104 protein-coding genes, 9 tRNA genes and 3 rRNA genes (2 of these 116 only partly in view) are annotated in these 115,343 nt (G+C 37.8%); 30 read left to right on the plus strand and 86 right to left on the minus strand.

The window, feature by feature from the left end:
* A protein-coding gene (locus MKY46_RS20820; RefSeq protein ID WP_340835309.1) for an amino acid adenylation domain-containing protein crosses the window boundary here: on the plus strand, positions 1 to 1,679 show its 3' portion. The gene continues 1,489 nt to the left of window position 1, outside the view; 1,679 of the gene's 3,168 nt are visible here — the last part of the coding sequence; its start codon lies off the left edge, out of view; it ends in the stop codon at positions 1,677 to 1,679.
* Positions 1,680 to 2,557: 878 nt separating this feature from the next.
* On the opposite strand, the gene MKY46_RS20825 is transcribed toward MKY46_RS20820, so the two are convergent.
* The 5 genes from MKY46_RS20825 to groES form a co-directional block, all read right to left on the minus strand.
* The gene (locus MKY46_RS20825) at positions 2,558 to 3,568 is read right to left on the minus strand and encodes an ABC transporter substrate-binding protein (RefSeq protein ID WP_036118989.1); all 1,011 of its coding nucleotides are present in this window, start codon (positions 3,566 to 3,568) and stop codon (positions 2,558 to 2,560) included.
* Between the two features lie 10 nt (positions 3,569 to 3,578).
* A complete protein-coding gene (locus tag MKY46_RS20830; protein WP_036118991.1) occupies positions 3,579 to 4,340 on the minus strand; it encodes an ABC transporter ATP-binding protein in 762 nt (253 codons plus the stop codon).
* Between the two features lie 4 nt (positions 4,341 to 4,344).
* Complete coding sequence (locus tag MKY46_RS20835) at positions 4,345 to 5,424, minus strand: FecCD family ABC transporter permease (RefSeq protein WP_036118993.1); 1,080 nt, start codon at positions 5,422 to 5,424, stop codon at positions 4,345 to 4,347.
* A 671-nt stretch (positions 5,425 to 6,095) separates the two neighbouring features.
* The gene (gene groL, locus MKY46_RS20840; protein ID WP_058843576.1) at positions 6,096 to 7,727 is read right to left on the minus strand and encodes a chaperonin GroEL; all 1,632 of its coding nucleotides are present in this window, start codon (positions 7,725 to 7,727) and stop codon (positions 6,096 to 6,098) included.
* 130 nt (positions 7,728 to 7,857) lie between these two features.
* Positions 7,858 to 8,142: a co-chaperone GroES gene (gene groES / locus MKY46_RS20845; protein WP_004224358.1), complete on the minus strand. Its 285-nt coding sequence runs from the start codon at positions 8,140 to 8,142 to the stop codon at positions 7,858 to 7,860.
* Between the two features lie 171 nt (positions 8,143 to 8,313).
* Between groES and MKY46_RS20850 the strand changes: the two genes are divergently transcribed.
* Positions 8,314 to 9,078 carry a CPBP family intramembrane glutamic endopeptidase gene (locus MKY46_RS20850; RefSeq protein WP_058843575.1) on the plus strand — a complete coding sequence of 255 codons (765 nt, stop codon included), beginning with the start codon at positions 8,314 to 8,316 and terminating at the stop codon, positions 9,076 to 9,078.
* 77 nt (positions 9,079 to 9,155) lie between these two features.
* On the opposite strand, the gene tatC is transcribed toward MKY46_RS20850, so the two are convergent.
* From tatC to MKY46_RS20865, 3 genes are all read right to left on the minus strand, one after another.
* On the minus strand, positions 9,156 to 9,980 hold the full coding sequence (gene tatC, locus MKY46_RS20855) for a twin-arginine translocase subunit TatC (protein ID WP_036119000.1): 825 nt from the start codon (positions 9,978 to 9,980) through the stop codon (positions 9,156 to 9,158).
* A 17-nt stretch (positions 9,981 to 9,997) separates the two neighbouring features.
* Positions 9,998 to 10,183, minus strand: a complete 186-nt coding sequence (locus MKY46_RS20860; protein ID WP_010857065.1) for a twin-arginine translocase TatA/TatE family subunit — start codon at positions 10,181 to 10,183, stop codon at positions 9,998 to 10,000.
* 165 nt (positions 10,184 to 10,348) lie between these two features.
* Positions 10,349 to 10,984, minus strand: coding sequence for a redox-sensing transcriptional repressor Rex (locus MKY46_RS20865; RefSeq protein ID WP_036119002.1), 636 nt, complete (start codon positions 10,982 to 10,984; stop codon positions 10,349 to 10,351).
* 253 nt (positions 10,985 to 11,237) lie between these two features.
* Between MKY46_RS20865 and MKY46_RS20870 the strand changes: the two genes are divergently transcribed.
* The gene (locus MKY46_RS20870) at positions 11,238 to 13,181 is read left to right on the plus strand and encodes an ABC transporter ATP-binding protein (protein ID WP_058843574.1); all 1,944 of its coding nucleotides are present in this window, start codon (positions 11,238 to 11,240) and stop codon (positions 13,179 to 13,181) included.
* Between the two features lie 441 nt (positions 13,182 to 13,622).
* On the opposite strand, the gene tsaD is transcribed toward MKY46_RS20870, so the two are convergent.
* The 6 genes from tsaD to MKY46_RS20900 form a co-directional block, all read right to left on the minus strand.
* Positions 13,623 to 14,639 carry a tRNA (adenosine(37)-N6)-threonylcarbamoyltransferase complex transferase subunit TsaD gene (gene tsaD / locus MKY46_RS20875; protein WP_058843573.1) on the minus strand — a complete coding sequence of 339 codons (1,017 nt, stop codon included), beginning with the start codon at positions 14,637 to 14,639 and terminating at the stop codon, positions 13,623 to 13,625.
* Positions 14,639 to 15,091, minus strand: coding sequence for a ribosomal protein S18-alanine N-acetyltransferase (rimI, locus tag MKY46_RS20880; RefSeq protein WP_058843572.1), 453 nt, complete (start codon positions 15,089 to 15,091; stop codon positions 14,639 to 14,641). Before rimI ends, tsaD begins: the two co-directional genes overlap by 1 nt.
* Positions 15,084 to 15,791, minus strand: coding sequence for a tRNA (adenosine(37)-N6)-threonylcarbamoyltransferase complex dimerization subunit type 1 TsaB (tsaB, locus tag MKY46_RS20885; RefSeq protein WP_058843571.1), 708 nt, complete (start codon positions 15,789 to 15,791; stop codon positions 15,084 to 15,086). The genes rimI and tsaB overlap by 8 nt, the downstream gene beginning before the upstream one ends.
* Positions 15,788 to 16,237 carry a tRNA (adenosine(37)-N6)-threonylcarbamoyltransferase complex ATPase subunit type 1 TsaE gene (tsaE, locus tag MKY46_RS20890; RefSeq protein ID WP_036119017.1) on the minus strand — a complete coding sequence of 150 codons (450 nt, stop codon included), beginning with the start codon at positions 16,235 to 16,237 and terminating at the stop codon, positions 15,788 to 15,790. Before tsaE ends, tsaB begins: the two co-directional genes overlap by 4 nt.
* A gap of 189 nt (positions 16,238 to 16,426) precedes the next feature.
* Positions 16,427 to 16,765: a hypothetical protein gene (locus tag MKY46_RS20895; protein WP_036119013.1), complete on the minus strand. Its 339-nt coding sequence runs from the start codon at positions 16,763 to 16,765 to the stop codon at positions 16,427 to 16,429.
* Positions 16,766 to 17,235: 470 nt separating this feature from the next.
* Positions 17,236 to 17,311 (minus strand) — tRNA-Asp (locus MKY46_RS20900).
* A 149-nt stretch (positions 17,312 to 17,460) separates the two neighbouring features.
* On the opposite strand from MKY46_RS20900, the gene opp3b reads away from it, so the two are divergent.
* From opp3b to MKY46_RS20920, 4 genes are read left to right on the plus strand one after another with little or no spacing between them, the layout of a single operon-like run.
* Positions 17,461 to 18,390 carry an oligopeptide ABC transporter permease gene (opp3b, locus tag MKY46_RS20905; protein ID WP_058843570.1) on the plus strand — a complete coding sequence of 310 codons (930 nt, stop codon included), beginning with the start codon at positions 17,461 to 17,463 and terminating at the stop codon, positions 18,388 to 18,390.
* Positions 18,387 to 19,418: an oligopeptide ABC transporter permease gene (gene opp3C / locus MKY46_RS20910; protein ID WP_036119022.1), complete on the plus strand. Its 1,032-nt coding sequence runs from the start codon at positions 18,387 to 18,389 to the stop codon at positions 19,416 to 19,418. The genes opp3b and opp3C overlap by 4 nt, the downstream gene beginning before the upstream one ends.
* Positions 19,419 to 19,431: 13 nt before the next feature.
* Positions 19,432 to 21,423, plus strand: coding sequence for an ABC transporter ATP-binding protein (locus MKY46_RS20915; RefSeq protein ID WP_080717036.1), 1,992 nt, complete (start codon positions 19,432 to 19,434; stop codon positions 21,421 to 21,423).
* Positions 21,420 to 21,785 carry a DUF3899 domain-containing protein gene (locus MKY46_RS20920; protein ID WP_231744985.1) on the plus strand — a complete coding sequence of 122 codons (366 nt, stop codon included), beginning with the start codon at positions 21,420 to 21,422 and terminating at the stop codon, positions 21,783 to 21,785. The genes MKY46_RS20915 and MKY46_RS20920 overlap by 4 nt, the downstream gene beginning before the upstream one ends.
* Positions 21,786 to 22,209: 424 nt before the next feature.
* Here the strand turns inward: MKY46_RS20920 and MKY46_RS20925 are convergent, their stop codons facing one another.
* Positions 22,210 to 23,892: a peptide ABC transporter substrate-binding protein gene (locus MKY46_RS20925; RefSeq protein ID WP_058843569.1), complete on the minus strand. Its 1,683-nt coding sequence runs from the start codon at positions 23,890 to 23,892 to the stop codon at positions 22,210 to 22,212.
* Positions 23,893 to 24,028: 136 nt separating this feature from the next.
* Between MKY46_RS20925 and MKY46_RS20930 the strand changes: the two genes are divergently transcribed.
* Together MKY46_RS20930 and rpoN are read left to right on the plus strand one after the other, a co-directional pair.
* Positions 24,029 to 25,093: a M24 family metallopeptidase gene (locus tag MKY46_RS20930; protein WP_036119051.1), complete on the plus strand. Its 1,065-nt coding sequence runs from the start codon at positions 24,029 to 24,031 to the stop codon at positions 25,091 to 25,093.
* Positions 25,094 to 25,269: 176 nt separating this feature from the next.
* On the plus strand, positions 25,270 to 26,556 hold the full coding sequence (gene rpoN, locus MKY46_RS20935; protein WP_036119053.1) for an RNA polymerase factor sigma-54: 1,287 nt from the start codon (positions 25,270 to 25,272) through the stop codon (positions 26,554 to 26,556).
* A gap of 68 nt (positions 26,557 to 26,624) precedes the next feature.
* Here rpoN and MKY46_RS20940 read toward each other — a convergent pair whose 3' ends face one another.
* Genes MKY46_RS20940 through MKY46_RS20960 form a run of 5 tightly spaced genes read right to left on the minus strand, consistent with a single transcriptional unit; the run spans position 26,625 to position 32,137 of the window.
* Positions 26,625 to 28,106, minus strand: a complete 1,482-nt coding sequence (locus MKY46_RS20940) for an aldehyde dehydrogenase family protein (RefSeq protein ID WP_036119055.1) — start codon at positions 28,104 to 28,106, stop codon at positions 26,625 to 26,627.
* A gap of 18 nt (positions 28,107 to 28,124) precedes the next feature.
* Entirely contained in the window at positions 28,125 to 29,027 is a 903-nt protein-coding gene (dapA, locus tag MKY46_RS20945; protein ID WP_036119062.1) for a 4-hydroxy-tetrahydrodipicolinate synthase, read from the minus strand.
* Positions 29,028 to 29,054: 27 nt separating this feature from the next.
* Positions 29,055 to 29,927, minus strand: a complete 873-nt coding sequence (locus tag MKY46_RS20950; protein ID WP_036119064.1) for a proline racemase family protein — start codon at positions 29,925 to 29,927, stop codon at positions 29,055 to 29,057.
* 12 nt (positions 29,928 to 29,939) lie between these two features.
* Positions 29,940 to 30,959, minus strand: a complete 1,020-nt coding sequence (locus tag MKY46_RS20955; protein WP_036119066.1) for a proline racemase family protein — start codon at positions 30,957 to 30,959, stop codon at positions 29,940 to 29,942.
* On the minus strand, positions 30,956 to 32,137 hold the full coding sequence (locus MKY46_RS20960) for an NAD(P)/FAD-dependent oxidoreductase (RefSeq protein ID WP_036119068.1): 1,182 nt from the start codon (positions 32,135 to 32,137) through the stop codon (positions 30,956 to 30,958). The genes MKY46_RS20955 and MKY46_RS20960 overlap by 4 nt, the downstream gene beginning before the upstream one ends.
* Before the next feature lie 154 nt (positions 32,138 to 32,291).
* Here MKY46_RS20960 and MKY46_RS20965 point away from each other — a divergent pair, with 154 nt between their 5' ends.
* The 5 genes from MKY46_RS20965 to MKY46_RS20985 all read left to right on the plus strand — a co-directional run bounded on the left by MKY46_RS20965 (position 32,292) and on the right by MKY46_RS20985 (position 37,671).
* Complete coding sequence (locus tag MKY46_RS20965; RefSeq protein ID WP_036119070.1) at positions 32,292 to 33,998, plus strand: sigma-54 interaction domain-containing protein; 1,707 nt, start codon at positions 32,292 to 32,294, stop codon at positions 33,996 to 33,998.
* Between the two features lie 141 nt (positions 33,999 to 34,139).
* Positions 34,140 to 34,409 (plus strand): (2Fe-2S)-binding protein, encoded by a 270-nt coding sequence (locus tag MKY46_RS20970; RefSeq protein ID WP_036119072.1) that lies wholly within the window; start codon positions 34,140 to 34,142, stop codon positions 34,407 to 34,409.
* Positions 34,406 to 34,744, plus strand: a complete 339-nt coding sequence (locus MKY46_RS20975) for a (2Fe-2S)-binding protein (protein WP_036119074.1) — start codon at positions 34,406 to 34,408, stop codon at positions 34,742 to 34,744. The genes MKY46_RS20970 and MKY46_RS20975 overlap by 4 nt, the downstream gene beginning before the upstream one ends.
* On the plus strand, positions 34,737 to 35,957 hold the full coding sequence (locus MKY46_RS20980) for an NAD(P)/FAD-dependent oxidoreductase (protein ID WP_036119076.1): 1,221 nt from the start codon (positions 34,737 to 34,739) through the stop codon (positions 35,955 to 35,957). The genes MKY46_RS20975 and MKY46_RS20980 overlap by 8 nt, the downstream gene beginning before the upstream one ends.
* A 262-nt stretch (positions 35,958 to 36,219) precedes the next feature.
* The gene (locus MKY46_RS20985; RefSeq protein ID WP_036119078.1) at positions 36,220 to 37,671 is read left to right on the plus strand and encodes an alanine/glycine:cation symporter family protein; all 1,452 of its coding nucleotides are present in this window, start codon (positions 36,220 to 36,222) and stop codon (positions 37,669 to 37,671) included.
* 34 nt (positions 37,672 to 37,705) lie between these two features.
* On the opposite strand, the gene rrf is transcribed toward MKY46_RS20985, so the two are convergent.
* From rrf to acpS, 23 genes are all read right to left on the minus strand, one after another.
* Positions 37,706 to 37,821 (minus strand): 5S ribosomal RNA (gene rrf, locus MKY46_RS20990).
* A gap of 185 nt (positions 37,822 to 38,006) precedes the next feature.
* Positions 38,007 to 40,934, minus strand: a 23S ribosomal RNA gene (locus MKY46_RS20995).
* 218 nt (positions 40,935 to 41,152) lie between these two features.
* Positions 41,153 to 42,704: ribosomal RNA gene (locus MKY46_RS21000) — 16S ribosomal RNA — on the minus strand.
* The 16S, 23S and 5S rRNA genes sit together here with 8 tRNA genes alongside, the layout of an rRNA operon.
* A 197-nt stretch (positions 42,705 to 42,901) precedes the next feature.
* Positions 42,902 to 42,975: transfer RNA gene (locus MKY46_RS21005), tRNA-Gly, on the minus strand.
* A gap of 18 nt (positions 42,976 to 42,993) precedes the next feature.
* A tRNA-Arg gene (locus MKY46_RS21010) sits at positions 42,994 to 43,070 on the minus strand.
* A gap of 26 nt (positions 43,071 to 43,096) precedes the next feature.
* Positions 43,097 to 43,182, minus strand: a tRNA-Leu gene (locus tag MKY46_RS21015).
* A 66-nt stretch (positions 43,183 to 43,248) separates the two neighbouring features.
* Positions 43,249 to 43,321 (minus strand) — tRNA-Lys (locus MKY46_RS21020).
* A 15-nt stretch (positions 43,322 to 43,336) separates the two neighbouring features.
* Positions 43,337 to 43,411 (minus strand) — tRNA-Gln (locus MKY46_RS21025).
* Positions 43,412 to 43,416: 5 nt separating this feature from the next.
* Positions 43,417 to 43,492 (minus strand) — tRNA-Asp (locus MKY46_RS21030).
* Positions 43,493 to 43,523: 31 nt separating this feature from the next.
* Positions 43,524 to 43,595: transfer RNA gene (locus tag MKY46_RS21035), tRNA-Glu, on the minus strand.
* Position 43,596: 1 nt separating this feature from the next.
* Positions 43,597 to 43,673, minus strand: a tRNA-Asn gene (locus MKY46_RS21040).
* Positions 43,674 to 43,762: 89 nt separating this feature from the next.
* Positions 43,763 to 44,221 carry a SprT family protein gene (locus MKY46_RS21045; protein WP_036119086.1) on the minus strand — a complete coding sequence of 153 codons (459 nt, stop codon included), beginning with the start codon at positions 44,219 to 44,221 and terminating at the stop codon, positions 43,763 to 43,765.
* A gap of 74 nt (positions 44,222 to 44,295) precedes the next feature.
* Positions 44,296 to 46,464, minus strand: a complete 2,169-nt coding sequence (locus MKY46_RS21050; protein ID WP_036119089.1) for a Tex family protein — start codon at positions 46,462 to 46,464, stop codon at positions 44,296 to 44,298.
* A 137-nt stretch (positions 46,465 to 46,601) separates the two neighbouring features.
* Positions 46,602 to 47,387: an RNA polymerase sigma factor SigB gene (gene sigB / locus MKY46_RS21055; protein ID WP_036119097.1), complete on the minus strand. Its 786-nt coding sequence runs from the start codon at positions 47,385 to 47,387 to the stop codon at positions 46,602 to 46,604.
* Positions 47,365 to 47,835, minus strand: coding sequence for an anti-sigma B factor RsbW (gene rsbW, locus MKY46_RS21060; protein WP_036119099.1), 471 nt, complete (start codon positions 47,833 to 47,835; stop codon positions 47,365 to 47,367). The genes sigB and rsbW overlap by 23 nt, the downstream gene beginning before the upstream one ends.
* Positions 47,835 to 48,167, minus strand: a complete 333-nt coding sequence (locus MKY46_RS21065; protein ID WP_036119101.1) for an STAS domain-containing protein — start codon at positions 48,165 to 48,167, stop codon at positions 47,835 to 47,837. The genes rsbW and MKY46_RS21065 overlap by 1 nt, the downstream gene beginning before the upstream one ends.
* Positions 48,168 to 48,230: 63 nt before the next feature.
* Positions 48,231 to 49,181, minus strand: a complete 951-nt coding sequence (locus MKY46_RS21070) for a PP2C family protein-serine/threonine phosphatase (RefSeq protein WP_051891592.1) — start codon at positions 49,179 to 49,181, stop codon at positions 48,231 to 48,233.
* Positions 49,182 to 49,238: 57 nt separating this feature from the next.
* Entirely contained in the window at positions 49,239 to 49,640 is a 402-nt protein-coding gene (locus tag MKY46_RS21075; RefSeq protein ID WP_036119108.1) for an anti-sigma regulatory factor, read from the minus strand.
* 413 nt (positions 49,641 to 50,053) lie between these two features.
* A complete protein-coding gene (locus MKY46_RS21080) occupies positions 50,054 to 50,404 on the minus strand; it encodes a type II toxin-antitoxin system PemK/MazF family toxin (protein ID WP_004232054.1) in 351 nt (116 codons plus the stop codon).
* Between the two features lie 4 nt (positions 50,405 to 50,408).
* Entirely contained in the window at positions 50,409 to 50,672 is a 264-nt protein-coding gene (locus MKY46_RS21085) for a hypothetical protein (RefSeq protein ID WP_036119113.1), read from the minus strand.
* Between the two features lie 337 nt (positions 50,673 to 51,009).
* Positions 51,010 to 52,131 (minus strand): alanine racemase, encoded by a 1,122-nt coding sequence (gene alr, locus MKY46_RS21090; RefSeq protein ID WP_036119117.1) that lies wholly within the window; start codon positions 52,129 to 52,131, stop codon positions 51,010 to 51,012.
* Positions 52,132 to 52,344: 213 nt separating this feature from the next.
* Entirely contained in the window at positions 52,345 to 53,403 is a 1,059-nt protein-coding gene (locus tag MKY46_RS21095; protein ID WP_036119122.1) for a LolA family protein, read from the minus strand.
* A gap of 124 nt (positions 53,404 to 53,527) precedes the next feature.
* Positions 53,528 to 53,881 carry a holo-ACP synthase gene (gene acpS / locus MKY46_RS21100; protein ID WP_036119125.1) on the minus strand — a complete coding sequence of 118 codons (354 nt, stop codon included), beginning with the start codon at positions 53,879 to 53,881 and terminating at the stop codon, positions 53,528 to 53,530.
* A 64-nt stretch (positions 53,882 to 53,945) separates the two neighbouring features.
* On the opposite strand from acpS, the gene MKY46_RS21105 reads away from it, so the two are divergent.
* Positions 53,946 to 54,569, plus strand: coding sequence for a rhomboid family intramembrane serine protease (locus tag MKY46_RS21105; RefSeq protein ID WP_036119129.1), 624 nt, complete (start codon positions 53,946 to 53,948; stop codon positions 54,567 to 54,569).
* Between the two features lie 61 nt (positions 54,570 to 54,630).
* On the opposite strand, the gene MKY46_RS21110 is transcribed toward MKY46_RS21105, so the two are convergent.
* The 8 genes from MKY46_RS21110 to MKY46_RS21145 form a co-directional block, all read right to left on the minus strand.
* The gene (locus MKY46_RS21110; protein ID WP_036119132.1) at positions 54,631 to 55,206 is read right to left on the minus strand and encodes a GNAT family N-acetyltransferase; all 576 of its coding nucleotides are present in this window, start codon (positions 55,204 to 55,206) and stop codon (positions 54,631 to 54,633) included.
* A 581-nt stretch (positions 55,207 to 55,787) separates the two neighbouring features.
* Complete coding sequence (locus MKY46_RS21115) at positions 55,788 to 57,260, minus strand: PH domain-containing protein (protein WP_036119139.1); 1,473 nt, start codon at positions 57,258 to 57,260, stop codon at positions 55,788 to 55,790.
* Positions 57,253 to 57,732: a PH domain-containing protein gene (locus MKY46_RS21120; RefSeq protein ID WP_080717038.1), complete on the minus strand. Its 480-nt coding sequence runs from the start codon at positions 57,730 to 57,732 to the stop codon at positions 57,253 to 57,255. Before MKY46_RS21120 ends, MKY46_RS21115 begins: the two co-directional genes overlap by 8 nt.
* Positions 57,733 to 57,867: 135 nt before the next feature.
* The gene (locus tag MKY46_RS21125; RefSeq protein WP_036119145.1) at positions 57,868 to 59,397 is read right to left on the minus strand and encodes a DEAD/DEAH box helicase; all 1,530 of its coding nucleotides are present in this window, start codon (positions 59,395 to 59,397) and stop codon (positions 57,868 to 57,870) included.
* A gap of 352 nt (positions 59,398 to 59,749) precedes the next feature.
* Positions 59,750 to 60,442: an alpha/beta fold hydrolase gene (locus tag MKY46_RS21130; protein WP_141904302.1), complete on the minus strand. Its 693-nt coding sequence runs from the start codon at positions 60,440 to 60,442 to the stop codon at positions 59,750 to 59,752.
* 59 nt (positions 60,443 to 60,501) lie between these two features.
* On the minus strand, positions 60,502 to 61,872 hold the full coding sequence (locus MKY46_RS21135) for a UDP-N-acetylmuramoyl-tripeptide--D-alanyl-D-alanine ligase (RefSeq protein ID WP_036119153.1): 1,371 nt from the start codon (positions 61,870 to 61,872) through the stop codon (positions 60,502 to 60,504).
* A gap of 11 nt (positions 61,873 to 61,883) precedes the next feature.
* Positions 61,884 to 62,963, minus strand: a complete 1,080-nt coding sequence (locus MKY46_RS21140) for a D-alanine--D-alanine ligase (RefSeq protein WP_101966904.1) — start codon at positions 62,961 to 62,963, stop codon at positions 61,884 to 61,886.
* A gap of 237 nt (positions 62,964 to 63,200) precedes the next feature.
* On the minus strand, positions 63,201 to 63,953 hold the full coding sequence (locus tag MKY46_RS21145; protein ID WP_036119163.1) for a hypothetical protein: 753 nt from the start codon (positions 63,951 to 63,953) through the stop codon (positions 63,201 to 63,203).
* 346 nt (positions 63,954 to 64,299) lie between these two features.
* Between MKY46_RS21145 and MKY46_RS21150 the strand changes: the two genes are divergently transcribed.
* A complete protein-coding gene (locus MKY46_RS21150; RefSeq protein WP_036119166.1) occupies positions 64,300 to 65,487 on the plus strand; it encodes an FtsW/RodA/SpoVE family cell cycle protein in 1,188 nt (395 codons plus the stop codon).
* 57 nt (positions 65,488 to 65,544) lie between these two features.
* Here MKY46_RS21150 and MKY46_RS21155 read toward each other — a convergent pair whose 3' ends face one another.
* Entirely contained in the window at positions 65,545 to 65,682 is a 138-nt protein-coding gene (locus tag MKY46_RS21155) for an Lmo0850 family protein (RefSeq protein ID WP_164908744.1), read from the minus strand.
* Between the two features lie 309 nt (positions 65,683 to 65,991).
* Here MKY46_RS21155 and MKY46_RS21160 point away from each other — a divergent pair, with 309 nt between their 5' ends.
* From MKY46_RS21160 to cls, 3 genes are all read left to right on the plus strand, one after another.
* Complete coding sequence (locus MKY46_RS21160; RefSeq protein ID WP_058844749.1) at positions 65,992 to 67,152, plus strand: MFS transporter; 1,161 nt, start codon at positions 65,992 to 65,994, stop codon at positions 67,150 to 67,152.
* A gap of 62 nt (positions 67,153 to 67,214) precedes the next feature.
* The gene (locus MKY46_RS21165) at positions 67,215 to 68,009 is read left to right on the plus strand and encodes a YwqG family protein (protein ID WP_058844728.1); all 795 of its coding nucleotides are present in this window, start codon (positions 67,215 to 67,217) and stop codon (positions 68,007 to 68,009) included.
* 137 nt (positions 68,010 to 68,146) lie between these two features.
* Positions 68,147 to 69,604 carry a cardiolipin synthase gene (cls, locus tag MKY46_RS21170; RefSeq protein WP_036119229.1) on the plus strand — a complete coding sequence of 486 codons (1,458 nt, stop codon included), beginning with the start codon at positions 68,147 to 68,149 and terminating at the stop codon, positions 69,602 to 69,604.
* Positions 69,605 to 69,654: 50 nt separating this feature from the next.
* Here the strand turns inward: cls and MKY46_RS21175 are convergent, their stop codons facing one another.
* The 4 genes from MKY46_RS21175 to MKY46_RS21190 form a co-directional block, all read right to left on the minus strand.
* Positions 69,655 to 70,437 carry a M15 family metallopeptidase gene (locus MKY46_RS21175; protein ID WP_340835321.1) on the minus strand — a complete coding sequence of 261 codons (783 nt, stop codon included), beginning with the start codon at positions 70,435 to 70,437 and terminating at the stop codon, positions 69,655 to 69,657.
* 153 nt (positions 70,438 to 70,590) lie between these two features.
* Positions 70,591 to 70,839 carry a hypothetical protein gene (locus MKY46_RS21180; RefSeq protein ID WP_141904297.1) on the minus strand — a complete coding sequence of 83 codons (249 nt, stop codon included), beginning with the start codon at positions 70,837 to 70,839 and terminating at the stop codon, positions 70,591 to 70,593.
* A 55-nt stretch (positions 70,840 to 70,894) separates the two neighbouring features.
* Positions 70,895 to 71,656 (minus strand): membrane protein insertase YidC, encoded by a 762-nt coding sequence (gene yidC / locus MKY46_RS21185; RefSeq protein ID WP_036119178.1) that lies wholly within the window; start codon positions 71,654 to 71,656, stop codon positions 70,895 to 70,897.
* A gap of 164 nt (positions 71,657 to 71,820) precedes the next feature.
* A complete protein-coding gene (locus tag MKY46_RS21190) occupies positions 71,821 to 72,615 on the minus strand; it encodes a helix-turn-helix transcriptional regulator (protein WP_036119181.1) in 795 nt (264 codons plus the stop codon).
* A 505-nt stretch (positions 72,616 to 73,120) separates the two neighbouring features.
* On the opposite strand from MKY46_RS21190, the gene MKY46_RS21195 reads away from it, so the two are divergent.
* The 3 genes from MKY46_RS21195 (at position 73,121) to MKY46_RS21205 (ending at position 76,906) form a co-directional block, all read left to right on the plus strand.
* Complete coding sequence (locus MKY46_RS21195) at positions 73,121 to 73,771, plus strand: LytTR family DNA-binding domain-containing protein (RefSeq protein WP_036119184.1); 651 nt, start codon at positions 73,121 to 73,123, stop codon at positions 73,769 to 73,771.
* Between the two features lie 352 nt (positions 73,772 to 74,123).
* Entirely contained in the window at positions 74,124 to 75,644 is a 1,521-nt protein-coding gene (locus MKY46_RS21200) for a succinate CoA transferase (protein WP_036119187.1), read from the plus strand.
* Positions 75,645 to 75,763: 119 nt separating this feature from the next.
* Entirely contained in the window at positions 75,764 to 76,906 is a 1,143-nt protein-coding gene (locus MKY46_RS21205; RefSeq protein WP_036119191.1) for an MFS transporter, read from the plus strand.
* A 17-nt stretch (positions 76,907 to 76,923) separates the two neighbouring features.
* Here MKY46_RS21205 and MKY46_RS21210 read toward each other — a convergent pair whose 3' ends face one another.
* The 12 genes from MKY46_RS21210 to MKY46_RS21265 all read right to left on the minus strand — a co-directional run bounded on the left by MKY46_RS21210 (position 76,924) and on the right by MKY46_RS21265 (position 88,783).
* Positions 76,924 to 77,232 (minus strand): hypothetical protein, encoded by a 309-nt coding sequence (locus tag MKY46_RS21210; protein WP_141904295.1) that lies wholly within the window; start codon positions 77,230 to 77,232, stop codon positions 76,924 to 76,926.
* Positions 77,233 to 77,729: 497 nt separating this feature from the next.
* A complete protein-coding gene (locus MKY46_RS21215) occupies positions 77,730 to 78,011 on the minus strand; it encodes a GNAT family N-acetyltransferase (protein WP_036119196.1) in 282 nt (93 codons plus the stop codon).
* Between the two features lie 147 nt (positions 78,012 to 78,158).
* Entirely contained in the window at positions 78,159 to 79,073 is a 915-nt protein-coding gene (locus tag MKY46_RS21220) for a DUF1002 domain-containing protein (RefSeq protein WP_141904293.1), read from the minus strand.
* A 148-nt stretch (positions 79,074 to 79,221) separates the two neighbouring features.
* Complete coding sequence (locus MKY46_RS21225) at positions 79,222 to 80,079, minus strand: CvfB family protein (protein ID WP_340835324.1); 858 nt, start codon at positions 80,077 to 80,079, stop codon at positions 79,222 to 79,224.
* Positions 80,080 to 80,108: 29 nt separating this feature from the next.
* Positions 80,109 to 80,528: a transcriptional regulator MntR gene (gene mntR, locus MKY46_RS21230; RefSeq protein WP_036119205.1), complete on the minus strand. Its 420-nt coding sequence runs from the start codon at positions 80,526 to 80,528 to the stop codon at positions 80,109 to 80,111.
* 122 nt (positions 80,529 to 80,650) lie between these two features.
* Positions 80,651 to 80,947: a late competence development ComFB family protein gene (locus MKY46_RS21235; protein WP_369802788.1), complete on the minus strand. Its 297-nt coding sequence runs from the start codon at positions 80,945 to 80,947 to the stop codon at positions 80,651 to 80,653.
* A gap of 170 nt (positions 80,948 to 81,117) precedes the next feature.
* On the minus strand, positions 81,118 to 83,241 hold the full coding sequence (locus MKY46_RS21240) for a heavy metal translocating P-type ATPase (protein WP_340809568.1): 2,124 nt from the start codon (positions 83,239 to 83,241) through the stop codon (positions 81,118 to 81,120).
* On the minus strand, positions 83,222 to 83,593 hold the full coding sequence (locus MKY46_RS21245; protein ID WP_036119214.1) for an ArsR/SmtB family transcription factor: 372 nt from the start codon (positions 83,591 to 83,593) through the stop codon (positions 83,222 to 83,224). The genes MKY46_RS21240 and MKY46_RS21245 overlap by 20 nt, the downstream gene beginning before the upstream one ends.
* 152 nt (positions 83,594 to 83,745) lie before the next feature.
* Positions 83,746 to 86,115: a penicillin acylase family protein gene (locus MKY46_RS21250; protein WP_340835326.1), complete on the minus strand. Its 2,370-nt coding sequence runs from the start codon at positions 86,113 to 86,115 to the stop codon at positions 83,746 to 83,748.
* 416 nt (positions 86,116 to 86,531) lie between these two features.
* On the minus strand, positions 86,532 to 87,287 hold the full coding sequence (locus MKY46_RS21255; RefSeq protein ID WP_036119219.1) for an exodeoxyribonuclease III: 756 nt from the start codon (positions 87,285 to 87,287) through the stop codon (positions 86,532 to 86,534).
* Between the two features lie 52 nt (positions 87,288 to 87,339).
* Complete coding sequence (murB, locus tag MKY46_RS21260; protein WP_058844735.1) at positions 87,340 to 88,254, minus strand: UDP-N-acetylmuramate dehydrogenase; 915 nt, start codon at positions 88,252 to 88,254, stop codon at positions 87,340 to 87,342.
* Positions 88,255 to 88,477: 223 nt separating this feature from the next.
* Entirely contained in the window at positions 88,478 to 88,783 is a 306-nt protein-coding gene (locus MKY46_RS21265) for a winged helix-turn-helix transcriptional regulator (RefSeq protein WP_036119224.1), read from the minus strand.
* A 907-nt stretch (positions 88,784 to 89,690) separates the two neighbouring features.
* On the opposite strand from MKY46_RS21265, the gene MKY46_RS21270 reads away from it, so the two are divergent.
* Positions 89,691 to 90,218 (plus strand): YceI family protein, encoded by a 528-nt coding sequence (locus MKY46_RS21270; RefSeq protein WP_340835330.1) that lies wholly within the window; start codon positions 89,691 to 89,693, stop codon positions 90,216 to 90,218.
* Between the two features lie 36 nt (positions 90,219 to 90,254).
* Positions 90,255 to 90,626: a DUF2500 domain-containing protein gene (locus MKY46_RS21275; protein WP_058844737.1), complete on the plus strand. Its 372-nt coding sequence runs from the start codon at positions 90,255 to 90,257 to the stop codon at positions 90,624 to 90,626.
* A 25-nt stretch (positions 90,627 to 90,651) separates the two neighbouring features.
* Here the strand turns inward: MKY46_RS21275 and MKY46_RS21280 are convergent, their stop codons facing one another.
* From MKY46_RS21280 to MKY46_RS21290, 3 genes are all read right to left on the minus strand, one after another.
* Entirely contained in the window at positions 90,652 to 93,012 is a 2,361-nt protein-coding gene (locus MKY46_RS21280; RefSeq protein WP_340809571.1) for a bifunctional 2',3'-cyclic-nucleotide 2'-phosphodiesterase/3'-nucleotidase, read from the minus strand.
* A gap of 304 nt (positions 93,013 to 93,316) precedes the next feature.
* On the minus strand, positions 93,317 to 93,943 hold the full coding sequence (locus MKY46_RS21285; RefSeq protein ID WP_036119245.1) for an FMN-dependent NADH-azoreductase: 627 nt from the start codon (positions 93,941 to 93,943) through the stop codon (positions 93,317 to 93,319).
* 184 nt (positions 93,944 to 94,127) lie between these two features.
* Positions 94,128 to 94,835, minus strand: a complete 708-nt coding sequence (locus MKY46_RS21290; protein WP_036119248.1) for a DsbA family oxidoreductase — start codon at positions 94,833 to 94,835, stop codon at positions 94,128 to 94,130.
* Positions 94,836 to 94,958: 123 nt separating this feature from the next.
* On the opposite strand from MKY46_RS21290, the gene MKY46_RS21295 reads away from it, so the two are divergent.
* Positions 94,959 to 96,338: an FAD-dependent oxidoreductase gene (locus MKY46_RS21295; RefSeq protein ID WP_340835333.1), complete on the plus strand. Its 1,380-nt coding sequence runs from the start codon at positions 94,959 to 94,961 to the stop codon at positions 96,336 to 96,338.
* Between the two features lie 133 nt (positions 96,339 to 96,471).
* On the opposite strand, the gene MKY46_RS21300 is transcribed toward MKY46_RS21295, so the two are convergent.
* Positions 96,472 to 97,398, minus strand: coding sequence for a manganese-dependent inorganic pyrophosphatase (locus MKY46_RS21300; protein WP_340835335.1), 927 nt, complete (start codon positions 97,396 to 97,398; stop codon positions 96,472 to 96,474).
* Positions 97,399 to 97,855: 457 nt separating this feature from the next.
* On the opposite strand from MKY46_RS21300, the gene MKY46_RS21305 reads away from it, so the two are divergent.
* Positions 97,856 to 98,659: a GNAT family N-acetyltransferase gene (locus MKY46_RS21305; protein ID WP_036128353.1), complete on the plus strand. Its 804-nt coding sequence runs from the start codon at positions 97,856 to 97,858 to the stop codon at positions 98,657 to 98,659.
* Positions 98,660 to 98,771: 112 nt separating this feature from the next.
* Here the strand turns inward: MKY46_RS21305 and MKY46_RS21310 are convergent, their stop codons facing one another.
* Entirely contained in the window at positions 98,772 to 99,638 is an 867-nt protein-coding gene (locus MKY46_RS21310; protein ID WP_340835338.1) for a MurR/RpiR family transcriptional regulator, read from the minus strand.
* Positions 99,639 to 99,943: 305 nt separating this feature from the next.
* Positions 99,944 to 101,173: an MFS transporter gene (locus MKY46_RS21315; RefSeq protein WP_051891771.1), complete on the minus strand. Its 1,230-nt coding sequence runs from the start codon at positions 101,171 to 101,173 to the stop codon at positions 99,944 to 99,946.
* A 204-nt stretch (positions 101,174 to 101,377) separates the two neighbouring features.
* Here MKY46_RS21315 and thrC point away from each other — a divergent pair, with 204 nt between their 5' ends.
* The 3 genes from thrC to MKY46_RS21330 all read left to right on the plus strand — a co-directional run bounded on the left by thrC (position 101,378) and on the right by MKY46_RS21330 (position 104,132).
* On the plus strand, positions 101,378 to 102,430 hold the full coding sequence (gene thrC / locus MKY46_RS21320; RefSeq protein ID WP_036128358.1) for a threonine synthase: 1,053 nt from the start codon (positions 101,378 to 101,380) through the stop codon (positions 102,428 to 102,430).
* The gene (gene thrB, locus MKY46_RS21325) at positions 102,427 to 103,326 is read left to right on the plus strand and encodes a homoserine kinase (RefSeq protein ID WP_340835341.1); all 900 of its coding nucleotides are present in this window, start codon (positions 102,427 to 102,429) and stop codon (positions 103,324 to 103,326) included. The genes thrC and thrB overlap by 4 nt, the downstream gene beginning before the upstream one ends.
* A gap of 119 nt (positions 103,327 to 103,445) precedes the next feature.
* On the plus strand, positions 103,446 to 104,132 hold the full coding sequence (locus MKY46_RS21330; protein ID WP_340835343.1) for an MtnX-like HAD-IB family phosphatase: 687 nt from the start codon (positions 103,446 to 103,448) through the stop codon (positions 104,130 to 104,132).
* Between the two features lie 48 nt (positions 104,133 to 104,180).
* Here the strand turns inward: MKY46_RS21330 and zupT are convergent, their stop codons facing one another.
* From zupT to MKY46_RS21370, 8 genes are all read right to left on the minus strand, one after another.
* Positions 104,181 to 104,990 carry a zinc transporter ZupT gene (gene zupT, locus MKY46_RS21335; protein WP_036128366.1) on the minus strand — a complete coding sequence of 270 codons (810 nt, stop codon included), beginning with the start codon at positions 104,988 to 104,990 and terminating at the stop codon, positions 104,181 to 104,183.
* A 376-nt stretch (positions 104,991 to 105,366) separates the two neighbouring features.
* Positions 105,367 to 105,975, minus strand: a complete 609-nt coding sequence (locus tag MKY46_RS21340; RefSeq protein WP_036128368.1) for a phosphatase PAP2 family protein — start codon at positions 105,973 to 105,975, stop codon at positions 105,367 to 105,369.
* Positions 105,976 to 106,059: 84 nt separating this feature from the next.
* The gene (locus MKY46_RS21345) at positions 106,060 to 106,191 is read right to left on the minus strand and encodes a hypothetical protein (protein ID WP_255358824.1); all 132 of its coding nucleotides are present in this window, start codon (positions 106,189 to 106,191) and stop codon (positions 106,060 to 106,062) included.
* A gap of 37 nt (positions 106,192 to 106,228) precedes the next feature.
* The gene (locus tag MKY46_RS21350) at positions 106,229 to 107,128 is read right to left on the minus strand and encodes a hypothetical protein (protein ID WP_036128369.1); all 900 of its coding nucleotides are present in this window, start codon (positions 107,126 to 107,128) and stop codon (positions 106,229 to 106,231) included.
* Between the two features lie 422 nt (positions 107,129 to 107,550).
* Positions 107,551 to 108,162, minus strand: a complete 612-nt coding sequence (locus tag MKY46_RS21355) for a response regulator transcription factor (protein WP_244504882.1) — start codon at positions 108,160 to 108,162, stop codon at positions 107,551 to 107,553.
* Positions 108,146 to 110,392, minus strand: a complete 2,247-nt coding sequence (locus MKY46_RS21360) for a sensor histidine kinase (RefSeq protein ID WP_051891772.1) — start codon at positions 110,390 to 110,392, stop codon at positions 108,146 to 108,148. The genes MKY46_RS21355 and MKY46_RS21360 overlap by 17 nt, the downstream gene beginning before the upstream one ends.
* Positions 110,393 to 110,439: 47 nt before the next feature.
* Positions 110,440 to 110,598, minus strand: a complete 159-nt coding sequence (gene comX / locus MKY46_RS21365; RefSeq protein WP_036128375.1) for a competence pheromone ComX — start codon at positions 110,596 to 110,598, stop codon at positions 110,440 to 110,442.
* A 12-nt stretch (positions 110,599 to 110,610) separates the two neighbouring features.
* Entirely contained in the window at positions 110,611 to 111,513 is a 903-nt protein-coding gene (locus MKY46_RS21370; RefSeq protein ID WP_340835345.1) for a polyprenyl synthetase family protein, read from the minus strand.
* Positions 111,514 to 112,098: 585 nt separating this feature from the next.
* Here MKY46_RS21370 and MKY46_RS21375 point away from each other — a divergent pair.
* On the plus strand, positions 112,099 to 112,638 hold the full coding sequence (locus tag MKY46_RS21375; RefSeq protein ID WP_036128391.1) for a hypothetical protein: 540 nt from the start codon (positions 112,099 to 112,101) through the stop codon (positions 112,636 to 112,638).
* A gap of 91 nt (positions 112,639 to 112,729) precedes the next feature.
* Here MKY46_RS21375 and MKY46_RS21380 read toward each other — a convergent pair whose 3' ends face one another.
* From MKY46_RS21380 to MKY46_RS21395, 4 genes are all read right to left on the minus strand, one after another.
* Positions 112,730 to 113,044: an antibiotic biosynthesis monooxygenase family protein gene (locus MKY46_RS21380; protein WP_036128393.1), complete on the minus strand. Its 315-nt coding sequence runs from the start codon at positions 113,042 to 113,044 to the stop codon at positions 112,730 to 112,732.
* A gap of 1 nt (position 113,045) precedes the next feature.
* A complete protein-coding gene (locus MKY46_RS21385) occupies positions 113,046 to 114,071 on the minus strand; it encodes a siderophore ABC transporter substrate-binding protein (RefSeq protein ID WP_036128395.1) in 1,026 nt (341 codons plus the stop codon).
* 66 nt (positions 114,072 to 114,137) lie between these two features.
* The gene (locus MKY46_RS21390; RefSeq protein ID WP_036128397.1) at positions 114,138 to 114,899 is read right to left on the minus strand and encodes an iron ABC transporter ATP-binding protein; all 762 of its coding nucleotides are present in this window, start codon (positions 114,897 to 114,899) and stop codon (positions 114,138 to 114,140) included.
* Positions 114,896 to 115,343, minus strand: the 3' portion of a protein-coding gene (locus tag MKY46_RS21395) for an iron chelate uptake ABC transporter family permease subunit (protein ID WP_036128399.1). The gene runs 506 nt beyond the window's last position; the window shows 448 of its 954 coding nt (coding positions 507-954); its start codon lies beyond the right edge, outside the window; it ends in the stop codon at positions 114,896 to 114,898. The genes MKY46_RS21390 and MKY46_RS21395 overlap by 4 nt, the downstream gene beginning before the upstream one ends.

Raw genomic sequence — 115,343 nt, forward strand, 5'->3', positions numbered from 1 at the left:
CCGATGGTAACAATCATTTATTTGCCTACTATACAGTGACTAGTGGTATACAACTTGAGGAAGATATTTTAAGAGACTACCTGTCAACTCTTCTACCAGATTATATGGTGCCTGAGCGTTTTATAGAATTGCCTGAAATGCCGCTTTCTCCTACAGGAAAAATCGATCGAAAACAACTAGCATCACTGGAAGTGGTTTTATCGCGTAGCCATGCATACAGCGCACCCCAAAATAATATACAGCAGCTGCTAGCTATCGCATGGGAAAAGGCACTTGGTATCGAGCCAATAGGCATTCACGATAATTTCTTCCATATTGGAGGTCATTCATTAAAAGTGCTTGAAATTCTTGTACAAGTGAAAAAGCATATACCATTCTTAAAAATACAAGATTTCTTCCACTACCAAACGATTGCTGAGCTAGATCAATATATTCGTCATTATCAGCCGGAAGCTAATGACAATCAAGAGCAACCAGCTAATCTTGTTTTTAAGGATTTAATGGAGCCAAGTCCGCTGCAAGTCTCTCAAACTGTAAGACCCTTGCCAATGACGTCGGTATTATTAACAGGAGCTACAGGTTATTTAGGAAGCCATATATTATACGAGCTGTTAACAGTAACAAATGCACATATTTACTGTCTTATTCGACCAGGTGCCCATGCAACGATTGAGGACAAGCTAATGGATAGTATGCAATTTTACTTTGGCAACGATCTTGTTCATCCTATGAAAGAGCGTGTCACAGTTATCCCAGGCGACTTAGGAAAGCAACAACTTGATTTATCTGATGAAGCTGAACAAATGTTGCTGGAAAAAATCAATGCAATCATTCATTGTGGTGCAGATGTACGTCATTTTGGTGCGGCTGACCATTTCAATAATGTCAATGTGAATGGTACTCGCCATTTGCTTGAAATAGCTAAACGAAAACCGGGTATGCATTTCCATTATGTATCAACAATTGGTATTCCAGAGGAGTTAGCTGCCATTCAATGGGGCTCAAATGAGGCAAAAGGTAATTTTAATTACGATGTGAAGCTTAATAATGTGTATACCCAAAGTAAGCTAGAGGCGGAAAATCTTGTTCGAAATGCTGTAAATGATGCCATTCCTATTTCCATTTATCGTGTAGGAAATTTAAGTTGTCACTCTGAAACAGGCAAATTCCAACGTAATATTGATGACAATGCCTTTTACCGTATGATTAAATCGATGCTTTATTTAGGTAAAACACCTACTGCACAATGGCATGTTGACTTTACTCCTATTAATTATGCGAGCCAAGCACTCGTTTCTCTGGCGAGTCAGCCAGCAGCAAACGGTCATGTCTTCCATTTATGTAATCCTGTATCGCTTCCTTATTTAGAATTAATCGACATGATTAAGGAATTTGGCTATGATCTATCAATCGTTTCAGCACAGGAATATACAAATTGGCTATTGCATAGTGAGCATACAAAAGAAGCACAGGAATATTTATCGTTAGCCATTGCTCAGCTTGAAGGTGATGGAGCTGGTGATTCCCCGTTTATTTTCAATTGCAAAAAAACACTAGAATTTTTAGTCAATACGAAAATTGAATGTGCAGTACCTAATACAGCCTTTATTCACAGAATGATTCAATATGGAATAGATACAGGCTACTTCCCTGCTCCAAGTCAAGTCAACATAAGATAATCAAACAGGATATACAGCTATTTGCATATCGTTAACACTAACAGAGTGGGATACTTTTTTTAAGTACTCCCTTCTGGTGTTTAACGAAAATTTAAGAAATACAGGCTTTTGCAGGATCAGCAATGAGCATTGCTTGGTTGGGCATGTGCTATAAACCTCATTTGTTTGATACCATTAATATTAAGCGAGCCAAGAAAGAACTTTCTAGCTCGTTCTCGATTCACAACATCCTTTATCCATCTGCCGAAACAATTACAATGTTTAATAGAGAGCTGCTTCCATTGCTATAACAAAAAGGAGGAGAAATTAATAATTTCTCCCCCTTTCATAGTGTTGAAAAACAAAACCATCCATAGAATTTATGTGAAAGGTGAAAATGGATTTCCGTTGCAGGCTACTTGCTTTCCTGTGGGCGAGCGCCGAGCCGCTTCCTCTGCTACCGCTTCGTGCAGGGGCTCGCCTGTCTCGCTATTCCCACGGGAGTCAAGTAGCCTTCCACTCCAATCCATAAAATAAAAATGTTCACTTTTTAGCAAAGGTTCAAGTGAAGGCATTCACTACTCTTTTATGGAGGGGTGTTGTCACACATCACTTCTCCACATTGAAAATAAGAGGCTATCCTCTCTTATAATATAAATAATGGGCTATTTTGTTCAGGAAAAGACACTTTTGCAGAATGGTTGATTGGAGTGGAGCCAGCGTCACTCCTAGGGGATTTAGCGTCACAGAGGAGACCCTGGAGCGAACGCAGTGAGTGAAGCGGCTCATCGGACGCCCCCTGGAAAGGAGGCTGGCGGAACGGAAATCAACCCCTCGCCTTACAAAATTGCTTATTATACCGTTGACATTACCTTTTTTAAGTTGTCTAATCGACTCTCTTATTTAAATAAGTCTGGATACATCTCTTTTGCTAATGCTTCCATTCCATCTATTGTGTTGTAGCCATAACCAAACATGTAATTATAATCTACGATATAAATTTGTTTATTTTTAATAGCTTTCATGCTTGAAAGTTTAGGATTTGCATAAATTTCTTCGCGTACTTTTGTTAGATCAGAACCATCCCAGTTAGGAAGAATTAATACATCTGGATCTGCTGCAATTAATGTTTCAACACTTACATCGCCTGTTTCATCTTTGAAAATGTTATCTAATTTAACCATTTTGAATGCGTCATTGAAGAATGTTTCATCGTGAGCTGGGTATACAAAAAGCTCTTTTGGATCATTTGTATGCAAATAAGCAAAAGTTTTTTCTTCTTTAATACTTTCTAATTTTGAAGAAATGTTTTGTTGTCGCCCTTTTAATTCTTTAATAAAGCTATCCGCTTTGTCTTGCACTTTGAAAATTTTACCGATATTTTCGATATCTTTGTAAATAGAATCATATGTGCCACCTGTTACAGATGATTCTAAAACATATGTTTTAACGCCCATTTCATTAAGTGAGTCTACTGTCCCTACGCCCCATTCAGCATTATCAAATAAGCCACCGCGACCAAATACAAGATCAGGATCAGTTCCTAATGTAACCTCTTTCCCTACATACTCATCACTTAAAATATTTAACTTAGCGTATTCTTCTTCTACAGATTTATCGACTGCACCAAAGTTTGCACCGACACCAACGATTTTATCACCTAATCCTAAATGTAATAATAATTCTGCTGCTGGGCGTGTATTAGCCATAATTCTTTCAGGTGCTTTATCGAATACTTGATCTTTCTTTTCCCACGTTGAGCCTCCCTCAGCCTTTGCAAAGTTAGCAACTGTCAGTGGATAATAATCTTTTGTTTGTGTTTCCTCAGCTGTATTTTTTGATGTGTTACCACAAGCTGTTAATGTTAATAAAGCTGCTAAACCAATTCCTAATAATAGTTTTTTCTTCATGATTTTCCTCCTATAGTCCATATGCAAAGCCTAATCCGTTTGTCACTGGATTAGTAAACGTTTGACATTTAATATGATATAAAGCTTCTATTGTTTCCGGTGTTAAAACCTCTGCTGGTGTGCCATGCGCATAGATTTCACCATCTTTGACCGCATAGAGATAATCACAGTAATGGGCTGCCATTTCTAAATCGTGAAGCGCTGCTAAAACACCGATGTTTAAACTTCTAACACAGGATAGTATTTCGATTTGATAACGAATATCTAAATGGTTTGTTGGCTCATCCAAAATCATAAATTTAGGCTGCTGAGCAATCGTTCTTGCTAAAATAACTCGTTGCTTTTCGCCACCAGATAGTGAAAGAAAACTACGCCCTCTATAGGATTGTAAGTTCGTACGCGTTAACGCCTCTTCCACTATGTCAAAATCCTTTTGGTTATCTGACTCTAGCATTTTTTTATGAGGTGTTCTGCCTAACATCACCATTTGCTGTACCGTTAAATCAAAATGCATTTCATTGAATTGCCCAACTACACCTAAGTGCTGAGAAATCTTTTTTTCAGGACTCTTCAAAACATCTAAATCATCTAAAAAAACCATCCCTTTTTGAGGCACAAGGCTTTTATAAATACTTTTCAACAAAGTTGACTTTCCGCATCCGTTTGGTCCGATTAAGCCCACAAATTGTTGCTTATTCACATGAATGGATATGTTTTTTACTATTTCCTTTTTGCCGATCTTTACCTCTATTTCCTTTGCTACTAATTCCATTGTTCTACCCTCCGAAGTTGTAACCTTTTTTTACAATCATATAGATAAATAATGGCGATCCAATGACAGAAGTAATGATACCAATTGGTAATTCAACATTTTGGATTAATGTTCGAGACAGAATATCCGCCCAAATCATGAAAAGACCACCTAAGAGCAATGTTCCTAACATTAATCGTTTATGGTCTGCTCCAAAAATGCCTCTCGTGATATGTGGAATAATTAAACCAACAAAACCGATCATACCCGCATAAGCAACCATTGTTCCTGTAATGAGCGAAGTAAGGATCATGTACAATTTGCGATAAGCACTTAGATTGATACCTAATGTGATAGCTGATTCATCTCCAAGTAGCATTGTATTTAGCACACGATGTTGGAAAAGGAATAACGCAGCCCCTAGCACAATCACAATTGTTAAAATCGGTGTTTTATCCCAGCTAGCAGAGGCCAAGCTTCCCATAGACCAAAACGTAACGGTTTTAATGCCCTCAGCATTATTCGCAAAAAAGATAATAAGACTTGAAAAAGAACTACATAATGCTCCAATGACAACACCTGATAAAACAAGTTTGACTGATGTCGCTTTACCACCAATGCTGGATAAGATCAGCACTGCCATAGAGGTAATCATCGCCCCTGCAAATGCTCCAAAGGCTACCCCAAACTGTGCCAACAATGCACTACTTCCAAAACCAACTAGAATGGCAAAGGTTGCACCCAATGACGCCCCTGAAGAAATACCAAGTATGTATGGATCAGCAAGGGGGTTTTGTACAACCGCCTGCATGACAGTCCCGCATAGTGCAAGTCCAACGCCAATCAATAATGCAAAAACCACACGAGGCATTCTGACCTGTAAAATAATATTCAAGTAGGATTCACTATCCACACTATCAAGCGAGCCAAGCTTCCCGTTGGATATAGTATGTAGCAAAATATCCATTGATTGCTTAAAAGGTATGCTGACTTGTCCTATTGATACAGAAAAAACGGCAGATATTAAAATGGCGCCTATTAAAAGCAAGATAATAACATAATAAATATTGCCCATTCCTATTCTGTTAGCTTCCTGATTATCCAAGATTTCACCTCTATCTAACAAACTATTAGTTAATGATAACGATTATCATTTTCATTTTGTATTGTAAGTGATAATCTTTTGAAAAACAACAGGAAAATTTTTAATTATAGATTATTCATACATTTAGTAGATGAATAATCCACTAATGGCGCTTTCATTCACTAAAATTATTTTTTCGTTGAGCATCACAACAATAAGTTTAGAAATCCCATTTATTATATAGAAGAGAAAATTTAGGAATTTCTAATTAACTAAATATAATCAACAATTAAATGCGAAAATGCTCGCTTTTATTTTTAACTATTGGTCTGTTTTATTTGGTTTATGATTATCTCATTGTTGAACTAGAGGAATTAGCTATAGGAGAATTGCAATTGGAATCCCCCTCGCCTAACTACCTTGACTAAAGGTTAGGCAACAGGAAAATCAGTAATCGATGATGGAGGTAAATTTAAACAATTTATTGGAGCTATGATGAAATCACCCTGCTGTTAAATGGATCATCGACTATAAATAGAGCTCATTGGAAAAAGGGGACTGAATGGGACAAATATAGAGCGATATACTTGTTACAAGCGCTGTACATTTAAGCTATTCATTATAAAAACCACTTCCCATAAAGTTATGGAAAGTGGTTATGTTTAGTCAAAAATTTTAGCTGAAACTAAAACTTACATCATGCCTGGCATACCGCCCATGCCGCTCATATCTGGCATTGCTGGTGCTGCTTCTGGAATATCTGCTACAACTGCTTCTGTTGTTAAGAATAGCGCTGCAACTGATGCTGCGTTTTGTAGAGCTGAACGAGTTACTTTTGCTGGGTCCACTACGCCTGCTTCCATCATGTTTACCCATTCGCCAGTAGCTGCATTGAAACCAATGCCAACTTCTTCACGTTTTAGGCGATCCACGATGATTGAACCTTCAAGACCAGCGTTATTAGCGATTTGGCGAACTGGTTCTTCTAAAGCACGTAAAACGATTTTCACACCTGTAGCTACGTCGCCATCTACTGATTCAGCTGCTTTTTCCACTGCTGCATAGACGTTAAGAAGGGCTGTACCACCACCTGATACGATACCTTCTTCAACAGCAGCACGAGTAGAGTTTAGGGCATCTTCAATACGCAGTTTACGTTCTTTAAGCTCAGTTTCTGTTGCAGCACCAACTTTGATAACTGCTACGCCACCTGCTAATTTTGCAAGACGTTCTTGTAATTTTTCTTTATCGAATTCTGATGTTGTTTCAGCAAGTTGTGCACGGATTTGACCAATGCGTCCTTCGATTGCGTCTGCACCGCCAACACCTTCAACGATTGTTGTATTGTCTTTTGTTACAACAACTTTTGCTGCACGTCCAAGTGAAGAAATATCCGCTGATTTTAGGTCTAAGCCTAATTCTTCAGTAATTACTTGACCACCAGTTAGGATAGCGATATCTTCAAGCATAGCTTTACGACGATCACCGAAGCCTGGTGCTTTTACTGCTACAGCATTGAATGTACCACGAAGCTTGTTCACAACAAGCGTTGCAAGTGCTTCACCTTCCACGTCTTCAGCAATGATTACTAATGGACGACCTTGTTGTACCACTTGTTCTAATAATGGTAATACTTCTTGAATGTTTGTAATTTTTTTATCAGTAATTAAAATGTATGGGTTATCAAGAACCGCTTCCATTTTATCTGTGTCAGTTACCATGTAGTGTGAAGCATAGCCACGGTCAAACTGCATACCTTCTACTACATCAAGTTCTGTTGTGAAGCCTTTAGATTCTTCGATTGTAATAACGCCGTCGTTACCAACACGCTCCATTGCTTCAGCGATCAGTTGTCCAACTTCATCATCTGCAGCAGAAATAGCAGCAACTTGTGCAATTTCTTCTTTATTGCTTACTGGACGAGAAATAGCGTGTAATTCTGTAAGTGCAGCAGCAACTGCTTTATCAATACCTTTGCGGATACCTACAGGATTTGCACCAGCCGTAACGTTTTTCAAGCCTTCACGAATAATTGCTTGTGCTAATACTGTTGCTGTTGTTGTACCGTCACCAGCGATTTCATTTGTCTTAGAAGCAACCTCTGCTACTAATTTTGCCCCCATGTTTTCATATGGGTTTTCTAGCTCGATTTCTTTAGCGATTGTTACACCATCATTTGTAATAAGTGGTGAACCGAATTTTTTTTCTAAAACAACATTACGCCCTTTTGGTCCTAATGTTACTTTTACTGTATTCGCTAATTTATCTACACCTTGTAACATTAATGAACGAGCGTCTTCTGAGAATTTAATATCTTTTGCCATGAGAATTTACCCTCCTGAAATGGAATATTCGTTAAGCTTCTTCAATATATTTATATCAATTTCATCTTATTGTCATTTTCGTTAAACAAACAATAAGCCTTCACCTTTATTTAAGGTGTGAATAATGTACTTATTCAATAATTGCAAGAATATCGCTTTCGCGTAAAATTAGGTATTCATTACCTTCAAATTTAACTTCTGTTCCAGCGTATTTAGAGAAAATAATGCGGTCGTCAACTTTAACGTCAAGCTCTACACGTTGCCCGTTCTCTAATACACGACCTGTCCCAACTGCTACTACTTTACCCTCTTGTGGTTTTTCTTTTGCAGAGTCAGGTAGTACAATACCGAATGCAGATTTCTCTTCTACCTCGATTAGTTCAATTACAATACGATCTCCTAGTGGTCTTAACAAGTGAAACAACCTCCTAATAATTAAATAATTGTTAAAATTTATTAGCACTCTATATCAATGAGTGCTAACACAATTATTATGATAATCAATCACACTTTTTTTTGCAAGCCAGAACTTCGAAAAATTTTGTTTTCTTTCCATATTCCTCTACAATAGAAAGGAAGCATATGAATGGAAAGGATTTTGACTGTGACTAATTCTCAAAAAATAACGAAACATAAAAAAACAGCCCTGTATGTCTTATTAATTTATATCTTGATGCAGATTTCAAGCAGATGGCTGCTCTTACCGTTTCATAAGCTCGTTATGAAGATAACTGGTCTAGCTTCTGAACAAGCGGCTCCCATTACTCAAGGCTGGTATATTGCCCTTAGTTTTGCTATTGCGCTCATTTTAAGCTTAATCCTAACATCTCGTGATAAAGCCTTTTGGAACATTTATCAAGGAAAAAAGGAAACGATCCCTCTTACAATTGTTTGGGGAATCTTCGGTTTCTTCCTCGTGTTCTTTGGTCAAATGATTGGTGCCGCTATTGAGATGGCTGTTTTCGGTATCGAAGGAGGTTCCCAAAATACCGCAGATATCGTCGCTATAGCTCAAGGTGCTCCCGTTGCTATATTAGCGATTGTTGTATTTGGGCCTATTTTAGAAGAATTCGTCTTCCGCAGAGTCATATTTGGCTCGCTTGTCCAAACAACAAATTTCTGGGTGGCGGCTATAGTAAGTGCCATATTCTTTGCGATTATCCACTTCGACTTCTCGCATATCTTGCTTTATACCATTTGTGGCTTAATATTTGCCTTTTTATATCACAAAACAAAACGCATTTGGACTTCTATTATCGCACACGTTATGCTTAATGGATTTGTGACACTTGTACAATTCTATGCAGAGCCATTGCAAAAGTTTCTTCAAGAACTAGAAAAAATGCAATAATTTTTTGTAAAGTCATCGTAAAGCGGAATTAGAACACAAAAGCTCGGTGTCCCATTGAGGGCACCGAGCTTTATCTATTACTGTTGATTCAATTCTTCTATTTGTCGTCGTTGCTGCTCAAGCGCCTCTTCAATCTGACGCTTTTGCTCCGCTTCCTGTTCTTCTTTTAAACGAATTTCCTCTGATTTAAGATATTTCTTATAACCAATCCGAGAAATCATAATACTAATTTCATACAAGATAAACAATGGCACAGAAACCATTAAATGTGACGCCAACTCAGGCGGTGCAATAATCGCTGCACATACAAATAAACCAAAGTATGAATATTTACGAATTCGAATTAGTAAATCTGGACTTAATATACCAATTCGCGAAAAGAATAAAACAACAATCGGTAACTGGAATAGAAAACCAAAAGGTATTGTAAGCTTAAACAAAAATGTAAAATACTCATGTATACCAATGGTTTGCTGTATCTCCAAATCATTCGATAAATTCATCATGAATTTTATGACATACGGGAAGAGTAAAAAGTACGAAAAAGATAACCCTGCAATAAACAATAGAAATGAATATGGTATATAGCTTAGAGTGGCTTTACGTTCTACTTCTCTTAATCCAGGGCTAATAAACGACCACAATTGATACATCAACACTGGCGATGAAAGAATAAAGGCAATTATAAAAACAACTTGGATATAAATTGCAAGTGGTGTGACTACGTCAAATGCATGAAGCTCAATATTATATTTTGCTCCAGTCATTTGAAGGTATTTAACAAGCGGCTTTGCGACGAAAAAGCCGCCAGCCATAGCGAGAACAAAGAAAACGGCAACAATGAACAGCCGTTTTCTTAATTCTTCTATATGCTCAATGACAGTTAGATCTTTTGGATTCATTCCTCAAACATCCTAACTTACTTATCTAGTTCTTTCTTTTTCTTGTCATCATCATCTTCGTCGGCTAAACCTTTAGTAGCATTTTTGAATTCACGTAGTGTTGAACCAAATGCCTTACCAAGCTCTGGTAACTTCTTAGGACCAAAAATTAATAACGCGACAATTCCGATAATAATGAGGCTCATAGGACCAATTCCACCCATTACAGCCACCTCCTCTTTATATCCATCATTTTAACGCATATTTCGCCATTTTGCTAACTAATTATATGTGAAAGTTTTTCGTCTCTCTCATAGGTTTACCCGCATTTTATTAAAAAATATTATTTGACAGAAATGGTGAATTACACTTAAAAATATGTATTATTTTCACACTTCCTGATTACGAATTAAATAGATAAGCGCTTGCAATTCTACCGATAAATCAATGGTTAAGAGCTGCATTCTATCTGGTACTGTTAACCGTTCTGGTGTAAAGTTTAAAATACCTTTTGCATTCATTGCTGCTAAACGATCCGCCATTTTTTGTGCGGAGCGTGGTGAAACGGTTAAAATCGCAAGCTCTGCACCGTATTCAGCATACTTCTCCTCCAGCAAATCTGGATGAAAAACAGGAATATTACTAATCATTTTGCCATCCTTCGGTGCTTTAGAATCGAATGCTACGACAATATGTGTATTATGGTTTTTTTGAAAATTATATTTTAATAATGCACTGCCCAAATTCCCCACGCCAATTAACGCTACTTTTGTCGCTTCATGTTGATCAAGCGTCTGGCTAAAAAATTGTAATAAATGCTGCACATCATAGCCATAGCCCTTTTTACCAAGAGCGCCAAAATAAGAAAAATCACGGCGAATCGTTGCAGAATCTATTTTCATCGCTTCACTCAGTTCCTTCGACGAAATACGTTCCATACCTTCTTGTGCAAAGTTTTGAATAAATCGATAGTAAAGAGGAAGTCTTTTTGTAGTGGCTTGTGGGATTTTTAATTCTTGTTTCAAACTTTCTCCTCCTTATGATGAACCTCAATCAATTTTACTGTATTTAACTACTAATTTTAATACATTTATCCTTAACTATATACAACATTTTTGCAATCCACTAGCGTATTTCTCTTTAGTTAATGGCGCTTTGTACGCAACTAACTAAAAAGAAATCGTTTCAATCTTACATGACTGCTAGGAATAAGTAAAGCACCTACATTGCATGCAAATCGTTCATCCATTACACTAAGGTAGAATTGAGGTGTCAAGAATGATTGTTTTACAGGTCAATCAACTAACTAAATCCTTTCTTGCAGATGAAATTTTAAGTGGTGTTAAATTAGAAGTTCAACACCGTGATCGCGTTGCCTTAGTAGGGCGAAACGGTGCAGGTAAATCGACTTTATTAAAAATAATCGCTGGTCAAATGTCCTATGACTCTGGGGATATCATTATCCCAAAGGGCGTTCAGGTTGGCTATTTAGAGCAACATGCTGGATTAAATTCTACGTTAACTATTTGGGATGAAATGATGACCATTTTCGAACCGCTTTTAGCTCAAGAACAAACGCTCCGCTCGCTCGAACAGCAGATGGCTGATCCTACCGTTTACGAAAATTCCACTCTGTATGCGAAAGTTATGTCGGAATACGATCAACTACAGCATACTTTTAAGGATGCTGGCGGCTATCAATATGAATCGGACATACGTTCAGTGCTTCATGGAATGCAGTTCTATCCCGAAGACTATGATAAACCCATCAGCTCACTATCTGGTGGACAACGCACACGTTTAGCACTGGCTAAGCTTTTACTTAGTAAACCAGACCTTTTAATTCTCGATGAGCCTACGAACCATTTAGATATCGAAACATTATCTTGGTTGGAATCTTATTTAAAGAGCTATGAAGGAGCTATTTTAATTGTTTCCCATGACCGCTACTTCTTAGACCAAGTCGTTTCCATTGTCTACGAGGTGTCACGTCATCGTGTTACAAAATATACAGGCAATTACAGTGCTTATTTAGATGAAAAGGCTAAAACCTATGAACGCGATGTCAAACTTTTTGAGCGTCAGCAAGATGAAAAGGCCAAGCTAGAGGATTTTATCCAAAAGAATATTGCACGTGCCTCTACAACAAAAATGGCACAAAGTCGACGTAAAATGCTTGAACGAACTGAGTGGATGGAATCGCCGGATGGTGATGAGAAATCCGCTAGTTTTGGTTTTACTATCGAACGTCAAAGTGGTAATGATGTTTTATCCGTCGATGATTTAACAATCGGCTATGATGATCAGCTAATATCTAGTGGTATTAACCTGCGCACTTTTCGCGAGGATCGGATAGCCCTTGTTGGACCAAATGGGGTTGGTAAATCAACATTATTAAAAACAATTGTGAAAGATTTAACACCTCTTGCAGGTGCTATTCGTTATGGTACTAATGTACAAATTGGCTATTATGATCAAGAGCAAGCAAAGCTTTCAAGCAATAAAAGTGTCTTGAAAGAGCTATGGGATGAATGGCCGCTCATGAATGAAAAAGATATTCGCACTGTCTTAGGACGCTTCCTATTTAGTGGAGAAGATGTGGATAAAACCGTATCCTCTTTATCAGGCGGTGAAAAAGCACGCCTTGCACTGTCAAAATTAATGATGCAAAAGGCCAATTTTTTAATTCTCGACGAGCCTACAAACCATCTAGACTTAGATAGTAAAGAGGTTCTGGAAAATGCACTGATTGATTATCCTGGAACGCTTCTATTTGTCTCCCATGACCGCTACTTCATTAATCGTATCACAACGAAAGTGGTGGAGTTGTCTGGAACTGGGTCATTTGAATATTTAGGTGACTATGATTATTATGTAGAGAAAAAACAGGAACTGTTGGAGCTAGCGCAAATGAAGGCTGCCTCCCAACTACAAGTACAGCAAGACCTACCTGATAAGACTTCTACCTCTAAAATTGATAAAGAGGCAAAAAAACGCGAACGTCAAATTAGACGTACTATTGAAGAACTAGAAGTGAAGATGCAAGAAACAACAGCTATCATTGATAGACTCGAGGAAGCTCTCTGTGACCCTGCAATTTTCACGGATCACGAAAAAATTTCACAGCTTCAAGACGAATTAGCTACTGCTAAAGAACAGCATGAGCGATTGGAATTAGAATGGTTAGAGCTAAATGAGGAACTTGAAAATATGAATATGTAGTTACTGATTTTAAGCCATGTGCCTCGCCGCATGGCTTTTTTCTTTACACACCTTTATTTTTCATATATATTGGTCAAGTGCTATTTTTCGACAAAAAGTGCCCACAGTTTTATACACACTATAAATCTAGTAATACCAACATATCAACAGAGTTTTCCACATTGTCCACAATCAAAAATTATTTTATCCACATCATCCCTTGTAAAACATGCTACTATATATTGAATAATCACAAGTTATGCACAAGTTATCAACATATTGTGCATAAGTACGCGTGTTCGGTACTTAGTTCGCTCCATTACCTGTGGATAATTTTCTGAAAAATTTGTCAATTAACGTGTTGAATATTATTATTCTCTTCGCAACGTTCATTTTTTATCAACAAATTTTCGACAATCAAAAAAAGAGATATCTTCAATAAGATACCTCCTTCATTTACTGCTACACCCAAGATTTTAACTCCATTCCTGGACGTCCATTCATCATTAAGTTTCCTCGAACCCCCGCCTCAAACATTGGCATGGCTGCTGCTCCAATCATTGCCGCATTATCTGTACACAATTTGAGTGGTGGTACAAAAAATGGGATGCCTTCCTCGGCAAATACAGCCTCTAAAGCGCTTCGCAGACCTTTATTCGCTGCTACACCACCAGCTGCTATGACCTGCTTCACCTGATATTCGCGAGCAGCACGCAATGTTTTCGCTGTCAGTACTTCGACAACACTTTCCTGAAAACCTTTAGCAACGGCTGCTGGCGAAATAGCTTCGCCTCGTTGATCCATATTGTGTTTATAATTGATGACTGCTGATTTTAAGCCACTAAAGCTAAAATCATAAGAACCCTCCTCTAACCAAACTCTTGGAAAAGGAACAGCCTCTTCACCCTCATGAGCAAGCTGATCAATACGTGGTCCACCTGGATAAGGTAAGTTTAAAACGCGTGCCACTTTATCATAGGCTTCACCAGCTGCATCATCTCGTGTTTCACCAATGACCTCAAAGGAGCCATGTTCCTTCATATAAACAAGCTCTGTATGACCACCTGATACGACAAGTGCCAACAAAGGAAATTCCATTGGCTGAACAAGTGCATTGGCATAAATATGTCCTGCAATATGGTGGACGCCAACAATCGGCAAGCTGTTAGCAAAAGCAAAAGCCTTAGCTGCGTTAATGCCAATCAATAATGCCCCTACAAGACCTGGGCCCTCTGTAACAGCAACTGCATCTAAATCGGCTGGCTTTAAATTAGCTTGTGCCAGTGCTTCTTCTATTACTACTGTAATTTGTTCAACATGATGACGTGATGCAATTTCAGGTACAACCCCACCAAATCGCTTATGACTTTCTATTTGAGAAGCCACAACATTCGACACAATTTCATGACCATTTCGAATAATCGCTGCAGCTGTTTCATCACAACTTGATTCTATTGCTAATATCAATCCATTATTCATTATAAATTCACCCACATGACAAGGGCATCCTCCCCGTTATCAGTATAATAGCCTTTCCGTATGCCACCATCTTGGAATTGAAGCTTGCGATAGAGATTTTGTGCAACCATATTTGTTACACGTACCTCTAACGTCATGACCTCCATTCCATGTAAACGAGCTATTTGCATCGCCTCACGCATTAACCCCTCACCTATCCCTCGGCCACGTGCCTCCTCAATAACAGCTACATTTGTAATTTGAGCTGCATCTATGACCATCCACATCCCACAAAAACCAATAATACTGTCATTTTCATCTATAGCCAGCACATAATGCGCATACTGATTTTCATGCACTTCGTAGTAAAAGGAATCTAACGTCCATGGCACTGGAAATGAAGTCACTTCAATTTCATAAACCGTTGGCACATCGTCAGAAACCATTTTACGATAAGTTACATTCCTACTCATGTTCCTTCTCCTTCTGTTCTTTCAGCCAGTTCGCCTCAGCTTCTGCAATCCGTTTATATTGTGGAACAAAGTGATGGATAGCTTCGACTCTAGGTAACTCTAATTTCGTTGCTACACGAATGACTTCCGTTGCGCGTGGCAAGTCAAAACTAAATGGTGCACGTACTGCTGTATCACCAAGCACCTGCTCAATATTCTTCCAAAATATATCAACATCTGTTCCTACAAATAAAATAGGCGCCTCTAATGCCTTTAAACGCACTAATAAATCATCAATATGTACATGATGATCCTCCACAAGGGCCTCTAATGTCTCGCCCTGATAAACAGCTGTGTAAACATTGCCTCTTCTAGCATCAATAATTGGACAAATCAATCCGTTGTAAAGAGCAGCATTAGCAGCCAATGTCTTTAAGCTAGATACACCAACTAAAGGCTTCTGTAATGTCCATGCTAGGGTTTTTGCTAATGTCACGCCTATACGAACACCTGTATAAGAACCTGGCCCTTCAGACACTGCAATCACATCCAAGTCATTCGGTTTTAAACCTATTCGTGCCAAGATTTCTTCAATCGCCGGCATTGCACCTGCAGAATGCGTTAATTTTATGTTTTGTACCATCTCGGCCACCACTTTGCCATCCTTCACAACTGCAATGGAGAGTGGTGTATTTGCTGTTTCTATTCCTAACCAAATCATTTCATTAGCTCCTCACATAGTGCCTCATAGCGTTCTCCACGAGGTATTAACACAAAGCGTCGTTCATTTTCTCCGATTCGGTAAATCTCTATCGCTAAGCGATCCTGTGGCAAATCCTGTTCAATTAAATGCGCCCATTCGACCACTGAAACTGCATCTCCATAAAACAGTTCATCCCAGCCTAGGTCTTCATCACTTTCTGCTAACCTATACACATCTAAATGATTAAACGGTAATCTCCCCTCATACTGCTTAACAATCGTAAATGTTGGACTGTTGACTGTTCGTTTGACCCCAAGTCCCTTTGCCAAGGCTTTCGTAAATGTTGTCTTGCCAGCACCTAGATCCCCTTCTAATGTAATCGTATCTTGAGCTTCTAGTATATTGGCAAGTTTAATGGCGAAACGTTCTGTATCATCAACTGAATTCATGATTATTTCATACATATTCTTTTTTCCTCTCATCACTACATTACCTCTAGTTTACCTAAACTAACGAAAATGTTCAAAGCATCCAATATCAATTATACCTGCTTTGATTGTGCTTGTTAAAAAGCCCTGTTCTGTGATGACAATAGTTAGGTAACCTAAATGCAAACAAAAACACGTCTTCTCTTATGAAGACGTGTCAACTATCTATCTATTGGAATGACCTTTTACAGCTATGATCTCTTTAGCAATTAATTTATCATCCTTAAATTTCACTATATAAGCCTGAGTCAACAGGGTTTCATCATTCCAACGATATTCATTATTTTTAACCTTTTTACCTGCGCCGCCTGCTGTCTCTACTACCTCAATATATGACATATCATTTTTTAATTTCTCAAATTCTACTTCGTTCATATTTTTTTGCCAGTGATACGTATTTGCTTCTTCAATCTCTATAATAGGATCTCCACAGCCTACCATCATAATCATGGAACCAATAAGCAAAGGTAAATAAAGACGTTTTAAGAAATGGTCTTTGCTCATATAAACACCTCCGTAGCCAATCCGATTACTTCTAAATTTTTACCCCTAATTTTTATTTTAGAAACATATCTCATTTTACCTTATAAAAACGCCCTCATTTATCGGTAATTTTTACTATTTTTAGATAATGTTAAAAATATGCAATAAGTTAGGCTCATGTCAATAATTCAATTAACTTCACTGGGATTGGGTGATTTTTTAGTAGCAGTAGAGGCGTTATTTAGGGCAATAGATGTTATTTTATTAAAACCAATGGGAGGTTGGTCATAAAGGCTTCAGAAATTGTAAAGCTTTTAGCCTCTATGTTTCTACCCTATGAACTGGGTCTTTATAAAATGATGCTTTCACAATTTCAACATAAGCTTGAATGCATTTCATGCTCAAATGCTAAGTTGAAAGAAAATCATTATTAAATAAAAAAAGCTCTTATGACTGTAGCAGCACATAAGAGCGATCATATCAATTTTAAATGGCGGTCCCGACCGGGATCGAACCGGCGATCTCCTGCGTGACAGGCAGGCATGTTAACCGCTACACCACGGGACCTCTTTAAGACATTTATAAATATATCATATAGTAAAAAGCTATGCAATATATATTTTCATATTTTTTCTTCTCATAATTTCTGCAATTGGCATCAATCTTGCAAATAAATTAATAGTTTTAACAACACTATTTAGTAGGAGGTTGGTGCCATGGTTCGGTACATATTTACACGAATTGGTTATATGATCATTACCCTTTTTATTATTATTCTACTGTCATTTTTATTAATGAAAGCTTTGCCAGGTTCACCATTTAATGATGAGCGTCTTCCGGAGCCTCAAAAAGAGCTACTTTACAAAAAATATGGGTTAGACAAGCCTGTTCCTGTGCAATTTGGCATTTATTTAACGAATCTTGTACAAGGAGATTTAGGAGTTTCTTTTGTCTTTGATAATCGACCAGTGACTAAAATTATTCAGGAACGTATCGGTGCATCGGCAATTTTGGGCTTTCAAGCCATTATAGTGGGAACAATTATTGGGCTTTTATTAGGAATTATAGCGGCTCTAAAACATAACACTATTATTGATTATGGAGCCACAATACTAGCCGTACTAGGTATATCGATTCCATCGTTTGTCTTTGCAGGCTTTCTACAATATTGGGTTGGCGTTAAACTAGGCTGGCTACCCATTGCCTTTTGGAATGGCTTTGAATATTCTATTTTACCAACGATTGCTTTAGCAGTTGGAGTAGTTGCTACAATTGCCCGTTTCACGCGCATTGAAATGCTAGAAGTACTTAGTCAAGAATACATCTTAACCGCAAAAGCCAAAGGTTTATCAAACCCTTTTATCATTACAAAACATGGTATTCGAAATGCCATGATTCCAATCGTGACTATTATTGGTCCGTTAACTGTTAACACTATTACTGGTTCACTTGTTATTGAAAAGATATTCAGTATTCCAGGTTTAGGTGAGCAGTTTGTTAATTCTATTATTACCAACGATTATCAGCTAATTATGGGAACAACTATTTTTTATGCGGTGCTATTTGTAACCGTTATTTTAATCATCGATATTTTATACGGGTTGATTGATCCCCGAATCCGTGTGACAGGAGGCGATAAGGCATGACTATAAAATTGACAGAAGGTATAACTAAGAGCTATTCAAAGGAGTTATTTGAATATGCATCGCAAACTGATATTACGGATGATATCACCTATCGTCCTGAGCAATCATTTTGGCAAGATGCATGGCGTGGTTTGCGGAAAAATAAAGCAGCTATTGTTGGGTTATGTACAATTATCGTCGTTCTATTACTTGCTATTTTCGGCCCTTTTATGAATAGCCACGGTTATGATGAACAAAATATCGCGCGCACTAATTTACCTCCAAAAATTCCTGTCCTTGAGAATATTTCTTTCTTAGGCTTGAATGGTGTTGATAGCCGAGGCGTAGACCAATATGAAGCAAAAGGGATTGCAGAATATTTTTGGTTTGGTACAGATGAATTAGGTCGAGATCTTTGGACGCGTATATGGGAAGGAACACGAATTTCTCTTTATATTGCTTTTTTAGCAGCAACCATCGATCTAATTATAGGGGTTGCCTATGGGGCTGTCTCAGCATTTTATGGTGGTCGGACAGATAATATCATGCAACGTATTATTGAAGTGTTAGTTGGTATCCCTGGCCTAATTGTGAACATACTTTTGATTCTTATTTTAAAGCCAGGGATTATTTCGATTACGATTGCAATGGTGATTGTAGGCTGGATCAGTATGGCTCGAATTGTTCGAGCACAAATATTGAAGTTAAAATCATATGAATATGTGCTTGCTTCACGGACACTTGGTGCTAGTAACCAACGTCTCATTTGGAAGCATTTAATTCCCAACACGCTTGGGCCAATTATTGTTGCAACTACGTTTACTATTCCAGGAGCCATTTTCACGGAAGCATTATTAAGCTTCATCGGATTAGGGCTACAGCCTCCAACAGCTTCTTTAGGAACAATTGTCAATGATTCGTATAAATTACTACGAATTTATCCACATGGCATGATTGTTTCATCTATTGTCATTAGCTTGATTATGATTAGCTTTAATTTACTCGGGGATGGACTGCGTGATGCATTCGATCCAAAAACTCGTAAATAAGGAGATGCTCTAAATGAAAAAAATATTAGAAGTGAAAAATTTAAGTGTCTCATTCAACACATACAACGGTGAGGTACAAGCAGTACGCAACATTTCATTTGATTTATTTGAAGGTGAAACCTTAGCCATTGTAGGCGAGTCTGGCTCAGGAAAATCAGTTACTTCTAAAAGCCTTCTTCGCCTCAATCCAACTGAGACAACGATATTAAAAAGTGGACACATTTTATATAACGGACATAATATTTTTACTTGCAGTGAGCAAAAAATCCGAGCAATTCGTGGAGCTGAAATAGCCATGATATTTCAAGATCCAATGACTGCTTTAAACCCTACGATGACGATTGGTCGCCAAATAGCAGAAAGTATAAAGAAACATACAACTTTACGTGGCCAACAAATTACTAACCGTGTTATAGAACTATTGCAACTAGTCGGTATTAAAGAAGCTGATAAACGATATAAACAGTACCCACACCAATTTTCTGGAGGGATGCGCCAACGAATAGTGATTGCCATGGCGCTAGCTTGTGAGCCGCGCATCATTATTGCCGATGAGCCTACTACAGCACTAGATGTTTCGATCCAAGCACAAATTTTAGAATTACTAAAAAACATACAACAAAAAATGAATTTATCGATTATCTTTATTACCCATGATTTAGGTGTTGTCGCCAAAATGGCTGATCGTGTTGCTGTTATGTATGCTGGAAAAATAATTGAAATTGGCTTAGTTGATGAAATTTTTTATCATTGTCAACATCCTTATACACAAGGCCTACTTGCAGCCATGCCTAATCCAGATATTGATACCAATTCATTGTATGCCATTCCAGGAACACCACCAAACCTGCTTCAGCCACCTACTGGAGATGCCTTTGCAGCTCGTAATAAACATGCATTGAAAATTGACTTTATAGAGGAGCCACCGATGTTTCAAATAAGCGACACTCATTTCGCAGCAACTTGGTTATTGCATAAACACGCACCTAAAATAGTACCGATTCATCAACAACCTACACAGGTACAGCAAGAGAAAAGTAAAGCACCCACTGTATTCGATAAAGAACATCCATATTTATCATTAAAGGAGGTCAAGCAGCACTTTTCTTTAGGAAAAAACACTGTTAATAAAGCTGTTGATGGCATTACGTTCGATATTTATAAAGGAGAAATTTTTGGTCTAGTGGGAGAATCAGGATGTGGTAAATCTACAACTGGACGTTCCATAATTGGACTCAATTCGATTACTAGCGGAGAAATTCACGTTGATGGTCGTAATATCAATGACAATCAAACAAAAAAAGACAAACTAACTTTCAATAGCAAGGTGCAAATGATTTTCCAAGATCCCTATTCTTCCCTTAATCCGCGTATGAAAATAGCGGATATTATTGCAGAAGGATTGGCCATCCATGAAGTACCAAAAAGTGAATGGAAGCCCAAAATATATGAGCTATTAAAAATAGTAGGATTAACAAAGGAGTATGCAAACCGTTATCCTCACGAGCTTAGTGGTGGACAACGTCAGAGGATTGGTATTGCACGTGCTCTTGCTGTAGAACCTGAGCTCATCATTGCAGATGAACCTATTTCTGCGTTGGACGTGTCCATCCAGGCACAAATAGTGAATCTACTGAAAAAGTTACAAAAGGAACGTGGATTGACCTATCTTTTTATTGCACATGACTTGTCGATGGTGAAATATATTAGTGATCGTATTGGTGTGATGTATCGAGGAAAAATCGTTGAGCTAGCAGACAGTCAAGAGCTCTATGATCACTCAGTACACCCTTATACGAAGTCATTATTATCAGCCATTCCATTGCCAGATCCTAAGTTAGAGCGAGAACGCAAACGCATTATTTTTAATGAAGCTACCTATCAAGCTAGCAGAAATTATGAAAGTGAAAGCTTTGTAGAGATACGGCCTGGTCACTTTGTTATGCTGACAGAAGAAGAGCTTGTCCAATACCGTCTAGCACAAGAAGGAGGTATATCACTTTGAATATAAAGGTCACAGCCCTACTTGCTAGCTGTATTGTCATAAGTTCCCTTAGCTATACTTGGCTCCTCCATCAACCAATAACTTTTTTAACATTGATCAACAATATTTTCCTTATTTCACTTGCGTTCACTATTGTAGGTGCATCATTATTTGTTGTGCAAGGTGGGCTTTTTAATGGTATCGCCTATAGTTTTAAACGTTTTTTTGCACGTGTCACTAAAAATGGTGCCTATGCCTTTGAATTAGATGGAGATTTAGAATTTGTTCATGCACCTTCCTACACCTTCACTTATCCACTATTACTAGCGGGTATACTTGGCTGTTCCGCAACAGCCATTTTATCGATAGTTTTCTATCTATAAATGAAAAACAAAACCATCAATAGAATTTTGTGAAAGGTGAAAAAGGATTTCCGTTGCAGGTTAATTGCTTTCCTGTGGTTGAGCGCCGAGCCGCTTCGCTCAAATGTTTCTTTTTAGCAAAGTTTTTTAAATAAAGTCTGGTAGAGGGGTGTTGTCACTCATCACTTCTCCACATTGAAAATAAGAGGCTATCTACAAATAATGGGCTATTTTGCTCGCTACGGCTCGTATGAAAGATAAGGAAAGACGCTTTTGCATATGGCGAGACTCTGGAGCAAACGCAGTGAGTGAAGCAGCTCATCGGACGCTGGCGGAACGGAAATCACCCCCCTCGCCTTTCAAAATAGCTTTTTCTGCCGTTGACATCGCCCTTTTTCAACAACATGAAAAAATGCTGTCCTCCGAAAGTAGAGGACAGCATTTTTTAGTTTACAATTTCTACCCATTTATAGCTTATGTCAGCTGAGAATGGATGCTCATATAAATTTTTCACGTATGGTTTTGTCAAACGACTTAACCCTTTTTGAAATGTTGGAGCGAATGCTACGTCTTCCATCATTAATTTTTCAGCTTGCTGCATAAGTTCCCAGCGCTCTATAACATCAGAGGTAGTTTTCGCTTGTTTTATTAATGCATCCACTTTTTCATTTTTATAGTTGGATTGATTATAATAAGCTGTTGATTCAAATAATTCAATGTAAGTCATAGGATCTTGATAGTCAGGACCCCAACCGCCATAGTCTAAGTCAAAATCAACAGCCCCCTCTAATGCAAGTTTTTGCTTATTAGGCTGCATATTAATTGTTAGCTCTAAGCCTTCTAAATTCGTCTCTAATTGATTTTTAATAAATTCAGCAGCTTTCTTAGATTCTGCACGGTCATATGTTAAAAACTCCAGCTTTACTTGGTCTACACCAAGTTCCTTTTTGCCAGTAGCCCATAGTTCCTTCGCTAATTCGATATCTGTTTTATTCATATCACCGTTTCCATCGCGGAAGTCATTCCCCTTGTCATCTGTTGATAATCCCTGTGGTACTAAATAATAAGCAGGAATAGAACCATCCTGTAATATCACATCAGCAAAGCCTTGTTTATCCCATGCCAAATCAATGGCTTTACGAATGTTTTGATTAGCTAAATATTGATTTTCGTGATTTATACGAATAAAATACGTATTTGGCTTTAAAAACGTTGAATACTCTGGACTGTCTTTATATTGAGCGACATACTCACTCGATAACTCGGCAGTGTCTATTTCACCAGCCTCATAGAGATTGACAGCCGTTGCTGTATCTTTGACAATTTTTTGTGTGATTTTAGTAAGCTTGACAGTGTCTTTATCCCAATAACTTTCATTTTTGACGAACGTCCATCCTTGCCCATGTTGCCAAGATTCCATCTGGAAAGGACCATTATAGATCATATTAGCCGCTTCTAGCGCATATTGATCGCCTTGGGATTCTGTAAATTCTTCATTTAATGGGAAAAACGGTGCATAAGTCGTTAAGCTAATAAAATACGGAATAGGCGCATTTAGTTGCACTTCTAATGTTTCATCGTTTAACGCCTTAATACCAATTTCCTCTACCTTTCCATAAAGTGGGTCCTCTTCTGTTTGAACATTGGCCGCATTTTTTATATCCAACATTAAGTAAGAATAAATTGCTTGTGTTTCTGGGTTTATAGCTCTTTTCCAAGCATATTCAAAATCATGTGCTGTAACTGGAGACCCATTACTCCACACTGCATCCTTGCGTATTTTAAATGTATAAACTGTACCATCCTCAGAAACTTCATGTGACTCTGCCATACCCGGAACTGGTGTATTTTCAGGCCCTATACGATATAACCCCTCGAACACAGAGTTCATTGCCGTCACAGCAAGTGCATCTACACTCCCCAATGAGCTCATTGTCGTTAAATCACCTGTTGCAACTAAATGAAGCTCTTGTGCAGCAGTATTGTCGCCTTCATCAGTAGATGCATTGTCTGATTCATTACTATTTGTAGTATTTCCAGAAGTATTGTTTTCTTTCCCGTAACAACCGACCAATACAATGAGCATTAATCCTAACAATACGACAAGCCATTTTGTTTTTTTAGCCATCCTCAAAACCCCTTTGATTTTATTGCACGAATGAAATCGCACTATAAAAATCTATGCAATTTTCATGCCGACGCCAAATATTTTTAAAATTGGCACAGATTTTGCATTATAATTTCACTAAAGGGGGAATGACAACATGTCAAAATTAGAACAATTACGAAATGCTTTACAAGCACAAGATACAAGCGCAATGATTATCACAAATGCACAAAACCGACGTTATCTAACAGGATTTACTGGAAGTGCAGGAACGGTTGTAGTAACTAATAGGCGCGCACTTTTATTAGTGGACTTCCGCTACACACAACAAGCAACGGAGCAAAGTAAAACTTTCGAGGTTCATGAGATTGATCGCAACCGTATATATGAAACGATTCAAGAGATTTTAGATCAAGATTCAATCCAATCAGTTGGCTTTGAACAACATCACGTAACTTATTACGCCTATCAATTAATGGCTAATAAATTGACAGCAACATTAAAGCCTTTATCTAATATTGTGGAAAATTTACGTATGATTAAGACACCAGAAGAAATTGAAATAATTAAGAAGGCAGCTTGGATTTCAGATGAGGCATTTAAGCATATTTTAACATTCATTAAACCGGGTGTTTCAGAAATCGAAATTGCCAATGAATTGGAATCCCATATGCGAAAAAACGGTGCAACTAGTGCTGCATTTGATATGATTATCGCTTCAGGTCATCGCTCTGCTCTACCACATGGTGTAGCATCTTCAAAAATAATTGAGCAAGGTGACATGCTAACACTTGATTTTGGTGCTTATTATCAAGGCTATCGTTCTGACATGACAAGAACTATTGCTGTTGGTGAGCCACCTGAACAATTAAAAGAAATATATCAAATTGTTTATGATTCCTTGCAACATGCTCTTTCTAATATGAAAGCTGGTATGACAGGGCAAAATGCAGATAGCTATACACGTGACTACATTACAGCTAAAGGCTATGGGGACAATTACGGACATGGAGCAGGACATGGCATCGGGTTAGATATCCATGAAAATATATTCATGTCGTCAGTTTGTGAAGACATCTTAGAAGAGAATATGGTACTTACAGTTGAGCCAGGCATTTACGTTCCACAAGTTGGCGGTGTTCGCATAGAAGATGATGTCATCATTACAAAAGACGGTGTAGAAGTGATCACACACTCACCAAAAGAACTCATTATTTTATAATTTCTTTACACTTATCCTATAGATGTTTACTTTTTTTACACTTTTTAAAAACCTTTCATTTCAACATTTTGAGCTTTTTATTGGAAGCTTATAATATATTTCGTTGCACATGTCAAAATTTCTTGTCACTATATTTTCTAAGGTTAGATAGATTGATAGAGAATCGAGGTTTTATTATGCAACTTTCTATTAAGCAAACACAAGAATTACAAATCGTTATGTCTGCCCAACTTCGTCAGGCAATCGAGCTACTCCAATATTCAACTCAGGAATTAGAACAATATATACGTGAACAAGAACTCGTTAATCCTTTAATTGAATTAAGTGAACCAACACTTAAAGACCATCTACAGATTCCAAAAATGAGTAGCAGACATCTTGATATTATGCATCTTGCCACAAAATGTGAAAAAAATGTTCGTGATGAACTATTCCAACAGGTCAGGCTAACATTTTCTAACGAAAAGGACATTCAACTCTTAAAACATATTATTTATCATTTAGATGACAATGGTTATTATGAGCATTCAACACAAACGTCTTATAATGACCTAGAAATTGAAAAGGGCATTCATTTATTACAAACAATTGGTCCCTTAGGAATTGGTGCACGCAATTTGAAGGAATGTTTACTATTGCAAACCATTTATTGTCATAACAGCCCTGCTCATGCTGAAACCGTTATTTCTAATTATCTAGAAGAGCTTGCCAATAAGAAGTGGAAACAAATCTCAAAAGAGCTGGATATATCGCTAAGTGACTTACAAATGATCTATCTTTTTATACAATCACTACAGCCAAAGCTGAGCTCATTATTTTATCAAGAGTTGGTACATATGACGATACCAGATATCATTGTTGATATCGTTGATGGTGGGATTACCTTTTCGTTAAATGATTATTATTTACCAAAAGTTAATATTCACGCTGACTACTTTCCTTATATAAAAACGCATTCCTCAGAGAAGAGTTATTTTAAAAAACACTTAACTGACTACCATTGGTTAGTTAACAGCATTGAACAACGTCGAAATACAATGATCAATATCATGAAGGCACTTATTGAAAAACAAAAGAAGTTTTTTCTATATGGCTTTGATGCCATGCAACCACTTACGTTGCGTGAAATTGCTGACCAAATAGATGTTCATGAATCAACGGTTAGCCGCATTACAACGAATAAATATGTACAAACTGCTTTTGGCACATTTGAATTAAAAGAATTATTCACCTCTAAATTGTCAACAGCAAATGGTCATAGTGTGTCGCAAATAAAGGTGAAGTCATTGCTGTCAGACTATATAAAATCTGAAAATAAAGCAAAGCCCTTCTCTGATCAAAAAATAGCTGAGTATTTTAACTCTGCGTTGGGAATTGAAATATCTCGTCGTACCATAGCCAAATATCGCGAGGACATGAACATACCTTCCTCTGCTAGACGTAAAATAAACCAGTTTAAATAATGAGAAAAGGAGCTATCTATTGGGGTAGCTCCTTTTCCATCTAAACAAATTTAAAGCAGACTCACTTATTATTGCTTCATATTGACAAATACACTTTTCACCTCAGTATAATTGGACAAACCATATTCGCCGCCCATTTCACGACCAATACCTGACTGTTTATAGCCACCAAATGGCATCGTTTCCCATTCTAAGCCAAAATCATTAATCCATACTGTTCCTGCCTGTAGTTTACTAGCAATATAATGTGCTTTTTTTACATTTTCTGTCCAAATGCTTGCAGCAAGTCCATACTTACTATTATTAGCACGCACGATCACTTCTTCTATTGTTTCAAACGATAGAATAGACATAACAGGTCCGAAAATCTCCTCCTGAGCAATCGTCATCGTGTCCTGTACATCAGCAAAGATAGTTGGTTGTACAAAAAATCCCTTTTGGAGTGCTCGATTACCACCAGCTACTAAGCGAGCACCCTCTTCTTTTCCTTTTTCAATAAAACCAAGGACTGTATTTAATTGCTTTTGTGACACTAACGGGCCCATTTCTGTTTCCGGATCTAGTCCTGGTCCTACCTTCAATGCCTTAGCCTTTTCTGCAAGTCGTTCAACAAATTGATTGTATAGACTACTATGCACAAATACTCGTGTACATGCGCTACAGTTTTGGCCGTGATTGTACATCGTTCCAGCAAAAGTTCCCTCCATTGCTTCCTGTACATCTGCATCTGGTAACACAATAGCAGGAGATTTCCCTCCAAGCTCTAATGTTACACTTTTCACTTCATCAGCTGCCTTTTTCATCACGTGGATTCCAGTTTTTGTTGATCCAGTGAAGGCTACTTTAGCTACACCTTTATGTGTAACAATAGCTTCTCCAGCTTCTCCCGTACCCGGTACAATATTTACTACACCATTTGGAAAACCAGCTTGTTTCATTAATTGCCCTACATATAATAATGATAATGGCGTTTCAGCCGCTGGTTTGATGACAATCGTACACCCTACAGCTAACGCTGCGCCTAGCTTCCATGCCGCCATTGCAAGAGGGAAATTCCAAGGAATAATTTGACCTACAACACCAACAGGCTCATGTACAATATAATTTAAGTAATCCTTGGATACTTGTACAGTCTGTCCTGTAATTTTTGTCGCCCACCCTGCATAATAACGGAAATGCTGAACAGTGCCATCCACATCATCTGCGAGAGCAATTTGATATGGTTTACCATTGTCTATTGATTCAAGCTGTGCTAGCTCTTCACGATGTTCTTCTAGTAAATCTGCCAATTTATAAATAATTCGTGAGCGTTCAGCTGCCTCCATCGTTGACCATGCACCATCAAATGCTTTTTGAGCAGCTTCTACTGCAAGATCAATATCTTCTGCCTGTGCTTCGCTTACTACAGCGATGACCTCTTCATTAGCAGGATTTAGAACATTCAATGTTTTACCTGATTGAGCTTGCATGTATTCACCGTCGATATACAAGCCGATTATGGACTGTAGAAATTCCTTTACTTGTGGTTTTAATGTCAACACTGCCTCCATCATTCATCCCCCTTTGCATTAATAATGTTCAATTGCCAGTACGTCTAAATTAGTCATAATTGCTTTAAGTTGGGCATCTTCTTCCTCTGTTAGTGGGAGTCGTGGTAGACGACATGGTCCCCCTGCCCATCCTTTTAGTTCCATTGCACGTTTAGTGATTTGTACATATTTACCTGATCCCTCTAAAAATGCACATAAAGGTAATAAACGATCATAAATTGCCCAAGCTGCCTCTAAATTTCCTTCTTTTACTTGACTATATAACTTTGTGACAAGCTCTGGCACAATATTTCCAGATACAGAAATCCACCCAACAGCTCCAACTAAAAATGATTCTATGGCTAAGTCCTCTGAACCACAAAATACTTTAATATTATCTTGGCCTTGACGTACGATATCACGCGCTTTTCCAATATTGCCGCTCGATTCCTTAATGTGTGTAATATTTGGAACATCTCTACCTACTTTTAAAATCGTTTCTAAACCAATATCTACCCCCGAAGTAAACGGATTATTATAGATCATAATAGGGAAGCTTACAGATTCGGCTACTGATTTAAAATGAACATATATTTCCTCATCTTTTGGGTGTGCATAATAGGAATTAATCAATAATGCTGCGTCTGCGCCGGCCAGTTCAGCCTGCTGTGTATAGGTGATAGCCTCTGCAGTTGTCTCAGCAGCTGTACCAACAATCAATGTAATTCGCCCTTTAATTTGATCTACAGCTACTTCTACTGCTTTAAACCGTTCTTCTTTCGTTAAACTTACAAATTCGCCTGTACTACCGTTAATAGCAATACCTGTTACCCCTGCTTCAATAAAATGTTCAATATTTTGACGGAAACCATCCCAATCAATGTCCGTTTGGTTTTTCATCGGTGTTACTAATACCGGAAATACACCTTCTAATTTTTTCATCTTTTTTTCCTCCTCTACCCTCTTTTATTACACTATGATAAATCCATGCTGCAAAGGATCTTCACGGTCCACTACAAATTGATGGATTCCTGTGATATATCCTGTTAATGCAATTTCATAGCCAGCTTCATGCTTTTGACTAATTTCAATGCTGCTACCAAAAATACTGTCATTTTTTTTGACAGCTTCTTCCCCTAAAACTGCTAGTAACGCCAATGTACTGTCTACACCAGGTGAACGTAATATATAGCCATCTCGCTCAAAGGTAACTGACCGTACTGAACTGTCTAGCTGTTCATACATAATGACACCATCTGCTGTACTATATTTCTCACTTTCTAGTAATCCCCACGTACTGATTTCTGCTAATTCATCTAGAACAATTGCCTTTAATTGCTGTGGTTTTTCTACAACAAAGTAGCGGCGCTCATTATCGATAATTACTTCGTCACCTTCTATATGCGCTGGCTTCAATGTCAAATGAACTGATAAAACAGTATCTTTCGGTTCAGAAAGTTTTACATAGGCTTCATAAACACCTTTTACTGTTTCAATAGAGTAAATATTATCTCTTGAAAGCTCTATTATTCCTTGCTCAATCAATGCTGTCATTGTGGCTACAAGTGCTTCATACTTAAAATTTGTAGAAGCCGAATGTTGGAAAAATAATAGTCGATAGGATGCAATAGCTGATGGTAAAACAAGACAGCCATTCATTCCACGGTGTCCTCTAGGTTCATTCAGAAGCAATTGTTTTGTATCTTCGAATTGCGTATTTAAAGCATGAGCCGCTTCCGTAATATTTTCATGCGCAAGCATGATTGGTGATTGCACAATAATACGAAAGGCTTCTCCCACTACTTGTGTATCGATCGTTTGAAAAGACTTATGAAAATTCATGCTTATCCTCCCTTAGTGATCCATTGGCGGAATCATCAAATAGCCCTCTTTCAGTGGATCCTGATTATTGTAAAAGAATCGATGCATACCCATAACCCAGGCAGATCCTGTTACCTCTGGAATAACAGCTGTTAGGCCACTAATAGCTACTTCTTCTAGTACACGTGCTTTAAACATTGTCCCCACAATACTTTCATAGATGAAGGACTCATTGAGAGCGATCTCATTTTTTGAATAGAGTGTAGCAATTTTTGCGGATGTACCAGTGCCACAAGGGGAACGGTCAATCCCTCCTGGCGGAACAACAACTGTATTTTTTAAATCTGCTAATGGATTGACTGGGTCTGTATAAAACTCAATATGTGTAAGTCCATGGATAAATGGGAATTCTGGATGGACAATATCTTCCTTAGCATTCACAGCATTGCGGAGACGAATAGCTGTGTTAATAATTTTCGTTGAATTGTCTACAGCTAAGTTTAGATTGATTTTTCTAGCATCTATAATGCCGTAATAGTTCCCTCCATAAGCTATTTCACATTCCACTACACCTAATTCAGAATCATTTATTTCAATCGTTTTTAATAGAAAGGATGGTACATTTTTAAATGTCACTTCCTTCGCTACGCCATCCACTACTTTAATCTTTACATCAATTAAACCTGCAGGTGTGTCCAATTTTATGTTTGTATAAGGTGTATTAACCTCTATTAAATTTGCTTCAATAAGTGCTGTACAAACGCCTATTGTGTCATGTCCACACATCGGCAAGTAACCACCTGTTTCTATATAAATCACTCCAAAATCTGCTTCGGGATGGCAAGGATCTGTAATGATAACACCTGACATCACACTATGTCCTCGGGGTTCATTCATAAGAAATTTTCGAATCCAGTCAAAATTCTTTTGCATAAATAACATTTTTTCAGACATTGTTTTGCCTTCAAGCTTAGGCATACCGCTTATTAATGAACGTGTTGGATTCCCACCTGTATGGGTATCAATTGTTGTAAAGAGCTTTTGAAATTTCATTTGTGAAGTACTCCTTTCTGGAAACGACTAAGATGAACTGGTTCAGTAGGAATGCATGTATCTTTGTACTGTAGTAATTCTTGGATAAGCTTCCCAGTAACTGCAGCCAAGCTAATTCCATCTCCTTCATGACCTGCCGCAATATAGAAACCAGGCACTTCTTCTACTTCACAAATAATAGGTAAATGATCTTCCGTCCATGGTCTTAACCCTGCATATGTACGAATAATCGACATATCAGCGATTTTTGGATAAAAACGTACAGCACGTCTAGCAATCATTTTCACCACATCATGATTCACTTTCGTGTCAAAGCCTACAAATTCGCGACTACTTCCTATTAAAAAATTTTGTGCCTCTGTCGGCTCAAACACTAACGCTACTCCGTATTTTTCAATATCCACATCCACTTTACGTTCTCCACCAAATTTTGAAATTAAATAACCAAATTCCATCACTTTTCTTAGCCCTACTAGTTGCTGACGTGATGCGACAAGAATATGTCCTTTGCGAGGTTTAATTGGAATATCAACACCCAGCATTTGCCCAATAAACGGTGCCCAAATTCCACAAGCATTAATTACTTTATTTGCTGTTATCCATCCCTCATTCGTTTCAAGTAAAAATGTACCATCTGGCTGTTTCGTAATATTTTTGACTTCTGTATGTTTTTTTATCTTTGCCCCTAACTTTTCAGCTGAGTGGAACATAGAAAATGTCAACATATATGGGTTCACTGTTGAATCGGTTTTACATTCCAATCCACCGTATAAGTCATCTGCAAAGTATTTTGACTCATTCCGCAAGTCCTCCCGATCTAACATTGTAAAATCTAACCCCGCCTCTCGTTGACGATTAACCCACTGCTGAGCAGCCTCCATCTCTAGCTCACTTTCACAAACAAGAATGCTACCAGGATTCCGATATTCAAAGCTCATATCTAACTCTCGATTTAACTCATGTACCAATCTTTGACTGACTAAAGACATTTGACTGTCAAAGCCAGGATCTTTATCAATAGCTAAAATATTGCCATCACAGCGAGAAGAAGTACCACTCGCAAGTTCATTTTTCTCAAGTATTGTGATATCAAGGCCCGCTTTTGCACAATAATAAGCAATTGCTCCACCAATAATGCCACCGCCAATAATGACGATATCATGATGGGATTTCTTCATGTCTCTCCCCTCCTTTTCTATTCATGACTGTATGATGCAAAAAACATGCCAATCTATCTTATTGGAATTTGTTTGATAAACTAGTCACTATGTGTCAAAATTATTTATATTATTCAAAATAATTTGACAAATAAATAATGAGGGGGGACTTACATTGCATCCATATCATTTAATAGTGAATAAAATATTAAAACGTAACTTTGCTATTATTTCTACTGACGATATAGTGTCCAAAATAAACGATGACAGCAAACAATATTTTGTGCTTGAAAATAATAAACCCTATGCAACAATGCGCGGTAAAAGAAAAAATGATGTTCACTATGTTGCTTGTCATACCATCCAGTTGGATTGCCCACTCAACATAGCTATTGAATATATGAAGGAATATGAATTTTTACTAGTTTGTAGTGAGGAAAAACAATATTTAGGATATTTATGGAGAGAGTCCTTAGTATACGATCTTGCCTATGAATTAGAATGTGGCAATGCTTATTTACAAACCATTTTAGACACAATAAATGAATCATGTACTGTCATTGATGCTGAACAAAATGTTGTTTATTGGACGAAGGGAGCAGAAAGCATTTTTTCTGTGTCTGGAGAAAATATTATTGGAAAGCCCATCACTCAATTTTTCAAAGAAGATCAACTAGAAATTTTACATACTTTACAGCATAGAAAATCTGTTTATCAACAGCAGCATTTTCCTCGGGAAGATCTCGTCGTCATGATCAATTCAAACCCTGTTATGCTGCATGATAAGACAATTGGGGCAGTCGTTGCTGAAACTGATATTACCCATGTCAAAAAATTAAACGAAGAGCTTCATCTTACATCTGAAAAATTATTGAATTTAGAGAAACAGATGAATACTAATGGCTTAGCCTATGATCCATTTACACTTATTCGTGGCAATAGTCCAAAGCTTAAAGAAATATTAGAAAAAGTAAAAAAGGTAGCAGAAACCGAGGCAAATATTTTAATTTACGGAGAGAGTGGAGTTGGTAAAGAACTGTTTGCACGTGCAGTTCATGCCATTCGAGAAAAGCCTGAAGCACCATTTGTCGCTATCAATTGTGGAGCCATTCCTAGTGGCTTATTTGAAAGTGAGATATTTGGTTATGAAAAAGGAGCTTTTTCTGGAGCCCATCAAAAAGGAAAAAAAGGTAAAGTAGAGCTTGCACGTGGAGGTACTTTATTTTTAGATGAAATTGGTGAAATGCCGCTAGAAATGCAAGTAAAGATTTTGCGATTGCTACAGGAAAAAACGTTTTATACAGTTGGCGGTACAAAGGAAATGGACGTTGAATTTAATTTAGTAGCTGCTACTAATAGAAATTTAAAGCAATTAGTGGCAGAAGGAAAATTCAGAGAGGATTTATATTATCGACTGAATGTGGTGAATTTCACAGTTCCCCCGCTTCGAGAGCGAGCATCAGATATTTTAGAAATTAGCAATTATTTCTTATATGAAAAATCGATTAAATATAATCGACCTATTCAAGGAATCCCAACTGAAATAGCCAATGTTCTTTTAAAATACCAATGGCCAGGCAATGTACGGGAATTATCTAACGTTATCGAGCGACTTGTTGTATTTTCTGATGAGGGAGCCATTCATATAGAAGACTTACCTACGGATATTTTAGCAGCTATGCCAAAAGATGAAAAGTTGGAAGTTAAGAGGGATTTTCCTCTAGGGACAGAGCTTAACAATCAACTTGAACATTATGAACGGGAAATTATTTTAGAACAGCTTGCCAAAGTAAATGGTAATAAAAAAACATGCGCTAAAAACTTAGGCATTACTCGTGCCACTTTATACAATCGATTAAAAAAATTAAACATAGATGTCTAACTTTTTAAAATAAATGTCAATGTTTCTATACACTACTTTCACATATGTCTATAAAATCATTTTCTTAGCGACTTTCTTTTTTCTGGCATAGTTTTTGCATTATCTAGTATGGAAAGTATTTCATATAGTAGAGGTGGAACTATGCAAAATAAATCGATGATTGTATGTCGTTGTGAAGAAGTTAGTTACGATGAATTAATAGAAAGCGCATCAAAATATAAGTGCTCTGCACGAGAACTGAAGTTACGAACACGTGCAGGAATGGGTTATTGCGGCGGCCGTACATGCCGTACTATGGTAGATAATATTGCTCATCTTCATCATCCACGTACAAATGATGAAATTTCATTAAAACATCAGGCACCCATTCGACCAGTGCGATTCTCCGATTTAGGGGAGGTTAAATCATGACAGAACGTATAATTACCCACCCCGTTTTAGGGAATTTAATCCAAAAAGAAAAAATAACTTTTACTTTTGACGATCAGGTAATTGAAGGTTATAAAGGTGAATCCCTAGCTGCTGCATTGCTAGTACAAGGAATCCGCACTTTACGTTTGCACGAAGAAACAGGGCAGCCTCGAGGCATTTATTGTAATATTGGTCACTGCTTTGAATGCCGTGTCAATATAAACGGCTTGGACGGCGAGCGAGCATGCTTAACCCCTATTTCAGATGGGATGGTTGTAAAAAGTGGGCAGCCGCTTCCTACGACAGTAAGGGACTGGAGGAAGAACCATGAATAATAAAGTAATTATAATTGGAGCTGGTCCTGCCGGGCTTGCGGCGGCCATTACATTGGCGGAAAAAAATATTGCTGTCCTTGTTATCGATGAATATTTATATGCTGGCGGGCGATTACTTGGACAATTATATGAAGAGAAGCCAGGAACATGGTGGAATGGTATTGTGGAATCTGAACGTTTATTAAAACGAGCTAAAGCAGTCAATGTTGAATTTTTACTACAAACAAGTGTATCCGATTTAGAAAAAGTGGATCAAACGTGGATCATCCACACAACCAAAGGTATATTTCGTACCCAACATCTGCTATTAGCTACTGGAGCTGCCGAATCACCTTTCCCAATTCCAGGCTGGACTCTACCAGGTGTAATGTCTGTTGGAGCAGCACAAGTAATGACAAATGTGCATCGTGTGAAGCCTGGTAAACGGGGAGTCATTGTCGGGGTCAATGTACTATCTTCTGCTATTGCGATGGAATTACAATTAGCAGGGGTTCAAGTAGCAGCTATCACATTACCTCCCTCTAACTTGTTAGCGAAGAAGAATAGTAATCCTTTAGAGGTTATGAACTCCTTATTACATGTAGCTCATATGGCTCCCTCCCCTCTTGTTAAAATGGGCAGCAAATTGATGAAAAATGACTTTATGAAAAAGCTCGGTATTTCCTTTTATCCCAAAAATGGTGTGAAAATGTGGGATATACCTATTATGTTGCGTAAAGCTGTTATTGAAATCGTCGGTAAAGATCAAGTTGAAGGGGTCGTTTTAGCAACAGTGAATACAGATGGCTCTCTTGTTAAAGGTAGCGAACAACGAATCAAAGCAGATTTTATTTGTATCGCTGGCGGCCTATACCCTTTAGCAGAACTTGCCTCTTTAGCTGGTTGTCCATTCCATTATATCGAAGAATTAGGTGGGTTCATTCCTTTACATAATGAACAAATGGAAACTAATTTAGAGGGGTTGTATGTCGCTGGAAATATTACGGGCATTGAAGGAGCCAAGGTAGCATTAGCACAAGGAAAAGTTGCTGGCCTTACAATTGCTCAACGTCTCAATGCAGGAGCCTCAAAGTATGATATTAAGCTTGCTATCCAAGATGTTGAAAAAACAAGAGCTACTGCACATATTCAATTTCATCCTGAAATTTCAGCCGGTCGTCAACAGATGAAACAAATTTGGGATAAATCTGTTGGACCGCTTACGATTCATTAAAAATGCCTATTAAAGAATAAAAGTCTTTTTCTCATCTTCATGAGTAAAAGGCTTTTTTGCTTTATGGCATAAAACATGCAATACATATGATGTGATTAAAAATCGTGAAAGGAGGTTTTGATTCTTAAACAATATGCCATATATGTACCTTCCATAATATTGAATTACTGATTTGTGTGACAAAATGGATGCTGCTGTATAGTACACAATTTCTTGGGTGGGAATTTCGGGTTTTGATTGAAGAAAACAAGGGGGAAAATCTATGGAGACAATCGTTAATACATTGGTCGATTATATTTGGGGGAATGCACTCGTATACTTAGCATTAGGTGTGGGTCTTTACTTTACCATCCTAACAAAAGCTGTTCAATTTCGTTATATTCCTGAGATGATTCGTTTATTACGTGAACGTAAAGAATCAAAAGAAGGAATCTCGTCGTTCCAAGCTTTTTGTATGGCATTGTCTGGACGAGTTGGTGTTGGTAATATCGCAGGTGTAGCTACGGCCATTGCTGCTGGTGGACCAGGCGCAGTATTTTGGATGGGTGTTATGGCATTTCTAGGGGGTGCAAGTGCATTTATAGAATCTACACTTGCCCAATTATATAAAGAAAAGGCTGATGGTCAGTATCGTGGTGGTTCACCATACTATATCGAAAAGGGTTTAAAACTAAAAGGCTTTGCTATATTTGTTGCGTTTGTTATCTGTCTTTCATACGGTGTTCTAGTGCCAGGGATCCAGGCAAACACAATTGCCACTTCATTTAATACTGCTTTTCATATTCCACCATTTATAACAGGCGCGGTGATTGTTGTTCTTTTGGGATTAATCATATTTGGTGGTGTTAAACGTATAGCTCGTGTTGCTGACAAAATTGTTCCTATCATGGCACTTGCCTACGTCATTTTAACACTCATCATATTAGGGGCGAATGTGAGTGAAATTCCAGATATGCTTAAACTTATTATTACAAGTGCTTTTGGTACTAATGAAATCTTTGGGGGTATAGTTGGTACTGCAATCGCCTGGGGTGTAAGACGCTCCGTATTTTCAAATGTAGCTGGAGCTGGAGAAGCAACATTTAGTTCTGCTGCTGCTGAAGTATCTCATCCTGCTAAACAAGGTTTAGTTCAGGGTTTCTCAATCTATATTGATACAATCATTGTATGTACTGCTACAGCATTAATGATTCTCATTACAGGTATGTATAACGTTACCCCTTCAGGAACAACGGCACCGTTAGTTGAAAATATCCCGGGCGTCGTGGCAGGTACTGCTTATACACAAGCAGCAGTATCTACAGTATTCCATGATTTTGGAAGTGGATTCGTGGCTATTGCCATATTCCTCTTCGCATTCACGACTTTAATGGCATACTACTATATTGCAGAGACAACAATTGTTTATTTAGATAATAAGCTACGCTTCCCCATGTTGAAATTAGTATTAAAAATAATCTTCTTACTTGTTGTTTATGTCGGAAGTGTGCAATCGGTCAGTCTTATGTGGGGGCTTGGAGATATTGGATTCGGAAGTATGAGTTATTTAAACTTTATTGCGATTGTATTATTAACCAAACCAGCCATTCAAGTTTTGCGAGATTATGATCGACAAAAAAAGGCTGGTCTCGATCCTATTTTTGATCCAAGAGAAGTTGGAATTAAAAATGCTGAATTCTGGATAGAATATAGCAACAATCATAAACGGAAATAAAAAAACAGTCAGCATACAGCTGACTGTTTCTATTGCCTAGCGACGTCCTACTCTCACAGGGGGAAGCCCCCAACTACCATCGGCGCTAAAGAGCTTAACTTCCGTGTTCGGTATGGGAACGGGTGTGACCTCTTTGCCATCATCACTAGACTATGGTCGGCTTTCAATATACATCGCATTTCTTCGTCAGCTTCTGTCGTTCAGTCAGTCACGTACTTGAGTACGCTCCTTTCCTCTCTCCATTGCTTCCTCGAACTACTCGTATCTTGAAACCCTTCATAAAAGAAATTATTCTTTCAAAACTGGATAAACGTGCATTGAATGGTTCAAACATTTTGGTTAAGTCCTCGATCGATTAGTATTCGTCAGCTCCATGTGTCACCACACTTCCACCTCGAACCTATCTACCTCATCGTCTTTGAGGGATCTTACTTACTTGCGTAATGGGAAATCTCATCTTGAGGGGGGCTTCATGCTTAGATGCTTTCAGCACTTATCCCGTCCACACATAGCTACCCAGCGATGCCTTTGGCAAGACAACTGGTACACCAGCGGTGTGTCCATCCCGGTCCTCTCGTACTAAGGACAGCTCCTCTCAAATTTCCTACGCCCACGACGGATAGGGACCGAACTGTCTCACGACGTTCTGAACCCAGCTCGCGTACCGCTTTAATGGGCGAACAGCCCAACCCTTGGGACCGACTACAGCCCCAGGATGCGATGAGCCGACATCGAGGTGCCAAACCTCCCCGTCGATGTGGACTCTTGGGGGAGATAAGCCTGTTATCCCCGGGGTAGCTTTTATCCGTTGAGCGATGGCCCTTCCATGCGGAACCACCGGATCACTAAGCCCGTCTTTCGACCCTGCTCGACTTGTAGGTCTCGCAGTCAAGCTCCCTTGTGCCTTTACACTCTACGAATGATTTCCAACCATTCTGAGGGAACCTTTGGGCGCCTCCGTTACCTTTTAGGAGGCGACCGCCCCAGTCAAACTGTCCGCCTGACACTGTCTCCTGCCCCGCTAAGGGGCATGGGTTAGAATTTCAATACAACCAGGGTAGTATCCCACCGACGCCTCCTTCGAAGCTGGCGCTCCGAGATCTCTGGCTCCTACCTATCCTGTACAAGTTGTACCAAAATTCAATATCAGGCTACAGTAAAGCTCCACGGGGTCTTTCCGTCCTGTCGCGGGTAACCTGCATCTTCACAGGTACTATAATTTCACCGAGTCTCTCGTTGAGACAGTGCCCAGATCGTTACGCCTTTCGTGCGGGTCGGAACTTACCCGACAAGGAATTTCGCTACCTTAGGACCGTTATAGTTACGGCCGCCGTTTACTGGGGCTTCAATTCGCAGCTTCGCTTGCGCTAACCACTCCTCTTAACCTTCCAGCACCGGGCAGGCGTCAGCCCCTATACGTCACCTTACGGTTTTGCAGAGACCTGTGTTTTTGCTAAACAGTCGCCTGGGCCTATTCACTGCGGCTCTCATGCGCTTGCACGCTCAAGAGCACCCCTTCTCCCGAAGTTACGGGGTCATTTTGCCGAGTTCCTTAACGAGAGTTCTCTCGCACACCTTAGGATTCTCTCCTCGACTACCTGTGTCGGTTTGCGGTACGGGCACCTCTCACCTCGATAGAGGCTTTTCTTGGCAGTGTGAAATCAGGAACTTCGTCCATACGGACTCGCCATCACAGCTCAACGTTACAGTGTGCGGATTTGCCTACACACACGCCTTACTGCTTGGACGCGCATAACCAACAGCGCGCTTACCCTATCCTACTGCGTCCCCCCATTTCTCAAACGGTGAGGAGGTGGTACAGGAATATCAACCTGTTGTCCATCGCCTACGCCTATCGGCCTCGGCTTAGGTCCCGACTAACCCTGAGCGGACGAGCCTTCCTCAGGAAACCTTAGTCATACGGTGGACGGGATTCTCACCCGTCTTTCGCTACTCATACCGGCATTCTCACTTCTAAGCGCTCCACCAGTCCTTCCGGTCTGACTTCAACGCACTTAGAACGCTCTCCTACCACTGACATCGTAGATGTCAATCCACAGCTTCGGTGAATCGTTTAGCCCCGATACATTTTCGGCGCAGCGTCACTCGACCAGTGAGCTATTACGCACTCTTTAAATGATGGCTGCTTCTAAGCCAACATCCTGGTTGTCTGTGCAACGCCACATCCTTTTCCACTTAACGATTACTTTGGGACCTTAGCTGGTGGTCTGGGCTGTTTCCCTTTTGACTACGGATCTTATCACTCGCAGTCTGACTCCCGTGTATAAATATCTGGCATTCGGAGTTTGTCTGAATTCGGTAAACCGGGATGGCCCCCTAGTCCAAACAGTGCTCTACCTCCAGTATTCTCATCACGAGGCTAGCCCTAAAGCTATTTCGGAGAGAACCAGCTATCTCCAAGTTCGATTGGAATTTCTCCGCTACCCACACCTCATCCCCGCACTTTTCAACGTGCGTGGGTTCGGGCCTCCAGTAAGTGTTACCTTACCTTCACCCTGGACATGGGTAGATCACCTGGTTTCGGGTCTACGACCACGTACTATTTCGCCCTATTCAGACTCGCTTTCGCTGCGGCTCCGCCTTCTAAAGCTTAACCTCGCACGTAATCGTAACTCGCCGGTTCATTCTACAAAAGGCACGCTATCACCCATTAACGGGCTCTAACTACTTGTAGGCACACGGTTTCAGGATCTCTTTCACTCCCCTTCCGGGGTGCTTTTCACCTTTCCCTCACGGTACTGGTTCACTATCGGTCACTAGGTAGTATTTAGCCTTGGGAGATGGTCCTCCCGGATTCCGACGGAATTTCACGTGTTCCGCCGTACTCAGGATCCACTCAGGAGAGAACGAACTTTCGACTACAGGGCTTTTACCTGCTCTGGCGGACCTTTCCAAGTCGCTTCATCTAACTCGCTCTTTTGTAACTCCGTATTGAGTGTCCTACAACCCCAAGAGGCAAGCCTCTTGGTTTGGGCTCTTCCCGTTTCGCTCGCCGCTACTCAGGGAATCGATTTTTCTTTCTCTTCCTCCAGGTACTTAGATGTTTCAGTTCCCTGGGTCTGCCTTCAAGACGCTATGTATTCACGTCAAGATACTACGCGATTAAACGTAGTGGGTTCCCCCATTCGGAAATCTCCGGATCAAAGCTCACTTACAGCTCCCCGAAGCATATCGGTGTTAGTGCCGTCCTTCTTCGGCTCCTAGTGCCAAGGCATTCGCCGTGCGCCCTTAATAACTTAACCTAACGGCTTTCAATAAAAATATCGGAAACCTCTTAATGTTATTAAGCCTATAAAAAACTTAAAAAAATAAATGTGTTTGTTACAATTTCAATGTCGTTTTATCCAGTTTTCAAAGAACAAGTTTTGAAGATTTTCATTCAAGAAAGAATGAACCTTCAAAACTGAACGCAAAACGTAATCTTACAAACCCTAGGTTTGTATTCCGAAATAATCCTTAGAAAGGAGGTGATCCAGCCGCACCTTCCGATACGGCTACCTTGTTACGACTTCACCCCAATCATCTATCCCACCTTCGGCGGCTGGCTCCAAAAGGTTACCTCACCGACTTCGGGTGTTACAAACTCTCGTGGTGTGACGGGCGGTGTGTACAAGGCCCGGGAACGTATTCACCGCGGCATGCTGATCCGCGATTACTAGCGATTCCGGCTTCATGTAGGCGAGTTGCAGCCTACAATCCGAACTGAGAACGACTTTATCGGATTAGCTCCCTCTCGCGAGTTGGCAACCGTTTGTATCGTCCATTGTAGCACGTGTGTAGCCCAGGTCATAAGGGGCATGATGATTTGACGTCATCCCCACCTTCCTCCGGTTTGTCACCGGCAGTCACCTTAGAGTGCCCAACTAAATGATGGCAACTAAGATCAAGGGTTGCGCTCGTTGCGGGACTTAACCCAACATCTCACGACACGAGCTGACGACAACCATGCACCACCTGTCACCGTTGCCCCCGAAGGGGAAACTATATCTCTACAGTGGTCAACGGGATGTCAAGACCTGGTAAGGTTCTTCGCGTTGCTTCGAATTAAACCACATGCTCCACCGCTTGTGCGGGCCCCCGTCAATTCCTTTGAGTTTCAGTCTTGCGACCGTACTCCCCAGGCGGAGTGCTTAATGCGTTAGCTGCAGCACTAAGGGGCGGAAACCCCCTAACACTTAGCACTCATCGTTTACGGCGTGGACTACCAGGGTATCTAATCCTGTTTGCTCCCCACGCTTTCGCGCCTCAGTGTCAGTTACAGACCAGATAGTCGCCTTCGCCACTGGTGTTCCTCCAAATCTCTACGCATTTCACCGCTACACTTGGAATTCCACTATCCTCTTCTGCACTCAAGTCTCCCAGTTTCCAATGACCCTCCACGGTTGAGCCGTGGGCTTTCACATCAGACTTAAGAAACCACCTGCGCGCGCTTTACGCCCAATAATTCCGGACAACGCTTGCCACCTACGTATTACCGCGGCTGCTGGCACGTAGTTAGCCGTGGCTTTCTAATAAGGTACCGTCAAGGTACAGCCAGTTACTACTGTACTTGTTCTTCCCTTACAACAGAGTTTTACGAACCGAAATCCTTCTTCACTCACGCGGCGTTGCTCCATCAGGCTTTCGCCCATTGTGGAAGATTCCCTACTGCTGCCTCCCGTAGGAGTCTGGGCCGTGTCTCAGTCCCAGTGTGGCCGATCACCCTCTCAGGTCGGCTACGCATCGTCGCCTTGGTGAGCCGTTACCTCACCAACTAGCTAATGCGCCGCGGGCCCATCCTATAGCGACAGCCGAAACCGTCTTTTAGTGTTTCACCATGAGGTGAAACAGATTATTCGGTATTAGCCCCGGTTTCCCGGAGTTATCCCAAACTATAAGGTAGGTTGCCCACGTGTTACTCACCCGTCCGCCGCTAACGTCGAAGGAGCAAGCTCCTTCTCTGTTCGCTCGACTTGCATGTATTAGGCACGCCGCCAGCGTTCGTCCTGAGCCAGGATCAAACTCTCCATAAAAGAAATTTGAATAGCTCAAATTGTTTTGCTGGCATCATTTTGATGTCCAAAATTTTGTTTCGTTCATTAACCGAAGTTAGTTACTAAAAACTTTATTGATTACGTTTTGCTTGTTCAGTTTTCAAGGTTCATATCATTGTCTTTTCGGACAACTTCTTTAGTTTATCAGACAACCAGGAAGTTGTCAACACTTTTTTTGGAGCGGGTGATGAGAATCGAACTCACGACATCAGCTTGGAAGGCTGAGGTTTTACCATTAAACTACACCCGCATAATATGATTTGTAAATTGGCGCGCCCGGCAGGAGTCGAACCCACAACCTTCTGATCCGTAGTCAGACGCTCTATCCAATTGAGCTACGGGCGCATATAAGAATATAAAATTAATTGACTTGGTGCGGCCGAGAGGACTTGAACCTCCACGGGGTTGCCCCCACTAGGCCCTCAACCTAGCGCGTCTGCCGTTCCGCCACGACCGCATTCAATCAGTAACTTTCTCATTATACTACAAGGATCTGAGAAGTCAATGTTTTTTCCTAAAAAGATGAGCCATGAAGGACTCGAACCTTCGACCCTCTGATTAAAAGTCAGATGCTCTACCAACTGAGCTAATGGCTCAAATTAAGAAATGAATGGCTGGGGTACTAGGATTCGAACCTAGGCATGACGGAATCAAAATCCGTTGCCTTACCGCTTGGCTATACCCCAAAAAGTGGCGGTCCCGACCGGGATCGAACCGGCGATCTCCTGCGTGACAGGCAGGCATGTTAACCGCTACACCACGGGACCAATAAATAGTATTAATTAAATTATGAAGAAATGACCCCTACGGGATTCGAACCCGTGTTACCGCCGTGAAAGGGCGGTGTCTTAACCACTTGACCAAGGGGCCATGGCTCCGAAGGCAGGACTCGAACCTGCGACAACCTGATTAACAGTCAGGTGCTACTACCAACTGAGCTACTTCGGAATACTATGTTTTACTGTCGTCGTTATCTTGTCGACTTTTACTATTATAGGGACAACTCAACAAAACGTCAACTATTTTTTTATAATTTTTTATTCCACTAGTATTAGCCTACCCAAACACTTACTACAGCAATACTTCTCAACATTCATTTTTATTTTCCGTACATATAGTTGTTGGCAATTGACACAAGTATAAGTATGACGATGATGTCTTTTAGTTGTAGCTTTAGGGGGTTGTAAAACTGAGCAAAATCGAGGTGCATTTACTTTTCTTAATAGCTCTCGAAAATCTTTATCTCGATGTTGATACCCTTTACCTTCAATATGTAAATGATAATGACATAATTCATGGAGTACAATACCTTCAATCTCTCTATAGCCATATAACTCATAGGCTTTCGGGTTTATCTCAATATTATGAGATTGTAAAAGATATCGTCCACCAGTTGAACGTAATCTAGCATTAAAGTAAGCCTGATGCTGAAAAGGTTTTTGAAAGCTTTCCAAGGATAAGCTGTGAACAAGTTGTTGTAACTCCTCATTGTTCATATATTAATCACCTCTAACAACAAGAATACCACACTGTGTAGTATAGACAGTGTGGTAAATATTTATTACTTAAATTATAATGTTTGATTTTTAGGCGGAAGCATTGTTAAAGAAATACGCCCTTTATTGACATCTATTTGTTCTACCCATACTGTGACAATATCACCTAGTGCAACAACTTCTAACGGATGTTTAATGCGTTTGTTTTGTAATTTAGATATATGCACCAACCCGTCTTGCTTTACGCCAATATCAACAAACGCTCCAAAGTCCACCACATTTCTCACTGTGCCTTGCAGTTCCATACCTACTTTTAAATCTTCCATTTTTAATACATCTGTTTTAAGCAAAGGCTGTGGGAAAGCATCACGTGGGTCACGACTTGGTTTCATTAAAGTATCCACAATATCTTGAATAGTCACAACACCTATGCCAAGCACGCTACTTAAATTTTGAATATCTAAAGCTGCAATAGCTTCTTCGGCTTTCGGCGTCCCTAGCTCTTTTTTATCAATTTGAGCTTCTGCTAATATTTGTTCAGCTAAATCATAGCTCTCTGGGTGAATACCTGTAGCATCGAACGGGTTTTTTGCTTCAGGGACACGTAAGAAGCCGATAGCTTGTTCATACGTTTTAGCACCTAGCCTTGGAATCTTCTTTAATTGTGCACGTGTAGAAAATTGACCATTCTCTTCTCGCATCTTCACGATATTCTCTGCAACTGTTTTGGATAAACCAGAAACGTATTGTAAGAGTGAAGAAGAAGCCGTGTTTACATCAACCCCTACTTTGTTAACAGCAGTTTCTACTATAAAAGTTAGTGATTCATTTAATTTTTTTTGAGAAACATCATGCTGATACTGACCTACACCAACCGCTTTAGGTTCAATTTTCACTAACTCCGATAAAGGATCTTGTAAACGGCGTGCAATGGACACAGCACTACGCTGCTCAACCTGTAAATCGGGAAATTCAGCCCGTGCAATATCTGACGCTGAATAAACAGATGCTCCCGCTTCGTTGACAATAACATACGCAACATCAGTAGTAAGTTCATTTAGTACATCTGCAATAAATTGTTCTGTTTCACGCGATGCTGTACCATTACCAATTGCAATTATGCTTATTGGATATTTTTCTAAAATTCCTTTCACAGTAGCTTTCGCTTTTGCTACATCTGGTTTAGGAGGATGTGGATAAATAGCTGTAACCTCTAACATTTTCCCCGTTTCATCTACAACTGCTAACTTACAACCTGTGCGATAAGCTGGGTCAACCCCCAATACATATTTCCCTTTCATAGGTGGCTGCAGTAATAAATTACGTAAATTCTCAGAGAAAATATGAATTGCTTGTGTTTCAGCTTTCTCTGTCAATTCGTTTCGTAATTCTCTTTCAATCGAAGGCTGAATTAAACGTTTGTATGAATCTTCAATTGCCAGTTTTACTTCTGCAATTGCAGGAGATGAGCCAATTGCAGGTATCCATTCCTTCCACATAATCATTAAAACTCTGTCTACTGGCACTTGGATTGAAACTTTTAAAACTTCCTCTTTTTCTCCACGGTTGATCGCTAAGATGCGATGCGGAACGATGCGATTAACAGGTTCTTCATACTCGTAATACATTTCAAAAACATTTTTTTCATCGATCTCAGCATTTTTTACAGTCGTTACAAGGACTCCATCTTTCCATGAATAGGCGCGGATTTTTTCACGAATCGCAGCATCATCTGCAAAACGTTCTGCTAAAATATCTCGTGCGCCCATTAGTGCTTCTTCTGTATTGGCAACCTGTTCATTATCCACAAAACCAACTGCTAGCTGCTCTAATGCGTCATTACTAAACGCCAAGAGAAGTTCTGCAAGAGGTTCTAATCCTTTTTCTTTGGCAATCGTCGCCTTTGTACGTCTTTTTTGCTTGTAAGGTCTATATAAATCCTCTACCCGCTGTAAGACGGTTGCAGCAAGTATGGCTTTTTCTAATTCTGGTGTAAGTTTTTCTTGCTCTCGGATTAATCGAATAACCTCTTCTTTCCGTTGTTCAAGTTGCTGTATGTAGTGATAACGATCCTCCACAGCTTTAATTTGCACCTCGTCGAGAGAGCCCGTTGCTTCCTTTCGATAACGTGCAATAAATGGTACCGTATTTCCCTCTTCTAATAACTTAATAACAGCATCTACTTGCCCTGGTTTGACTACAACATCCTTTGCAATGAGCTGTAACATTTGCTTTTGTTCCACATCATCACTACCTTTTTCTTTTCATTTTACCATTACACTTTACTAAAAATGCAAAAAGATAGTCTACTCAGACGAATATGAGTAGACTATCTTCATCCATTTATAAGTGTTTAACACATAAAACACCCAAAGAAAGATTAGAGCGAAACACCGCCACTTGCTAGAATAGCCTCTTGTAATTTCTTTATTGCTTTCCTTTGTATTCGAGATACATGCATTTGAGAAATTCCTAATCGTTCTCCAGCTTCTTTTTGACTAAGTTGCTCTAAATATGTAAGCTGAATAATTTGTTTTTCCCTTTCATTTAACACAACAAGCGCCTCTGAAACAATCATGCGTTTATTAGTCATTTCATAACCATCGTCTTCCCTACCCAAAATATCGAATAAGGTGACTGTACTGCCATCTGAATCTGACTCTATCGAATGATCCATAGAAAGAGCTTGATAGCTACGGCTCATTTCCATCGCTTCCAATACCTCTTCCTCGGCTACTTCTAATCGCTCAGCAATATCTTGAATAGAAGGAGAACGCTGCAATTCAATCGTCAGCGCCTCCACTGTTGATTTGATTCTCGGTCCTAATTCTTTTATTCGTCTGGGCACATGAACATCCCATGTTTTATCACGTAAAAAACGCTTGATTTCTCCAACAATCGTTGGCACAGCAAATGCTTCAAAACTACGACCAACATTCGGATCAAAACGTCTGATTGCACCTAACAATCCCAGCATCCCTACTTGAACAATATCATCATAATAAGATTTACCATTCGAATATTTACGAGCTATTGACTCAACTAGATATCGATAATGAATCACTAATTTTGTTTGCGCTTCATCATCCTCCGTTGACTGGTACAATTCAATCCACTTTAGTATATCTTCCTTGGATGAAGATTTATGTAGTGATTCTTTCGACATTTTTTTCCACCTGCTCTCTAGCGACATACTTTGTCATGAAGACAGTTACGCCACCATCGTTATTGATCATCACCTCATCCATCAAAGTTTCCATTAAATAAAGTCCTAAGCCACCTTCTCTTAGCCCTGCAATACTTTCCTCAGGATGATACGGTCCAATCTTAGACTTGATCTCTTCGAAATTAAAGCTGTTGCCATAATCCGCAATCATCATTTCCATTTTATTGTCATACAAAGCACACCCGATGACAATTTCACCTTCTTCTTCATCCTTATAAGCATGGTGAACAACATTTGTCACAGCCTCACTTGCAGCAATTTTTAAATCTTCGATATCATCATAACTAAAGCCAATCCTACTAGCTAAGCCCGAGACAGTTAATCGAATGACACTGACAAATTGCGGTTTAGCAGGAACTCTAATTTCAATATAGTCAAATTCCTTCATTATTTTAATTCCACCTTTTTATCAGTTTCAATATCCATCAAATCACTTAGACCCGTAATTTCAAACAATCTTTGCAATCTATTCGATAAACCAACTAGCTTCACTTTGCCATTTTCACGTAATGCTCTTTTATAAAAGGCAACAAATATCCCAAGACCTGTACTGTCCATGTAATTTACTTTTGATAAATCAAGTTCAATTTCTAATCCGTCTGTAATCTTTACCGCTTCTAATTCCTCTCTTAAACCAGACGCGGTAAATGTATCGATTTCCCCTTCAACAAAACCAAATAATTTATGATCAATCTCTTTAAAATATATCGTTACGTCCATATAGCACACCTCCACCATATTTGTTAGACTATTGTCTATTCCCTATTTTATTAATAATTAAACCTATTTTTTTAAAATAACGACAGTAAAATCATCCGATAGTTTAAAATTCTGAGCCTTCTCTATTTCCTTATAAAGAAGTTGGCACAACTGCTGGGCTGTTAAATGTCTATTTTGTTTTATTAAAGTTGTAATAACCTCTCTAGAATTCAAGTCTTCCTTTGCTCTAAATTCAGTCACACCATCGGTCATCATAATAATTAAATCATTGTCCTCTAAAACAATGTCATGAAACGAATATTTTGTTTCAGGTAAAACACCGAGTAATAAGCCTTTAGCCTCCAAAGAATAGAATCGATCGTCCTTGGCAATATAGTGTAACGCTGGCTCATGACCTGCCGAGGCATAAGAAAAGATATTGTGTTGTACATCTAAGCATCCATAAAACATAGAAACAAACATACTGTCGTCCACACCTTTTTCAATTACCCTGTTAATGACTTCTAAAACATAGGAAGGATCTTTATATGCATATCCTAATGTTTCAAGCCCATATTTCACCATCGACATACATAACGCAGCAGGAACTCCCTTGCCGACAACATCTGTCACTGCCACACTTAAATATTCTTCACCATCATGAAAAAAATGTACATAATCACCATTCATTCTACGAATAGGAACTGAAATCATTCCTATATCAATACTTTCTAGCTGCGGCACATATGTTTTCAATAGCGTTTTTTGAATGTTTGTCGCAATTTTCATTTCCATCTCGTATTCAGCTTGCTTTTGAAGTAAGCTTTGATGCTCTCTATGTGCCATCCCATAATGAACCATCACTTCAATAAGAAAATCATAGGCTGGCTGTGATTCACTCATTTGATCAGGAAATATTTGTTCAACAGCATTTTTATGAATACTAACAACATCCTCTGGGGATATATTTTTTTGAATCAACTGACGCGTGAAATTTTGAGCAATATATAAATTTCTTTCAGTTTGGCTGACCATATAATCTGATAATATTTTTTTATACTGAGCTTCTAATTGTTTCAATTTCTTCACGTCCTAACGCAACCATTTTTCCGCCCTTATTGTTGTACCCACTCCCATGACAGATTGAATATCTAAACTGTCCATCAATCGTTTAACACCTGGTAAACCAGCTCCTAGCCCTCCTGAAGTAGAATAACCATCCTCCATTACTTTGCGAACATTTTGAATCCCAGGTCCTTTATCTGTTGCAATAACGACTATTTTCTTTTCATGATCTATCTCAACCCTTTCAATTTCAATCGTCCCTATATTCGCATATAAATATATATTTCGTGCTAATTCACTAATTGCTGTGGTTATACGAGCTTGATCAACAGTGCCAAATCCAAGTGCTCTTGCTTCATTACGCCCCAGTTGTCTTGCTGCCACAATATCCCACTCTGTAATAATTTCAACCGAAGACTTACATGTCACTGCTGTCCCTCCATTTCCTTACAGTGTTATACTCTTACACTATAGTTCGACCTGCTGGACTTAAATTAAACTTCATAACCTCTATTAATGGAATATTCTATGTAAATTTTCATATACCTTTTAAGAATTTTTTCAAAAATCTATTTTTATTAAAAATCTTGAATATATCTTAAAGCTTTTTGTACTATTTATCAATTACGCCTCAACGGAATTTAGCTCCGATTTATTGAAGCTGCTCGAAAAACTTTTCTTCAAAATTTGTGACTTCTGCCAGAGGTTTTATCTAACAAAATTGAACTTTTATGGAGAGTTGGCCAGCTGAATCAAGATAAATAGTAAATTCAAACTATCGATAGAGAACAAAAAAAGCACCGAGATTTTATTATCTCGATGCTTCTATACACATATGTATATCAAAATTTAACTAGACCTAAACTAATCATCAACGCTCCATCAACTTTTTCCATCACAGCATGATCAAGTTGCGTAATACGATCCGTCAATCTTGACTTATCAATTGTCCGCACCTGTTCTAGCAAAATAACCGAATCACGTTCAAAACCATACTTTTCAGCATTGATTTCAACGTGTGTCGGTAACTTTGCCTTTTGAATCTGTGCAGTGATAGCTGCGATGATGACAGTCGGACTAAATCGATTGCCAATATCATTTTGAATAATCAGCACCGGTCTAGTGCCTCCTTGTTCAGAACCTATTACCGGTGATAAGTCTGCAAAAAAAACGTCACCACGTTTTACATTCAAAGTGTCATCCCCCGCTAACGAGACGCTCCACCATATGCTGTGCTTCATATTCTGCATGCAAGCATTCACTTGCAATCATTAAATTAATATGAGACATTTCAACATACCCTTTAATCATAGCTTCCCGTATTTGATTTGGTTGCTCCTGCATTAAATTTTTGCGCGCCAAAGTACGCACAAAAGATTCACCTTCAATTACTTCCTTTGTTTGTAGAAATAGTCTGTCTTGAACAGCAATTGTAGCTTCTCTTAACTTTTTCTCGTACACAGCAAGCACCTCCAACGGAACCATACACTTTTTCATTACTTCTCATTCTATCATTGAAAGATATTGTTGAAAAGACATGAAATGACAAAATATCTGACAATTTGAAGTACAAATTGTAAAAATATGTTGGTTGTCGAAGGTATATGCTGAATAATTATTATTGCAATGTTCTTCCAAATATGAGTTACTTTATGTTTGGAAAAGTAATAAGTTCTCCAGTGCTAATTTATTTACCAAATTCAACTTTTACATTGGAATGTTGCTCATTACACATTACAGTGAATGCTATTGAGAGAATGTGTACTGTGTATCAGTAACTAATTCTAATGAAGGTTCATTAAAAGTATATTCTAGGAACTCTTGCTGTTATAATGCATGGTATTTCATAATTAATTGTTTCAAGCTTTGTAGCCCACTCATCGATGGAAATCACATGCTGTCCTTGTTGACCAATGAGTGTTACCTTCTCACCTATAGCATATGCTTTTGGTAGCGCAACCATACATTGGTCCATACAAATTCGTCCAACAATCGGCACTTTCTGTCCATCAACCAATACTTCTTGTCCACCTAACTTACGAATTACGCCATCTGCATAGCCAATCGGAATAGTTCCTATCCACGTCTCCGTCTGAGCAGTAAACGTAGCGCCATAGCCAACTGATTCACCTGCTTTGATTTGCTTCACATGAACAAGTTCACTCTCAAGCGAGAAGGCAGGCTTTAGTGGGAATGGTAAAATGCTTTCCACATAGGGAGAAGGAGATAATCCATACAGCGATATCCCATATCGAACAGCATCATACTGTAGGTGTGAATTTTTCACTAATGAAGCTGCCGTATTAGATGCATGAACAAGTCGCGGCTTTAAAGGCATGACTGATAAACACTTCTCAAAAAACTGCACTTGCTGATTAAAATGTGTCGAATTTTCTTCATCCGCTGTCGCAAAGTGAGTGAATATGCCATCTAGCTCCACATTAGCTGTAGACTGTATGGTTTCGTATAGTTCTACTAGCTCTTGCTCTGAGCGAATGCCTAGTCTCCCCATTCCACTATCTACTTTTATATGTAGACGCAAAGGAAGTTCTTCATTCACTAAAAGAGGAGCTGCTTGTTGAATCCAATCACTAGCAAATGCTGTAAGAATAATACGCTGTTGTGCTGCATAAGGAGCAAAGGAAACAGGAGATGCACCTAATATTAGTATGTCTGGTTCTTCAAAATGTGCTCGTATATGTAATGCTTCGTCGGGCGTTGCCACTGCAAGTATTGTGGCACCAGCCTCAAGTGCCGCCCGTGCAACGGCTACATCTCCATGGCCGTACGCATTTGCCTTTACTACAGCAATAATTTGAACATTAGGTTGTAAAAATTCTTTTAAATTTTTAACGTTCTGTTGGATTGCTTGCAAGTCTATCATTGCTTTGGTTGGTCGAAAATACTGCTGTGTCTTCATAAGAATACCCTCTTTATTTTTAATTAAAACACTATGTATGACATACATTTGTTCTAGTACGTCTATTTAGCTTGTCCACACAATGTTATTGTTCCATTCTCCAGAACTCTCACTTTAAAGGAAATAACTTAACATTTTCTAAACAGTGAGATCTTATTTCATATTGTCAATAAGCTACAGCTTTCATATTCCTGAAAGCTGTAGCTAGCAAAGTTACTTCATACTACTTATCGTCATAGATGTAGCAACTTCAATCATCTCTTCTCGCGTCAACTTGCTTGAAGCTACAAAGAATTCAACACCATCTTTTTCCCAACTAATCGATGTATCTGTAATAGCTCCTATTGTATAGCCTAAGTCAACTGGATCACCAGGTGACGATACTGGTAACATTGAATTTTCCTTTGTTACTGGTTGCTGCATAACTGTAAATGCCTTTTCACCATCGAAAGTTAGGATAACACGTTCCATACCATTTTCTTGCACAACTTTTTCATTCGCTAATTGTGCCCAATTTAGAACAGGATAATGTGTTTGGAATTCTTGATATTCAACTTCTGCACCAACTGCTTCTTTTTCATCTTTTCCTTCTTGCCCCTCTTTGTCAGCAGGTGTAGCTTGTTCACCTTTCGTGCTATCTTTATCAGTGAATTGTTCAACAGCATACTCTTTTGCAGCATGTTGCACACCTAATTTTATTTTCTTAAATGTGATACGAATTTGCTCTTCCTTCACATCATTCATAATCGCTACAGAGGTTGGCAATAAAGTTTTCTTATCTACCGTAATGACTTGATGAGGCATACTATTTTTATAGCTATTTCTAGTAGCCGCTTCAAATATATATGCTTTTTCTTCTTCTTTCATGACAAGATTTTTATCTTCTGCTAAATCTTCTGCTAGCGCTCCAATTAAGTAAGCCTGACTATTTTTCTTTGGCCAGTCACTTTGGAATTTATACATTTTGTTTAATGTCGGTGTTACTACAAAAACGCCATCAGCATTACGCACAATCATTTGAGAAACATCTTTCCCACTTTCGACTACTTCTACTCGATAGAAATCAGGTTTTGTATGCCATACTGTCACATCATAATTTCTTGGCTCACCACCAGATTTAATCTCCATCGATGCATTTAACTCATAACCATTTGTTTCTGCCCATTTACCATTCACTTTCTTCAACACTTTTTCCTGTGAGGCTGCACCACATGCCGACAGAAGTAATATCGTACAAAGTAAGACGAGCCATTTAACTATACGGTTGCCCACGCTTTCACCCTTTCTTCTTTCAAATCCACTACGACAATATATGAACCGTATTTGTCAGTTATGTCATTTGAAGAAAGGGCAATATATTTAAATTTATAAGCCAACCTTTTAGACAAGTTAAGTACTATTCTAATAAGATTACTTGAGCAGCCGCATATTGTTTAGAATGCGTAATACTAACAAATCCATTGACAAGCTCTTCCTTAAAATATAAGACGGGATTGCCAGCCTCTCCTCTTAATATCTCCATATCATGAAGCTTACATTGTTCCCCAAGGCCTGTTCCTAGCGCTTTCGAAAATGCTTCTTTAGCAGCAAATCGCCCTGCCAAAAATTCTATTTTACGAGTTTCTGAATGACCATCAAATAATTTTTTTTCCTTAACTGTTAAAATGCGATCTTTAAATTTATCTGTACGTTTCATGGCTTTTTCAATACGATCTATTTCTACAATATCGAGACCAATTCCCTTAATCATGTGACCTTCTCCTTTACCTATTTCCAACAAGGCATGTATAATAATTGTAAATTGAGGTGGAGCCATGTTTAGTAGAACAGAAAATTTTAAGCAATATACAAAGTATTACCCTATTGTTTCAACTTTAATAGCAATTAACTTAACGCTTTATGTATTGTCTCTTATACCCGGCGTCGGAACACTCTTGTGGAATTACGGAATCCAAGCAAATTTCCTGATTCAAAATGGTGAATGGTGGCGTGTCTTTTCCGCAATGTTTTTACATGCAGGATTTATGCATATGTTTTTTAATATGTTTTCCTTATATCTCTTTGGTCCAGAGCTTGAAAAAATCGCAGGTAAAGCACGCTTCATCACAATTTATTTGGTTTCAGGTATTGTAGGCAACATGGCAACCTATATCTTCTATGATAGTAGTTATGCGAGTCTTGGTGCAAGTGGGGCTATTTTTGGAATTTTTGGTGCTTTTGGGGCATTAGTTTACTATACACGTCGTACAATGCCAATGCTTCGTAAGCTCATCTTACCAATCATCATCATAAGTGTCATCATGACATTTCTTCAACCAAATGTGAATGTTTATGCACATTTAGGCGGTTTAGTAACAGGTTTCATTCTTGGACTTGTCTATTTACACCCAAAAAGAATTTTAAGCTGGCGTAAACAAAAGATGTCGGGTAGACCATAAAACTTAAAAGAGGAGCAGCTCAATCATGGAGTTGCTCCTTTTTCATTAGAACGAATACATGCTATAAAATCACAGTGGCCTCATTTGCCATCTTAACCTTTTTCCATTCAGCGGCGGTTAAGCCATAAACAACTTGGTCAACATGATGATCATAAAGCCACTCTGCATCCCTTAAACGCCCTTCTTCATGGAAGCCCAATACTTTGGGAATTGTACGACTGCGAATATTCCCTACCGCTACACGTACTTCAATACGATTTAACATTAAATAATTAAAAGCATAATCAATCAATGCTTTCATTGAATTTGTTACGAGCCCCTTCCCCACAAACTCATTTCCTAGCCAGTAGCCAATGCTTGTCCATTTATGCTGCCAGTTGATTTGATGATAGCCAATTACGCCTGCAAGCTCTCCATCATAGTAAATCCCTGCTTGTATACCATTATGATCAGCATATTGTTGCATAGCCTTTTTAACGAATTGCTCTGTATCTTCTACAGTTTTAACACTATCTACAAATGGCAGCCATTCACGTAATGTATCCCTTGAACGGTCAGTTAAAGCAAATAATTCATCTACATCACTCAAGTCTAATAGCTTTAAATAAGCGCTTTCATTAATATCATATTTAAACAAAGTCCCCCCACCCCTTTTGTTCTATTTATTTTATTATAAACAGCATTCACATATATTTACAGTTAAAAAAGCTAATCCTTCCATAAAATTGAAAGGGTTAGCTTCATGTTGTTGAAAAAAGGTGATGTCAATGGCAGAAACAGCCATTTCGAAAGGCTAGGAGTTAATTTCCCTTCCGTTAGCGTTCTTTCCAGGGAGCGTCCGATGAGCCGTAGTAAATAAAATAGCTCATTATTTGTATGATTGGAGAAAGGATGGCCTCTTATGTTCGATGTGGAGAAGTGATGAGTGGCAACACCCCTCCATAAAGAGTAGTGAATACTTCACTTTATTAGAAAACCTTTCTAAAAAGGTACCATTTTCATGGATTGGAGTGGAAGGCTACTTGACTCCCGTGGGATAGCGAGACAGTCGAGCCCCTGCACGGAGGAAGCGGCTCGGCACTCGCCCACATGAAAGCAAGTAGCCTGCAACAGTAATCCATTTTCACCTTTCGAAAAAATTCTATATAAATGTTTTTGTTTTTCAACACTATGAAGCTAATCCTCCCATAAAATTGAAAGGATTAGCTTTTTAGTTCATTAATGTTCATACCAAGTTAAGATTGTTTCTGCATCCTTTTGCTCTAAGCTTGATACACTTCCCGTTGTACCAGTTGCTCCAGACATGACTGTTGCTTTTATAGACATAACATTTTTTCTTTTTTGAAAGTAAGATTGTGTACTTTGAATAGATTGAATTCGCTTTTTCTCCACAATCAATGTAATACGGCTAAATACTCGATACTGCATAGCCAGTTGCTTTCCATCAATTTGATAGCCTGCTGTTTTATGCTGCCATATTCCGATTAGAATTGTTAACGGAATTAACAGTAATGACAACAGTCCATACGGATAAAAGTAATAACTACATGCACCCATAATTGGAACTAGCCAAATAAAATCAATTCGATAGAAGAATGGTCTTGCTCTTTTTGGTGATCGAATAAACGAAGGATGCCAATTCATATCTGGGAAAAGCTGCTCTAATGTGTGCAAACAATCCTGCTTCTTAATGAGTGGAAACAAAGTAATCTTTTTATCATTCCCATCTTCACCGTTACCTCCAGCGCTTTCAACGACCACCGTTGCAAAGCCTGTTAATTGACGCAAAGGGTTTTCAACAATACGAATGGCTTGAATTCGATTCAGCGGTAAAGTAATACGCTTTTTCTCTAAAAGTCCCTTGGTGATAATCAATTTTTCTTCTTCAATTCGGACTGTATAATCATAGTAATTAATCAGTGTGATGACCACTGATACAACCCAAGCTACAATTAAAACGAACATCGCTGTTAAAGCGACTAAAAATGCACCGACTTTCACAAAATCAGCTAGTTCATGAAATACTGTTTCATAAGGAATAATATCGGAAAACTGTGAAGCAATTGCTGCAAGACCTGATAGTACGACACCGATCCCACCAGATGTTGTTGCTAAAACGAGTAAATCACGTATGGACATATGGTAAATCGTTGGAATGGAGACAGCTTCCTCTATCACTTGGATTTCTTCCTGATCTTGTTGTTGATCTACCCCATTTTTAGCCCGACGCATTTCTAATTCAATAACATCTGCTGCCGCTTTACGGATTGCTGTCAGTTCGACCTCAGGTTTACCTCCCTTACTACCTGCTGTTTCAACCTGAACTTTCACTAAACCAAAAATGCGATGAAAAATCCCCTCGTTATAATTTAAGCTTTGTATACGTTCAAAAGGAATATAACGCTTCTTTTTAACAAACAATCCATACTTTATGCGTAACTCCCCGTCTTCAAACCAATAAACAAATGTCCGCCATTTTATGATGCCCCCAATAAGTGCAAGAAGTGCCGCGCCTCCCCATACACCAAAAAGTAAAATGGTATCAAAAAAATGATCACTATGAAAATTCAAAGAAAAATTAAAGCCGTTTCCTATGATAATAATAGCAATTGGTAATATCATACTTTTTAATGCCTTAACGCTCGTAATAACTGCAGATACTGGATGTAAACGATTAATTTCTTTAGACATCATCTTCCGCCACCCTTGCTAAATCAGAGATGCGAGCACGAAGTATATCTGCTTCGTCCATAACAAGCGCAGGAATCGTATGTACAGTTGCTGCTGTTGAAATTGAAATATTACCTAAGTCGTATTTTTTCAATATCGGTCCTTGTGTTGTATCAACATGTTGAACACGTACCATCGGTATTAATGTACGTTTCACAACAAATAAACCATGTTGTACTTCGATTTCATGTTCACGAACCTCATAACGCCATCGTTCCCATCTTATTTTCGGGAATACAAAAATGGATAGTATTGCACTTAGAACTACAACTCCCCCAGCTATGAAGTAAATAAATGACGGCCATTCAAAATAATATGTACCATAGCTTACTAGCCCCGCTACAATGAATAACACCAGTGTTTGTATGACTCCATATAAACGCCACACAGTTAACCCTTTTCGGGAAATTTGATGAATCGGCTGTGCTCTCAATATCGTTCCCCCCTCTTTCTTCATTAGGTGTATACGGATTTACTCACCTTTTTGTTTCAACTATAGCTGAAAAAAAACCTTACAGCCACTATGACTGTAAGGTTTATCATAAAGAATTAGTGTATTCGGTTAAAATTAACCTTCGTGACGTCGTGGAGAGCGAGAACGACCTTGTCCACCTTCTCTACGACCTCCCTCACGGCGTCCGCCTTCTCGACGGCTACTGCTACCGCTATTGCGACGTTCTCCACTGCGAGCGCCGTCACGACGTCCGCCACCAAAGCTACGGTTACCACGGCCACGATCACCGCCACTACGGTTACTGCTAGAACGCTCACGACGCATTGGTAATGGACGCTCTTCTGTGATTGTTACTGGTGTATCATCAGGCTCTCTCGTTAATGAACGTAGAGCAGCTGCAACAACGTCAATTGCTTCATGATTATCTAGTACTTCCGCTGCAAGTGTGCGGTAATCGCCTAAATTGTTATTAGCAATAAGACCTTCCAGTGTTTCCACAGCTAAACGTTGTTGACCCTCTAATGCTTCATCAGTTGTTGGTGGGCGAAGAGGTGTCATACGTTTTTTCGTTGTTTCTTCTACAATACGTAAGTAACCCATTTCACGAGGTGTTACAAATGTTACGGCAAGACCTGATTTACCCGCACGACCTGTACGTCCAATACGGTGAACATAAGATTCAGGATCTTGAGGAATATCAAAGTTATAGACGTGTGTTACACCCGAAATATCAAGTCCACGAGCGGCAACGTCCGTCGCAACAAGGATATCGATTTTATTTTCTTTAAACTGGCGTAATACGGAGATACGCTTCGCCTGGCTTAAATCACCATGAATACCCTCAGCTAAATAGCCACGAATAGATAGGGCCTGTGCAAGCTCATCTACACGACGTTTTGTACGACCAAAAATAATAGCAAGCTCTGGTTGGTGAACGTTTAATAAACGAGATAAAACATCAAATTTTTCACGTTCAGCAGACTTAACAAAATATTGATCGATATTATCAACTGTTAATTCTTTTGCTTTAATTTTCACAATTTCTGGATCACGCATAAATGTTTCTGCAATTTTACGGATTGCTGGTGGCATTGTTGCTGAGAACAGTAATGTTTGACGTTCAGAAGGCACGTTTTCTAAGATTGAATTAATATCATCGATAAAGCCCATGTTTAACATTTCATCTGCTTCATCCAATACTAATGTTTGAACATCTTCTAATTTTAACGTACGACGATTAATATGATCAATAATACGTCCTGGTGTACCAACAATGATTTGAGGTCTATTTTTCAGTGCACGAATTTGACGGCCAATTTCTTGACCTCCGTATACTGATAATAATTTTACGCGCTTGTCATAGCCAATTTTATATAGCTCTTCTGAAACTTGAATCGCTAACTCACGAGTTGGAGCAATAACTAACGCCTGAATATTAGGGTTTTTTGGATCAATTTTCTCAATTAGTGGAATCCCGAAAGCGGCAGTTTTACCAGTACCTGTTTGTGCTTGACCTAATACATCACGGCCTTCAATCGCAAAACGAATAGTACCTTCTTGGATTGGTGTTGCTTCTTCAAATCCCATACGCTTTACTGAGCGTAATGTAGATTCGCTAATATTTAATTCTGAAAAATTTGTCAAACTTCTCAATCTCCTTTTTTTCCTTTTAAGTTGACAAATGGTTACATTTTCAGATGAAGTTGTCGGCAAATTCGAGCCTGTGTAGTGGAACGTTTCCGTTACTTAAAAATTTTCTCTACATGATAGTCCATATAGAGCTCTCTTATATGAAAAGGAAAGCCCGGTCTTTACCGAGCGGTTCGATTCTGTCGTAATTATTCACTTTAGAATAAAACCGTTGTGTTCAAAAAAAAGTACCCTTCAACCAAATATGAAGAGTCTTCGCACAAAATGTATCCATTGCTTACACTAGTCTAACATGGCTTTAAATCCTATGCAACGATAACGCATGAGTCGTAATAATCTGACTACTTTATTTATCCCTTAAAAACGTTAAAACCCTTGGAAACCATTCAGAACAATCTTCCTCAAAACATATATGATGCTTGCCATTATCAGAAAAATACAAAATTTTATCTTTTGAGGCTAATTTATCAAAAAGGAATTGCGCCGTATGATAGGGCACTATTCCGTCCAATTTCCCTTGCACGATATAAACAGGAATTTGAATATGTTGATAATAAGGTTCCACCATTCTAACCAGCTTCATAAATTCTATTGTGGATGCTAAAGGCACATTGTTAAACTTATGATGGTATCGTAAAAAAAGTTCGTTATTCGTCAAATTACGGTGGTAAGCCTCTGTAGCAAGCACTTTAAAATCATTGACTAACTGTTTGGGACTGACATACTTTGCAGCAGCACTTAATAATACGAGTTTTTTTACTTTATAACGTTTAGCTAAATATAATGCTATGATTCCCCCCATTGAAAAACCAACGACGATTACCTCATCTACTTTTTTAGCTAATGATCGAAAGGCAAGCTCGGCATCCATTAACCAATGCTTCGCTGTAAAACCACTCATTTGTAATTCTTCTCCATGCCCTGACAACGTCGGCTCTACAATTAGCCAATTTGTCTGTGCCCGTAAGTATGTTGTGAATGGCTCCACTTCATAAGGTCCACCTGAAAATCCATGAATACATAGTACACCTACTGACAACGTCCTCACCTCGTTTAACAATGAATAAATCGGTGAGCTTAATCCCACCGATTCATTGGTTACTGTGACGTAAATGCATTTAAGATCGTCTCTAATTTCATACCACGCGAGCCTTTAAGTAAAACAATAGATGATTCATTCGCTAGTTTTAGCTTTTCAATAATAGCCGTATAATCATCTGCTACATACAGTAAACGTTCTTTCTCAAAGCGCTCTTTTAATACTTGATAAAGATATGCCATCCGAGGGCCAAATAAGCAGAGATAATCAATTTCATGCTCATTTATATATGCTGCTAGCCCTTCGTGAAAACTTTGCTCATTCGGTCCAAGCTCCAGCATATCTCCTAACACAAGCCATTTTTCAGGTCGAATTGTAGAGGAAGCCATAAATTGAATAGCAGCCTTCACCGAGGTTGGTGCTGCATTATAGGCATCGTTGATAAATAGTGCTCCATTTGTTCCTTGTACTTGTTGCATCCTCATATCTGTTAAGACTACATGCTCTAAGGATGTACGAATTTGTTCATTGTTTAAACCTAGCTTATGAGAAATTAACATCGCCACTAATGTATTTTTTACTTGATGCTTACCAAGAACTGAAATAAAGAAGTCGCCTTCAATGATTCCATGCGTAGTAAAGTGACTGCCATCCGCATTAGCATGAATATTTTCAGCGTATAAAAGATTACCTGGCTCTAATCCGAACGGCACTGCTTGTAAGTGCTGTTCCTTGGCCACCAATTCTTGGAGCAGCGGTTCATCACCATCATAGAATAATAGACCGTCAGGCTGCATCCCTTGAATAATTTCAAATTTTGCTTTTGCTATACCTGCTCGTGACCCTAAATCCTGCATATGAGCCTCGCCGATATTTGTAATAACCGTCATATGTGGACGAGCAAGCTTCGTTAAAAATTCAATTTCACCAAAACCACTCATACCCATTTCAAGAACAGCAACATCTGTATTTTCATCAAGCTGTAAAATTGTAATAGGTAACCCTAATTGATTATTAAAGTTCCCAATAGTCTTTTGTACTTTAAAAAATGGCGCAAGTGTACCCGCTAAAATATCCTTTGTGGATGTCTTACCATTTGAACCTGTAATGCCGATAAATTTCGCCTTATGTTCATTACGATAAGCTCTTGCCATTTCCTGTAAAGCTACTTCTGAGTCATCCACAAATAGTAAAGGATAACCTTCTGGAGGATTTGGTTCATCTTTTTGCCAGAGTGAAGCTCCCGCACCTTTCTCAAATGCTTGAACAACAAACTGATGCCCATTTGTTTGCTCGCCACGAAATGGCACAAATAGATCTCCTTGTTGAATTGTTCTTGTATCGATAGAAATTCCTGATACAACGGTATCGCCAAAAGCAGCCATATCCTCATTTAACCATGCAGCTAATTGTTTTAATGTTTTTTTCACAATAATCCCACTCAGTCTTTTTTATAGTGAAGCTGTTGTTTTTCTTCGTAACGTTCGATTGCTAGCTTAATGAGACGGTCAATCAGCTCTGGATAGCTCACATTTGTATGTTGCCATAATAATGGGTACATACTTACAGGCGTGAAACCAGGCATTGTGTTCACTTCATTGATGTAAACGCTATTTTCAGCCGTTACAAAAAAGTCGGCACGAACTAAACCGCTACCATCTATTGCTTTAAATGCACGTTTTGCTAATTCCTTTAAGCTTGTCACAGTTTCCACTGGCAGCTCCGCTGGAATAATAAGGGCTGTAGAACCGTCCTTATACTTCGAGTCATAATCATAAAATTCAGTGACTGGTTTAATTTCGCCTGGCACCGAAACTTCAGGATAATCATTGCCTAACACGGCTAGTTCAACTTCGCGAGCCATAATACCTTGTTCTACAACAATTTTACGATCATATTGCAGAGCAATCTCAATTGCTTTTATTAATTCCTCACGATTAGTTGCTTTGCTAATCCCAACGCTTGAACCTAAGTTTGCAGGCTTCACAAACATCGGCCAACTCAAGCCCTGTTCACATCGTTCAATGATGGTCTGTTGCTCGTTTTTCCACTCACTACGAATAAAATACGTATAGGGCACTTGTGGTAAGCCTGCAATTTCAAATAATTGCTTCATCACCACTTTATCCATACCAGCTGAAGATGCTAATACACCGTTTCCTACATACGGTAAATTCAGTACTTCCAGTAATCCTTGCACAGTTCCATCCTCACCATTTGTTCCATGTAACAATGGGAAAATAACATCAAACTGCACCGCATTGCCTTTTTCATCGATTAAAAAATCAGTAATATTATTTTCTAAAATTGTGGCATTATCACCAAATTGTAATTCTTCTATTGCACTTACAGGTTTTTCTAAACGTTCTCCACGTCGCCATTCCCCGTCAGATGTAATGAAAATCGGATATACTTCATACTCCTCGAAATTCAAAGCTCCAGTGACTGCACGAGCTGTCGATAATGACACCTCATGCTCCGCTGACTTTCCGCCGTATAATAAACCGATTCTTTTTTTCATTTTTGTGCCCTCCACATACTTCTTGAGTACTATTAGTTTATCATGAAACGTCTTGACAAATGACATAAAAATCTCACCGTAATTTTTGACGGTGAGATTTTGACATTTCATCGATTATGCCTTAGTTGCATCTAATTTTTAAATTGTCTAGGCTCAATTCAAAATTCGGCATATCTGCCAACAACTGATCTTCATTTGATAGTCGCTTTTTCGCAAAAATCATTACTGATATGAAGATTAAATAATATAAATTAATTCATCATGTTCCGTTTTCAGGATCGTATTTAAGTCATCCCAAACTTCATCAGGAAATGAATACTCTGATAGGTTGCGAACTTCTATGCCATAGGCTACCTTTGGCTTTTCAATTCTGTACAAAGATAGTAACGCACCGTCCTTAGCAAAGGATCGGTAAGATCGTAAAAAATCGGGCGATATAGATGGAATACTCGCCTTTACTTTTCGACGCCAAAAACCAGTACTCCGTTCCTTTTCACGAATTAGACTATTAAATACATTGGCAACCAATAAATCCGAATCACTTAAATGACGAAAATAAATTTTTGTCATCTTCTCTTGATCTGAAGAATAATAGACAAATCTATTTTGTAATTTGTTAAAAAATGCAGACGTAATCGGTTCTTTTTTATGACTTATGTAAAGCAATTCTCCTTGTTCCATTGGTGTCAAATGATCTAGCCTCTTTTCGTCCATAAAATCAACCCAACACAATTCCTTTGACTCTGCTGATTTTTTCACAAAACGAGGAACTTCATCTTCCAAGACATATTCAAATTGTGTATGCATATTAAAAGAACCGTCTTCATAGGAATGTTTTAATAACAGTAAGTGATGCAGTGGTTCAAGTGCAGCCACAAATTGCGGGAATTTTAACCCGCTAAAAATGACAAATTTATCTACATCATTCATATGAACATAAATATGATACATAAAATCATCAGCTGACTTTAATTTTTTAGCCACAACCATCACCCCATTCTTCACTACATTATAAGTCTAAACATGATTTTTTTGAAACATTTTATGTTAATTGTCGTCCCAACTATATGCACAGGCATAAAAGTATTTTTTGCGTTATAATAGGAATGTTAAACATGCATTTGCATATTAATTTAAGATTACTCAATGAGTACAAGTATTGCTGAAAATTCCATTGACAATGTTCAAAGCAAGTTGCAAGCTTATCAATAGATATGAGTTATCTCATACACTCTACTGGTCAATAGCTCTCTTCTTTGAACAATTATAAACGAAATTGGAAGATTCGCATCATATTTACTCATATTGAGATACTATTTTAATTTAGGTGGCTTTTATGGAAAATAAACGAAATTTCGCAAACCGTTTTGACTGGACCCTCGCTTTTATTCTTTTCACTTTTCTAGTCATCAGTTTGTTAGCTATTGCATCTGCCCAGACATCGGGTCAATATGGCATTAACTACGTACCTAAACAAATGCAATGGTATGTTATTGGTGCAGTAATTATTGGCATCGTCATGTTTTTTGAGCCAGATCAATATAAAAAAATGTCATGGTATATGTATGGAGCAGGGATTGCCTTATTGGTACTGCTTATTTTTATGCCTGAAGGAGAAGGTCAAATCGGTGCACCCGTTAATGGTGCTAAAAGCTGGTATCATACGCCGATTGGAAATATTCAGCCTTCTGAGTTTATGAAAACTTTTTACATTTTAGCACTAGCACGACTAATCAGTAAGCATCATGAAGTTTATTCGTTAAAATCAGTAAAAACGGACTTCCTACTACTAGGGAAAATTGGTATCACACTCATCATACCATTGGCTATCATTATGAAGCAGCCTGACCTTGGTTCTGCTCTTGTATTCTTTGCGATTACTGCTGCTCTTATCATCGTAGCCGGAATTTCTTGGAAAATCATTCTACCGACCTTTTTAGGTGGAGTGGTAGCAGGTGGCACCCTACTGTGGATGGCACTTTATATGCAGGATTTCCTAGAAAAAACGTTCGGCTTAAAGGCTTATCAATTTGCTCGAATTTATTCTTGGCTAGACCCCTATTCCTATTCATCTAGCGAAGGCTATCATTTAATAACATCGTTAAATGCTATTGGGTCAGGAGAGATCTTTGGTAAGGGGTTCCGAAATCGAGAGGTATATGTAGCAGAAAACCATACCGATTTCATTTTTACTGTTATCGGTGAAGAATGGGGATTTATTGGCGCTAGTATTGTTATTTGTGTTTTCTTCTTATTAATTTATCACTTAACAAAGACAACGCTCTTATTGAAAGATCCATTCTCAACATATGTTTGTGCAGGTATTATTGCCATGATTACTTTCCACGTCTTCGAAAATATAGGCATGACTATTCAGTTATTACCAATTACAGGTATTCCGCTTCCGTTCATTAGTTACGGAGGAAGTTCTTTAATGGGCAATGCTTTAGCCATTGGGCTAGTCTTTAGTATGCGGTTCCATTATCGAACGTACATGTTTACGACACATGATGAAGATGAATAAATATAGAAAAAGGGAAGTCTCGCGCATTGAGACTTCCCTTTTCCTATTGTAAACGAGTTAAGCTTGAACTTGCGGAGTCTGCGTTGGTGGTGTTAGCACTTTTAAAAGTTCTAGTCGAGACTTTGTTACAGTGGCTGTTACACCCAACTTAGATAAATTCGAAACAATCTTTTTCAAATCTACTTCTTTCCTCATACATTCCACCTCAATCTTTCCTCGATTTTATATAACGTTTTAGGGAACAAAAAAGTTTCATTTTTCTACGAGTAAGATGTCTGACAAATTTATCATACCATTTAACTTACATATAAAATTTTTCATTTTTGTTACATTGTAAATTATTTATACCACCAAACACTTATAAAATAACCACAATCACTATATTTTATTCATCTTCAATTAATAACTATCTCCACCATGTTTCTCCATCCGTATTCTTGTCATCGTAAGAGCAAGAAGGGTAGAATGTACATAGTGAAATATTGTATGAAAGCAGGGAACTGTATGAAAAAGGCAATTTTATTATTGATGTCTGTTCAATTTCTCGTTTACCTAGGATTTGGCATTATTATTCCTGTCTTACCTGAGGTGATTGTGCAGCAAAATTGGAATGATCTCCACGTCGGTGGTTTACTAACCGTATATTCACTTGCAAGTTTCTTTACAGCACCATTTTGGGGCATGCTATCAGATAAGATAGGACGTAAACAACTAATCTTAACAGGTCTGGTTGGTTTTAGCCTTAGTTTTGTTATTTTTTCATTATTTATAGATAACCTAGCTATTTTGTATGTCTCACGCATTGTAGGTGGTTTATTCTCAGGAGCATTGTATACAGCAGTAACAGGATTTATCGCAGATATGTCCAGTGAAGAGGATCGTAATAAATATATGGGCTTTATGGGCATGTCCATTGGTCTTGGTTTTATTTTTGGTCCAGCAATCGGTGGGGTGCTAGGCCATTATAGTTTGCAATTACCATTTATCGCATCCGCATCATTAATTGCACTATTATTTATTTATGCAAGTTTCGTCTTAAAAGAACCTGAAAAACGGAAAGATTCAACTAAACGTGCTATTGTACCAAAAGGCGCTAGCAAGATGCTACAGTACCGTGTGCGTTACTTATTTATGTTTTCATTTTTAGTAACCTTTATGCTAGCGGGTGTTGAGGCTACTTTCCAACTATTCCAAATCGAAAAAATTCATATTACACCATTACAAATTGGATATTTATTTATGTTTAGTGGTTTCGTTGATGCAGCCATTCAAGGTGGCGTTGTTCGACGTATAAAAAATGGCAGCGAAACAACATGGTTAATCGGTGCTCAAATTGTAACAGCAATCGGTATGCTATTATTCACACTCACAGCTAATCTTTTTATCGCTGGTCTAGCCCTATGTGTCTTTACAGCTGGTAATGCACTTGCTAGAACGTGTGTGGTATCGCTCTCCTCGAAAGAATCTGGAGGACAATATGGAACTGCCGCAGGTCTTTCCTATTCAATGGATAACTTAGGACGTATTCTTGGTCCACTATTTTTCACTTGGTTATTTACGATGCAAGCAAGTCTCGGGTACTATATATCGGCAGCAATAGCCATTCTTTCGATAAGTTTGATTTTTATCTATAAGGCTTCCAGTAAATCATTGCGTTTTGAATAGATTCTCACTATACCGTAACTTGTTATACTTTAAAGACCTAGAGAGATATTCGGAGGGTTTGCATGAACAAAGCAACCAATTTTTTACTTCCTAAAGAGCTAGAAGCTTTTCGCTCAGAAATCGAAGACACGCTACTTTCAACAATCATTATTCAGCCATACCAACGTTCCACTACGTTAACTGAAAGTAAATTTGCTGGCGAACCCTATCTCCCCTCTTTTCAAACCTATCCAAAAGATTTAACAGGTGAGCCAATGAGATTATTAGCTCAAATTAATTTTGCCGAAATCCCACCACTACTAGGTTTTCCTTCAAGGGGATTACTGCAGTTTTTTATTTCAGCCAATACTTTTAAAACTACTACTGTCAATTATTACGAAGACATTTTTCAGCAATTTTATAAAGTAAGATTTTATCCAACTGTCAATGACAGTACAGCCCACTCTCAACAGGCACACTTTTCTATACCGACTACATTAGATGGCTTCCCTATTCGTCAGGAATTAGCTTTACAATTTCAGCTAACACAGGAACCCATTTCTGCACTAGATTATCGAGCACAACGTCACCTTCCCTTCCTCCTATCTTCCCAGATGGATGATGTGCAAGAGATTTATTTGCAACACTTCCTAGGAGCGGGAGCTAAAATTGGTGGCTATGCTTATTATTTAAATGAGGATATTCATCAAGAGTCCTTGCTACTTCAGCGCTATAATGTCTTATTATTACAAATTGACTCTCATGATGAATTAGGAATTATGTGGGCAGATTGTGGTGTTGGCAAGTTTTTTATTAACCGAGAAAAGCTTCTTCGAAAGGATTTTTCCGATATTTTATTTCAATGGGAAAATTACTAACGAAAACATGCGAATTATCCCTTACAAATCGAAGAGATAATCCTTTTCCTACCTAGCTAGATTTCATATCTTCTTTCTTCTTTTGAAGTAGGCTATACTTATGTATGTTGTTAACAATAGTAAAGGCAGGTGTAGGAATGAGCATTTTTACAGACATAGAATATTTAGTCCCTTTAACCTTGTTTTTTAATATTTTATTAGCCATGACCATCATTTTTTTAGAACGTAAAGATGCTACCTCTACATGGGCATGGATTCTTGTATTATTTTTCTTGCCATTAGTTGGATTTATTTTGTACTTATTACTTGGAAGGCAGTTACGAAGAAAGCATTTATTTCGTTGGGAAGGGCGTAAGGATATCGGGATAGATAACCTCATTAGCTATCAAATGGAAGCCATTCGCAGTGAAACATTTGAGTTTCGCATTGCAAACGCAGAAAATTATCAAGAAATGATTTATATGCACCTTAGAACAAACAATGCGGTATTAACACAAGACAACCATTTAGATATTTTCGATGATGGTGCCAATAAATTTGAACAACTCCTAAAAGATATTGAAGCAGCTAAAGATCATATCCACATTCAGTATTATATTTTCCGTCTAGATGACTTAGGTACACGTATCGTGAATGCACTGATTAAAAAAGCAAAACAAGGTGTCAAGGTACGTCTACTCTATGATGAGATGGGCTCACGTAATGTAAAAAAGCGTCATTTTAAAGAATTGCTGAATGCTGGAGGTGAAGTAGAAGTTTTCTTCCCATCCATTTTGCCACTTCTCAATCCCCGTCTAAATTTTAGGAATCACCGTAAAATTGTTGTCATTGATGGTCGAATTGGCTATATTGGTGGCTTTAATGTCGGTGATGAATATCTTGGGCTACAAAAAAAATTCGGTTATTGGAGAGACACTCACTTGCGAATTGAAGGAAGTGCGGTGCATCCACTGCAAACTCGCTTTTTACTCGATTGGAATCAAGCAAGTGCACAGCAGAAAATGGGCTACTCTGATCGCTACTTCCCTGCTATCCCGCAAAAGGGTGATGTTGGCTTACAGATTGTTTCAAGTGGACCAGACTCAGACTGGGAACAAATTAAGATTGGTTATTTAAAACTTATTAATATGGCGAAAAAATATATTTATATTCAAACACCTTATTTTATCCCAGATGTAAGCTTCTTAGACGCCATTAAAATCGCAACATTGTCGGGCATTGATGTGCGCATTATGATTCCTAACAAACCTGACCATATGTTCGTTTATTGGGCTACTTATTCCTATGCCGGTCAGTTATTACGTGCAGGAGCGAAAGTCTACATTTATGAAAAAGGCTTTATCCATGCCAAAACCATTATTATTGATGACGAGGCATCGACTGTCGGAACAGCTAATATCGATGTCCGAAGTTTCAGTCTGAATTTTGAAGTCAATGCCTTCATCTATGATGCAAACATATCGCACCAACTTGCAGAGCTATTTGAAAAGGATATTTTTGATTGTACGGAATTAACATGGGAAATGTATAAAAACCGCTCAGCACTTATTAAATTTAAAGAATCCATTTCACGTTTATTAACGCCTATTTTATAAAAATAAAAAGGAAGAGAGCCTGTTCATAGTGAACCGCATCTCTTCCCTTTTTATTTCACTCCTAAATATTCTTCCAACGTAATATTTTGCTTTGTAATCTCTTTTGCAATATCTTTGCCTACATAACGATAATGCCAAGATTCATACATATAACCTGTAATATCTTCTTTATTTTGTGGGAAACGTAAAATAAAACCATACTCTTGAGCATGCGCAAATAGCCATTGTCCTGCTGGCGTTTCTCCAAATTCTGCTGTCAGCCATACATCCTCTTTTCCACGCTCTCCTATATCAAACGCTAAGCCTGTTTGGTGTTCGGAATAGCCTGGTCGAGCACTGTATCGATCTGCTGCTGCTTGTCCATCACGTTTTACATAGTTATCATAAAGTGTTGTTTGATATTCAAAAGAACGATACCCACTAAATGCAACTAAATCAAATCCTTGTTGCTTGGCGGCAGCTAACATCTGATTTAGAGCTTGTCGTGCCTCTGGATTTTCTTCAGGTGCAAAGGTAGAAGGAAGTGGATATATTTTATTTGCTAGCAAAATACCATTTATGTAGGTTGGTTCAGTAGGTAATGTTTGATTTGGTAGATAACCGTTTTCGTCAAGTTGCTGCTCTGATTCTGCAGGTGTTTCAGGTGTATTGTCTGGCTCCTCTGTTGCAGAAGAGTCGTTCTCTGTAGAGTCGTTTGTTTCTGTTGTTTTTGGTTGCTCATCAGTCGCACTATTTACTTGATCATTTTTATAGTTATAGACTACAAAAATAGCTGCGATTAACGCGATAGAAATCAAAGCACCTATGATGAGCGGAAGACGATTGTTTTTCACTATTTATGCCCCTTTTAAAATATCAGGTACAACAAGGATATTGCTCTGAAAACATGCCATCCTGAAAATACCCATTTTTTTGTATTACTCGTTATAATCTTATTTTAGCACTGTTCACATTTTCAGGTGTGAATTTCCCATGTAAATATTTATTTAGTCTGTTAGAACAATGACAAATACTGCTATTGAAGCAATAGCAAAAAAGATTGCCATATACTTCATCCACTTCGCTTCTTTTACATAGCCCTGCTCTGCAAAACTTTTAGCTCTAAATCCATTTGATAAAGCGAACATAATCGTCATCGCAAGTACGGCAAAATTAAATTTCCCTATAATTATAAATACGAGTGCCGCAATACTAAAAATTGCAACAAGAATAGATGATAGCCACTTTCTGTTCATCTTGCTGACCTCCTAAAAAAGTCGAGGCAACAGAGGCGCCTCGACATTGTTTAATTTATTTTTTTGCTTTTTCGGGATGCTCCGAATAATATTTACGCCCAATATATGTTTGAATAATCAATAATGCACCACTGACAGACCAATACAGAGGTAGAGCTGCCATAGAAGACATTGAGATAAAGACAATCATAATTGGTGAAATATAAATAAACATTTTCATTTGAGCCTTTTGTTGCTCAGGTACAGTCCATAATGATACACGCGCTTGGACTAAGTAAACAATCCCTGCAATAATGGTCATAACGATATCAGGTGACCCTAAACTAAACCATAAAAACTCATGTGATTTTACATCCGCAGAATACAAAATCGAGAAATAAAGTCCCATAATAATTGGCATTTGAATTAACATCGGTAAGCAACCCATGTTAAGTGGATTAATGCCATGCTTTTGATAGAGAGCCATCATTTCTTGTTGATATTGTGTTTGCTCTTCTTTTGTCTTAGCTTCCTTCATTTTTTTCTGAACGGCTTCCATTTCAGGCTTAAACGCATCCATTTTCGTTTTCATCAATTGCTGCTGACGATAGTTTTTTAACATAATCGGCATTAAAACTAAACGAATTAGAACCGTGATCGCAATGATTGCTAAACCATAGCTTCCTGAAAAGATATCATTCCCGAAAAACTCCAGTAAAAATTCCATAGGTTTTACAAAGATACTATAGAAAAAACCTTCTTTGTTTTGCACTGCTTGACAGCCACTAAGCACAAAAACAGCTAGACCAAGCATTGAAAAGAGTTTCAAATTTTTCATTTTTCCACCTACTATAATTTATCAACTACTGTGAAGTATACCTTATAGGCTCTACCTTTATCAAATAGCAAGTGCTACTAATTTAGACCGCAGTTGTTCGTAAAAAAGGTGCGAGCTTTAGCCATGCTAAACGTTCGCACCTTTTCACATCTTATGCTCAAAATTTAAACATTCTGTAATTCAGTCTCTGCCATTTCAAAACGGTAAAATTCATGATGAAGTTCATCTCTGAAATGCTTTGGTGTAACACCAGTATATTTTTTAAAAATACGAGTGAAATAACTTTGGTTACAGAAATGGAACTGATCTGAGATAGATGTAATACTTTTATTTGTATGTCGTAAGTAGTATTGTGATTCTTCTACACGTCGAACATTTAAATACTCAACTAATGTAATACCTACATGTTCTCTGAAAATACGTGATAAGTGACTAGTACTGATATGAAAGTTATTAGCGATACTTTCTACAGTTAAATCATTCTCAAGTTCATCATTTATATACATAATTACTTTGTTGACCGTCTGATGTCGGAAAGTCGGTTGTTTGCGATCTGCAATAAAGTAAACAAAGAAATCAATTAAATCATCCGCAAATTGTAAAAACTCTGCGTCTTTCATCTGATTTTCTATCATATCGTTACAAGCAATATTAAAAGCAAAGGCTTTTTTCGAAGGTACTTGATTGTCCAGCAGTTTACGGGCAACAATTGATGATAAAACGGAAAAATAACTTCGAACAATTTTAATGACCTGCTTACCAAAACGGATTGAAAGAATATCAATTAACTCATGCAAAGACTTTTTCGCTTTGGTAGATTCTAAATGGTAAATTTCAAATATTAATTTCGACTCAATATTAAAAAATTCTTCGACACCGATATATTGATTAATATTATCGATTTCTTGGAAGTATCTTTTGGATATCGTTTCTGACATAGAATGTTGATGTAGTTGCATAATCTTCCCCATCTTTCCTCAGAGTGCACGAATTGCATGACAAAATCTGACACCAATCCCAACGAATTAAAAATAAGAAAATAGTATTTGCTTATTCAATATAAGAACTGAGTCCTATTTCACAATTTTTTATTAAAAATAACTCAAAAATAACCCAACTAAAACACCAAATCTAAAAAAAATAGACTATACAGTGGATTTTACCATATTCTGCGATTTCCTTTCAACCACATTTTACTTGCTACTCTAGTTCTAATTTATCACATACGCATAGTAGAAACCTCGTAAACTTATTCCTAACAATTAGATTTTACCATATACCTATTAAAAAAAATTAGTCATTATATAAATTTATTTACAAATTATACAAGACATCTTACACCATTTTAATGAGTCAATCGACATTTTTCTATTTTATTCCTAAATCTTCTCTATATAATTTATATGGATATGTAGTAAAATAGATGATAATACTATTTTTAAAAGTTTAGACGAGGTGTTTAAAGTGGATCCAAAACAAATAGAAGAAATAATGGAGATAATTAAGGAGTTCTTCCCTGAGAATACATCCATTGCTATCTCTGATACAAATGAATATTTGTATTACCAGCCAAGCAAAAAAGTTGATTTAAAAATTAAGCCCGGTGATCCGATTAAAGAAGGTTCAGCCGCACACAAAGCACTTAGCTATGGTCAAAAAATCAGCTCATATATCGAACCTGATGTTTTTGGTGTCGCTTACTATGGAATGAGTATTCCTTTAATGGAGGAAGGCGAAACTAAAGGAGCTATTACTGCTATCTTCCCGCAAAAACCATCAGCATTCTTAACAAATTATATTACCATCAAAATTGATGATTGCTGGTACCCAATCAAACATGATCAAGTGATTTATTTAGAAACTCAACTCCGTAAAACATTTGTTAAAACAATGACTCGTGAAGGTTATCACCGTTTGAACCTAAGTGATCTAGAGCTATTTTTAGCACCTGACTCATTTATTCGTTGTCACCGCTCTTATATCGTTAACATTGACTTCATCGATGAAATTCAACCAGATTCACACTCAACGTTTTTATTAATTATGAAAGATGGTACGCGCATTCCGGTTAGCCAACGCTATGCAAGCTACTTCCGTCGTTCTCTAGGTTTTTAATATGGACAGACAGCGAGCAATTTTATGAATTGTTCGCTGTTCTTTTTTGCGTTAAAAGAGACCACTTCTCTCCCCTCCATTAACAATTTTGACACAGTTTTTAATGTAGAAATTTTCTAATTTTATACAACTCTACAATAAAACGTTTTCTCTGTCGAAAAATCATCTTAATGCTCGATTTTCCTTTTTTTACTCAATTTAATGCTAATTCTAAAGTTTTTGTGACAATTTGGTGATAGTATTATTCAAATGGTTGGAGTCATACTACAACTGAATAAACAGAAAATTCTCAAATGTTTTTTCTAGTTTTGTAATCGGTTTCCATCAAAATTATTTAGGGGAGGATTTTTTTATGGATGCAAATGTTCAAAAACGCCTAGGTTTAAAAGAACTTGAGAGTAAAATTGTTACTGCTGAAGAAGCAGCAGCACTTATTTCTAACGGTGATGTAGTTGGGATGAGCGGTTTTACTCGTGCTGGGGACGCAAAAGTTGTGCCAATGGCATTAGTTGAGCGCGCGAAAAATGAAGAATTCAAGATTGATGTATATACAGGTGCATCATTAGGACCAGAAGTAGATAAGTACTTAGCAGAAGCTGGTGCAATTCGTAAACGTGGACCATTCCAAGGGGACGCAGGTATCCGTAATTTAATTAATTCTGGAGATGTCTTATATGTAGATGCTCATCTTTCTCATAACGCTGAGCTAGTACGTCAAGGAATTATCGGGCCAATTAAATATCTAATTCTTGAAGCTGTTGCAATTACTGAAGATGGATTAATCATTCCAACAAACTCTGTAGGTAACTCACCAATTTTTGCAGAATATGCAGAAAATATTATTATCGAGTTAAATATTTCTCACCCAGAAGCTTTAATTGGTATCCACGATATTTATGTTCCAGGTGAACAAGGTAATCGTGAAGCAATTCCAATGACCAATGCTATGCAACGCATTGGTGAAATTGGTATCAAAGTTGATCCAGCTAAAATTAAAGCAATTGTTATTTCTGAAGAGCCAGATGCCCCTTCATTAATCGTTCCACCAGATGAAGAAACACAAACAATGGCTAACATTTTATTAAACTTCTTCAGTGATGAAATTAAAGCAGGTCGTCTAACAAAACAATTAATGCCTTTACAATCTGGTGTCGGTTCTGTAGCAAACGCTGTACTAGATGGTTTCGCAGATTCTGAATTCGAAGATCTCATTGTGGCATCAGAAGTACTGCAAGATGCAGTATTTAACCTGATTGATGCTGGTAAAGTTAAATTTGCTGCTGCTACTTCCATTACACTGACTGAGGAATTACAGAAGAAAGTATACGGCAATTTAGAAAAATATGCCGATAAAATTTGCTTACGTTCACAAGAAATTTCTAACCACCCAGAACTTATACGTCGTTTGGGACTAATCTCAATTAATACGGCTTTAGAGTTAGATATCTATGGTAACGTTAACTCTACACATGTATCTGGAACACGTATGATGAACGGTATCGGTGGTTCAGGAGACTTTGCACGTAACGCACGTCTTGGTATTTTTGTTACAAAATCATATGCAAAAGGTGGAGCTATTTCATCGATTGTGCCAATGGTTTCTCATGTTGACCACACTGAGCATGATGTGGATGTAATTGTAACAGAGCAAGGTATTGCTGACTTACGTGGTCTTGCACCAAAAGAGCGTGTACCTTTAATTATTGAAAACTGTGCACATCCAGATTACAAAGAACAATTATGGGATTACTACAACCGTGCAGTTGAGGCAACAGGTAACCACCAAACGCCTCATCTTTTAGAGGAAGCACTTTCTTGGCATGTAAATCTTGCTAAAAACAAAACAATGAAAAAAGAAGTTGTAAAAGCTTAATTTCTTAATTTTTGGACGTCTAATAAGTCAAAACTTATTGGGCGTCCTTTTGTATTGGAAATGTTATAATAGAACTACGAATCTAACTTACTATAATGTTCTATTTCATCGGAGGAGCTATGAAGAAATTTATCTATGTAATTATTTTCTTTTCGTTTTTCGACCTTTTTACCCAGCTTCCTGTTATGAGTACATATGCTGAATCTTTAGGAGCATCAGCATTTCTAACTGGTCTAGCAGTGGGTATGTATTCACTTTCCAATACATTCGGTAATATCATTTCAGGCTTTTTAACAGATCGTAAAGGACCTTTTATCATACTAATTGTTGGTCTTTTCACAACAGGTTTATCGTTAACACTATATAATTTAATAGAGGAGCCAATCGCACTATTAATTGTACGTTTTATCCATGGACTTGTTGCAGGCTTCATTGTTCCTGCTGCCTTCACATTTTTAGCAAATGCTACTGAGCAAGAAAAAAGAGGTAAGGGCAGTGCTATTTCTGGTGCATTTGTTGGTATTGCTGCCATTATAGGCCCTGCTTTTAGTGGTATTTTAGCAAGTCGAACAAGTGTCCCATTTGTTTTCAATATCACGGCAAGCTTTATGCTGCTATTAGGCATTCTTGCGTTCTTTCTACTGAAAGCAAACCAAGTAAAAAAAGAGAAAGCAGAACCGAATACATATATTCCGATAAGGGTCTTTTTTAAGAACACGGGAACATTAAAAGCCTTTTTAGGAGCCTTCTTCTTAATGTTTTCTCAAGGTGTCATTGCTTATCTACTTCCGCTCAAAGTCCAATCTTTAGGCTATGACTCTCGTTTAAGCGGTACTTTAATGAGCACATTTGGTATAATTGCTGTTCTTGTTTTTCTTTTACCAACGAACCGCATTTTTGATAAGGTTGATCCTCTGAAAACATTGTCTGTTGGTATAGGGTTAATGGGCATAAGTCAATTATTAATTAGTCAAGCTGATTCTAACACTTTACTTTATATAGCGATGGCTTGTTATGGCGTCGGTTTCGGTTTCCTATTCCCTTCAGTCAATTCCTTACTAATTGACTCTACAACTGCTGAAGTACGAGGAAAAGCGTATGGTTATTTCTATGCATTTTTCTCTCTTGGCGTCGTTTTAGGCTCTTCTTTATTAGGCTGGCTGTCACTTGGTACAATTAGCGGCTTTATATTTACTGGAATCGTCCTTTTGCTCTTTGCAGGAGCGATCCTTATTTCACACAAAAGACCTTCTCATGCTTAAATGAGAAGGTTTTGTTTTTATTTTTCTTTTTCTTGAATTTCTTCGTTATAGAAATGGACACCTGTATGTCCTCCACCCTCTGCTACCATTTCATTCGAAGCAATTTTAGTTGGAGATGTGCCCGCCTCTGTTGCTACCTCTGTTGAAACTCGTTCTGTAATTCTGTCATCCATATTAGGTCCAGATGTGAGATACGATTCGAATTTAGCTTTCATACTATTAAACATCGTTAGTGCTTTATCACGATTCTCTTTTTTACTTAAGTAAGATGCTGCTAATCCCGCTAAACCTGCAAGGACAACACCTGTTCCTTTTCGTTTTGCCATGATCTATGACCTCCTAAAAATATAAAAACTAGCTCTGTAATATAGTTTTTCCCTATTCTTAGAAGAATAAACATTATTTTTTTATAACTTCTAGCATATATATAAATGTAAGACTTATACTTGCTTTTTTATCTAGTAATGATACTGCTATTCAATACAATTCGTCTCGTTTTTATTGCAGACAATCACACTCCATCTCCTACCAAAACTCACTTGAAAACCTTCTATTTTTTCATTCAACATAATTTTGTAACTATTTATGATTATAAAAGGCAAGTAAAGGGAATTAATGAATTAATACTAAAAATAGGAGAGTGGTTAGGATGAAAGAATTCGATTTAGCTTATGATTGGATAGATATGGCTGCATTACTAGGTGGAGCTAGCTTCTTAACGGTATTAATTTATAGTGTCACTCTACTGTAAGGAGCTGCTTACATGATTTGCTCTAGCAATTAAAAGGCAATCCGCTTAATCAAAAGCAGATTGCCTTATTTTTTATTGTTTCACGTCATTATATGCATCTGATTTTTCAAATGCCGCTACAACATAGGAGCAAACGGCCTCCATTTTATAACCCTTTTCACGTGCATACGATGCTGCTTGATCGAGTAATTGTTTGGCCACACCTTGACCACGGAGCTTATCTGATACATATGTGTGATCCATTACCATCACTGAGCCATTTTGCTGCCAAGTAATTTCTGCGAGTTTTTCCCCTTCTTGCTCATTCAAAAATGCATATTGATTTTCCGCTAGTTGCTGTAATTGGAATTCCATTTCTCACCACTCCTTTTTTTCATAGTACCATAGCTTTTTATATTTTCACAAAATTTGTGTACTCTTTGTGTTATGCAAAAAAAATCTGAACACCCACTCTAGCATACTGAGTAGGTATTACAGATTTTTTTTAACGACTATAACACTTTAGTTAAACCATGAAGAAATGGTATCTTTTAGATTTGCAAAGAAACTTTTCACACTTTCCCAGAAACCTTTATCTTCCATTAGTGAGCCGAATTTTTCTTGGATTGTGTTACTAATATCATTTAACTGTTCAGACCATTTACTAAAATCAATGTCTAGTTTACTGATTTTATTCATTAAATCTACTAGCAATTGACGGTCCTTTTCACTTAAATTAATTTCAAGTTTGTTTAATTGCTCTTGTACGATTTTTTCTACTTCTTCACGTGTTGTTGGCTTCAATTCCGCAATTTGCTTTTTAATTTCTGTCAGTAACTCTGCAACCTTAGCATCATCTACCCCTGCAGATTCTGCAATAGATGTAGCCACTGATAATTCTTCGTTGGCAACATCGGTACGCTCAATATCAAGCGTTTCGCCTGTTGTAACCTCATATGCCTTGTAAATACCTACTAGCGCTGAATGTCCCGTAACAGCTTTTGGCGCAGCTACTTGTACCGTTGCATCTTGAATTCCTGCCGTAAGCATCGCATTCGCGTACATTTCAGAAGTTACCTGCGTAATATTAGATGGCGTTACAATCTCTATAACTAAACCTTTTCCCGTATCTCTACGTGTAATTTTCGCAGAAGAATACATACGAGAGCTTGAATTACTATCTTTAATGTATTTTACTAGATCCTCACCAGACACAGTAATTTCTTCGATTTCAGGTTCTTCACTTACTTTTAATGATTTTTTGACAGATTCTTTTTCAGCCTCAGATAAATTTGCTCCATATACGACGATAGGTACGCCCAATTTTTCATCAATTGCTTTTGGAGGCGTATTATCAGATGCAAACCCTGTTGCTGGTGCCATCACTCCAAATACCAACATTGTAGCTGTTAGTATTTTAATCCATGTTTTTTTCAAATCGTGTGACCCCTTTCGCTAAAACATCTATTAGCCTGTATAATGTATGCCACTATACAATTATTAGTACGAAAAAAAGACGAGAAGGTTTCAGATGTCTCTCGTCACTTTTTCTGTGGTAATGCAATTCTAGCAAGTGAATTTTCCACTAAACTTCTTCAGTCCAACCGTCTTGTTGCTTTATTTTACCAGCCTTCATGAGTGTTCCTAGTGCACGTTTAAATGCCCCTTTACTCATATTGAACATTTCTTGAACCTCTTCAGGGGATGATTTATCACCAAATGGCATTTTGCCGCCCACATCTTGTAGATAAGTCAATATTTGCTGTGCATCATTTGAAAGTCGTTCATGCTTTCTTGGTAAAAGGGAGCCATTCATCGAACCATCCTCTTTTACGTCGATAATCCGTACAACTACATCTTGCCCTAATCGAGGCTCTGCATTGCGCTCTGATTCATGAACAAAAATACGGTAAGGCGCTTCTACCCCTAGTAAAAATGTGCCAACTGGTAACAAACGATATGGACGTGCCTGAATGTTTTTATTGTGCATATCTTCTAGTGCACCTTCATATAGTTCTGTCACTTTTTCTTCCGTTGCCAAACGTCCAAATAAATCACCATTTTGATCCGTACGCAATGTCATAAATACATGGTCACCTGGTTCTGGCCACAACTCTTTTACTGCTGGTAAATCCTCTGCTCTTACTAAAACCTCACGAGATGTACCAATATCTACAAAAGCACCTTCACGTTCAACCACTTTCAAGACACGAGCCCAGCCATATTCTCCTTGAGTAAAAGCTGGAATAGCCGTTGTAGCAGCCAAATCACCACGACGATCTACAAATAAAAATACTTCAAGGCGATCACCTACTGCTAGTGGCTCTGTTACCTCTGAAGCATTTAAAGGGAGTTCTTCCACTCCATTTGTTAAAATCCATTTCGATGCTTGTTGCTCTAATACCGTTAATGTAACAACTTCACCTGATTGTAATGCGTTCATATTGTCTTCCTTTCCTTCACACCATCATTTTAAAGATTATGCTGTGTCTTAGATGCCTCTAATTTTTTCACGATGTCTGGATTCTCTTCCATTACTTGCACAAGATCTGCAATACGATCGATTGAATTCCAACTTAAATGATGTTCAATTCCCTCAACATCATCATAAATACGCTCTTCATCCACACCAATCATTCGTAAAAACTGCTCGAGCAATTCATGGCGCTGCACAAGACGCTTGCCAAGCTTTTCTCCTTTAGGCGTCAATGTCAGTCCACGGTATTTTTCATAAACTAAATAACCATCTTTATCTAATTTTTGAACCATTTTTGTAACAGAAGAAGGAAGTACAGATAATGCTTCAGCAATGTCAGACACACGCGCATATCCTTTGTTGGCGATTAATAAATATATTTGTTCGATATGGTCTTCCATACTAGGTGTTGGCATATCCTTTTCCCTCTCTTTCCTTTTCTTACTCTCTAGTTTACTACAAGCTTGGCTTAAAAGTTAACTGAAAATACATATGTCAGAAAAACACTTCTTCTCCAACTTAAAAAGAGCCTCTTCTATTAAGAAGTAGGCTCTACTTTGTGTCGAGGATACTTATTTACCACATGTAACGCATGAATAATCTCTTTGTTGATGCGCTCAATACTTTCAGGAGTATTCATTTCTTTAAATGCCTCATCTCTGGCTTCCATAGATGTAACATACTTACTTGGCAATGCATTTAGTGTAAGTGCCACCGTGTCGAATTCACAGATTTCGCATTTACAAAATGTTTGATATTCTGGTCCTCGTAGTAAAAAGCTTACTAAACCACGCACAATCTCTTCTGTAACATTTACTAAAATAGGATCTGACATATTCAAACTTTCGCCTCATTTATATTTAATTGTTACATTACTCCTGAAACTATAATAGCCTTTTAAAAATGCTTTTTCAAGAATCCCTAGTAGCATCTATTCGCATAAAATTCATAGCGTTAGCGTGAGATTAATTTCCTACCTTATTTTACATAACTACACCTTACATACTACTTTTTTGCTCTAATTAGTCTTAAAGAATTAAATACAACTAATAGCGTAGCACCCATATCCGCAAAAATTGCTATCCATAATGTCAGCCATCCTGGAATGACAAGCAACAACGCAATTAATTTTAAAACTAGGGCAAATATAATATTCTCTTTAATGATGCGTAATGTTTTTCTGCTCAAGCCAATGGTATACGGAAGTTTGGTTAGATCGTCACCCATTAAGGCAATATCCGCCGTCTCAAGAGCTGCATCTGTTCCTGCTCCACCCATGGCAATTCCTACATTTGCAGTTGCTAATGCTGGTGCATCGTTTACCCCGTCCCCTACCATCGCTACAGCACCAAATTGTGCACGTAAATCCTTAATCGCCATTAATTTTTCCTCTGGTAATAAACCAGCGCGCACATCTGTCATCTTTAATGAAGTAGCAATAGCTTGTGCTGTGGGTTCTGCATCACCTGTTAACATCACCATATGCTTTACTTTCAAGGCATTTAATTTTTGTAATACGTCCTTACTTTCATGGCGCAATTGATCAGCAATTCCAATAAGCCCAATAAATTGGCTATTCGAAACAGCTGCTATTACTGTTTTACCCTGTTCTTGCAATTTTTTAACTTGATTTTCAATTTTTTTATCTACAGTAGTTAATGTCACTATCCATTTCATACTGCCTACATAAATAATCTGATTGTCTACTGTAGCATACGCACCCTTACCTGTTACTGATTGGAAATCTGTTGGTACTAACTCTGGTAAATTTTTATCATGCGATTTTTTTAAAATAGCTTTAGCCAAAGGATGCTGAGACTGCTTTTCTACTGCTGCCACTAGTTGTAATACATAGTCCTCTGACCAGTTATCTGTTGTCACAATATCCGTTACTGCTGGTTGTCCCTCAGTTAATGTACCTGTTTTATCAAAGGCTACAGCTTCAATATGTCCTAATTGTTCTAAATGAACACCGCCTTTAATAAGTACACCTTGCCTTGCAGCATTCCCAATTGCCGTTACAATGGCAACTGGTGTAGAGACAACAAGTGCACAAGGACATCCTACAACTAAAACAGCTAAACCTTGGTAAATCCAGTGCTGCCAGTCACCTACTAATAATGGTGGAATAACAGCTACTAGAAAAGCAATAATCATGATGGCTGGTGTGTAATATTTTGCAAAGCGATCAACAAATTGCTGAGAAGGTGCTTTTTCTGCCTGTGCTTCTTCTACCAGATGAATAATTTTGGCAATGGTTGTGTCTTCCACACGCTTTGTCACACGTACTTCGAGCGCACCCTCTTCATTAAGAGTCCCAGCAAATACTTCATCATTTACTGTTTTATTAACAGGAATCGATTCACCTGTAATGGCTGCTTGGTTGACTGCAGACAACCCGCTAATCACAATCCCATCCATCGCAATCTTTTGCCCTGGCTTGACAATTAAAATATCACCTATCTCAATGTCTTCTGTTGGTAGTTCCATCTCATGGAAGTGTTCTCCGTGAGCTCTTTTAATAATAGCTGTTGGTGGAGCTATATCCATTAACTGACGGATGGACTGACGAGCTTTATCCATTGAATACGCTTCAAGCGCCTCACTCACAGCGAATAAAAAGACGACAACAGCCGCTTCTTCCCATTCGCCAATAATAGCAGCGCCAATAATGGCAATCGTCATAAGCGTTTTCATATCAAATTCAAAGCGCGCTAGATTTCGGAAGCCTATTTTAAAAATGCCAACTCCACCCACAAGGATCGCTAATATGAACATCGCTATCGGTAGCGGATGTGATTCCTCTAGCATACTAACAAATAGATAACCTAAAATAACAAAAAGCAAAGATATACCAGCTAGAACATTCTCTTTTTTACGGTAAAAAGGGGTAGCATTGTCAAGTGTTCTTGCTGCTGATTGGGTAACCTTAATGCCATCAAAGGCACCTGCTTCTTCAATTTGATCGACACTAATAGGGCCGATTACAGTAATTTTAGAAGCGCCAAAATTAACTTGTGCATCCTGTACAGCAGGTATAGCCTTTACATTCTTCTCAAATTTCGCCGCACAGCTGGCGCAGGATAGATTTTGTAGCCTGTATTCTTGTTTAGTTGGTGTCGCTGCCATTGGCAATCCCCTCTTTCGCATGTTCATAGGCAATTGTTACAATTTGGTATATATGCTCATCTGCTAAAGAATAATACATTTGCTTTCCTATACGGTGTGATCTGGCTAAATTATTTTCTTTTAAATATCGTAAATGATGGGATGCTGTCGCTACTGATGACCCAATAATAGTTGCAACATCACAAACACATAATTCATCTTCTACTGTTAAGGCATAGGCAATTTTAAGTCTTGTTTCATCAGATAATGCTTTTAAAAATTTTGCTACACCTGACAAATCAGGCATTTGTTGTTGTACCTTCGTGACCGCTTCTTCATGTACATGCGTCACCTCACATATTTCTTTTGGCATTTTCTCACCTCATTCAAATATTCGTTTGATTGTAATCAATATAACATATTATTCCATCATATTCAAACGAATATTTGAATGTTAATGATCTATATCATTGTAATTTTTAATAAAAAAAGTTAGCGCACTTATTATGTACGCTAACCTTTTTATTACTGTGCCTTTAATTGTAATGTTTTTCCTTTTATATCTTCTTGTTTCACAAACGTTTGATGATAATCACCATTCGCCCAATCAAGCACTTGATCCTGGTACCAATCAGACTTTACGTGCCCGCTCTGACCAGGACCAACAATATGATAGGCTGAGCTTAAATCTCCTACATCTACCACAAAACGCCAAGATGCACCATGATTTACATTACCAGCTAAATCATTATCTGCTGCTTGTACAGTAACCTTCGATCCCCCGATTGGAACCTTTTCAGCATTAAAGTAAGCGGCAAGAATTGGTGAGGCACTACCCAATGTATGATCAAACGTAAGCTGATGGTAATCACCCCATTGCCACTTCGCTGCATTTTTGCCGAATTGATCTTGTAATTGTGCAATTGTCAGCTCGAATGCCTTATAAACTGTCTCATCCACACCACCCTGCTCCTCAATCCAAATGCTTTTCTCTCCTGCATATGCTGTACGTAAGAGTTGGTCTGTAATATTAAACTTCCCATACATGATGTCATACATATCTTCAGGCATTTGATCCTTAAACAACACTTCCTGTAACTTAATCATAAGTGTATGGAAGACAAGGGGGGCACCTGATTCCTTTGCATCTACCATATCCCAATCCTCTAACATAGCAATAATCTCTGTGTACTGACCATCCTGCTCTTTCGCTTTTATAGATGTTAATAAATCGGGTAGAAACTCTCTTGCATAAAGATTATGCTGATCCATTTGCAAATCCATCATATCTTCTACTGTAATTCCATCATTTTCCTCTAGCACTTCTTTAATTCTCTCGAAACGATAAGGCTGCGCCCAGAAATCCGTGATGTGATAAGGATAGTCCTCTCCAATGACTTGGTTATTCGCCGTTGCAATAAAGCCTTCCTTTGGATTCACTACAGTCGGTAGTTTATCCCAAGGAATAAAATCTTCCCAGCCATAGTCACTAGAATCACCTGGCACTGGTAATTGTCCATCACCTTGCTTACGAATAGGTATTTGACCATTAGCTTTATAGGCAATAGTGCCATCCTTTGAGGCAAAAACAAAGTTTTGAGCTGGTGCCTTAAAATCTTCTAATGCTTTTTCAAAGTCCTCCCAAGATTTTGCCTTATTAAACCCAAGCACCGCTCTCAATTCCGCTGTAGGTTGAAGCGCTGTCCATTGCATCGAAAATTGTGCTGTGGGCTCAGTATCCTTAAAAGCTAAATCTGTCATAATAGGGCCGTGACGCGTGACAACGACGTCAAAATCTACCGTTTCACCATCCTTCACCTTGATTGGCTCATCACGTACCTCCGCTTGCTCCCACTGACCATCATAGCGGAATTGTGTTGGGTCATCCGGATTTGGTATTTCAATATATAGATCCTGTACATCTGGCCCCACATTCGTAACACCCCAGGCAATTTCATCATTATGACCTAAAATAATACCTGGAATTCCTGCAAAAATAACACCACTGACATTTTGTTGTGGGGATTGTAGGTGCATTTGATACCAAATAGAAGGTGTACTTAACCCTAAATGTGGGTCATCTGCTAAAATCGGTTTTCCAGATTTCGTTTTATCCCCAGAAACAACCCAGTTATTACTACCATTAAATTCATTTGGTAATAAATCTGCACTAAACTGCCCTGCCACTGCTACAGGAGTTTGGATATTGGCCTCGATAATGGACGAAGCATTTTCAGGATATTTAATAAATAATTCCTTCGCCTTTGCTTCATCAAAGTTTTGTAATGCCCAGTGACGGAAGGCTAATGTATTCCAATTTCCGCCCAAATCATAAGCCATATATTTACCTATCGTTAAGGAATCAACAACCGTCCATTCCTCAGGTTCATAGCCTAACAAAGCAAATTCATAGCTTAAGGTATTGTTTTCCTTCGCCTGTGCAATAAAAGCATTTACCCCTTCAGCATACCATTCTAGTACTTGCTTACTTTCTTCATCATAAGCTGCTAATGATTTCTCCGCCGCATCACGTAAACTGAACGTACGGAAGTGCTTGTCCGTATTAACGGTTGCTTCCCCAATGATTTCAGATAATCGACCACTTGCCTGTCTTCGTGCTAAATCCATTTGAAACAGTCGATCTTGCGCTTGGACATAACCTTGTGCACGATACAGATCGGCATCTGTTTCAGCCAAAATATGCGGAACCCCTTTATCATCCCTTGTGACCGTCACATCCTGATCCAGAATAGTAACAACTAACTCACCATCAATTACTGGCTTGGATTTATTCATAAACCATGTAAACCCAATAAAAGTCACAACAGCCAAAGCAGCTAATACCCCAGCAAAAACAATGAGCCACTTTTTCCACCTAAACTTTCTCTTTCCCACTGCATAACCCCCTCCTTGCACTATATTCACGTTTTACCTTCCCAAACCCGTTTTAACGAGCAAATTTTTTAGCGAATTTCCGTATGTTATGTATAAAAAATCTTCTTTAAATACAAAATTTTATATCAATCCGCTATTAAAATAGTATAAACAATAAGAATTTTGAAGGCTACTGAACCGTTTTGAAAAATCATATTTTCCTATAGAGGAAGATATGACTCTATGTGAGAAGGTTATCTTGTGTTGGTTTCATAGATTTTGGCTTACGGTCTCCTATTTTATGAGCACTTCGATGCTACCCTTTAGTGGTTCCCTCAACGCTTTGCTTTCACTTTTGAGCGAAGCAACCCCTATTAATTTTCTAGAACAACCATAAAAAAATCGTATTTTCTCCATGAAAATACGATTTCTTAGCACTAGACATGTAATTGTAATTCAATTGGGCAGTGATCGCTGCCCATAATGTGTGGGTGGATTGTTGCAATATCAATTTGATTCTTTAATAGATCAGAAACAACAAAGTAATCAATACGCCAACCAATATTGCGTTCACGTACTTTATTCATATAGGACCACCATGTGTAATGGTCAGTTTCATCAGGATGCTTATAGCGAAAAGAATCTACAAAACCACTTGCTAATAACTCTGAGAATTTCGCTCGCTCTTCATATGTAAATCCTGAATTTCCTATATTAGACTTTGCATTTTTCAAATCAATTTCAGTGTGTGCAACATTTAGGTCACCACAATAGACTACAGGCTTCTTACTATTCAGTTTTTGTAGATAGCTTGCTAAACGGTCCTCCCAATCTAAGCGGAGAGGTAATCTGGCTAAATCGCGCTGTGCATTCGGAGTATAGACATTCACTAAATAGAAGTTTTCATATTCTAATGTAATAATTCTACCTTCATCCTGAGTGTCTTCCTCCCCCACTCCATACTTAACAGACAACGGGGTATGCTTAGTGAATATAGCGGTTCCTGAATACCCTTTCTTCTGTGCATAATTCCAATACTGCTCATATCCTTCAAGAGCAAGCTCTACTTGTCCAGCCTGACATTTTGTTTCTTGGATACAAAAGAAATCTGCTTCCATTTGATGAAAGAATTCTAAAAAGCCTTTACCTAAGCATGCTCGTATTCCATTAACATTCCATGATATAAATTTCATTTCATCCTCACTCCTAAAAAAACGCCCTTCGACTTAAACGAAGGGCGTGATATTATAGATCGTCACCAACAATTTTAACTTCTGTCTCTAATTCAACACCAAATTTTTCCTTAACAACGCGTTGGACCATTCGGATTGTTTCAATATAGTCAGTAGCAGTGGCATTACCTTTATTGACAATAAAACCTGCATGCTTGGTAGAGACTTCTGCATCACCTACACCTTGGCCTTGCAAGCCACTATCTTGAATAAGTTTACCTGCAAAATGACCTGGTGGGCGTTTGAAGACACTTCCAGCAGATGGGTATTCTAAAGGCTGCTTTGATTCGCGTTGGAACGTTAAATCAGCAATCTTCGCATCAATTTCTTTTTGCACCCCTACCGCCAATTGAAATTCAGAGGATAACACATAATAGCCTTTTTTGGCAATTATGCTTTGTCGATAGCCGAGCTCAAGCTCTTCTTTGGATAATATTAAAATGTTTCCTTCTCTCGTTAACACCTTAGATGAAACAATAATATCCTTAATCTCACCGCCATAAGCACCTGCATTCATAGCCATTGCTCCGCCAATTGATCCAGGAATACCACAAGCAAATTCGAAACCAGTTAAAGAGGCTTGCGCTGATAGCTTCGATACATCTTTGATTAGTGCACCACTTTGTGCGTAAACATGCTCACCATTAATACGAATCTCATCCAGACTTGAGAATGTTACAACGATTCCTCTATGACCGCCATCACGAACAACCATATTTGAGCCGTTGCCTAACATTAATAAAGGAATATTATTTATATATGCATAGCGAATAACTGATGCTGCCTCTTCTTCTGTTTCAGGAAGAACAAAAACATCTGCTTTGCCACCTAATTTTGTCATTGTATATTGCTGTAAAGATTCATCTAACTTAATATTGGCAGGATTAATATTTTTTGCTAAATCCTTCGCCCATTGTTCTTTTGTCATGAGAGCTAATTCCTTTCTAACGTCCTTCTTACTCTACACCAGTATGGATTTAGAACCCCAATTTGACAAGTAAAATGAAGGGTATTTTTATCTCATATTATATGACAGGTAAGACCTGTGCAGAGATGATGAATATTATAAAGAAAATTGACAGTCATTCCAAGTGTCGTTTTTGGCACGATATTAAAACCAGTTTATTTACTAGTAGAACAATCTGTTCATGTTAGAGCCAACTACTTGCCCATGTTTCTATATTGCGGATAGCGCCTTCTAATGCTCGACCTTTATCTGTTAAAGAATACTCTACGCGTACAGGAACTTCGGAATATACTTTGCGTTCAACAAGCCCTTCTTTCTCAAGTTCCTTTAAGCGTTCTGATAATAAGCGCCCACTGACAGGTAAGGCAGACTCGATTTCATTAAAACGCTGTGGTCCATCTAGTAATTGATATAATATTAACCCCGTCCATCGTTTTCCGATTAAATCCATTGCTTTTGCTAAACGAGGACATAAAGTTGTCTCATTCATAATTTTTCACCTCTATGTAACTATTGTAACGATTAATGTAGTAAATGTAAATTTGAAGTAACTTATTTACATAAAATAATCAATTAACTTTTTTATATTAAATTACTAAAAGTAACTTCAATCTCATTTTTTTCAATTTATAGAGGGAATTTTTTAGATCACCTGCTAACAATAAAATGCCCATCTTTATAAGAATATGACTACGATGTTCACAGATTACACTTTTATAAAAGTGTCATAGTGTTGAAAAACAAAACGATCTATAGATTTTTTGTGAAAGGTGAAAATGGATTTCCGTTGCAGGCTACTTGCTTTCCTGTGGGCGAGCGCCGAGCCGCTTCCTCCGCTACCGCTCCGTGCAGGGGCTCGCCAGTCTCGCTATCCCACGGGAGTCAAGTAGCCTTCCACTCCAATCCATAAAAATGTTTCTTTTTAGTAAAGGCAAATAAAGTGAAAGTATTCACTACTCTTTCTGGAGAGGGGTTGTCACTCAGCACTTCTTCACGTTGAAAATAAGGAGCTATCCTTTCTCTCATCGTACAAATAAGGAGCTATTTTGATTGTTACGGCTCGTATGAAAGAGAAGGAAAAGGCACTTTTGCCAAATGGTTGATTGGAGTGGAGCCAGCGTCACTCCTAGGGGATTTAGCGTCACAGCTGAGACCCTGGAGCGAACGGAAGTGAGTGAAGCGGCTCAGCGGACGCCCCCTGGAAAGGACGCTGGCGGAACGGAAATCAACCCCTCGCCTTGCCAAAAAGTCTTTTTTTGCTATTGACATGATCTTATTTCAACAACATGACACTTTTATAAAAGTGTCTACATTTCCACATTTATGAAAAACTCATTGAATAAGCAAATTATTTACTTTATCATTCGTTGTAGAATGCTGTTTTAGGGGGTTTTCAAATGAAAAAATACACTATTGATTTCAGTCATTCAACAATTGGCTTTTCTGTGCGACATATGATGATTTCCCGTATTCACGGAACATTCGAAGCGTACAATGCTGAGATAGTTGCAGCAGATATTGAACAAATGCAGAAGGCAAACATTTCATTTACTATTGCCGTGGCTAGTGTCTCTACCAAAAATCATGATCGTGATGTCCATCTCGTTTCTCCCGATTTTTTTGATGCAGACGTCTATCCAAAAATCATATTTACTTCTACATACATTGATCAACTTCATGAAAGAAAATTTGCAATTCATGGGGATTTAACTATCAAAAACATAACAAGGCCCATTGTATTTACAACAGTATATACAGGAAAAGGTGTCAATCCATGGGCACAAGAAGTATTTGGCTTTCAAGCAAAGACACAAATTGATCGTCGCGATTTTAATCTAGTCTATAATACGTTTCTAGAAACAGGCGGCGTTTTAATCAGTGATGAAATAGATATTCTTGTTGATCTAGAGTTAAATCTTCTGTAAGAATCACCTCAACACCAAAGGAAAGGAGTAATTTAGATGCCCTGGTTTGACGATCAATTTTTATTTGGTTCCGTTTTTATAACAATTATCTTTTTCATTGTTTTCGGCAGCATTGCCTTCATAGTTGTGAAAGGCATTATCAGCTGGTCTAAAAACAACAGTTCTCCCATTTTAACGGTACCCGCTAAGGTTGTGACAAAACGTACAAATATACGTGGAGGCTCTAATAATACTGGAGCATCTACGTCCTATTATGTAACGTTTGAAGAACTAAACGGAGAGCGTCATGAACTAAAAATGAATGGGCACGACTATGGACTGCTAGTAGACGGGGATTTCGGCATTTTAACTTATCAGGGCACACGGTACCATTCATTTAACAGACATAAAAAGGAGAGTAGCGATTAAATCGTACTCTCCTTTTCATAAACCGTTATTTAATTAAATATTTAGCGAATCCAGCTTCTGTTTCTGCTAAATATTCGATGCTACTACCTGCAGGAATGAACTTTTGTGCATCTTTTGCAGATAGGTAAATAACCTTTGTATTAGCTGGGAACGGCACAAATGACCAGTTATTATCCGCAGCAGGATTAATTGTTTTATTCGCCATAATATAATCAACTACAGCTTGGCGATTTTCATACGCATAGTTAGTAATATTAGAGCCATCAGCATTTTTAAATGTTGCCCCATATGATCCACCAACACGATAATTGTTTGTAATAATGATGAATTCTTGTTTTAGATCGATTGGCTTACCATTATATTGTACATTTTTAATACGGTTTGCCTTCTCATCAACAAGGATACCACGGCGATCATATTTTGCTGGTGATGATACATCAATTTGATACGTTAAGCCATCCAACACGTCAAAATTATAAGAACGTGCTTCTGAATCGATAATATTTTGCTCTTCTGTTTTATTCGAATCAATTGTTGCAAAAATACCCGCAGCCATTTCTAACCATTCAATTGCTTGAGCACCTGTCACTTTAATAGTAGCAACAGTATTATCATAATGATAGATGTCCGCCATATTTTTAATGGCAAGTGGTCCCACAGGAATGTTTGTGTAATCTAGTGGGTTATTTCGAGAGCCTGCTTTGAAAGGTGCTCCAGCAGAAAGAAGAGGTGTCTTTTCATCAGCAGTACCTTTTAACTCCTGTTCAATAAACCATTTTTGTGCTTGTGTTACGATTTGAATAGAAGGATCATCTTGTACCATTGAGAAATAGCTATGGATTGGTGCAGTTGTTTCTCCAACAGGCTGACGGATATATGTTAATGTACCTTCATGTGCTTCTTTAATAGCCTTTAGCACTGTTGCAGATGGTTTTAAGCCTTCTTGCTTAATTGATTGCAATGAACCTTTACCGTCTACCACTACCCACTCTGATCCTTGTTGTTCCAATTTTAAATCAATGACACCAAGGTGACTACCATAGCTACCCGCCATAACAGTCGGTACACCGTGAATCGTACCCTTTTCTTGATCTACATCTTTCAAGTCCTTATAGTCACCAGGGAATGTTAAATGAGAATGCCCTGTAATTAAAGCATCGATGCCTTCAATTTCTGCTAGTTGGTAACCAACATTTTCAGCACCCTTCACATAAGTGTCCCCACCAATACCTGAATGCGAAAGAACAACAATTACATCTGCACCAGCTTTCTGCATGTCTGGTACTACCTCTTTTACTGCTTCAACAGGCTCCTGCATTTCCACTTTACCTGCTAAATGAATGGCATCCCATTCAACAATCTTTGTTGGAACGATTCCCGTTACACCAACTTTTAGTGTATGCTTTTTACCTGAGCTATCGACCACTTCTTTATCAAGAATGACATACGGTGTATACATACGCTTTTTCGTTTTTGCATCGTAAGTATTAGCATTTACGACTGGATATTTAGCATCGTTTAATACTTCATCTAAAAAGTCTAGGCCATAGTTGAATTCATGGTTTCCTAAAGTTCCACCATCATATTTTAATGCATTAAGTGCTGCGATAGCTGGATGCACTTCCCCTGGCTTTAATACACTTTCTAACGCTTTATAAGAGCCAAGTGGTGTACCTTGAATTAAATCCCCATTATCGAATAACAATGTATTTGGATTTTTAGCGCGCGCTTGTTCAATTAATGTAGCCGTATTAGCTAAACCAACCTCCGTTGAGGGAGCATCTAAATAGTAATTATAATTAGCTAAATTTGTATGGATATCTGTTGTCCCTAAAATCTGAAGGTCTACTGATACTCCAGCTGAAGGTGCTTTATATTCTGCTACAAAGCGCTCCACAATACTTTCCATTTGCTCCTTCGTCACATAATCACGAGGGCGAATGGTATTATCCTCAAATGCTTGCAAAATGTTTGCAGCAACTGCGTTAGCTAAATCTTGTTTATATGCCTCTGCAATTTGGTCTGCATCTTTAAATTGCTCTAAAATAGAAAGGGAAGCGTTTTCACTAACTAGTCCACGAGCAGATATAACAAATGCTTGTTGACGTGTTAGTTTATCGTTTGGTCCAAATGTAGTTGCTGTTTTACCTTTAATAAGTTTTAATTCCACAGCCTTTTCTACATAAGGTGCTAAATCCTTAGAGACATCGGTAAAGGCAAGAGAAGAACCATCACCTATCTCTACATCTAAGCTCTTTACTAGTTCTTTTACATAATCTGCACGTGTTACATCATTGGAAGCAGCATCTGCAGAAAATCCAAATGGTATAAACGCGAATAGAACGAGTAACATTGCCAAGAAATTAGTTATTAATTTCTTATTCATACAACAACCTCCTTAATAATCTAGTATTTTCCTACAAATCCTATTATATTAAACTAATTCTATTTTTTACTGAATAAATAGTCCTGATTATATGTATTTTTAAAAGAATGGTTAATTACTTTTCTCCAAAATCATAGATTACTATCATTTTAATTCTTGCGTCGCAAACAGGATGTTAGTAAATGTAAATTCTAAATAATTAATTAATATCAATATATCCGACCTCCATACCACACCATACATCTGTTCACAAAATAAAAAAAATCCTCCCGAATTTGAGAGGACTTTTATTAAAAAATATTTTTTATGCATTCACAGTTTGAAGTGATTGAGCTACTTTTTTCACTTCTTCTAGGCCATTTGCAATAATTTCTTGTGCTTTATCAGGTGAAGCATTGTGACCTTCAATAATAACTTCTTCGATAATTTCCATACCGAATACGCCACCTGCTACATTTTTAATGTAATTTACTGACATTTCCATTGGTTGTGCTTCTGGTGATGAGTAGTAGCCACCACGAGCATTTAAAATGATTGCTTTTTTGTCAGTCATTAAGCTAATTAATTGACCATTTTCACCATACTTGAATGTAAATCCAGCTTGGTATACATAGTCGATAAATGTTTGTAAAGGTGCTGGAATTGTTAGGTTCCAAAGTGGGAATGCAAATACAACGATATCAGCTGCAGTTAATGCGTCCATTGCTTTTTGTTTTGCAGCTAAAAGACGTGATTCGATGTCTGTTAGCTCACCGCCATTTTGAACTTTACCAAATGCATTGAAAAGGTCTTGTCCAAAATAAGGCATATCTTCAGCAAATACGTCAAAAGTTGTAACGTTGAGGCCTTGTACATTTTCCATGAATGTATCATACATTTTTGTTGAAATACCGTCTGGACGGTTGTTAGCTTTTACTACTAAAACGTTCATTATATAAATTCTCCCTTAAACATCATAATCTAATATCTCGAATTCAAGATATATATTAATCTTAAAAAATTTCACCTAAAATGTCAACGTTACTTTCCTCAGACTTTTGACTGAAATATTATGTTAAGATTCTTTCATTCATCTAACAAGAGGGGGTATAAAGCTTTACTCCCCTCTGTGTAAACTACAATTTACAGTTATCATCTGTACATACACCCTCATCATCAGAGCCAGCCATCTTTAACTTTGGTTGCAAACCCTCTTCCTCAGCAACTTTACGTAGTGTATCTTCAAATACCTCCTGTGGCTGAGCACCTGAAATACCATATTTACGATTTAAGACAAAAAATGGTACCCCACGAACACCAAGTTGTAGACCTTCTTGAATATCTACTTCTACTTCGTTTTTATAATCGTCACTTGCAAGAACCTTTGCAACCGCTTCACGCTGTAGCCCTACTTGCTCAGCTATCTCTAATAAAATGTCTTCTTGGCCAATACGCTTTCCTTCAATAAAATGGCTGTGTAAAAGTAATTCCACAAGTGCTGTAACATCTCCCTGTTGTTCAGCCCATTTCACAAGTCGGTGTGCTTTTAGCGTATTTTCTTCCATCAAATTGCTAAAGTCGTAGTTTAAGCCCACTTCTTTTGCACGTGCCGTTACGCCCAATGTCATTTCCTTAGCCTTTTCTAAAGACATTCCATATTTCTTGGCTAATGATTCATATACAGTACTAGTCGATTCTACTGGTGTAGTTGGATCTAATTGATAGCTTTTATAAACAAACTCCACTTGCCCTCCAAAGCCAGTATCTTCAATCGCTTTCTCTAATTGCTTTTTACCAATATAACAAAATGGACATACATAGTCAGACCAAATTTCAATTTTCATTACACTCACTCCTTTTGCTTCATTGTAGCGATAGAACAAATCACAAGGCAATATTTATGCTTCACTGCATAAATTTTCAAGCCCTTCTACATACTGAACATAAAAACAATGTGAGGTTTCAATATGACACAATCTCTGTGGCTCGCATCAACCGAGTCAGTCTCGCTAGCTTCTCTTACTTCCTCAACAACTTGTGATGTATGTATTATCGGTGGGGGCTTAACAGGTTTGTATACAGCCTATACTTTAGCAAAAGCAGGTGTGGATGTAGTTCTACTTGAGGCGAATACCCATTTTGGTCACGGAACGACAGGGCATTCCACAGGAAAATTAACAGCACAGCATAGTATTGTCTATGCGAATCTGTTAGAAAAACTATCTATAGAAGAGGCGCAGCTTTATTATCAGCTCAACCAACAAGCCATCGAGAAAGCTAGGCAATTACTTCCGACACACAGTGTTCGATCAGTGGACTCACTGTTGTACTGTCAAACAAAAGAAGGCTATGCACAATTATTAAAAGAATGGAATGCCTATAAGGTTTTAAATATTAAATCTAAAATTACCTCTGAGACAGAGCTACCGTTTCCTATCACAAAAGCATTATGTATGTCACAGCAAGCTCAAATAAATCCTTTAGAGGTGAGTAATTTCCTTGTCAAAGAGGCACAGGCAATGGGGGCAAGACTTTACAGCAATACTCGTGTTCAGCAATTAAACATATCACAAAATAACTTACATACCGAAAAAAATATGTCGGTTCAATACAATAAGCTTATTTTGTGTTCGCATTATCCCATTGAGGCGTTTAAAGGACTCAAACTTTTTAAACTGTCCAATAGTCGCTCTTATATGATTGCTAGTAAGATTTCCGAAACGATGCAGGGGCAATATCTATCCGTTGATTTCCCTTCCCGTTCGATTCGGACTGCCACGGTAGACAAGGAACATTATTTAGTAATGGGTGGAGCGAATCATATAGCTGGCGAAACCGTTCATACGGAGCCGTATTATGAAGCGATTTCCAATGAAATGAAGGAACACTTTGAACAACAGCCACTTTATCGATGGTCAGCTCAAGATATTGAAACACCTGACATTGTTCCTTACGTTGGAAGAATTACAAACTCCTTACCTAATGTACTGATTGCTACTGGCTACCGTAAATGGGGGATTTCCAATTCCTTTGTCGCTGGTGACATCTTGTCCACCCTGATTACAGGCGCACAGAGTGAGGATGGTGCCATTGCCCTTTATTCACCGTCACGTACAAAATTCGGCGCGCAATTCATGCAGATGCTTAAAGTAGGGGGCTTTGTTGCAAAGGAATATATAGCTGGTTATATGAAGAACGCCAAAGCACCGACTTGCACCCATTTAGGCTGTAAAACGAAATGGAATGAAGCAGATGAGACATGGGATTGTCCTTGCCACGGTTCACGCTTTAACGCTAAGGGTGAGGTACTTGAAGGCCCAGCAGTACAACCATTAAAACTCGATTAATATGAAAGCTGGATAATTTTCGAATGAACTAAGCAATTTAAACAGAAACCCCGAACTATTACGAAACATTAATGAACATTTCGTAGTTCGGGGTTTTCTTTGGCTAAAATTCTTTTGTCCCAGCCTCTGCCTATTATTTTAGTGCTTCCGTTAATACTGGTACAATTTGTTTTTTACGAGAAACAACACCTGGTAGTACAACACGGTTGTTAATGAGTTCCGCACCGAATCCTTTTGCTGCCGCTTCTGCTACTTGTCCAATTGCAACAGCAGTTGAATCATTATTTAAAATGTCTGTCACAACGAAGAAGAATAAATCTAAGCCGTTTTCTGCAACGTTTTTATTTAATAGGATTTCTAGTTCTTCTTGACGATTAAGTACATCATTAATATCAACTGCATTAACTTGAGCTACAACTGATTTGTACTCACCAAATTGGAATTCTTTCGCATCTAATGATAAAAGGTCTTCTAGTGATTTATCAGATAGGTCAGCCCCTGCTTTTAGCATAGCTAATCCATAATCTGCAACGTCCACACCTGCAATTTTTGCTAGCTCTTCACCAGCTTTTACGTCTTGCTCTGTACAAGTTGGTGATTTAAAAAGTAATGTATCAGAAACAATTGCTGATAACATTAAGCCAGCAATATTAGCTGGTATTGCTACACCATTTTCCTTGAAGATTTTGTTTAGAATTGTTGCTGTACAACCTACTGGCTCAGCACGATAGTATAGTGGATCTGCTGTTTGGAAGTTTGCAATACGGTGGTGGTCGATTACCTCTATAATTTGTACTTCCTCAATACCATCCGCTGATTGTTGGAATTCATTGTGGTCAACAAGAATTACCTTGTCCGCTTCCCCTACTACAGAAGAAATTAAACGAGGTGCTTCAAAACCAAATTTATCTAATGCAAACTGAGTTTCATTATTAATATCTCCAAGACGTACTGCCTCAGCTTCTTCACCAATTTGCTGTTTTAAATAGGCATATACAATAGCAGACGTGATTGTGTCTGTGTCTGGGTTTTTATGTCCAAAAACTAATACTTTACTCATTCAATCAATTCCTCCTAAAATAGCACTTACATTTGTATTTTATTTTATCATATCTTATAGCCTAATAAGTGATAAAGTGTAACTTTGAATCAACGAAGCCTCATCAAACTCACTCGAAAATTTGCTCCTAAAAGCATTTGCTGAATCCAGATAAAATCTTACCGCCTATCATTTATTATATAAAAGAATAATTAATCTTTAAATACATACTTTACAAATAAGATATATATTATAACTACCTTATGTTGCTATATAACTTTTATTGGGTCTACACACTCCTATAATACTCTCTATTTTTACCAACCTATTTTTAACATTTAATAGTAAAAATGCATCTTTTTAAAAAAATAATTAGTTTATATAGATATTTAGTTGGGTTTTCATATTTAAGTCATCGTAATTTTATGCTATCATCAGATAGTCTATATTTTTGGATATTCAGGAAATGGGGATTACGATGACAAAGAAGATGGAAAAAAAGTACATTCCTTTAGCAAACTATTTTGAAGTAGCTTTACAACAAGAGATCACTTTATCCTTTAGTGAATTAGAAAACATTATGGGACAAGTATTACCAAACGCCGCCTACTTAAATAAGAGCTGGTGGAAAAAAACTAAGCCCCCTCTCTCACACTATTTATCTTGGACCAATGCAGGTTATTATGTTATTGATGTTAAATTAGGGACAAGCGTAACTTTCTCACGTTCGCAAATGAAGCCAACTGAAAGCAGTACTTCTAACAATGAGGAAAGCCCATCTGCATACATAATTCGAGGGATTGAAGCATCCGATGCTAGATCATTCATTCATTTACAAGAGGAAATCTTTCAGCAAACTGACTTCATGTATAATGTTCAAAATGAAGTAGATCTAACGGTCCAACAACTTCGTAAAAATTTAGCCTATTGGAAACAGCTAAAAAACCGCACAATACTACTCTGTGTATTAAATGGCATTTTTGCAGGCTATGCAGTCATTCATGGGTATAAACAATCGAAAGCTAGACATGTTGCTTCTGTTCGCTTAGCAGTAAAGGAAGAACATCAACAAAAGGGCATTGGCTCTGCACTGATGAACGCTGTTGAAAATTGGTCTAAACAGCGAGACATTTCTCGTCTAGAGTTAACGGTGATGGAACATAATAATGTAGCGTTACACCTTTTTACAAAACTAGGGTTTCAACAAGAAGGCATCCGACAAAATGCCATTAAATTAAATGATACGTATGTGAATGAATATAGCTTAAGTAAAATTCTATAATTCATTTTTCCTAGATGTCTAAATCATATTTGGACATCTTTTTTTATAGTGAATTTCATAAAAACACGCATAGACCTGTGTATGAGTACACACCATCTATGCGTTGCCTACATTAAAAAACTTGCTTCTCTCTAGCAGCATCTAAGAATAACACATTACTTTCAACTTGCTCATAGGATTGCTGATATTTTTCATATTGTCCCTTATCTTGACTCATCATTTCCTCTAACAAGGCATGCAAAAAGGAAAATAAGACTGGTGCAATGTTTAGTGAAGAATGCTTTTTTGTGCCAAGAGCAAATAATGCACTGGCATATTCTCGGATAGGGGAAAATGCAGACCCTGTAATCGCAATAATCTTTACTTTCTTCATCTTGGCAATTTCAACAATCGTCTTCATATCCTTCATCTGTTTATCAAAGGATAGCACAATGAATGTCGTATGTTCGCCCATACTATTCATTTGATTAACGAGATCATCCGAGTCTAAGCGAAGCTGCTTAATATTAGAACGTAATGTTTTTAATGTGTTGGTTAACCAATTGGCGACATATGCATTGTGGCGAGTACCAAGAATATAGATATGATCTGCCTCATGCATCCATTTCGAGCTTTTTTGAATTTGCTGATCGTTAATCAATTGAATCGTTTCTTGAATATTTTGGCTATCTTGTTGCATGATCTTACCAAAGCTAGAATTAGTTAATTTTTTTACTGTATATGTAGGTTGTAGATTTACCCCTTCATTTTGAGACATCATATATTCTCTAATTTCCTCTTGCAATTCTACATATCCTGATAAATCCATGGCATAACAAAAACGAATTACTGTAGATTCACTTACATTCGCCAGCCTGCCAACCTCTGCTGCTCCATTAGCAATAACTGTAGTGGGATTATCCATCACAAATTGTGCTACTTTACGCTGCCCCTTTGACAGCCTTACAAACCTTTTCTTTATATCCTCATGAATACTCATTCCTAACAACCTTTCTTTCAATGACCTTATCACGAACGGGAGATTGTTTCCTACTGACTCAAAATTCGATTAAAAATACAGTATCACGATTACAATTTGAATACAATGACTTTTCTGAAAAATCTTTAACACATTAACCTGCTAATAGAACAATTTGATTTACCTTTTTATATTGATTTGTCATTTTAACAAATAAATTCGTAAAATTGAATAAAAATTAATAAATACTTATTTTTATGTATTTCACTAGCGAATATAAACAAAAAAGTCCTGGATTCATTACTCTGATCCAGAACTTTTTATTTTTATTCTAATTCAAGCTGCTTTGTTTCCCTTCCAAGGAAGATGACACCCACCACGCCTATAATGATAGCACCACAGAAAATGGCAAAGATAAAGCCTATATCATAGCCTGCCGTTAATAAAAAACCAACGAGCAATGGACCAAAAATACCTCCGATTCGCCCAACAGCTGCCGCCATGCCAGCACCTGTGCCGCGAATAATAGCTGGATATTGCTCAGGTGTATAGGCATATAATGCACCCCATGCCCCTAAGTTAAAGAAGGATAAAAACATCCCTGAAATTAACAATACGGCAAGTGTATCTGCATTCCCAAAAACAAAAGCACTTCCAGCAGTACCAATTAGATAGGAAACAAGGACAAATTTACGGCCGAACTTTTCTATAAACCAAGCTGCTGTAAAATAACCTGGCAATTGAGCTAATGTCATGATTAGAACATATTTAAAGCTTGTAATCATATCAAAGCCCTTTCCAACCATTACACTTGGCAGCCATAAAAACATGCCATAATAGGAGAATACAACTGTAAACCATAATAGCCACAGCATAAACGTAGAACGTGCGTACTTCTTCGACCAAACTTCTTTCATATTTTGGCCAATACTGCGTTTTTTGGATTCTTCCTTCACCGTAAATTGTGGTGAGTCTGGCAAATGCCAACGAAGATAAATAGCATAAAAGGCTGGAAGTGCTGTTAATATAAGGGCCACTCTCCATCCCCAAGTAGGGATAACGAAATATGAAATAAGTGCAGCAATTAACCATCCTGCCGCCCAAAAGCTTTCTAATAAGACAACTACACGCCCTCTTTCCTTGGCCGCTACACTTTCAGATACTAATGTTGAAGCTACAGGTAATTCTCCCCCTAGCCCCATACCTACTAAAAAGCGTAAAATTAAAAATGCAGTTAATGTAGTTGTAAAAGCGGATAGTCCACTTGCAATAGAAAATAGGACCAGAGTCCACATAAAAATTTGCTTTCGCCCTACTTTATCAGCAAAAACACCAAAGAAAAGTGCTCCTACAGCCATCCCGATTGAATTAACACTACCTATCCAGCCAGATTGACTTGGTGATAGTCCCCATTCAGCTGCCAATGCCGCAATGACGAAGGATAATATACCAACATCCATGGCATCGAAAAGCCAACCTACCCCCGCTACACCTAAAAGTTTATTTCTAGAAATGGATTGCTGAGGTTTATTTGTTACTACTGTATTTGTTGTCATCCCAACCACCTGTCTTTACACTTGACTTTACATCACAAGATTACTATACAGTTGTTTCAAGAAAGTGACAAGTAAAATTCAAATTACCGAATTGTTTCGACAATTAATGAAATGCTATTGAAATAATAGTACGATTTGCGTTAAAATGTCTTTTATACAAAAACAACTGTTCTTCCTATAAGAACAAAAGGAGATCGTATCGTTATGTGGAAAGGCCTTATTGAAGAATATAAACAATTTTTACCCGTAACTGAAAACACACCTGCTTTAACTTTAAACGAAGGCAATACGCCTCTTATACATTTAGTGAATTTATCTAAGAAACTAGGCATTGAGCTTTACGGAAAAATTGAAGGTGCAAACCCGACAGGCTCATTTAAAGACCGAGGGATGGTATTTGCCGTTGCAAAGGCTATTGAAGATGGGAGTCAATGCGTTATTTGTGCCTCTACAGGAAATACTTCTGCAGCTGCGGCAGCTTATGCAACACGCGCTGGTATTCAATCCATCGTTGTTATTCCGAAAGGAAAAGTCGCTCTTGGTAAACTTGCTCAAGCTACCATGTATGGTGCAAAAATCATCGAAATTGACGGTAACTTTGATGATGCCCTTAACATTGTTCGCCAAGTAAGTGAAACGACTCCTGTCGCACTTGTAAACTCTGTGAACCCATACCGTATTGAAGGTCAAAAAACGGCATCCTTTGAGATTGTAGATGGCTTAGGTACAGCACCTGATTATTTGTGTATTCCAGTAGGTAACGCAGGAAATATTACTGCATACTGGAAAGGCTTTAAAGAATACCATGCAGCGAAAAATTGCGGTCTACCAAAAATGTATGGCTTTGAGGCTGAAGGTGCCGCAGCTATCGTCAAAGGAGAACCTATTGCTAATCCTGAGACAGTGGCAACAGCCATCCGAATTGGTAACCCTGCTAGTTGGAAATTGGCAGAAGCAGCTCGTGATGAATCTGGCGGTATCATTGATTCTGTTACAGATGAAGAAATTGTAGCTGCCTATAAATTAATCGCAAGTACAGAAGGTATTTTCGTTGAGCCTGGCTCTGCTGCTTCTTTAGCAGGTGTTATTAAGTCAGTTGAAAACGGAAAAATACCACAGGGTGCAAAAGTTGTCACAATCTTCACTGGGAACGGACTAAAAGATCCTGATACAGCTATGAACGTTTCTACTGTAGAAGTAGTGTCCCTTAAAAATGATGAAGAAGAAATTCGTGCATATATCGAGGGTGTACTATGAGTAAAGGGTGGCAAATCTCAGTTCCTGGAAGCACGGCCAACCTAGGGCCAGGCTTTGATTCGATAGGACTCGGCTTGTCCCTTTACTTAAAGCTTACCGTTACTTTACAAGATCAATGGAATATTATCCATCTCGATGATAATGGTCCTAAAGAGTTTGAGCTTGAAGAACACTTACTATACGTCATTGCTAAAAAAATTGCAGATCAATATGATCAGCAACTACCTGCTTGTCGTGTCGAGATGACTAGTGAACTTCCATTAGCACGTGGCCTTGGAAGCAGTGCAGCTGTGATTGTGGCAGGTATTGAACTTGCTAACCAAGTATGTGAACTTGGTTTAACTGTTCAAGATAAGCTCAATCTCTCCTCACAGATTGAAGGACATCCAGACAATGCAACCGCTTCTGTTTTAGGGGGATTAACCATTTCCTCAATGGATGACAACGGAATTGTCGATACATTTCATATCAATGATATCGAGGCATCATTTGTGGTATACGTACCAGATGTTGAGCTCAAAACGAGCGAATCTCGTTCTGTTTTACCAGAACAACTAAATCGCGCCTATGCTGTTCGTGCTTCTGCAAATGCGAATATGTTGGCAGCTTCCTTAATGGCACGTGATTTCGAGCGTGCTGGTCATTATATGGAGGCTGATTTATTCCATGAACCGTTTCGTGCAAAGCTAATTCCTGCCTATGCAGAAATTCGTACTGCTGCAAAAGCTAACGGTGCATACGGTACCGCTCTAAGTGGCGCTGGGCCAACGTTGATTTCCATTATTCCTTCTGCTATTGCTACTGACTTTGTTCAGTTAATGACAAAGCAATTCCCAGAGCATCAAGTAATTTTAACAAAAGCGGATGAACATGGTGTGCAAGTCCATAAGCAATAAATGTTTGAAACGTCTACTACCCTAGTAGGCGTTTTTTTGAAAACAAGTACTTATAAAACTAATATGATAGAAGTATAGAAAAGGATATTTTATACGTGCTTTTCTAAGGAGGAACTATCTTGAAACCAATTATATTCTGTGATTTCGATGGCACGATAACAGAAACTGATAATATCTTTTCATTAATGACTGAATTTGTACGAGAGGATTCTGAAAAAATTGCTAAAGCCATGATGGAACAAACCATTTCATTTAAAGATGGGCTTTCTGCTATGTTTCATCTACTTTCTACTCAACAAAAAGATGAAGTAATTCAATATCTTATGGATTCAGCAGTAATTCGTGAGGGCTTTGGGGATTTTGTTCGCTATGCTCAAGACCATAACATACCATTTTATATTGTAAGCGGTGGCGTTGATTTTTTCATTGAGCCTCTAGTTGAAAAATATAGTCCTTTTTCGGGCATCTACTGTAATAAAGCCGATTTTTCAGGTGAACAAATAGAACTAATCTATCCAAATAACTGTGACGAGGAATGTGTTAAATATAGCACACAAGGTTGCGGTTGCTGTAAACCTAGCGTGATGCGGAAGGTTGCAGAGGAGGATCATTTTAAAATTGTGATTGGTGACTCTCTTTCTGATTTTGAGGCAGCTAAACTAGCAAATATTGTTCTTGCTAGAGATCATCTCGTTCAGCGCTGTGAGGAGCTTCATATTCCATATAAACCTTTTACTACATTTCATGATTGTCTAAATAGTGTACAAGAGCTTGTGGAATCAAAAAAGGCTGTTCCTACAATATAGAAAAATAACAAGGGAGCCACTTTAGATGACTCCCTTTTCCTATTTTAATTATGCTAATAATACTAAGCTAATGGCCATGACAGCCATTCCCCCTACTAGACCATACATGGATAAATGTGTTTCATCGTATCTTTGCGCTGCAGGTAATAATTCATCTAATGAAATAAAAACCATAATGCCTGCAACACCAGCAAACACGATGCCAAACATTACATCTGTTAAAAAGGGCATAAGGAGCAAAAATGCTACTAGTGCACCGACAGGCTCTGCTAATCCTGATAAAAAAGATAACTTAAAAGCTTTTCGACGATTGCCCGTTGCAAAGAAAATAGGGACTGATACAGCAATGCCTTCTGGAATATTATGAATGGCTACTGCAATAGCAATAGCAATCCCCACATTTGGGTCATTAATAGCTGACATAAATGTAGCAATGCCCTCAGGAAAATTATGAATGCCAATAGCGAGAGCTGTAAAAATACCCATCTTCATCAAATGCTCTTCATTGACCTGAGGCTTCACTGCATTCACATCTTCAACTAGCTTTACTTCGTGAGGATTAGTAGCCTTAGGAATAAATTTATCTATTAAAGCAATAAATAACATCCCGCCAAAAAATCCGAGAATTGTCATCCAATAGCCATTTGTTGTGCCTAATGCGTCGGTTAAAGCATCTTTCGCTTTAACAAAAATTTCTACAAGGGATACATATATCATGACCCCTGCTGAAAAGCCCAATGCGAATGATAAAAATTTTGTATTTGTTCTTGATGTAAAAAAGGCGATTAAACTACCTACACCCGTTGCAAGTCCGGCAAAAAGAGTCAACCCTAGTGCCAGTAAAACATTTCCGTCCATTCCCTTCTTCCTTTTCTCTTTTTATTATTGTACTCATCTTAACTTAGAAGTTTCCTATACGCAATTCTTTTTTATAAGGTAAATATCATTCTTTACAATAGGAAAATCATGCTCATTCATTAGTATATAAAAACCGTGGGCACATTCTTTCTGAGAGAGTCACTGCCTCCCGTTTCATCTACTTCTACATAGAAGATAATCAAATATAGCAAAGACAGAGACATTTTGCTTATCTTGCTGTCACGACTGTGATGTTGTGGGGAATTTAAAGAAATGCTTATAAAAAGGACCGAAACATGTAAAAAGGAATCGAGATTAAATTTCTCGATTCCTTTTGTAGACAGTATCAGTTCATCCTGATACTACTTATACTTTTTTATTTATGGTTTGATTGAAACGATTTTTTACGACGTTCATACCAGATGACACAGATGATAAACCAAGTATATCCCATACTCCAACCTGCAAGCACATCCGTAGCAAAGTGTCGAGCTCCTGCAATACGTGATAATCCAATGAGTACCATTAGAATTATTGCACCTAGCCACAGCACAATTTTACGACCTTTACTATTATTCTCGGCGAAAATATAAGCGATTGTGAATAAGTACAGAATACCCGTCATAGCATGTCCAGATGGAAAGCTAAAGGATGTCAGTTGGTTCTCCAATTCAGGACGTGGTCGTTGGATCCATTTTTTTAGTAATTGATTCAAAACATTGCCCGCTGCAAAAGTTAACACTACAAATAGCATGGCTCGATAATTTTTTACCTTCCAAGCTAAATACACCATTAAGACTACTGCGACAGCGACAACAAATTTAGGCTCTCCTATATAATGAAAGATCTCTATAAATCGATTACCAAAAAAGATCTCCGCCATCTTTGCGTCAAATGTATTCATGAACTCGCTTTGATAAGTAGCTCTTACTACGAAAAATACAATTAGCGTTAAAATTGCTAATGGATATGCCCATTTTTTCATTCTTTCACCTCAAAAACATTCATGCTATGATCTTCACATCATAACATAAATAAGTCTATTCTGAGCGAAATATAGACTCTCGTTTTAAGAAAGGTAAGCACGTTCGTATTCTTGATAAACATGGATGGATGCTTCTTCAGGTTTGTTAAAATAGTCGGAAATAGCCAATGCAATAATAAACAAAATGGCTACTATAGGTAGTATTTTTCTAAACATCCTAAACACTCCCTTATCCTTTTTTGTTCCACTTCGTTTACTTGATTAACACAGGATCAAATAGCCAATCTTTTGGGCCAAAGTTTGAATCCTTTTCTCCTCTAACTTCACGAGAAATACCATTTTTTATAATCGTTTCTCTAAATCTTTTACTGAACAAAGTCTTTCTATAAAGATATCTTCCATCGTGACTACATTCAGCTGAGTAAAATACATCGCCTTTTAAGTGCTTTAAATCTTCATGCTCATAGGTATCAGGACCATTAATCACGCCATTTAAGCCGCAGCTACATGGAGGTTGTTCCGTTGCAAAATATAATTTTACTCTATCCTTGCTACATTCAGGCAGCACTTGCACAGGAATAATTTGATAAGCTAGTTGCTTTCCTTCTTCAGGTCCTTGATGGATAACCTCTAAAAGTTCAAAGCCTTCTAAATTTTCCTTTTTCATGAGTGATGCTAGTGCCTCAGAAGCAACCCAATAACCATTTACATGGACTAAATGGCGATCCTTCATTTGTGTAGTATCAATGACTATAGGTGATAACTGCTCTTTATCCATTAGACCACAGTATTTACAGTGTGTGCTTAAAGAAAATAATGTCCCTTTGTCCTCTAAGAACATTTCTGGTGAATTACCTGTTGAATTTAAAGTAAATAATGGTGCCCGTTCATATTCCATATCTGAAAATTCAAAGTAAAAACGTTCTCCTATTGAAACAATACCAAATTCGCGTTCTAATGATTTATATAAAGCTGTTACCTGTTCGTATGTTACATCTTCATTTAATGTAAAAATAGGATTAAACTTTGTTTTTAAATTTCTTTTTCTAATTTCAGGCGCACCAATCGCAATACCATGACGATTATAAACGTTAATAACTTGATCTTGACTAGTTTCATCTACGGAAAACAAATTTTCAAGTTCTACTTTCACAATACACGCCTACCTTTATAAAGTTTTATGGTGAAGTATATTGACTAGCTAGTAACATTCTACAATCTACTAACGCTACTTTATTCATAGATAGTCAGGCTGCTTATTCTAATAAAATCTATTGTCTATTACTCACTAAAGCAAATCTACTTAACCACCGTTAATTTAAGCGTACCAGTACTTACACCGTCTTTTCAACTTCGGGTTTACGCCAATTTTTTGGCGTGATTCAAGTGAAAATCTGGCGTGATTTGGCGGTCATAAAAAACACCGCCACTTTTTTGGCGGTGTTCCTAGTATTTTATAGGTTATTTCTCATATAAATATGGTTTTATTTTACTAAGGTAATATTTAGGATAGTAAACTCCCAGAAAGCTCCCTTTTTATTGAAAAATATACCAAGAGTATAGCATAGAAATAGTTTAGAGTAAATTCATTCTTTCAGCTAGATTTACAGCCTCTGTTCGTGAATCTACATTGAGCAGAGAAAAGAGTTGTGTCAAATATCTCTCAGTTGTTCGCTGAGGAATGTTTAATTCAATCGCGATGGCTTTATTTGTATGGCCCTCCGCAATCAATCTTAAAATTTTCTTTTCCTTTTCATTTAAATGAATATCTTTTGCATCTTGCAGTTTAAATTTATCATCCAAAAAATCCAAGAAATTTTTAGGTAAAACAATTTCCCCATTTGCAATGGCTCTCACCGTTCGTAAAATCTGCTCTTTAGAGGCCGTTTTAGCTAAAATGCCTTCTATTTTCCTTTCCAAAATAAGCGGGTAATAATCCGTGATATCATCACCTGTATAGAGGATAACTGCAGCATTTGACTGAAAAGCTTTAATATTACGGGCTAAGTTAATGCCATTTTCGAGTGGCATATTGATATCAATCAAATAGATATCATATGGCTTATTTTTTATTCTTTGAATAACACAAGTAGCATCGCTTTCCGTATCAATGATAATATCATCATTCTCTTGAAATAAGTTTTTAGTTCCCTCTAATACTATTGGGTGATCATCCACTATGAGCATCGTAATCAAGTGTTTCACTCCCTTCTTTCACTATTATTCTAATAGACATCCCTTTGTTTATGTGAGCGTCAATATAAAATTGCCCATTAAATGCTTTTACACGCTCCTGCATACCTCGAATACCCATAGACTCTGCTACAATAATATCCTCCACGTTACAGCCTACACCATCATCATTATAAATGATTTCAAAGCCATCATTCATCTCATTTAAATGGATTTCAACGGATGCGGCATAGGAATGCTTTAACGCATTATTCAGTAGTTCTTGAAACAATCGATAAATCATTAAATTCATGCGCTCATCCTCTAAATAAAGACGATCGATTGTATAAATGAGCACAAAGTTAGCTCTTTCTTGAACTTTTCGAATTAACTTTTCTAATGCAGCATTTAAACCTAAAGTATCCAATAAAGGAGGCTTTAGATTTTCACAATAGCTCCGCAATTCATATAAAGAGATAAGCATTTGTTTATGAATTTTAGCAAGTTGCTCTTGAATATCCGATGTATTCTTTGCATTAACAAGGACATCCACTTCTCGTGCAATATGGAGTTGCTCTTGTAAATTGGTGTCATGTAACTCTTGAGCTAACTGGTATTTTTCTTCTTCAAACCTTAACCATAATAGCTTATTTAGCCATGGCAACTGACCATCGTCAGCCTGTTTCATATGCTTTAGTTCCTCTATCAGTTCTTCCACCATCTTTGTATTTTCAATAAAATTATTTACATACAATAGGAGCAATTCAAGCCATAAAAGCTCCTCATCTTTTAAATGGATCGTATTATTATGCCCCAACACTAATGCTCTTTTATAATGTGCGTCTTGATGGAGAAAGGCTACATAAACTTTGTCTATCTTTCTTATTTCTCCTAATCTCAACTCTTCCACAGTATCAGGATGAATCGTAAAACTTTCTCCAGCCATCGTTAAGAATTCATTCGTAACATAGTTATATGTTATGACAAAAACATCCTCTAACTCAAGATGCATAGAAACTTCATAAGCAAATTTCTCTAAAAGCTCGTCGATTTTAATGGTTTTACCAATTTTATCTACAGCAGTATATAGTTGATGAATATAGTCACCTTTTGTAGAAAATAGTATTTTCCGTTTTCGATAATCAACCTTTTCTTTTACGTAAAAGAGAATTACTAATGATGAAAATGTAAAAAGTGCTACTCCTGACATGACAGTCATAGTTAAATACTGTCCTGCAATAAAATACAGTCCCATAGTAATCCATAACGTAAAGCTTAAAGAGAATATGACATAATAGCGTAATCTTGTAATATGATACTCAATATCAAATAGCCTTTCCGTTAGTTGTGTAAAGATAAAGCTAAAAGGTATAAGCAATAAAAATAATGAGCAAATTTCAGCTGAAAGAATGTACGTATGAAAAAGAATTTGTGGAAGTGCATACAAAAAAAGAAATGGTAGAAAGGGTATTAATATACTATTTAATAAAATTTTCAACTGTGGTGAGCTGTATTTGAAATAGCTTATTAGTAAAATACTAAGGATAATCACAAGGAGAAGAAGAAACATGGCTAATACAATATTGGAAAGAATATCGTTAGCAGCAGGATAAATAGTGCCTGTAAAACCTAGTATAAAAGCGATTATGGGGAAAACATAAAAGAGTTTGATATTATCCATAAATACCCAATTCGCTTTCACAAATAAAAAGTAATTTCTTAAAAAATGTAACAATAGGACTAAACATAACACCATACTACTACGATTGACGATAATACCGATCGCATCTAACCTACCAGAGACACCACTGCTCACATATGCTAATGAAACATTTAACATAAAAAGAATAAGTAAGTCTGCTAACTTTGAATTCCTTTGCTTGGAGTGTAAATAAAACGCAATGAATAACGTCAAAAAATAATAACACGCCGGAACAAAAAATATATATAAAAATTGCTGAGGAATATCTAAGTGTCTAATATGTATGTTTATTAAACTTCCACTTGGCTTCATAACTGTTAAATCATTAGCTGATAATATTTTGGATTTATACTTCAGCTGATTTAAATGGTCAATTGGACGTTCATCTACCTTTACAATAACATCACCAATGGCTATATTTTGACTGTCCGCCCAGTCTTTATAATCAAGTTGAGTTACTACCCACTGACCATTTTCTTTTTCTACCTCAATATCAATATATGGCGCGCTATAATTCACATAATTTAAATAAAAGCCGATCATTAAATAGAGAATTATAGCTGGCCAAAATAATTTACTACGCAATGTTTTTAGTTCCAAACATCACTTTCTGCAATCATCTCTCCGCTAAATGCTTCTAGAATTGCTTTTTGTTCAACAGGTGAAACTCCAATTAATGAGGCTTTTTGTTCTTTTAATAGTCCAACTAGGCTAGGATTTTGTTCTAAATACTGGATTACATTAATCATACTAATCTCTCCTCATTTCATTAATTCTTGCAGATATATTTTACCTAATTCGTTTATCTCTACATTTTCAAGGTAATTCAAGGCTTTAAACTTGTAAACATTTTTTATTGTGATGGCATAGCGTATTGCCCCACTATTTGTCAACTCATTTTCTGTTGCATTTTGATCTAAAACTGTAACTATATCATCATTATAATAGCTGGCAACAGAATTTGAAATATCATTTTTCTTGGTTAAAAGGTATATAATAGGCAATGAATATTTTTTGTTTAGCAGGTCATTTTTAGGGCCCCACACTTTCAAACCTTGTATATCATTTTTAATTTGCTGGATAATACCTATGTATTTCCCATACTCCTCTACTTCTTTAGAAACTTCCCCTTTTGCAAGTACTTCGCCGATCAAACAGCCCATTGCTGTTAAAGAGCCAGATTTCTGAGTTATCATTTGTACATAGGATTCTTCATCGCGGCAATTATTTAGTAAATCTAGTTGTTGACCATTTATACTTTGTAACGCGTATTTCTCAAGTAGTCTTATAGCAACTTGTTTATGCTCAAAGGAAGTGTCATCGATTGCTTTAGAAGCCATGATCAGCATTGCTAAGGCAACGTTTAATGATAACTCAGGTGTTTTACTCCAAATATAATCTGAATCCTTATCCTGTATATCATCAATAATATCAAAGGAAAGTATTAAAAGTTCAATTGCTGCAGCTACTTTATAGATATCTTCATTTATTCCGTCAGAAAATGCTTCGTAATGCCAAAAGCATAACTTACCAAAGGAAAAACCTCTGGTTGTTTTTTCTTCTTTAAAGCTTTTTAACAGTAATTGTAGCTCATGTCCCAGTAATGTCTCATTTTCTATAAGAATGTCTAATGATTCATTAATACGTTCATCTAAATCATTCAATAGTCCTCTCTCCTCTCTAGCATATTACTAGATATTATATAGATTAGTGGGAATTAATACTAGTAACATAATTAGGTAAGCCACATATAGCATTAATTCCTTTTTAGAGATAGAGACCGCCAAAAAATGGCGTTATTCATGCAAACCACGCCAGATTTTTGCTAATAATTACTAAAAAAATGGCGGTTGAGAACTAAGCACCGCCATTAAAGTGGCGTAAACTTACCCTTGAAATGGCGTTCTAACAGATGTTACGCTTATAGTAACTCGAGGATTAGTAATTTTAGCTATAGCAAGATTTTTATCCTGCTCAATATACTACTGCTATGTAAAACAAATGAAAGTACTGGTAAATGACTATCTGTACTGTTCTATACATATTTAATTTAAAAATAAGGGGATCAGGACTTACGGTTTGAAATAAATATTATTTTCTGTATGTTTATTTCTGTCTAATTACCTAATATACCAATTAATGGAATTTGATATTACTACAATATCTGTATTATTAGAACAAAAGATTTTATAGCAATAAATTAAACATTAGTGAACAATAAATTCTTTTGTACTGGGAGTGATTTAATATTGAAAAATGCATTAAATGAAACTATTTTCATACTTACGGCTACTTTTTCATGTAATATCTCTGTCTCAGCTGAAGAAATTACAATTAAACAGCCCACAATTGATCAACATCGAATGGAGCAAGTCATTATTCAATCCGAGTTAAAAGCTTATCAAGAAACTTTAGCAGCATATCAAGGTATTTCAACCGTATCAAATCTTATTAGTGATATTCCTGGATTTGAGGATACATTCCAACAAAAAAGGGATCTTTATATGGAGCAGCATGGCATTATAAGAGTTTCGACCGAAAGTTTATCCAGTATGGCATCTGTCAATCCTTTTACCTTTGGATTAAACCTAGATTCACCTTCTGTCTATATGACACCACAATACACCATCATCAATGCTAGAGGGCTAGAAATGGAGACGACGACTCAAGATCATTTTGATGAGCAAGGAAATACAAGCATTTCAGGATTGTCCATCAATGAAAGCACGATATCCTTTAATATGGATTCAACATTTAGTGGGTGGCGAAAAACATCAATCAAACATTAAAATATAGTTAAGCAGGTCACCATCATCAACGTGACCTGCTTTTATATGTATTAAAAAAGGTGCCTCAATCTCTTGAGACACCTTAAGGCTATTAACCTTTTACATAATAAACTTCTTGTCCACTTTCAATGATATGATCAGGCTTTGGCTTTCCTGCGCTTGCCTTGTGGCCGGCAATATGCTCAGGGCTCTTCTCCCAATTTTTCCATGCTTCTTCTGATTCCCAGCGAACCATCACTAGCACTTCCTCATCACCGCGGCGAACTTTCTTTACAAGAACCTGTTTATCAATATAACCAGGTTGTTGTTCAAGTAATGATGGACTGTTTGGCTTAGCACCAAAGCGTTCCACAACCTTATCCGAATTACCTTCCGTCACAACGATACGTTTAATTTGTACAAACATATTAGTTAAACGCCTTTAACACATCTTCAGCTTTTTGTGTTTCTGATTGTAAACCGCCACCTGAAAGGTACCAAACTTCCGGATCCAAGTAGAATACTTTACTGTTTTTCACAGCATTTGTTGCACTTACGATTTCGTTTTCAATTGCTGCTTTTGTACCTGACTCACCGTTTTCATTTACAACAGCGTCACGGTCAATAACGAATAAAATATCTGGGTTTTTCTCACGTACGAACTCAAAGCTTGCATTATCACCATGAGACTCAATTTTAAATCCGCCAGCTTCAGCTACAGCTTTTACACCATATACATCATGAATCACACCGAAACGTGAACCAGGACCAAATACAGATAATGAACCTTCACTACCTAAAACGATTAATGCTTTTTCTTCTGTTGCAGTTGCTTTTGCTTTTACTTCTTCTACTTTTGCTTCATAGGCAGCAATTGCATCTGCTGCTTCTTTTTCTTTACCAAAGATTTTACCTGCTAATTCTGTATTAGCTTTGAATGACTCTAAGAAGTTATTGTTATCTACACCAACATATACAGTAGGTGCAATTTTAGATAATTCAGCATAAGCTGCTGATGCACGACCAGAGATGAAAATAATATCAGGGTTGATTTCAGATAGTTTTTCATAATCAGGCTCGAATAATGTACCTGCATTTACATAAGTGCTATCTTTATATTTGCTTAAGTAAGCTGGTAATGAATCTTGTACTACAGCAGTAGGATTAACACCTAAAGCATCTAATGTATCTAGGAAACCATTATCAAAAACGACAACTTTTTCTGGCATTTTATCAAGTTTTACTTCTTCAAATGTAGTAGTGCTATCACGACCTTCAACTGTGCTTCCAGGAATTGTTAGTGGGTATACTGATGATTCTTCATTTTGTTCTTCAGCCGGTTTGTCAGTTGAAGTCCCTTTATCTTCTTCTTTTGCTTCGTCTTTTGAACCGCAAGCAGCTAATACTAATAGCATCATTGCCATTAATACCGTAAGTAATTTCCATTTTTTCATTGTAAAATTCTCCTTTAAATAATTTATTTGATAGTCAATTGATGGTTGATCCATCGATAACTATTTTTACGAATTAAAATAAACACAAATTCGACAGCCATCCTGTTCTTGAACAGGGATATCCATATCATAGATTTCCTTCAATGCATCTGAGTTAATAATGTCATTTGTAGGACCGTTTTTAACTACACGGCCATCTTTCAATGCCACGATATTATCAGAATAAACAGAAGCAAAATTAATATCATGTAATACGATGACCACTGTTTTCCCTAACTCATCAACAAGTTTACGTAAAATCTTCATAATCTGGACAGAATGCTTCATATCTAAATTATTCAATGGCTCGTCCAGTAAGATATACTCTGTATCCTGCGCAATAACCATTGCAATAAAAGCACGCTGACGTTGACCGCCTGATAGTTCATCTAAATAACTTTGTTGCATATCTTCTAAATTCATGTAGCGAATAGCTTCGTCCACTTTTTCTTCATCTTCAGGCTTTAGGTTTCCTTTTGAATAAGGGAAACGACCAAAGGATACAAGCTCACGAATGGTTAGACGGACATTCATAAAGTTTGATTGCTTTAATATCGAGACACGCTTGGCAAAATCATCTGATTTCCAACGACGTACATCTGCTTTATCGAGTAGTACTTCGCCAGTATCTGCATTCAGTAAACGGCTTACCATTGAAAGTAGCGTGGACTTCCCTGCACCATTCGGTCCAATAAAAGATGTGATTTTTCCTGAAACAATGTCAACACTTACATCTTGAACGACAGGCTTTTTCCCAAAAAACTTCGTAATTTCTTTGACTTGAATCATCCTGCTGACCTACTTTCTCTTAATAATAAGTAGATGAAGTAAACCCCACCCACAAAATTAATAATGACACTAAGTGTAGTACTGAAACCAAATACACGTTCAACCATCCACTGTCCACCGATTAAAGCAATAATACTCATGACACAGGAGCCAGTAATCAAAATAGAATGCTTGTATGTTTTGAAATACTGATACGATAAATTTGCAACAATTAAACCAAAGAATGTGATCGGCCCAACGAGCGCCGTCGAAACGGCAATCAAGATCGAAGCTAAAATCAACATACGTTGTACCAACTTATCGTAAGGTACACCTAAATTAATCGCTGTATCTCGTCCCAAGGACATCACGTCTAATTGATTCATGTGGCGAGCACCATATGCAAACGTTATTAAAATGATAACACCTGCTAGCCAAACTAAATCTGAATTGACATTATTAAAG

It is taken from the genome of Lysinibacillus sp. FSL M8-0355 (assembly GCF_038008985.1).
Classification (GTDB): Bacteria; Bacillota; Bacilli; order Bacillales_A; family Planococcaceae; genus Lysinibacillus; species Lysinibacillus fusiformis_D.

Coding starts and splice junctions, on each gene's coding strand:
- MKY46_RS20825 (WP_036118989.1), bottom strand. CDS start 3,568: ATGAAGAAAAAACTATTATTAGGAATTGGTTTAGCAGCTTTATTAACA.
- MKY46_RS20830 (WP_036118991.1), bottom strand. CDS start 4,340: ATGGAATTAGTAGCAAAGGAAATAGAGGTAAAGATCGGCAAAAAGGAA.
- groL (WP_058843576.1), bottom strand. CDS start 7,727: ATGGCAAAAGATATTAAATTCTCAGAAGACGCTCGTTCATTAATGTTA.
- MKY46_RS20850 (WP_058843575.1), top strand. CDS start 8,314: ATGGAAAGGATTTTGACTGTGACTAATTCTCAAAAAATAACGAAACAT.
- tatC (WP_036119000.1), bottom strand. CDS start 9,980: ATGAATCCAAAAGATCTAACTGTCATTGAGCATATAGAAGAATTAAGA.
- MKY46_RS20860 (WP_010857065.1), bottom strand. CDS start 10,183: ATGGGTGGAATTGGTCCTATGAGCCTCATTATTATCGGAATTGTCGCG.
- MKY46_RS20870 (WP_058843574.1), top strand. CDS start 11,238: ATGATTGTTTTACAGGTCAATCAACTAACTAAATCCTTTCTTGCAGAT.
- tsaD (WP_058843573.1), bottom strand. CDS start 14,639: ATGAATAATGGATTGATATTAGCAATAGAATCAAGTTGTGATGAAACA.
- rimI (WP_058843572.1), bottom strand. CDS start 15,091: ATGAGTAGGAATGTAACTTATCGTAAAATGGTTTCTGACGATGTGCCA.
- tsaB (WP_058843571.1), bottom strand. CDS start 15,791: ATGATTTGGTTAGGAATAGAAACAGCAAATACACCACTCTCCATTGCA.
- tsaE (WP_036119017.1), bottom strand. CDS start 16,237: ATGTATGAAATAATCATGAATTCAGTTGATGATACAGAACGTTTCGCC.
- MKY46_RS20895 (WP_036119013.1), bottom strand. CDS start 16,765: ATGAGCAAAGACCATTTCTTAAAACGTCTTTATTTACCTTTGCTTATT.
- opp3b (WP_058843570.1), top strand. CDS start 17,461: ATGGTTCGGTACATATTTACACGAATTGGTTATATGATCATTACCCTT.
- opp3C (WP_036119022.1), top strand. CDS start 18,387: ATGACTATAAAATTGACAGAAGGTATAACTAAGAGCTATTCAAAGGAG.
- MKY46_RS20915 (WP_080717036.1), top strand. CDS start 19,432: ATGAAAAAAATATTAGAAGTGAAAAATTTAAGTGTCTCATTCAACACA.
- MKY46_RS20925 (WP_058843569.1), bottom strand. CDS start 23,892: ATGGCTAAAAAAACAAAATGGCTTGTCGTATTGTTAGGATTAATGCTC.
- MKY46_RS20930 (WP_036119051.1), top strand. CDS start 24,029: ATGTCAAAATTAGAACAATTACGAAATGCTTTACAAGCACAAGATACA.
- rpoN (WP_036119053.1), top strand. CDS start 25,270: ATGCAACTTTCTATTAAGCAAACACAAGAATTACAAATCGTTATGTCT.
- MKY46_RS20940 (WP_036119055.1), bottom strand. CDS start 28,106: ATGGAGGCAGTGTTGACATTAAAACCACAAGTAAAGGAATTTCTACAG.
- dapA (WP_036119062.1), bottom strand. CDS start 29,027: ATGAAAAAATTAGAAGGTGTATTTCCGGTATTAGTAACACCGATGAAA.
- MKY46_RS20950 (WP_036119064.1), bottom strand. CDS start 29,927: ATGAATTTTCATAAGTCTTTTCAAACGATCGATACACAAGTAGTGGGA.
- MKY46_RS20955 (WP_036119066.1), bottom strand. CDS start 30,959: ATGAAATTTCAAAAGCTCTTTACAACAATTGATACCCATACAGGTGGG.
- MKY46_RS20960 (WP_036119068.1), bottom strand. CDS start 32,137: ATGAAGAAATCCCATCATGATATCGTCATTATTGGCGGTGGCATTATT.
- MKY46_RS20970 (WP_036119072.1), top strand. CDS start 34,140: ATGCAAAATAAATCGATGATTGTATGTCGTTGTGAAGAAGTTAGTTAC.
- MKY46_RS20975 (WP_036119074.1), top strand. CDS start 34,406: ATGACAGAACGTATAATTACCCACCCCGTTTTAGGGAATTTAATCCAA.
- MKY46_RS20980 (WP_036119076.1), top strand. CDS start 34,737: ATGAATAATAAAGTAATTATAATTGGAGCTGGTCCTGCCGGGCTTGCG.
- MKY46_RS20985 (WP_036119078.1), top strand. CDS start 36,220: ATGGAGACAATCGTTAATACATTGGTCGATTATATTTGGGGGAATGCA.
- MKY46_RS21045 (WP_036119086.1), bottom strand. CDS start 44,221: ATGAACAATGAGGAGTTACAACAACTTGTTCACAGCTTATCCTTGGAA.
- sigB (WP_036119097.1), bottom strand. CDS start 47,387: ATGTCGAAAGAATCACTACATAAATCTTCATCCAAGGAAGATATACTA.
- rsbW (WP_036119099.1), bottom strand. CDS start 47,835: ATGAAGGAATTTGACTATATTGAAATTAGAGTTCCTGCTAAACCGCAA.
- MKY46_RS21065 (WP_036119101.1), bottom strand. CDS start 48,167: ATGGACGTAACGATATATTTTAAAGAGATTGATCATAAATTATTTGGT.
- MKY46_RS21070 (WP_051891592.1), bottom strand. CDS start 49,181: ATGGTCAGCCAAACTGAAAGAAATTTATATATTGCTCAAAATTTCACG.
- alr (WP_036119117.1), bottom strand. CDS start 52,131: ATGAAGACACAGCAGTATTTTCGACCAACCAAAGCAATGATAGACTTG.
- acpS (WP_036119125.1), bottom strand. CDS start 53,881: ATGATTAAGGGAATTGGTCTCGATATTGTAGAAATAGATCGTATTGAA.
- MKY46_RS21105 (WP_036119129.1), top strand. CDS start 53,946: ATGTTTAGTAGAACAGAAAATTTTAAGCAATATACAAAGTATTACCCT.
- MKY46_RS21115 (WP_036119139.1), bottom strand. CDS start 57,260: ATGTCTAAAGAAATTAATCGTTTACATCCAGTATCTGCAGTTATTACG.
- MKY46_RS21140 (WP_101966904.1), bottom strand. CDS start 62,963: ATGAAAAAAAGAATCGGTTTATTATACGGCGGAAAGTCAGCGGAGCAT.
- MKY46_RS21145 (WP_036119163.1), bottom strand. CDS start 63,953: ATGGTTGTGGCTAAAAAATTAAAGTCAGCTGATGATTTTATGTATCAT.
- MKY46_RS21150 (WP_036119166.1), top strand. CDS start 64,300: ATGGAAAATAAACGAAATTTCGCAAACCGTTTTGACTGGACCCTCGCT.
- MKY46_RS21155 (WP_164908744.1), bottom strand. CDS start 65,682: ATGAGGAAAGAAGTAGATTTGAAAAAGATTGTTTCGAATTTATCTAAG.
- MKY46_RS21160 (WP_058844749.1), top strand. CDS start 65,992: ATGAAAAAGGCAATTTTATTATTGATGTCTGTTCAATTTCTCGTTTAC.
- MKY46_RS21165 (WP_058844728.1), top strand. CDS start 67,215: ATGAACAAAGCAACCAATTTTTTACTTCCTAAAGAGCTAGAAGCTTTT.
- cls (WP_036119229.1), top strand. CDS start 68,147: ATGAGCATTTTTACAGACATAGAATATTTAGTCCCTTTAACCTTGTTT.
- MKY46_RS21180 (WP_141904297.1), bottom strand. CDS start 70,839: ATGAACAGAAAGTGGCTATCATCTATTCTTGTTGCAATTTTTAGTATT.
- yidC (WP_036119178.1), bottom strand. CDS start 71,656: ATGAAAAATTTGAAACTCTTTTCAATGCTTGGTCTAGCTGTTTTTGTG.
- MKY46_RS21190 (WP_036119181.1), bottom strand. CDS start 72,615: ATGCAACTACATCAACATTCTATGTCAGAAACGATATCCAAAAGATAC.
- MKY46_RS21200 (WP_036119187.1), top strand. CDS start 74,124: ATGGATGCAAATGTTCAAAAACGCCTAGGTTTAAAAGAACTTGAGAGT.
- MKY46_RS21205 (WP_036119191.1), top strand. CDS start 75,764: ATGAAGAAATTTATCTATGTAATTATTTTCTTTTCGTTTTTCGACCTT.
- MKY46_RS21210 (WP_141904295.1), bottom strand. CDS start 77,232: ATGGCAAAACGAAAAGGAACAGGTGTTGTCCTTGCAGGTTTAGCGGGA.
- MKY46_RS21215 (WP_036119196.1), bottom strand. CDS start 78,011: ATGGAATTCCAATTACAGCAACTAGCGGAAAATCAATATGCATTTTTG.
- MKY46_RS21225 (WP_340835324.1), bottom strand. CDS start 80,079: ATGAACGCATTACAATCAGGTGAAGTTGTTACATTAACGGTATTAGAG.
- mntR (WP_036119205.1), bottom strand. CDS start 80,528: ATGCCAACACCTAGTATGGAAGACCATATCGAACAAATATATTTATTA.
- MKY46_RS21235 (WP_369802788.1), bottom strand. CDS start 80,947: ATGTCAGATCCTATTTTAGTAAATGTTACAGAAGAGATTGTGCGTGGT.
- MKY46_RS21240 (WP_340809568.1), bottom strand. CDS start 83,241: ATGGCAGCGACACCAACTAAACAAGAATACAGGCTACAAAATCTATCC.
- MKY46_RS21245 (WP_036119214.1), bottom strand. CDS start 83,593: ATGCCAAAAGAAATATGTGAGGTGACGCATGTACATGAAGAAGCGGTC.
- MKY46_RS21255 (WP_036119219.1), bottom strand. CDS start 87,287: ATGAAATTTATATCATGGAATGTTAATGGAATACGAGCATGCTTAGGT.
- murB (WP_058844735.1), bottom strand. CDS start 88,254: ATGACAAAAGAACAATGGGCGAAGGATTTAGCAAAAAATATTAATCCT.
- MKY46_RS21265 (WP_036119224.1), bottom strand. CDS start 88,783: ATGAATGAGACAACTTTATGTCCTCGTTTAGCAAAAGCAATGGATTTA.
- MKY46_RS21270 (WP_340835330.1), top strand. CDS start 89,691: ATGAAAAAATACACTATTGATTTCAGTCATTCAACAATTGGCTTTTCT.
- MKY46_RS21275 (WP_058844737.1), top strand. CDS start 90,255: ATGCCCTGGTTTGACGATCAATTTTTATTTGGTTCCGTTTTTATAACA.
- MKY46_RS21280 (WP_340809571.1), bottom strand. CDS start 93,012: ATGAATAAGAAATTAATAACTAATTTCTTGGCAATGTTACTCGTTCTA.
- MKY46_RS21285 (WP_036119245.1), bottom strand. CDS start 93,943: ATGAACGTTTTAGTAGTAAAAGCTAACAACCGTCCAGACGGTATTTCA.
- MKY46_RS21290 (WP_036119248.1), bottom strand. CDS start 94,835: ATGAAAATTGAAATTTGGTCTGACTATGTATGTCCATTTTGTTATATT.
- MKY46_RS21295 (WP_340835333.1), top strand. CDS start 94,959: ATGACACAATCTCTGTGGCTCGCATCAACCGAGTCAGTCTCGCTAGCT.
- MKY46_RS21300 (WP_340835335.1), bottom strand. CDS start 97,398: ATGAGTAAAGTATTAGTTTTTGGACATAAAAACCCAGACACAGACACA.
- MKY46_RS21305 (WP_036128353.1), top strand. CDS start 97,856: ATGACAAAGAAGATGGAAAAAAAGTACATTCCTTTAGCAAACTATTTT.
- MKY46_RS21310 (WP_340835338.1), bottom strand. CDS start 99,638: ATGAGTATTCATGAGGATATAAAGAAAAGGTTTGTAAGGCTGTCAAAG.
- MKY46_RS21315 (WP_051891771.1), bottom strand. CDS start 101,173: ATGACAACAAATACAGTAGTAACAAATAAACCTCAGCAATCCATTTCT.
- thrC (WP_036128358.1), top strand. CDS start 101,378: ATGTGGAAAGGCCTTATTGAAGAATATAAACAATTTTTACCCGTAACT.
- thrB (WP_340835341.1), top strand. CDS start 102,427: ATGAGTAAAGGGTGGCAAATCTCAGTTCCTGGAAGCACGGCCAACCTA.
- zupT (WP_036128366.1), bottom strand. CDS start 104,990: ATGGACGGAAATGTTTTACTGGCACTAGGGTTGACTCTTTTTGCCGGA.
- MKY46_RS21340 (WP_036128368.1), bottom strand. CDS start 105,975: ATGAAAAAATGGGCATATCCATTAGCAATTTTAACGCTAATTGTATTT.
- MKY46_RS21345 (WP_255358824.1), bottom strand. CDS start 106,191: ATGTTTAGAAAAATACTACCTATAGTAGCCATTTTGTTTATTATTGCA.
- MKY46_RS21355 (WP_244504882.1), bottom strand. CDS start 108,162: ATGCTCATAGTGGATGATCACCCAATAGTATTAGAGGGAACTAAAAAC.
- MKY46_RS21360 (WP_051891772.1), bottom strand. CDS start 110,392: ATGATCGGCTTTTATTTAAATTATGTGAATTATAGCGCGCCATATATT.
- comX (WP_036128375.1), bottom strand. CDS start 110,598: ATGATTAATGTAATCCAGTATTTAGAACAAAATCCTAGCCTAGTTGGA.
- MKY46_RS21380 (WP_036128393.1), bottom strand. CDS start 113,044: ATGTTTGTACAAATTAAACGTATCGTTGTGACGGAAGGTAATTCGGAT.
- MKY46_RS21385 (WP_036128395.1), bottom strand. CDS start 114,071: ATGAAAAAATGGAAATTACTTACGGTATTAATGGCAATGATGCTATTA.
- MKY46_RS21390 (WP_036128397.1), bottom strand. CDS start 114,899: ATGATTCAAGTCAAAGAAATTACGAAGTTTTTTGGGAAAAAGCCTGTC.